Origin of the sequence: Paradesertivirga mongoliensis, assembly GCF_024436395.1 — a bacterium.
GTDB lineage: Bacteria > Bacteroidota > Bacteroidia > Sphingobacteriales > Sphingobacteriaceae > Paradesertivirga > Paradesertivirga mongoliensis.
On sequence record NZ_JAFMZO010000003.1, the window covers coordinates 173014 to 288356 of the forward strand.

Sequence of the window (115343 nt, forward strand, 5' to 3'; positions counted from 1 at the left end):
TGATATAATGATATTCGACATTCAAGATGTTGGGGCAAGATTTTACACCTATATATCAACTCTTCACCTCATCATGGAAGCCTGTGCTGAAAATAACGTCGAGTTGATGATTCTCGACAGGCCAAATCCAAACGCATATATTGATGGGCCAATTCGCGAAGAAAAATACAAATCGTTTATCGGAATGCATCCTATTCCTATTACTCACGGGATGACGATCGGCGAATATGCCCGGATGATAAACGGCGAAGGCTGGCTCAACAATAAAATTCAGTGCAAACTCAATATTATCAAACTCCAAAACTATACTCATACTAAGCCATATACGCTTCCAGTAAAGCCATCTCCGAATCTCAACACACAGCAATCAATTTTATTATATCCATCCCTATGCCTGTTTGAAGGAACGGTGATTAGTGTTGGGCGAGGAACGCAGATGCCCTTTCAGATTTTAGGCAATCCTAAGCTGGAGGATAAATACAAATTTAGCTTTACGCCGGTAGCTATACCCGGCATGAGTGAAACGCCATTGCACCAGAATGAAAAATGCTATGGATTGGACTTAAGAAATTACGACACCAGCAACTTTATAAAAACAGGAAGACTAAACCTGCAATGGCTCATTGAAATGTATAAGGCATATCCTGAGAAAGATAAATTTTTTGATCATACCTTAAACAAAAGGATGAATAACTTTGATCGCCTGGCTGGTACTGAAAATTTAAAAAAGCAGATTATATCCGGCAAAAGCGAAGACGAGATCCGTAGGTCATGGGAACCGGGATTGTCTCAGTTTAAGTTGATGCGAAAGAAATATTTACTCTACCAATAAATTATGCGAATCATATTCATGGGTACTCCCGAGTTTGCCGTAGCTTCATTAGAAGCTCTTCTTAATGCCGGCTGCAATATAGTTGGAGTTGTTACTGCGCCGGACAAACCAGCCGGTCGCGGTCAAAAGATTCACGAATCGGCTGTTAAGCAATTTGCCCTCTCAAAAGGATTGGAGGTACTACAGCCGTTAAAGCTCAAAGACCCTGATTTTCACGATAAGCTCAGGTCTTTAAAAGCAGATCTACAAGTTGTTGTGGCTTTTCGTATGCTTCCGGAAACGGTGTGGGATATGCCTCCAAAGGGAACTATAAACCTTCATGCCTCGCTGTTACCGAAATACCGCGGTGCGGCGCCAATTAATTGGGCTGTTATAAACGGAGAAAAGGAAACAGGTGTTACCACCTTCCTGTTGCAACATGAAATTGATACAGGGAATATCTTATTTTCTAAGTCTGTGCCTATCAGTGAACAGGAAACTGCGGGCGACATCCATGATAAACTAATGCAGACCGGCGCAACACTGCTCGTTGACACGGTTAAGGCGATCGAATCTGGGGATTATACTCCGGTGGTTCAGCCCGAAATTTTGCCTGGTGAAACAGAACTACCTCATGCACCAAAAATATTCAAAGAAGACTGTCTGATTAGGTGGAATCAACCCGTCGAGAAGGTGTATAATCATATCCGGGGCTTAAGCCCCTACCCTACAGCCTATACTGTATTTAAAGAGAAAACCCTAAAGATTTATTCGGCCGAAATTATGGATAAAGAACCTGGTATTCAGCCTGGAGGCTTTTTAAGCGACGATAAAAGCTACCTTCGCTTTGCGTGTTTAGATGGCTTTATTTGTGTGAGGGATATTCAGATGGAAGGAAAAAAGAGGATGCCGGTAGAAGAATTTCTAAGAGGTTTTCGTAATTAACCTAGGCGATTGAAGAATTCAGTTTTTCTTGTAAATCTTTAGCCACTTCATTAAAATAACGTTTATTATTAAATCCCATCACCCATTGGATACCGCGAGTAGCGTTCGTTAAAAAGACTTCTTCGGCTTCATTTAAAATATCCGGATTTATCTGCGCTTCAATCACTTCCATTTTATTGTCTTTGGCCAACTGCATGGTTACACTTCGCATTACACCGGCAATACAGCCCTCGCTTAATGCCGGCGTATAGATCTTCTTTTTAAAAACCACAAACACATTCGCACTCATAGCTTCGCATAAGAAACCATTGCTATTTAAGATAAAAACCTCGTCAAGAGACTTTTGCTTACGATAAATCCCGGCCATTACATACACCAGAGAATTGCAGGTTTTAAGATTCGCCAAAGTATTTACCGGCTTGGTAACCTCGTCATAAACATCTACTATTAAACCCTTGGCTGCATGGATATATGAGCTTTCGTCCGAACTGCTCAACTCCAGTGTATAGGCAAATTGATTGCCGGTAGGACTATATAAGCCATCGGAATCCCGAAAGACGGTTAATCTCACACGTGCATTTTGACCGCATGAATTTCGACGCACTAATTCATCGACTTTTTTACGCAGAAAATCAGCCGATATCTTTTTGAAACCTTCAAGTTTAAGCGTTGCCATTCCGCGCTGTAAACGCTGTGCATGGAGTTCTGCATATTGCAGCTTACCGTTCATATAACGCATCGATTCAAACAACCCGTCTCCATATCTGAAGCCTCTGTTGGCAATGGTAAGAACGGGCTGTGCGGCGGGAAGAATCTCTCCGTTATAATTAATGAAATTCATAACTCCTAAAATATTCCAATAAAAACCTGAGAAACGCTATTCTGATTTAGTATTTGAGACATAATTTCGCCATTTTTCTAGTACCGCCTGAAAATCAGCAGGTAAATCTGATTCGAAATATATTCGCTTCTTCGAGACCGGATGCTCGAAGCCTAAAGACTGAGCGTGTAAAGCCTGTCGCGGCATTATCTCAAAGCAATTATCCACAAATTGGCGGTACTTACTAAAAACGGTCCCTTTTAAAATTTTGTCACCCCCATAAGAAGCATCGCTAAACAAGGGGTGCCCGATATGCTGCATGTGTGCCCGTATCTGATGTGTTCTTCCTGTTTCCAGCTGACATTCGATCAAAGTTACATAATTAAGGCGCTCTAAAATTTTATAGTGAGTAACAGACCATTTTCCCTTGTCTTCATTATCATAAATGTCCATGATCTTCCGGTCGCGGAGGCTCCTGCCAATGTAGCCGGACACGGTGCCATCTTCAGCTAAATCACCCCAAACCAGTGCGAGATATTTCCGGGTTATGGAGTGATCGAAAAATTGCTTTGCCAGATAGGACATCGAAAACTCGTTCTTACTGATTAATAACAAGCCCGAGGTGTCTTTATCAATACGGTGAACCAAACCAGGCCGTCCATCATTTCCGGGAAGCTGAGGCAGTTGCTGAAAATGGAAAACCAGCCCGTTTACCAGCGTGCCATGGTAATTGTTATAGCCGGGGTGAACCACCATACCCGCTGGCTTGTTCACAACCAATACATCATCGTCCTCGTAGACTATACTTAAAGGTATGTCCTCGGGGTAAACCTCGGTATCCCTCGGAGGATGCGGCAAAACAACCGAAATAATATCTGCAGGTTTTACTTTGTAACTTGCTTTAACCTGTTTGTCATTCACCAACACACTTCCGGTTTCAATGGCACTCTGAATACGATTTCTCGACGCATTCTCAACTCGATTCATCAAAAATTTATCGATCCTTAACAACGATTGGCCTTTATCCACTACCACCCGCAGATGTTCAAACAGATCCTGTTCTTCCTGCTCAGGTAACTCAAGTTCTTCAGACATGGATGCAAAATTAAACTTTGCAATTCAATTCAAGTCATAGAAACAAATTCTTCTTTAAATTGTATAATTATCAGTCACCGTCCATCGTATGAGGAAGTTTGTTAAGAATTTGAAGGTGTTGTTAAATTTTTTCCCATTTTTGATTCGGGAAATATATTTCAAACACTAATTCAAATCACATTGAAAAAAAACAGATTTATTAAAATCACCTTGCTATTTAGCAGTGTGATTTTCTCGCCTGCCGCATTTGCTCAAGACGGCGTCGCAGAGCTAGCCCAGCTAGGTCCGGACGCAACAAAGCTCGCAAATGCATATTTAAGCCCCATTTTTAAAGGTCTTGGAATCGGATTGAACTCTGGATGGGCAAATACCGCACATTCAAAAAACCTGGGACGGTTTGATATTAGGATTGGAGTGACTGGTGCTTTGGTTCCAGGCAAGGATAAAACTTTTGATGTATCTGCATTGGGATTATCAAACCGACTCGAGCTTGCAGATCCGAACAAAACCCTATCTCCAACGGTGGCTGCTGGTAAAGGCGTTGTTCCAACGGAACTAATTGTAAATAATAACAGTGGCGACGAAGTAGACCGGGTAACTCTTCCCAAGGGAACAAACCTTCCCTTGATCCCGTCTCCGCAAATACAGGCTACAGTTGGATTAATTAAAGGCATTGACGTTTCTTTGAGGGCTGTTCCGAATATTAAGCTCGGAAATACAGGCACAATAAATATGATAGGCGGGGGTGTGAAGGTAGAGTTACTGCCTCTGATTGCAGGTAAGACCGCCGGAAAATTATTACCGTTTGATTTGGCTGTAGCCTTAGGTTACACTCAGTTCTCATACGAAAAACAAGTTGACGACAAAAGTGGTCTGGATGATAACCAACGAATCGAAGCGAAAATTTCGGGTGTTAACGTACAAACCATTTTATCCAAAAAACTTTTGGTTTTCACTCCTTTTATTGCTTTGGGATATAACACTTCAAAAACTACAGGTGGATTATTGGGAACTTACCGCGTCATTAATCCGACGCTTTCTACCGGGGTAGCCCCAGTTTATACAACAGCAAAAGATCCTGTTAGCCTCGACAAGAAAAACTTCAGCAGCTTTAGAAGCGACATCGGATTTCAATTAAATCTTGCAGTAATACGATTTTATGCATCGTACTCTGCGTCAGAATACAATTCTTTCAATGCAGGTCTCGGCCTTGGCTTTGGAAAGTAGCCAGCTAATTTCCAGGCTCCGCTTCTGCGGAGCTTGTACTCTACCTCATGATAAGCCTACCTTACAATAGTCCGGAAGAAGAAATACACCATCCTCTTTTTTCTGAAAAAAACATCCGGGTTTATTTGAAAAGAGATGACCTTATACATCCTTTCATCTCTGGTAATAAATGGCGAAAACTCAAATATCTGCTGCAAAAAGCGAACCTTGCAAATAAAAATCACCTCGTAACCTTTGGTGGCGTTTGGTCAAATCATCTGATCGCAACTGCCTGCGCCGCAGCAAAATCGGGTTTAAAAAGCACCGGAATAGTGCGCGGAGAGCCTATCAATACCGACTCCCTCGCGCTTTGTCGATTGTTCGGAATGAAACTCATCTTTGCAGACCGCGAACGTTATCGCGACAAACAAAGACTATTTAATCTCTACTTTCAGGATGATCCGGATGCACTTTTCATTAATGAAGGAGGATATAGCGAAGAAGCAGCAAAAGGTTGCGCCGAACTGGTGGAAGAACTGGATCAGGATTACGATCATATCTTTTGTGCATGCGGGACCGGAGCAACTGCGGCAGGCATTATCAACGGTCTGAGACAACAACATTCATCTTCTTGCTTACATGCTATCACTGTGCTGAAAGGAGATTTTCTGAAAGATGAAATCGACAGACTTCTTCTCGCTCCATCCGACTTTTCCTTTCATTCAGATTATCACTTTGGAGGATATGCCAAAACCACTCCAGCATTGATTAATTTCATCGCCGATTTCGCATCTCACACAGGTATCCTTATCGATCCGGTTTACACAGGGAAAATGATGTTTGCCCTTTTTGACATAGCAAGAAAAGACCTTTTTTTACCGGGAAGCAAAATATTAGCGATTCACACTGGTGGGCTGTTCGGCTTACTCGGGATGAAAGATAAATTTTAAGTGATTTGCACATCCCTTAACCCGGGTTGTGTTCTTTATTCAGTAAATTTGTGAAAAGCATCTGGTATGTATAAACTTACTGTTTCTCCGCAAAACGTACACGACGTATTAAGTAAACACATTCTGGCCGATGGCTACGACCTTACTTTTGATATGGAAAAAAGTAAAGGTGTGTATATGTACGACTCGAAATACAACCGGAACATGCTTGATTTTTTCACCTGCTTTGCCTCTGTCCCGCTAGGATATAATCATCCTAAAATGATTGAAGATGAAGAATTCAAGAGAAATCTTCTTCTGGCTGCAATCAGTAATCCCTCCAATTCAGACATTTACACTCAGCAGTATGCAGAATTTGTAGACACCTTCTCAAAAACCGCTATCCCTGAGTACCTTCCGCATGCATTTTTTATCGCAGGCGGAGCCCTGGCCATCGAAAATGCATTAAAAACGGCGATGGACTGGAAAGTTCAGAAAAGCTTTCAGAAAGGTTATCAGGAAGAGCGCGGCTTTAAGGTTATTCATTTCGAACACGCCTTCCATGGCCGCACTGGCTACACGATGAGTTTAACCAATACTAATCCCGATAAAACGAAGTGGTATGCAAAATTCGACTGGCCGCGCATTACAACCCCGGCCATCCAGTTTCCCCTTACAGCCGAAAATTTCGAAAATTTACTACTGCGTGAATCCGAATCCCTGCAACAGATAAAACAGGCTTTTGCCGATAATAAAGACGATATATGCGCAATTATCATAGAACCGGTACAGGCTGAAGGAGGAGAAAATCATGTGCGAAAAGAATTTTTAGAACAAGTAAGAACTCTGGCCGATGAGAATGAATGCTTCCTGATTTACGATGAAGTTCAGGTTGGTGTGGGCCTGTCGGGAAAATTCTGGTGCCATGAGCATTTTGGCGAAAACGCCCGTCCGGATATTATCGCCTTTGGAAAAAAAATGCAGGTTTGCGGAATTCTTGTTGGCAACAAAGTTGACGAGATCGAAAGCAATGTTTTTAGAGTGCCCTCCAGATTAAATTCAACATGGGGCGGTAACCTTACAGATATGGTTCGGGCTTCAAAGATTTTACAGATTATAAGCGAAGACAAACTGGTTGAAAACGCAGCGGAAACAGGTCGCTATTTACAAAAATGCTTGAGAGTACTTTCCGAAAAATACACTAAAATTTCTAATGTACGGGGGTATGGCATGCTGACTGCTTTTGATTTTCCGGACAAAACTATGCGCGATAAATTCATCACCAAGGGTTTTGAAAACAACGTAATGTTTATTGGTTGCGGAACTGCCTCCATACGGTTCAGGCCAGCACTTGTCATGAAACCTGCAGACGTTGACAAAGGCATGGAAGTAATGGAGCGGATCTTACCGCACCTTTAGTCTATTTCAGCTTAAACAGATCGTCAACGCCCAGCAGCTTTTTACAGGTAAACCCTTCCGCGAAAGTGGCGCCTATAAACTTACCGAACTCGCGGGCTCTCGCTTCTATAACCCGCACAAAATCAGGACTTGAAATATAGGTTTCGTGTTCTTCTTTAACCTCGGGATTATAGAACTGCGTTTTGAAGGCCTTTATAGAAGCCATTTTCGAGTCCCAGAAATCGCTGATATCTATGAGTATATCGGGTTTGATATACGCGTCTTGTATAAATTGCAATACCAGTTTAGGCCTCCAGGCAACTTGCTGTTCGCCGTTTATTTCGGTTTTTATTTTGGGCAAACCAGATAAAAAAGCTGCGTCGTTTAGCAAAGCCCCCGCGCGGCCATGATCAGGGTGGCGATCATGAATGGCGTTAATCAGTATAATATCAGGTTGGTATTGTCTTATTTTCGTTATTATCTGAAGCTGATGGAATTCATCATTTACAAAGAACCCATCCCTCATAGCCAGATTCTCACGTACGTCCAATCCCAGGATCGCGGCAGCATCTTTAGCTTCTGTGTCGCGGGTTTCGGCAGTACCTCTTGTGCCCAATTCGCCGCGTGTTAAATCTATGATACCAGTTGTATTTCCTAAAGCTTTGTGTTTGAGTAATGTTCCGGAACAGCTTAATTCGGCATCATCAGGATGAGCAGCAAAAGCCAGAATATCTATTTTCATCAATAAATACTGAGTAAAAAAAGTGAATCTAAGGGTTAATTATAGTACACAGGATTGTTATATCCTGCCGCCTGAATGATCGCTTCAATATCCCGCTCTTCTTGCGGGTTATACTGATGCTTAAGATTGTGGCCGGCAACTCTGGCTATTGACTGATAAGCAAAGGCCACCACACCTCCGCGGAGCTCTCTCACCAGATCATACGTACTCTTTCCGGTTTCCCGGTCAATTAATTTGATCAGGATTTCGCCCTGATAGATCGTCATGTTCTTGATCTCGCGATTAAACATGTCTTTAATTTCCTTATCACAAGCTCTCACTAGTTTTCGCTGATCTTTTTTACTGGTCGTGAGCGCCAGATCCTGGTTAAGCTTTGAATATCTCTTACGGGCAAACATAGCGTAAGGAAGAACTTTAAGAACATTATATTTTAATCGGTCGTACTGATACCTTGCTTCAGGCGTTCTAAACAAACGCTGGCCTTTGATATTCAGATCAGCTAATGGAATCCATGGAATCCAGGTCCCATCAACATCGCGCGTCGCATATACTTTTAACGTATCATTCTTACCTGTTACCATGCCCGGATTCACGTGCTGCGCAATTGCAGAGGCGAATAAAACGCAGAAAAATAAGGTAAGACTAAAAATTTTCATACTTTAGGGTATACACAAAATTACTTCTAATTTCGTTTATAATTAATACCTAATATACGAAATTGTAACCCAATAAGTATAAGCGAGATAAAAATTGACAGAATGTTTCAGATTTAAATATGAACGAACTAGTAATAGATCTGGAAGCGGAGAAAGCGGAAATACTTAAAAGGTACCGTGCCTTGCTTAAGGCCTGTAAATCGACCTTACAACGGGGCGACAAACGCTTAATAAGACAAGCTTTTGATATGGCCCTGGACAGCCATAAAGATATGCGCCGAAAATCAGGCGAGCCGTATATCTATCATCCCATTGCCGTGGCCCAAATAGCTGCTGAAGAAATTGGCTTAGGCACTACCTCAATTGTATGCGCCTTGTTGCATGATGTGGTGGAAGACACCGCCATTACCCTGGAGGATATCGAACGGGAATTCGGGAAAAAAGTGGCCAAAATAATAGATGGGTTAACAAAAATATCCGGCGTTTTCGACACGAACAGTTCCTTACAGGCCGAGAACTTCCGAAAGATGCTTCTTACTCTGGCCGATGATGTGAGGGTTATCCTGATAAAATTAGCCGACCGTTTGCATAATATGCGAACTATGGACTTTATGCCGAGAGATAAGCAGCTGAAAATCTCTTCAGAAACGATTTATCTCTACGCTCCCCTCGCACATCGTCTGGGCTTATATGCGATGAAATCTGAGCTGGAAGATCTTTCCATGAAATACATGGAATCGGAAACCTACAAATTCATCGCAAAAAAACTCAACGAAAAAAAGGCTGAACGTGAGCAATATGTAAAAGCTTTTGTCGAGCCAATAAAGGAGATTCTCGAAGAGCAAGGTTTACAGGCTGAAGTATATGGCCGACCTAAGTCCATCCACTCGATCTGGAGTAAAATGCGTAAAAAGGGTGTACCATTTGAAGAAGTCTATGACCTTTTTGCGATCAGAATCATCCTGGACAGCAAACCTGAAACTGAAAAAGCAGATTGTTGGAAGGCCTACTCGATAGTAACCGATTTATACCGCCCCAACCCGGACCGGCTTCGCGACTGGATTTCATCTCCCCGTGCCAACGGTTATGAATCTTTGCATACAACAGTAATGGGCCCTAAAGGTCAATGGGTTGAGGTACAGATCAGAACTTTGCGGATGAATGAAATTGCGGAGAAAGGTTTTGCCGCTCATTGGAAGTATAAAGAATCCTCGTCTGACAGCGGTTTGGACCAATGGATACAGAAAGTACGCGAACTCTTGAGCAATCCGGAGTCTAATGCGCTTGATTTTTTGGACGATTTTAAAATGAATCTTTTTTCGGATGAGATCTTTATTTTCACACCGAAAGGCGCCTTAAAACAACTTCCTACCGAAGCCACTGCCTTGGATTTCGCTTTTGAAATCCATACCGATATCGGCGCAAAATGTATCGGAGCCAAAGTGAATCACAAGCTGGTTCCTCTTTCATACAAGCTTCAAAACGGCGACCAAGTAGAGATAATTACTTCCAGTAAGCAGAGTCCGAAGGAAGATTGGCTGAATATTGTTGTTACCGCGAAAGCTAAATCCAAAATCAAATCTTCACTAAAAGAAGAAAAACGCAGGGTGGCCGAGGAAGGTAAAGAGATTCTTGAACGAAAGTTAAAATCTCTTAAGATTACCTACAATACAGACAATATCAACAAAATAACCTATTTCTTCAAGTTTGCATCTCCTTTAGACCTTTTCTATAATGTGGCTACCGGGGCGATAGACTTGAAGGATCTGAAGCAATTCCAGACGTCAGAAAAGGTAATTGAGCAACGGTCGCCAGAAAAGATTGAGGCACACCAGATCGAGGGTATTATTAACAAAGTAAAATCTAAGGATAGTAATACTTTATTGATCGGCGAGGACATGCAAAAAATAGATTATAAGCTGTCTACTTGCTGTAACCCAATACCCGGAGATGATGTATTTGGATTTATCACCATTAACGACGGCATCAAAATCCACCGGACAACCTGCCCTAATGCAGCCAAATTAATGGCCAATTACGGCTACAGGATTGTGAAAGCAAAATGGACCTCGCAGAAAGAACTAGCCTTCTTAACCGGATTGAGGATTACCGGAATTGATGATGTGGGTTTAATCAACAAACTCACCACAGTCATTTCATATGATTTCAAAGTAAACATGCGCTCGATAACTGTGGATAGCAATGAGGGTATCTTTGAAGGATCTATTATGGTATATGTTAACGATACGCAACACCTGGATAATCTTATCAAGAAGCTTAAACAAGTAAAGGGTGTAACTTCTGTTACCCGTTTTGATTCCGAACAGCAAAATGTAGACCTCGCTTCATAATTCTTTGAGGATTTCTTATTTTTTTGGATAAATTTGAGCGCTGTTAAGCAAACTATGCCCGTAGAAGAAACCATAGCACTTGTAAAAAAAATTTTTGAGGCCTACCTCGAAAATAAAAGCTTAAGAAAAACGCCCGAGCGTTTTGCTATACTGGAAGAAATATATTCGCGCAATGATCATTTTGATGTAGAATCGCTCTATATCCATATGAAAAACAAGAAGTATCGCGTTAGCCGTGCTACAGTCTATAATACTCTTGAACTATTGGTTTCGTGCGATTTGGTAACGAAGCACCAGTTTGGCAAGAATATGGCGCAGTTCGAAAAATCATACGGTTATAAACAGCACGATCATATTATCTGCATTGACTGCGGCAAAGTGGTAGAGTTCTGCGACCCAAGAATCGGCCAGATTCAAAGCATGATGGGTGACTTGTTAAAGTTTGACATTAAGCACCACTCTCTCAATCTTTACGGTAACTGCGCCAAATTAAAGGAAGGTTACTGTGAATCTCATTCAAAAAATTAATATCCAAAAAACAATAAATGGCTGTTGACGTACTCTTAGGCCTCCAATGGGGCGATGAAGGAAAAGGAAAAATTGTAGATGTTCTAAGTCCGAAATACGATTTAATTGCACGCTTCCAGGGTGGCCCCAATGCGGGACATACACTGGAGTTTGACAATCAGAAATACGTACTAAATACTATCCCGTCGGGGATTTTCAATGAAAAAACCATGAACCTTATAGGTAATGGTGTGGTAATCGACCCGATCATTCTTAAACGCGAACTTGATAATCTAAAAAAGAGTGGTTTCGATCCGGTTGCTGCGAAAAAATTGGTAATCGCCCGTAAAGCTCATCTTATTCTTCCAACTCATCAATTGCTTGATGCTGCGTCTGAAAGCAAAATGGGCGAAGGAAAAATTGGTTCGACACTTAAAGGGATCGGCCCAACATACATGGACAAAACCGGCCGCAATGGCTTAAGAGTTGGCGATACCATGCTCCCTGATTTTAAAGAGAAATATGATAAACTGGTGAATAAACACAAGTCTATCCTCTCTCATTATGGAGAGGTTCCTAATTTTTCAGAGAAAGAATCAGCCTTCTTCGAAGCTATTGAATATTTAAAGAGTATTCCTCAGGTAGACAGTGAACATTTCGTAAATCAGTACCTGCGTGAAGGCAAGTCGGTACTTGCAGAAGGCGCACAAGGCGCAATGCTCGACGTGGACTTTGGTTCATATCCTTTTGTTACCTCATCAAATACAACAGCAGCCGGCGCATGTACCGGACTAGGTGTGGCTCCGGCAAAAATCGGTTCGGTTATCGGGATTTTTAAAGCGTATTGCACCCGTGTAGGCGGAGGACCCTTCCCTACAGAACTTCACGACGAAACCGGCGAAGAACTTCGTAAAGTTGGGCATGAGTTTGGCGCAACAACCGGTCGGCCCCGTCGTTGCGGCTGGATTGATCTGCCTGCATTAAAATATGCGATCATGCTTAACGGTGTTACCGAGCTGGTGATGACTAAAGCAGACGTGTTAAGCGGTTTTGATAAGATCTATGCTTGTACCCACTACGAATATAATGGAGAAACAATCGATTATATGCCGTACGACATTTGCTCTATTGAACCTAAGCCTGTATTTAAGGAAATTGACGGCTGGAATGAAGATCTTACTGGTATTAAGACTATTCCGGAGATTCCGGCTAAGTTGATGGCATATGTAAAATATTTAGAAAGTGAAGTTGGAGTTCCGGTAAGATATCTCTCTGTAGGTCCTGACCGGGTTCAAACTCTGATCCTAAATTAATCAGCCATTATTCCGGCATGGAAACTCATATTCCGGATGATGTAGACCTCTTTCGACAAAAAGCATTACAATGGGCTGCCTCTTTTGAGACAGCCTGTTATTTTGATTCTAATAGTTATACTGATCCTTACTCTTCGTTCGATGTGTTGATCGCTGCAGGTGCAAGCGAAGGACTTGAGTCGAATGCAGGGTCGGCGTTTGAAGAACTTGCCGGTTTCATCGAAAACTCCCCGCAATGGATAATAGGCTTTCTGGCTTACGATCTGAAAAATGAGACAGAATCTTTAAGCTCGGCCAATCCGGATCACTTAAATTTCCCCGACCTTTATTTCTTTAAGCCCAAACATCTGATTACCATAAAGGCTGGACAAGTTAAAATTACCTCAGAATCACCAGCCTCAGTTATCACAGAAATCAACTGCACTTCCTTAACAACCGAGAGGTTTTCATTCCAGGGGACTGTAAAAACGCGATTTACGCCCGACGAATATCAAGCTGCAGTACGGGCCCTCAAAGATCACATCCACCGGGGCGATATTTATGAGGCAAACTTTTGTCAGGAGTTCTATGCTGACAATTGCGTTCTCAATCCGCTGGAAGCCTTTAAATCACTAAACACTATCTCTCCTACACCTTTTGCTACTTTTTTCAAGTATAATCACCGGTATATCATCAGCGCCACACCGGAGCGATTTCTAAGCAAGCGAAGAAATAAAATCATTTCCCAGCCAATAAAGGGCACTATTAAAAGGAGCGCTGACTTCAAAGAAGACCAATACTTAAAAGAAAGCTTAAGGAACAACGAGAAAGAACAATCTGAAAATGTGATGATTGTGGATCTGGTTCGCAACGACTTAACGAAATGCGCCATACCTGGAACGGTAGAAGTAGAAGAGCTTTTCGGGATCTATACATTTGAGCAGGTACACCAGATGATATCAACTGTAATCTGTCAGGCAAAGCCTGGGCTTTCCAACGCTGAGATCATAAGAGCGGTCTTCCCAATGGGTTCTATGACTGGAGCACCGAAGATTTCGGCAATGGAATTAATTGAAAAGTATGAACGCTCTAAACGAGGCGTTTTTTCTGGCGCAATAGGCTATTTTTCTCCAGATGGCGACTTCGATTTTAATGTAGTAATCAGAACGTTGCTCTATAATGCTGCTGAGGGATATTTGTCTTTCCATGTCGGGAGTGCTATTACCTTCGCCTCAGACCCACAAAAAGAATACGATGAATGCCTGCTGAAAGCTGAAGCTATCAGACGAGTATTATCAGAGTCCATAAAGTAACCGGGAGTGAAGCTCAACGATAGATTTTTTTAAATATTATCTGTCGCATAATAAAATTTATGACTAGCTTTAATAACTCTGATGGCTCTCGATGAAAACGCATTTCTTTTACTATCAATGCTTTCCCCCTGAGCTTTTAAGAATATTGGAGTTAATGCATGCAAACGCGCTATCTGTATTTTTTGAAATTTATCTTATTGATCAGTGATCTGGTACTGATTAACTTTTTATTTTTTTTCGGTTTTCAATTATCGAATAAAATAGGTGGGCATATGGATCTGGCCCTGTATCGGGAGAACATCTCCACCTGTAACCTCTTGTGGCTAATATCATCAGGTGTATTTGGCCTTTACCGCGACCATACAATCCCAAAATTGGAATTTATTTACAGAGCTACATGGCGCAGTATTGCCTTGCATACCTTCCTTTTCTTGGCTTACCTCTTTTTTACGTATCAAATTGATTTTCCCAGACACTTCATTGTTATTTTTTATGGGTTTATGGGCTTTGGATTTATCTTAAGCCGCTTTACCGGTACAGCCTTGCAAAATTTGCTCATTCGTCATCTGGATATAAGAAAAGCTGTCGCCGTGCTGGGAATGAATTCTGGAGGATTAAAGCTTGCGGCATTTCTCGAGCAGCAATCAAATATGAAATTCGTTGGTTTTTTAGGAAAAGAGGGCTTTTATGTAGATAAAGAGGGAAAACTCATTCCCGCGGCCAGACAGCAGCTTAAAAAAGCAGCAACTGCTGGTATAAAAGAAATATTTGTTTCCATCGCTCCCGACCGCCTCGAAGACATCCCCCAGCTCATGCAGGAAGGAGAAAAACAATGTTTGCGTTTAAAATTCGTGCCTGATTTTTCTACAAATCAGGCGTACTTCCGGATTGATCACATGGGAGGCTTCCCCGTATTATGCCTCAGAAACGAACCTCTGGAAGACATGGAGAATCGGGTAAAAAAGAGGTTTCTCGACATAGTTATCAGCTCCCTGGTTATCTTATTTATTTTCAGCTGGTTATATCTGATTCTCGCTCTAATCATAAAACTTCAAAGTCCCGGACCTATACTCTTCAAGCAACTTAGAAGTGGCAGAGATAATAAGCCTTTTTACTGTTACAAATTCAGGAGCATGCGGATTAACGACGACAGCGATATAAACCAGGCCACGCGTAACGACGACAGAATAACCCCTATTGGAAAATTTATGCGGAGGACGAGCCTGGACGAATTTCCTCAGTTTTTCAATGTTCTTTTCGGAGATATGAGCTTGATAGGTCCTAGACCCCACATGTTGAGTCATACCGGTCAATACAGAGCAATCATCGATAAATACATGGTTCGGCATTTAGTTAAACCAGGTATAAGCGGATGGGCTCAGGTTAACGGGTTTAGAGGCGAAACCAACGAACAATGGTTAATGGAACAGCGCGTTGAGCACGATATATGGTATATGGAGAATTGGTCGGCCATGCTGGATATTCGCATTATATTCCTGACCATTATTAATATCTTCCGGGGAGAAGATAAAGCATACTAATTACTCTTTGCAGTCGATATAAAGAAAAGAGTTTGTCTCATCCGTTTATTAAACGATATTGAGACAAGCTCTTTCCGCTTTAAGTTAAGGCTTATAGTATCTTCTCGCCTCTGGCAAATTCTTTTGTATTTGCGAGATCCGGGTTTGATCGCTGGGGTGTGTACTCAAAAACTCGGGAGGCGTACCATTTCCTTCTTTGGCAGAAGCCATCCGTTGCCAGAATGTTAATGCATTATCAGGGTTATACCCGGCCATAGCCATAAATACAAGGCCTAATCTGTCTGCTTCAGTCTCCTGAGAGCGACCGTATTTAAGTAATGCTAACTGACCACCCAAACCATATAATTGACCGATAGCTTGTGATCCGCCCGTAGCAGCACCTACAATACCCCCAATTGCCTGCGCACCCATCATTTGAGAATATCTTTCCTCGGCATGGCGGGCGATAGCGTGAGCAATCTCGTGGCCCATTACAGTGGCCAGGCCAGCGTCTGTTTGTGCAACAGGAATCAAGCCTGTATATACTGCAACTTTTCCGCCTGGCATTGCCCAGGCATTAATGTCTTTACTTTGAATGAGATTAAATTCCCATTGCAAATTATATTTACCGGCGTATCCGTTCTGATTAAGGTATGTCTCTACGGCCCGGGCTATTCGTCCACCCACGTTACGTACACGCTGCAAATCAGAACCGCTTCGAACTACCGTTACTTTCGGATCATTTAGAAATTGCCTGTAGGCCTGAGCTGCTTCCTGTTGTATAGCATCAGAGTTTGCGAGGCTTAATTGGCGTCTTCCGGTTAAAGGAACCGTTGAGCATGCAGCCATTATTGTTACCAACAAAATGGTGCTAAGTATTCTTAAACTTCTCATATTCATGTCTGTGTTTTAACAGATAACGCAAAGATCAGTCCAGCTGTTTTTTTCTAAAGAAATTAACTTTAGCTTCTTTGCCTTTTAGCAGGCGTTCGATGTTCTTTTGGTGGGTCACAAGTATCAAAACACAGATACACATACCATAAACAACAATCGGACGAATGGGGGAATGAAATAGGAATATTACGCTCAGCGGAAAGGAAAATCCCGCAGAGATAGAACTGAGGGAGACATATTTTGAAACAAGGAGTACTATTAAGAAAACAACTACGCAAACCATAGCAGCTTCTATATGAACTGCCAGGATCATCCCAAACAGAGTTGCAATACCCTTTCCTCCTCTAAATCCTGCAAAGACCGGAAACAAGTGTCCCATTACAGCAATTATACCCAAGGCCAGTTGATAGTTCGCAAACTGAACAGAATGTTGGGGTCCGGTTACTGAAAGCCCGATAAGATAGGCCAGATTGGTAGCGGTCCATCCCTTCAAAATATCAAGGACCATTACGGCTATTCCCGCTTTTTTTCCGAGTACCCGAAAAGTATTTGTTGCTCCAGCATTTCCACTGCCGTATTCGCGTACGTCAATACCATAGAAGGCCTGCCCTATCCAGACAGCTGTGGGAATTGAGCCAAACAAATAAGCTGCAACTAGTGCAGATAGAGAATAAATTGAAATCATTCAGGTTGCAATATTAAAAAAAAGCAGAGCCAAATTCGTGCAAAACTGATGCTTATTTAGTTTTTAAATGCTTTCAGACTCATGTCCAGGCTTTTAACAGAATGAGTCAAAGCGCCTAAAGAAACGTAATCAACGCCGCACTGGGCATATTGTAATACATTGTCCTGCGTTATACCACCCGAAGCCTCGGTAATAAATCTTCCATCCACCAATTTAACCGCAGCTGTTAATGTCTCAAAATCAAAATTGTCCAGCAAAATTCTGTCTACCTGGCCGCACTCCATCACTTCCTCAAGTTCGGTTAGGTTGCGTACTTCAATTTCGACCGGAATCTTTTTATTATTCTCTATTAAATATTGCTTCGCTGCATTTAGTGCCTGACTTATTCCTCCTGCATAATCCACATGATTATCCTTAATCAAGATCATATCATATAGGCCGAAGCGATGGTTAACCCCGCCTCCGATCTTGACGGCAAGCTTCTCCAGGAAACGCATATTTGGCGTGGTCTTACGTGTATCAAGCACTTTAGTGTTCGTATCTTTGAGCAGATTGGCGATACGCCTGGTGGTTGTTGCAATACCGCTCATCCGCTGCATGGTATTTAAAACGAGTCTTTCCGCTACTAAAATCGAATAAGCACTTCCGGTTACGTGTAAAATTATGTCGCCATATTTGACGTCGGCACCGTCTTTTATGAATACGTCTACTTTAAGCGCCTTATCCACCTTTTTGAAGATCTCCAGAGCAACGGCGACACCGGCAATTACCCCATCTTCCTTAATTAACAGTTTGGCACTCCCCTGCTTCCCTTCCGGGATAGTTGAAAGCGATGTATGATCTCCATCACCAACATCTTCTTGAAGTGCATTGTCAATAAATTTGTGCAGTACCTCTATATCGACTTCCATATAAGCGCAAAAATAAGAAATACACCGATATATGTGGATTTGTTTACAACGGTATTGCTAAGCCATTCTAAATGGCCAAAACAAATAAATGTTCAGGCATTCGTCATCACGTAGATCAAAATCAAATTTTATGTAAGTTTGCACCCGTGGAAAATAAAAAATTAGCCTTAATAATACTTGATGGCTGGGGATACGGTAATCCGGATCAATCAAACGCCATTGTTGCTGCAAACACTCCTTTTTTTGATAGTCTGATTGCAAAATATCCCAATTCGACTCTGGAAGCTTCGGGCATGGCTGTAGGTCTCCCGGAAGGCCAGATGGGAAACTCGGAAGTTGGCCATATGAATTTAGGCGCGGGCCGGGTGGTATATCAGGAGCTGGGCCGTATTCACAAAGCGGTAGAAGATGGGGAACTTGCGTCCAATCCGGCATTAAAGGAAGCCTTTGAATATGCCAAAAAAGAAAACAAACAAGTGCATTTTATAGGTCTGGTTTCGGATGGGGGTGTTCACTCTCATACCCGTCATCTGATCGGCTTATGCGAAGCTGCTAAAAGTTATGATCTCGATAAAGTTTTCATACATGGCTTTTTAGATGGCAGGGATACCGATCCTAATTCGGGTATAGAATACATTACTAAGCTCGAATCTTATCTGAATGATTCGCCGGCTAAATTAGCTTCACTGATCGGCAGATATTACGCCATGGACCGGGATAACAGATGGGAACGGGTAAAGCAGGCTTACGATGTAATGGTGAACGCCACCGGGACAAAAACCAGCGATGCTATTTCGAGCATTCGCGATTCGTATAACGAAGGTGTTACCGATGAGTTTATGAAACCGATTGTAAAAGTAGATTCATCTGGCCAGCCGGTTGCTGTAATCGAACCAGGCGACGTAGTTATCTGCTTTAATTTCAGAACAGATCGCGGGCGCGAAATAAGCCTCGCTCTAACTCAGAAGCCCTTCCCTGAGTATCAGATGACGCCTTTGAGTGTGAAGTATATCACCATGACCACCTACGATGATACGTTTAAAGATGTTAAAGTAGTGTTTACCAAAGATGACCTTACTGAAACTATCGGCGAAGTGCTTGAAAAACATGGAAAAACACAGGTTAGAATAGCTGAAACTGAGAAATACCCTCACGTAACGTTTTTCTTTTCGGGAGGACGGGAGAAAGAATTTAAGGGTGAAAGACGACTTCTCATTCCTTCGCCTAAAGTGGCGACTTACGATCTGCAGCCCGAAATGAGCGCGAAAGGAATCAGAGATGCCATTTGTGAAGATTTTCGAACTAACAAACCTGATTTTGTATGTCTTAATTTCGCCAATCCCGACATGGTTGGTCATACCGGAGTGTTCTCTGCTGTTGTAAAGGCAGTTGAAACGGTAGACAGCTGTCTTCAGACCGTTGTTGAATGCGGATCGGAGCAGGGCTATTCGTTCATTGTTATTGCCGATCATGGCAATGCAGATTTTATGGTGAACGAAGATGGCTCTCCGAATACAGCGCACACCACAAATCTGGTTCCCTGTATTTTAATTGATAACGATTACTCTAAAATTGGAAACGGAAAGCTTGGCGATATTGCTCCGACTGTTCTTAAAATCCTTGGAGTGCCGGTGCCTGAAAGCATGACAGGCGATATCCTGGTTTAGTATGAAATATTATCCGGCATTGATTCTCTTTGTTTTTCTTGCCTCCTGCGGCAACGAAAACAAAGAGACTTCAAAACAATACTTCGATATTAAAGGGTACTTCTCAAAAGAGGTAAAAAAACTACAAAAGCAAAATCCTGTAATAAGCAAAACAGTTCTTCAAAACGGGCAATCAGAAGCACGAAGCATAATGCTTGATAATTGGGAAGCAGAGCTTGAGCTTTTCTCTGCATCAGACATTAACAAACCCGCCTGGAAAAATAGTTACCAAGTTATCAACACAGGAAATATCAAAGAATATATTTCGAAGGACAAGCAACTGAAAACCAGAAAAATATCTATCGAATCTTACAGAGGGACGATTAAACACATCACTATTTTGAATGCTTCACAAAATATGCTTTACTCTTCAGAAGAACAGTTGGATTACTACCCTGACTCTCTCTACAGCATTAAAAAGCGCCAGACCGTTCGCATAATGGGCACTAACAGCTATTCCATTTTCGCAAGATTTAAAAACTAAAAACCCAATAAAAGATTTAATTATTCGTTCATCTGTGAAAGGGTATTATGAAAAAATTAGTTTGGGGCTCAGTTGCATTTTTAGTATTTGCCTCATGTGCTATTGAAAAACAAAACACTGTTAAAAAAACAGTGCCTGCCGCTAAACCGGCAGTAGCCAGTTCATTTATGGAAGTGGTAGATTTTCAAAAAGAATTTTTAAAACGCATTAATAAAGCCAGAGAGGAAGGCTGCAAATGCGGAGACGTATATATGCCGCCTGCTGAACCTTTAAGTTGGAACGACAGACTGCAATTAGCGGCACTGGGCCACGCGCAAGACATGTCAAGAAACAGGTACTTCAGCCATGTGAGTAAAAACGGCGACCGGATAAAAGATCGTATTACAGCCGCAGGATATACGCCTGCCGGATTTCAAACCTTCACCATCGGTGAAAATATAGCTTACAATCAGCGCACTATTAGAGAAGTGATGGAAGCATGGTTGAAAAGTCCAAGCCACTGTAAAAACATTATGAATCCTGCCTTTAGGGAAATCGGGATTGCAATGCAAAACTACTATTGGGTGCAGGCCTTTGGGGCAAGAATCCCATTTTCAAAGCGATATAATAGCAGCAGGTAACTGACTTTCGTGCATAAAAAAAGCGACCAAAAGTCGCTTTTTTTTGTTGAGTACTTCGCAATCTTATTCGAGGTTTGCCATATAAACTTTAGCTTTCTTCATCTCATCCATAATATCCTTTCTTCCCGGATTGGAATCAAGCACCCGCTGAAGGTCGTTGATACACGATTTGTACGAACTGACAGCAGCGGCTTTATCATAGGTTTTCGGATTCTTCTGGCCCTTAAGAATGGCATAATCACGGTAAGCGATTGCTCTGTTTTGATAAAGCTTCTTATCCTCGCTATTTAACTCGATAGCTTTTGTGTAATCTTTGATACTCGCAAGTAAGATCTTTTCCCGTTCTGCAGGAGTAAGTGAAGTGTTCATTTGTGCTCCCAGAAAGTTACGGGCTTTGCCACGATAATAATAAGAGGAAACATTATTGGGCTGCAGGGAAATAACTTTCCCAAAAGTACTTATCGCCTTTTGATAGTCGCCCGAGTGATAATATGAATACCCCAGCATATAAAGTACGTCCGCATTGCTGGCTTCGGCGGGAAGTGATTTTTCGAGATGAACAACCGCGTTTTTGAAATCGCCGTCTAAAAGCGCTTTATTACCTAAGCGCACATAGGCATTATTGGATTCTGACTGTTGCGCCCAAGAAAAGCCTGTGAATAATAGTAGGAAAGAGAAAAGTGATGTGATTACTTTCATTTGAACTTTGTGAGTTAACCTGTTGCTGAAACGCATAAATTATATTATTATTCTTTATCCGCAAACCTTGTACAATAATATAATGTATAACGATTTAAAGAATGTAATAATACACAAGGTTAATTATTTTGTTTCTTTGTTTAAAAAAGAATCGATTGAATTGCTGACTTTTTAACAGCATTATTGGCCTTCAAAAACTATCCTGAATGGCAATGAAGCCATTTTAGGCAAGATTATGAGATGTGGACAAAATAAATCTTGACTTGGCATAGGCATTGCAATCATATGCATTCATAAATAAACACACAGCAAAAAAAAATTCAACTGTCAATTTGACGTTGAGAAAGGAAATGCATGAGCGAATTTGATTTTCATCAAACACTACCCATAATTAACGAAGATACCGAGTTTTTTCCCCTGATGTCTCAGGAAGACGAAGAGGAAATGAACAATGAACAAACTCCGGAAGTACTTTCTATATTGCCATTGCGCAATACGGTGCTGTTTCCCGGGGTGGTCATCCCTATTACTGTTGGCAGAGACAAATCCATCAAACTTATAAAAGATGCTTATAAAGGCGACCGTACCATTGGGGTTGTTTCTCAGCGGGATGTTGGCATTGAAGATCCAACATTTGAGCAGCTAAACGATGTAGGAACGGTAGCACTTATTATCAAAATGCTGCAAATGCCTGATGGCAGCACAACAGTCATTATCCAGGGGAAGCAACGTTTCCGTTTAGGAGAGGCCGTACAAAGCGAACCGTACATAAAAGCAAGCATCAACAAGTTCGAAGAGATAAAACCAAAGGCCGATAAGGAATTTAAAGCCATTGTTGCTTCGGTTAAAGAGCTGGCTATGCAGATTATTCAGCTTTCGCCGAATATTCCGAGCGAGGCTGGTATCGCTATTAAAAACATTGAAAGCACCTCTTTCCTGATAAACTTTATTTCATCTAACATGAATGCCGACGTTGCGGCAAAACAGCAGATGTTAGAGGTAGCTAACCTGTACGAACGAGCAAAAATGGTCCTCGAGCATCTTACTATGGAGCTTCAAATGCTTGAGCTACGGAATCAAATTCAATCTAAAGTACGTACTGATTTAGACAAACAACAACGTGATTATTTTCTAAATCAGCAGTTAAAAACTATTCAGGAAGAGCTAGGCGGCAACTCTCCGGACCTTGAGCTGGATAATTTACGTCAAAGGGCATTGAAGAAAAAATGGTCTGCAGAGATTGCCAGTCATTTTTCAAAAGAACTCGACAAGCTTGCGCGGATGAATCCGGCTGCAGCCGATTATTCTGTTCAAGTGAATTACCTTGAACTTCTTTTAGACCTGCCATGGAACGAATTCACTAAAGATAACTTCGACCTGAAACGGGCCGAACGCATCCTTGATAAAGACCACTTTGGCCTTGATAAAGTAAAACGCCGTATTATTGAGTACCTGGCTGTTTTGAAGCTAAAAAACAATATGAAGGCACCTATTCTATGCCTTGCAGGCCCTCCGGGGGTTGGAAAAACGTCTCTGGGAAAATCGATTGCCAAAGCACTGGGACGTAAATACGTGAGAATGGCCCTTGGTGGTATCCGCGACGAGGCCGAAATTCGCGGCCACCGGAAAACTTATATCGGCGCAATGCCAGGAAGAATCATTCAGTCACTAAAAAAAGCGGGCGCGGCCAATGCGGTTTTTGTACTGGATGAAATAGATAAAGTTGGAAATGATTTTAGAGGCGATCCCTCTTCGGCCTTGTTAGAGGTGCTCGACCCCGAACAAAATAACGCGTTTTACGATCATTATGTAGAGCTTGACTTCGATTTATCAAACGTGATGTTTATAGCCACGGCGAATTCCTTAAGCAATATCCAGCCTGCCTTGCTAGACAGAATGGAAATAATTGAGGTCAACGGCTACACCATTGAGGAGAAGATAGAAATTGCCAAACAGCACCTCTTACCTAAGCAACTTGAACAGCACGGCTTAAAGAAAAAAGATGTGGCCTTAAAAGCTTCAGTTCTCGAAAAGATCATTGAGGATTATACCCGCGAATCAGGAGTACGTGGCCTGGAAAAAAGGATCGGATCGGTAGTACGTGGAGTTGCCACTAAGATTGCAATGGAAGAGGAATATACCTCTGCACTTAATAAAGTCGACATAGAAAGAATCCTTGGCGCACCGATGTTCGATAAAGATCTATATGAAGGCAACGAAGTAGCTGGTGTGGTTACCGGCCTGGCCTGGACACAGGTTGGCGGCGATATTTTATTTATTGAAGCGAGCTTAAGTCCCGGAAAAGGAAAACTATCCATTACCGGAAATCTCGGCGATGTAATGAAAGAGTCAGCAGAAATAGCGATGGCATACCTTCGGGCACATGCCGCCAAATTTAATATTGACCATCGTTTGTTCGAATCATGGGATGTACATGTCCATGTGCCTGCCGGCGCTACACCTAAAGATGGGCCCTCTGCCGGTATAACGATGCTGACAGCACTGACTTCGGCGTTCACTCAGCGCAGGGTAAAGCAGCACCTTGCAATGACTGGCGAGATCACGCTTCGTGGTAAAGTTTTGCCTGTCGGCGGAATCAAGGAAAAAATACTTGCTGCAAAAAGAGCTAATATTAAAGAGATCATCTTATCCAAATCGAACGAGAAGGATATCCTTGAAATAAAAGAAGATTATATCAAAGATCTTACCTTTTACTATGTTAAGGAAATGAAAGAAGTAATCGATCTCGCCCTTACCAACGAAAAGGTAAAAGATCCAATTGATTTAACGGTTAAAGGGCCAGCAAGCATTTTAAACTAAAATATAAGCCGCAAAAAAAGAGACAGGATTTGATTCGATTCTGTCTCTTTTTTTTAACTTCAAGGTTTATAATAAACGTATGAAAAAATTCATCTATTTACTTTGCCTCCTCGCATCCATAGGTACAGCAACGCGGGCGCAACAAATCACTAAAACGGATTCTTTAAATAAACGACCACAGGCCGTCTTTTTTGAAATTCTAGGATCAGGAGGACTTTATTCGGTCAATTACGACACACGATTTTCTACAAAGCCGGATGGCTTAGGAATGAAGGTGGGAATCAGCTATACTCAGGTCTCAGAAGCATCTTTATTTACCCTGCCGCTGCAATTAAATTATCTGTTGGGCAAAAGCGAAAAATATTTTGAAGTCGGCCTAGGGGCTACATATGCCAGCGCTGCTCTCGACGCATTTGGAGATGACGATGAAAGTGAGTCGGGCTCAACCGTTTTTGGCACAATGACATTTGGTTACAGAAAACAGCCGCTGGATGGTGGTTTTATGTTTAGAGGCGGCGTCTCCCCTGTCTTTGGAAAAGGATATTTTATACCGTACTATCCTTATATATCATTCGGATATTCTTTCTGACAATAAACGCCGGTACTCAAAAATGAAATGCAGGACCTCCGCATTGGCGTGCCTTCTTCTTTTTCCTTTTCTGGTACTTTCCCAGAACTTTAGAAACGAATTTGGATTTCGGGCAGATAATGATTCTTTTCTAGCCTACGGACAAGACCAATATTATACGAACGGCCTCTTCATCACTTTCAGGCATGCTGTCAATCAGGAGCGGATATCCACCCGTTTTGCGAAACTGATCTGGGAAGCAGAAGCCGGACAGTATATGTTTAATCCTTACACGGGCAAAATAGATGACATCAGCAAGGTAGACAGACCTTTTGCTGCTTACTTATATGCAGGAGGAAAATTAAATCTGTTCCTGCCGAACGAACATGTTTTTGAACTCTCACTAAATGCCGGAACGATCGGTCCCGACGCTTTAGGCGAAGAGGTTCAGAAAGGTCTGCACCAAGCTATTGGGTTTTATCCTATTAAAGGTTGGGAATATCAGGTAAACAATGATTTGGGCATAAATGCAGCTCTAAAACACTCCGCCCTGCTTGTGCGAAACGGAAATAACGATCTCAGCTTAAACTCCTACGTAAATATCGGCAGCACTTTTACAGGTGTGGGAGCGGGAATTCTCTACCGCACAGGACGCATTAATAAATTCTTTAACTCGGTAAGCGCCAATAGCCGGATTTCGAATTCGGCTGGTGATTCCATCCCTGAAAAGGAATTCTTCTTTTTTACGCGGCCGATGCTGAATTTTATCGGATATGACGCAACGGTTCAGGGAGGCCTATTCGCCGATGATAAGGGGCCCGTTACTTTCGATCCCAAAAGGTTTCAATACTCACATGAATTCGGGATAAATTACGCTGCCAATCGCTGGACGCTAAATTTTTCGGTAATTTTTAAATCAAGGGACGTGAAAATGCAGAAAACTTCGCACCAATATGGATCTGCAGCAATTTATTATCGTTTTTGATCTGCTAGAACTCAAAGCCTTTCTTACTTCGGTTAAGCTTCTTTAAAGCCTGCTGCTGCTTGTTTTTTAAACGCTGTGCTACCGCCGATTTCTTCGGCTTAGTTGCCTTCCGTGGCATTTGAACGTGCAGTGCATTTTTCAGCAGCAACAAAAGCTTTTGAAGAGTTCGTTCCTTATTCAGGTACTGACTCCTTTCTTCCTCAGAAATCACCTGAATTAATCCTTCCGATGTCATCTTACCAGCAAGCTTCTGTCTTAGAAGTGTTTTTTGCTCAGTAGTAAATAGTTCTGAAGCCTCAAAATCAAAATTAAGCTCTGCTTTGCTTGAAACTTTATTTACATTTTGTCCGCCTTTTCCACCGCTTCTCGATGTCTTAAAAGTAATATTTGGAAGCAGATTATGAATTGAGATCTCCATATCCCAAATAAACAAAATATACTTGCTTTGTTTAAAATTCGGCGCAAATAATATCTTTGTTCCAATGAATAACAATATAGTAGTGGCCATTGATGGCTATTCGTCGTGCGGAAAAAGCACATTGGCGAAGGCGCTGGCAAAAAAACTACACTTCATATATATTGACAGTGGGTCTATGTATCGCGCGGTTACCTTATATCTGCAGCGTAACAAGATCGACATCAGTAAGGAAGAGCTGGTGAGCGAGGCCCTCAAAGACATTCATTTAAACTTCCATTCTAAAGATTACAAAACGCATATCACCTTAAACGACGAAGAAGTTTCTGATGAAATAAGAAACATGGCTGTTTCAGAAATGGTGAGCGAAGTAAGTGCAATCAAAGCGGTACGAAAAGAAATGGTGAAGCAGCAGCAGCGTATGGGACGATCGAAAAATATAGTTATGGATGGAAGAGACATTGGAACAACGGTATTTCCCGACGCGCAGGTAAAGATTTTCATGACTGCAGACCCTAAAATAAGAGCCGAGCGTAGATTTAAAGAACTTGTTGATAAGGGCGAAAACATTACCCTTGAAGAAGTATTCGACAATTTGGCGCATCGCGATTATCAGGACACTACCCGAAAGGAAAGTCCGCTGACACGCGCTGAAGACGCTATCATCCTGGATAACACCGATCTCACCGAAGAACAACAGCTCGCTCTGGCGCTCGAAAACATTACTCCCCTTTTGAGGAACAGGTAACCATAATGTAAAGTTTATCTGCTCTTAACACGCTGCGGGTAGTTTGCACAAACTTTATCAGGAGTCGACAGTTATTGTACTTAATGCAGGAAAAGATATCCTTAACGGTATTCTTTTTGCTTCAAAGTTCAAGCACTGCATTCCAGTTATGAAAATTGCAATCTCTACCATAGGAACAAGAGGCGATGTACAGCCATACGCCATACTCGGAAAAGCCCTTGCTGCCCGCGGTCATGACGTTACTCTTTCCACTGCCCGAAACTTCAAAGCCCTGGTAGAAAGTTATGGGATCGATTTTCACCCTATTAACGTTGACTACGAAGAGATTTTAAATTCGGAAGAGGGTAAGAAGATCCTTAAAGCCAACCTGTTTGCTATACAGCGAAACCTTGATAAGTTGATCTACCCCCTTATTGAAAACTCATTAAATGAATGTTATCAGTTAGCTCAAAACAGCGACCTTTTTATATACAGGCCAAAAACCCTGGCTGATGTTTTTACCGGACAGCTGAATACCAAAGCCGTACGCGTTGCCGTTGTACCGGCGATGGAGGAAACGGCCGCCTTTTTAAATCCCATATTAAGCGGCTTCTGGCTTCCCGGATTTATGAACAGATGGAGCTATAAGTGGGTAAATTTGAGATACCGCGTTTTGAGAAAACCCATCAATCACTTTTGCCAGCAAAACGGCCTACAGGAACATAAGCCCAAAATCAAATACAACATACCTTCTATTTACGGAATTAGCGAGCACTTTCTTGAACGGCCAAAAGATTGGTCAAAGGCACATCAGCTTACCGGTTTCTGGTTTCCTGAAGGGGGCGCGGTTCTGCCAGCCGAAATTTCAGAATACCTTGACGCCGGCGAGCCTCCGATTTTGATCACTTTCGGCAGTATGCCACTTAAGAGAGAAATTGCCGGCATGATTATGCAAACAGCCTCTGAAATTAAGGAGCGATTCTTAATAGCGGCGTGCTGGAGCGACTGGGATGTCCCGCATATGGAGCCTTCACCTAATGTTAAGATAATTTCCTCTGTGCCGTTTGAGGCACTTTTTCCGAGGGTGAAAGCCGTTGTTCATCACGGCGGAATTGGCACTACTGCGGAGTGCTTGAAAGCCGGGAAACCCATGTTTGTCTGCCCGGTTCTTTATCCGGTAGGCGACCAATACTTTTGGGGCGACCTTGCTTACAAAAAAGGGCTCGGAGTAAAACCGGTGCCGGTGTCGAGACTGACTCCAAATATCTTTAAAGAAAAAATCTCCCAATTAATAAATAATCAGGGCTTAAAAGAAAATTGCCGTGTAATGGCAGAGAAACTGGCCTCTGAGAACGGAATAGAAAATGCTGTTAAGCTGATTGAAGAAGGTATCTAATCAGCTTCTTCGTCTGCCGGATTCCTGCTCAAACCACCTTCGTCAAATGCCTGTTCATCCATTGGTGCTTCCCAGGTTAGTCCGTGTGTTTTCTTTCCGGTTTTAAATCCGTCATCAGCAGGTTTTCTTCTTTCCTGAGCATCGGCATTTTTTTCTCTGAGCTCATCCTCTGCACTTTTAATTTTGCGGTTATTACTATCTGGTGTTTCCATGTTCAATAGGTTGATTTCTATCTCTCCATAACATTTAGAACGCTGTCGGGTTTCGAGAAAAACTATCAGACTGCAATACAGCGACATAGAAATGAATTAATCGAAAAAAAATTTTTAGGATAAAAATGTATTTACCTACCTTTGCTGTCCTGATTCAAAATCAGGAAAAGGAGACAAATTAATTAATGGCCAAAAAACAAGAAGCAGAAAAAGAGCTGATTGCTAAATCAGCAGAACTTGAAGAAACCACAAGGGTTACTGAGAAAGAAAACATTGAGTCAGAAGCTGATTCATTGTCAATTGAAGAAATTAAGTCTAAAACGTTAGTTACACCAACCGGAGATTTCGATTGGGATGCTGACGACAAAGGATTTGGCAATTACAGCCAGGAAGAGCGTGCAAAGCTTGAACAAATGTATGCAGGTACTTTCAACCAGATCAACAAAGGTGAAATTATCAGCGGTACTGTTGTTAACATTAACAGCAAAGATGTGGTATTAAACGTCGGATTTAAGTCTGATGGTATGGTATCATTATCTGAGTTCCGTGATACTCCGGATCTTAAAGTTGGTGATAAAGTGGACGTATTTGTTGAATCTCAGGAAGATCTTAACGGACAATTGGTTCTTTCACGTAAACGTGCAAAAACTCAGAAGTCTTGGGAGCTTATCAATGAGGCTCTTGAAAACGATATCATCATTAACGGTTATGTAAAAAGCCGTACAAAAGGTGGTCTTATCGTTGACATTATGGGTGTTGAGGCTTTCTTGCCCGGCTCTCAGATTGATATCAAGCCTATCCGCGACTACGATATCTACGTAGGCAAAACCATGGAATTTAAGGTGGTGAAAATCAATCACGAGTTTAAAAACGTGGTTGTATCTCACAAAGTTCTTATCGAGGATGATCTTGAGAACCAAAAAACAGAAATTGTTGCCAAACTTGAAAAAGGTCAGGTTCTTGAAGGTACCGTTAAAAACATCACGGATTTCGGTGTGTTTATCGACCTTGGCGGCGTAGACGGATTACTGCATATTACAGATATTTCATGGGGTCGTATCGAGCATCCAAAAGAAGTATTAACTCTTGATCAAAAGATCAATGTGGTTGTACTTGATTTTGATGATGAGAAAAAACGTATCGCCCTTGGTTTAAAACAACTTACTTCTCATCCTTGGGAGTCTTTAGATACCAACATTGCTGTGGGTTCTAAAGTTAAAGGTAAGATTGTAACGGTTGCTGATTACGGTGCATTCCTTGAAATCACCCCTGGTGTTGAAGGATTAATTCACGTATCAGAAATGTCATGGTCTCAAAACTTGCGTAATCCTCAGGAATTCCTGAAAGTTGGTGATGAAGTTGAAGCGCAGGTTTTAACTTTAGATCGCGACGAGCGCAAAATGAGCCTTGGTATTAAACAATTAACGCCAGATCCTTGGAAAGATATCGCTGCTAAATACACTGTTGGAAGCCAGCATAAAGCTGTTGTTAAAAACATGACCAATTTTGGTGTATTTGTAGAAATCGAAGAAGGAATTGACGGATTGATTCACATTTCTGACCTTTCATGGTCTAAAAAAGTAAATCACCCTAACGAGTTCACTAAAATTGGTGAAGAATTAGACGTGGTAGTTCTTGAATTAGACGAAGAGAACCGCAAATTGAGTTTAGGACATAAGCAACTTGAGGAAAACCCTTGGGAAACTTTTGAAACTATCTTCACTTTAGATTCAATTCACGAAGGAACAGTTTTAAAAGTTACCGAGAAAGGTGCTATTGTAGCTTTACCGTATGGTGTTGAAGGATTCGCTCCAAGCAAACATACTGTTAAAGAAGACGGCAAAGTTCTTAAAGCTGAAGAAACTGCGGATTTCAAAATCATCGAGTTTAACAAAGAATCAAAACGCATTGTAGTATCTCACTCTCGTATCTGGGAAGAAGCTAAAAACGAAGCCCGTAACGAAGAAAGAGCGCAGAAACAAAAAGATGTTAAAGCAACTACAAGCGCGGTGAAGAAAGTTAAAGATTCAGTTGAAAAATCTACTTTAGGCGATCTGGACGTATTAGCTCAACTAAAAGAGCAGATGGAAGGCGCTGAAAACAAAGCGGCTAAAAAATCTGCTGCGAAGAAAACTGAAGAAGGAGCTGAATAATAATTCATACCTCGTAATATGAGCCCTGCTAAAAATTTAGCAGGGCTTTTTTGTTGCTTGTTAGTTTAGAATGAATCAGCCAACCAAACTATATTCATCCCTAACTATACGAAAGTTCACATTATTAGTCGTAGGATGAAAAATGCCTGATGTATTATATTCATCCGATGACGCCCCTCACCTAAATCACATTTTTATCTGCTCGATATAATTTATTTTTTAACTTTGCCCAAATCATAACTGATGCAAAACTTAACCCTGCTTGACGGACAGAAGTTTCAGATAACCATTCAACGCCTCTGCCATCAGTTAATTGAAAATCACAACGACTTTTCTAACTCTGTAATTCTGGGTATTCAGCCCCGGGGTATTTTCCTTTCGAACAGAATTGCATCAGAACTCAGAAATATTCTTCCACAGGCTGATATACTGAACGGAGACCTGGATATCACTTTCTTCAGGGATGATTTCCGTCGCCGGGAAGGCCCGCTAGTACCTAACAGCACTAAGATCGACTTCATTATTGAAGGCAAAAAAGTCATTCTGATCGATGATGTTTTATGGACCGGCAGAACCATCCGTTCGGCAATGGACGCCATGCTTGCTTTTGGGCGCCCGGAAAAAGTTGAGCTTCTGGTGTTAGTAGACAGACGATTTTCAAGGCACTTACCTATAGAGCCTGATTATATAGGAATACAGGTAGACTCTATCAATTCGCAAAAGGTACTGGTTACATGGAAGGAAGCAGATCAGGAAGATAAAGTTATTTTATTATCAGAAGCAGCAGAATAAGACGATGGCAGAAAACAATCAGAAATTGAGTACCAGGCATCTTTTAGGAATAAAAGATTTAAGTGAGAATGATATTCAACTGATTTTTGAAACCGCTGATACTTTTAAAGACGTATTAAACAGACCCATAAAAAAGGTGCCTTCCTTACGGGATATCACCATAGCGAATATCTTCTTTGAGAACTCTACCAGAACCAGGCTTTCGTTTGAACTGGCTCAAAAGCGCCTATCGGCCGACACTGTGAACTTTGCTGCGTCGTCATCTTCTGTAAGCAAGGGTGAAACTCTGATTGACACAGTGAACAACATTCTGGCAATGAAAGTGGACATGGTAGTGATGAGACACCCCTATCCTGGAGCCGGAGTTTTCCTGAGCAAGAAAGTTAATGCTCAAATTGTTAATGCTGGCGATGGAGCTCATGAGCATCCAACTCAGGCTTTGTTAGATGCATTCTCGATCAGAGAGAAATATGGCGATGTAAGCGGCAAAAAAGTGGCCATAATTGGCGATATTCTCCACTCAAGGGTGGCCTTGTCTAACATTCTCTGCCTCCAAAAGTTAGGTGCAGAAGTTATGGTTTGCGGTCCTACAACCCTAATTCCGAAATATATAAAGTCGCTTGGCGTGAGAGTAGAATTTGACCTTCTTAAAGCGTTGAACTGGTGCGATGTGGCCAATATGCTTCGCATACAACTGGAACGTCAGGACATCAAATATTTCCCTTCATTAAGAGAATATTCTATGCTCTATGGCTTAAATAAGCAGATCCTTGACTCTCTTGACAAAGAAATCACTGTTATGCATCCAGGGCCTATAAACCGGGGGGTTGAAATTACGAGTGATGTGGCCGATAGTAAACAATCTATCATTCTCGACCAGGTAGAAAATGGGGTTGCAATTAGAATGGCTGTGCTATATCTTTTAGCTGGCCAGCGTGACTAATTAATTCCACAAAGGATTTTCAGGAAAGTTCACTATATGGGCATATTTAGGCCCCAGCCCTATCACGATATCTTTCCAGAGATTTTCCTCTTCGTCTGCAAATAATAAATCGGGGTTGTAGGTATTAGTCACCAGCCACGAATTTTGTTCCAGTTCTTTATCCAGCTGCCCTACGTCCCAGCCGGAATAACCCACAAAAAACATTATTTCATTTTCCTGGATCTGATTTCCGTTAACGAGGAGCTTTAACGTTTCAAAGTTTCCTCCCCAATAAATACCATTCGCTATTTCAGCTCCACTGTTCATCCTGTCGTAACAGCGATGGATAAAATGCAGCGTATCGTTACCCACCGGGCCCCCAATATATACCGGATTATACGAATCTTCAAAGTCAGGAATCAAGTCCTTCAATACAAAATCACTTTTTTGATTTAATACATACCCCACAGTTCCCTCATCATTATGCTCGGACAATAGCACAACCGATCTTTTGAAATTAGGGTCTAACATAAACGGTTCGGAGATCAACAGGCTCCCGGTTCTGGCTGGTATTTCATTTAGCATAATATATCAACATGGTTAAACTAATATATGTTTTTTCAAGAAATATTGTTTTAAAAAGATAGCTAATTGCCAATAATTCAAACATCTTGTTTTACTGATTGATATCCCGAATATTCTGTTACGAATTAGTAAGTTTGCAATTCATTATGGCAATTAAAAAAGAAACAATAGAAAACCTGAGACAGGAATATCGCTCGGCGTCTTTGTCGGAAAAAGATGTAGCCGCAGATCCTATCAGTCAATTTGCAAAATGGTTTTCAGAAGCTCTTGACGGAGGGATTTACGAACCAAACGCCATGACACTGGCAACATCAACACATGATGGCAAACCTTCGGCGAGAATAATGTTACTGAAAGGATTCGATAAAACAGGATTCACATTTTATACCAATTACTTAAGCAGAAAAGGAAAAGAGATCTCCAAGAACCCGGCCGCCTGTGTTGTTTTTTTCTGGGCCGAGTTAGAGAGGCAGGTTCGAATTGAAGGAACCCTTGAAAAAGTAAGCAAAGAGGAGTCGGAAAAATATTTCCACTCTAGACCTAAAGAAAGTCAGCTAGGCGCTATTGCATCACAACAAAGTCAGGAGATCGCAAGCAGAGATACTGTGGAAAAAGCCTGGCAGGATCTGACCGAGAAATTTCAAGACAAAGAAGTGCCCAAACCAGCCTATTGGGGGGGATATATTCTAAAGCCACAAATTGTTGAATTTTGGCAGGGTCGGCCCGGACGGCTTCATGATCGTATTGTTTATAAACGTTCTGATAAAAAGAACTGGAAAATTGTGCGCTTAGCTCCCTAACATGAGTTTCGACGAAATAAAACAATTGCTGATTGCAAAGTTTGGTCCGGATACTATAATAAACGAAGAGACGTCGGGCATGCAGGCGGCTTTAATTATTCAGCCAGACAAAATTTCTAAAGTTTGCCTTGAACTCAGAGACAACCCCGAAACGTATTTCGATTTGTTAGAATGTCTCTCGGGTGTTGATTACGGTATTGAGGAGAACATGTTCGGTGTAGTGTATCACCTTGCTTCCATTCCTTACAAAAAGCAGCTTACGTTAAAAGTTATTAAATATCACGATAGAACCAGAGAATCACTTCCCTCCGTCCCTACTGTTAGCCAGGTTTGGCGAACTGCGGAATGGCATGAACGCGAAGCATATGATCTGATTGGTATTCATTTCGAAGGCCATCCCGATTTACGACGGATTCTGCTACCCGACGACTGGGAAGGCTATCCGCTTAGAAAAGACTATAAAGCACAGGAGTATTACAGAGGAATCAAAGTGTAACCCCCCAAGCTATAAGGGGAATTATATGGAGCAAAAATACGCAACTCGTTATGAAAAGCTGATCGCTGAGGCTGAAGCCCATGAGATGATTATCAACATTGGTCCTCAGCATCCCTCCACACATGGGGTGTTGCGACTTGAGGTTATTACCGATGGGGAAATTGTGAGGGAAGTAATCCCTCATATGGGCTATTTGCATCGATGCTTCGAAAAGCACGCAGAGAATCTTACCTATCAGCAAACTATACCGTTTGCAGACCGGATGGATTATCTGGCTTCTATGAATAATTCGCATGCCTGGGTAATGGGGGTTGAGAAAATGCTCGGCATTGATCAGGATATCCCACAGCGCATTGAATATATACGGGTGCTGGTATGTGAATTGAACCGAATTGGCTCGCATCTGGTTGCCCTGGGAACATACGGCATTGATATTGGCGCCTTCACCCCCTTCTTATGGTGCTTCCGGGACAGGGAACACATCATGAATATGTTAGAGTGGGCGTCGGGTTCAAGGCTGTTATATAATTATATTTGGGTTGGCGGCTTGTTTTTTGACCTGCCTGTTGGCTTTGAAGAACGGTGCAAGGAATTTGTAGACTATTTTAAACCTAAGATGGTGGAATTGAATGGCCTGCTAACCGAAAACCAAATTTTTATCTCACGGACGGCGAACGTTGGAATTTTACCCTTAGACGTTGCCATAAATTACGGCTGTTCGGGGCCAATGCTACGAGGATCGGGCCTGAAATGGGATCTAAGGCGGGTGGACGGATATTCCGCTTATCCCGAGTTAGAATTCGAAGTTCCGGTGGGAAAAGGAGAGATGGGGACTACAGGAGATTGCTGGGACCGTTTTAAAGTACGGATCGATGAGATAGAGCAGTCTGTGCTTATCATCGAGCAATGCCTGGAAAGATTACAAAAGGATCTTAAAAGAACTACTGACTTCGATCCGAGAGCTAAACTTCCAAAGAAAATCATCCCTAAAGCGCAAGACTTTTACTTTCGGGCCGAGAGCCCGCGTGGCGAACTAGGATATTATTTTATTACTGATGGCAAGAGTGAGATACCAAAACGTGTTAAAGCCAGAGCACCAAGCTTCCATAATCTTTCAGTTATTTCAGAAATCTCGAAAGGGGTACTGATTGCGGATCTGATAGCCATCATTGGCTCTGTGGATATTGTTTTGGGTGAATTAGACCGATAGCTTTTACTCTGGCTCATAATCCTGAGGAAGTAACTCGACAATTCCCTGATTCCAGGCGCCCTCATATATCACACTCCTAGGATTGGCAACAACACCGTTTAAGTCAAACAATACCGGCCTCTTTTGAAATGCTATAATTGTAGTCGGATGTTCACGTATCCTGCTGTAAGGATTATACACTTTCTTGGGTTCATAAATTAAGTGTAAGTCTGTTTGATAATCAAGGGCATGCAAGTTTGGCAGGTTTGTTGGCTTTGCAATATCTCCCGATTCAAGTTTTTCGCGGCCTATCAGGCTAATAGCTTTTGGGCTCCGGTACAACTTTCTCCAATAGGCAAGAGAGTCGTTTGGGTTTGATGCGTTACGATGAAACGTTCTGATCTTCTCAAGGATATAAGCATCACTGGGTCTGTCCGCGACCTTAATTCTTTGAAGACTCCGAACCAGATAGCCATTTTCGTGCAAATTACCGGACCGTAGCAGGCGAAAGAAATGCAGGTTAGATCCAAAATACGCCTGTCTTCTATTTTCTTTCCATCGTTTCAGTTGTCTGGCCGTTCCGTTAAGATTCTCAAACAACACCTGTCCGGCATAATAAGTCAATCCGCTTTGCTGAAGCCATTCGAACTCTTTTAACAAATATTTCAGACGATAGCCCAGGTATTCATTCTCGATAATTAAAAACTCGTCGCTTGAGGCTTCAAGCCGCTTAAGCCGGGAGTCGAAAAACAGGGATAATATTTTAGGATTTGAAACTATACATTTGCCGGAGTTCTCACCAGAGCCTATAAAAATCCGTTTAAAATTAGCATAATTCCGGGCCCAGTTTGGATCGTGGCCTATGACCACTTCTCTTAGCTTTATGTTGTTCGGATGAAGTTTAATTTCAAAACGTTGTGTATCCTGGTTGATTGTAATCCGTTTTACCCAGGTATCATAACCAACATGACTCACCACCAGATCATACTGCCCTGGCTTAATCTTGCGAAGCAAAAAATGCCCCTGACTGTTGGTTTGTGTTCCATTTGTTGCGTTACTTAAAAACACGTTAGCTGAAGAAAGGCCCCTATTCTCCTCGCCATCTCGTACCATCCCGCTAAGGGCTCCGGTCTGGGCCGATATATCAGTGCACAAGAAATAAAAAAGAAAAATGGCTACACAACCTTTCATGTTAAGAACCGGTTATTTTAAGCAAAAAAAAACCTTCGAGCAAGAGCTAAAAGGTTTCTGAAATTATGAAATAAATATTAATCAATATACTTTAACCATAAAAACATAGTTCTTCAACTTCTTATACTGATCAGCTGAACTTAGGCCAGCTAATTGGTTCTTCTTATTGAGAACGATCTGTGCATCTGAAGTATTTTGAAGAGAATCAACGGCTGCCAGAATGTATTTTGATTTTACAGCAAATCCGGTACCGTCGGCAAGAGATTGCTTCCCTTTTATAACACCGATAACATTACCTCTGTTATCAAGTAAAGGACCGCCGCTATTTCCGTTATTTACCGTTATATCCACCTGATACTCGGTTGTATCACCTTTATAACCGCTTGCCGAACTCAAATAGCCTTTACCCAAAACATGGTCATCTTTGGGAAATCCAACGGTAAATACGTTCTCTGAAACATCTGACTGCGCCTTTCTGATTGAATAGGGTATTGAGCCGAAAGTTTCAAAATCGGCGTCATTTATTTTTAAGATCGCAAGATCAAAAGCAGGATCGTCATACACAACATTTACTTTATATGAGTCGCCTTTACCGTTCTGGATGTAAATGGAATCGGCCCCTTTGATCACGTGGCTATTAGTAACCACGTACCCGTTGGCAGTTAATGCAAAACCTGTCCCGCCAAATATTCCCGGATTAACTGGAGCTTCCATGTTACGCAGAATCTCTTTTTGGTCCTTCTTTACTTCCCCAAGCTCGCGGCTCACTTGACGGCGTAACAGGTTCATATCAGATTTGGTAGCGTTGTGCGAGAAATATCCTGTTAACAGTAATGAAGTGAACACTGCTAATATAGCTACAGACGCTGCAACAGCAGCATTGACACGGTATTTATTCCACAACATTCGTACGAGTGTGGAGGCAGGAATAACATCGGCTTTAATTGACTGAACATCCAAAGTTTCATGAATTGCGTTCATGTCAGACATCAGTTTTTTCTTTTTACCGTAGTTGGTTAAAGTAGTAATAAAGGCCTGATGAGCTACTATTTGTTGGTCTAAAGCTGGATTTGTAGCACGTAACGATTCAAAAGCCTCAAGCTCTGCTCCAGACATCTCTCCATTTAAATAAGCTTCAATGCGTTCGGTCAATTCCATTTCTTTTTTTTATTAAACCTGAAAAAACAACTTTTTGAGGCGCTGCAGGCATTTATACTTTTGATTCTTTGCATTGTCAGCATTGGTATACCCAAATGCTTCACAAATCTCCTGCATAGATTTGTTGTTTATGTAAAACTCTTCGATTATCGTCCGGCAGGGCTCCCCTAAATGACCCAGAGCCTCGTCCATTTGTTTAAATTGCCTGTCTTTTTCTTCGTGATATTCCAGATCCTGTTCAACAGCCTCAATACCTTCGAAATCAGCAATATTCCCCGAGCTTCGACTTTTTATATTTAAACGCTTCAACCATAGCCTCCTGCATACAGAATACAAAAATGTTTTCAGTTTGCTGTTGAGCTCAAAGTTGCCCGCTTTTACTTTATCATAAAGAACTATTACCGATTCCTGAAAGATGTCTTTAGCATCATCTTCAGAACCGTTATTTGTAACCACCAACTGCAACACCATCGGAAAATAAGCTTTATAGATCCCTTCAAGCGTTTTTTTCGAATCGTTAAGAATACCTAATATAACTTCGCTATCTTCTGGTACTGAACTTTTTATCTCTCTGCTCACTAGTTAATACCCCAATATTAATTTGGTAACCCAATGATAACTAAAAAAAAAATTAAAAATTCGCGAGATTGGCGGGTTACTTTTCTCCGTTGCCTGTATTAATGAATGAAATATTTGTTTAATCATAAACTTTAACCTCAAAAATGAAAAATTCATTCAAATTCGGTTTTTTAGCTCTAGCTATCTCTTTATCAGTAGCTGCTTGTAACTCAAACAAATCAGAAGAAAATGCTGGTGATTCAGCTCTTGCTGATACTGCTGCAGTTCTTGATACTGCTGTTACTACAACTGTTGATAGCTTAGCTACTGACACTGTTGCTACTGATAGCGTTGCTCAGTAATTTCGATTTTAGAAATAAAAAAATCCCGAAGCATGCTTCGGGATTTTTTTTTGCCAGCTTGTTAAAGCTTTATTCTCTTTTTCGTTCGGATATCTGAAGACGAGCTTCCGGCAAAAATCTGAAATTGTCCGGGTTCCTGCACCCATTTCATCTCTTTATCATCAAAGAAGCTAAAGGCTTCGGCGTTTAGGGTAAATTTCAGCGTCTTAGTTTCACCTGGATTTAAAACCACCTTTTCAAATGCCTTCAACTCTTTCTCGGGGCGAACCAAGGACGATTTGCTATCTTTTACATACAACTGAACAACTTCCGCCCCCGCTCTGGACCCAGAATTTGTAACGGTAAAACTAGCGGTTACCAGTCCGTTTGCCGAAGAAGCCGACAATTTCCCATATTTAAAGTCGGTATAGGATAAGCCGTGTCCAAAGCTGAATTGTGGCTTTACTTTATATTTATCGAAGTAACGGTAGCCAACAAAAATATCATCTTTGTATCTCACCGTAGTTCCATCGCCGGGATATTCGCCTATTTTATGTGCAGGCGCATCGGCAAGTGTTTTTGGCCACGAAAACGTCAACTTCCCGGAAGGGTTTATATCACCGAAGAGGATTTCAGCGATTGCATTACCACCTTCCATCCCGGGGTAACCGACCTGTAAAATCGCTTTCGCTTTTCCCTCCCATTTGGTGATATCCAGGGCACCACCGCCGAACAAGACCACTATTGTATTTGGATTTGCATCCAGAACTGCAGTTATCAACTCATCCTGACCGAACGGCATAGTCATATTGGGCTTATCAGCGCCCTCGGCATCATATGCATTATCGCTCCATTTATTGTAGTCGTATCCGTGAGTCCAGCCACCAAAAACAATTGCATATTCAGCTGTTTTGGCATTTTCTACAGCTTCTGCTATCATTTTTGGATCGGCCTTAGCGTCTCGTGCAATGGCATACCCCTGCGAAAAACGAATTGCAGTATTGTTTACAACGCAAGACTGAAGGCCCTCCAAGGGAGTGATCTCATATCGAGGTCGCACCTGAGAGCTTCCCCCGCCCATTGCATTATCACGGTTGGCGTTTGCACCTATTACTGCAATCGACCTTACTGTATTTTTTTGCATCGGCAGGATATTTCCTCTGTTTTTTAGCAATATGATTCCCTCCTGAGCAACTTTTTTAGCCACCAAAGCGTGTTCGGATGTAGCATGCGCCCCTGCAGTACGATTTGCATTGATCATGTTTGTTTTAAACATTACTCTAAGAATTCTGCGAACTTTATCGTCTATTACAGATTCTGCAACTTCTCCGCTTTTCACCATTTTTAAAGCAGGCTGGGCGAAGTAGAAATCGTTGAACTTAAGAGGAGGCGTCCCGATGTCAGAGCCCATTTCTAAATCGGCTCCACCAAGAAGAGCGGCTTTGGTAGTATGAATAGCCCCCCAGTCACTCATCATCAATCCCGTAAAACCCCACTCTCCCTTTAATATCTTGTTAACTAAATAGTCGTTATATGTACAATACTCACCTCTGAACTTATTATACGCACCCATCACCGTATTGGCACCGCCCTCTACAATAGCTGCTTTGAAACCCGGCAGATAAATTTCGCGCAAAGCACGCTCGCTCATTTCGACGTTTATACCATCTCTTTTGACTTCCTGGTTATTTGCAATAAAGTGCTTCACGCAAGCAGATATCCCCTGATCCTGAACACCTTTAATATATCCCACCACCATTTTTGAGACCAGGTAAGGATCTTCGCTCATATACTCAAAGTTTCGGCCGTTTAAAGGAGTGCGAAGGATATTAATGCCAGGCCCAAGGATGATATCTTTTCCCCTAAATTTAGCTTCGCTACCCAATACCGAACCGAATGCATAACCTAGTTGCGGATTCCATGTAGAAGCCAGCGTTATGCCTACCGGTAGATAGGTGGAGGAATCGTTCCCTTTATTGTCCAGCGACCAATCCCGGCCATGTTCCGGCCGAACTCCATGCGGACCATCAGACATTGTAAGTTCAGGGATACCAAGTCTGGAAACACCCGCTGACGTAAACGATGAATTTCCGTGGATCATTGCTATTTTTTCATCGAGGGTCATCTGCTTCAGAAGACCGGCAATTTTTGATTCCGTTGCAGGATCGGTCTGCTGCTGGGCTATTGCGGGCTTCCCAACTAAAAAAACTCCTGCTATTAAACCGGTAATAAGTGATTTTTTCATTTTATAATTGATATTGTTGGTTGAGTGTCTGAATGATGAAAACAAATTGCCACCTGTTTGTTCTTTTCAATATTATTTATAAGACTTGATCTGCCATTTCACTCTTCCTTGATACGGATCAGCCTGCAATGTATTGCCATCCACCGAAATTTTCTGAAGAACATTATCAGAGGGCAGACATATAAGCCCCAGAGCGGTTTCGCCGTTCGCTGCATAAGACACTAAATCGATATTCGACCAATCCATTTTCATAGTAGACTGAGCGAGTTTAATATGCGGAATCACCGCACCGCTTCTAACGAGAACAACTGCCTTCACCGGTCCAGCTTTGATTTTCTGCCAGCCGCCAGTATACGTCTCACCGCTTTGATAATTTATCCACTTACCCGGCGGCAAATAAACATCACGCTCCTGAACATTCTCTAACAATGGCGCTACCAGCATGTCCGACCCAAACAAATATTGATCGTCTATGAGCCAGGAACCCGGATCGTTCGGGTATTCAACAAAGAGCGCACGAACCATCGGCAGTCCTCTTTCAGAACAATCTTTTGCCTGAGCGTAAATGTAAGGCATTAATTTATATCGCATTTCGTCCGCCGTTCTAAATGTCTTTAAAAAAGCTGGGCTATACAACCAAGGTTCCTTTGGAGGGGCGCCATGGCTTCGGGTATGTGAGGAAAGAAAGCCAAATGCGGCCCATCGGCCATACAGGTCTTCCGGGGTGCTCTGAACAAACCCTCCGATATCATGGCTCCAGAAAGCGAATCCCGAAAGGCCGAAAGATAATCCGGCCCGCAATTCTGCAGCCATGGCTGTATTGGTGTTTGCTGCATCGCCTCCCCAATGTAAGGGGTAACGCTGGCTGCCCGCCCAAGTACTTCTGGCCCAAATAATATTTTCACCGTTAACCTGCTTTGTGATATCGGCAACCGCTTTATTATATCTTAAGGGATACAAATTATGCTCATAAAAACCCGTGCGGCCAGAGTGGTAGATACCGTTTGCAGGGGCAGCTTCGCCGAAATCCACCTTAATTGCCCCAACGCCCAGCTTCAAGAGGCCGGCAATTTTATCCTGATACCATTTGATGGTAGCCGGGTTCGAAAAATCCAGAACCGCGTCCTCATAGGGCAGATTACCTTTCGCATCTTTAACTACCAGATTATGTTGAACCAGTTCCGTAAAGAGAGTATTCTTGGGTGTAAAGTAAGGAAGCTGCCATAAAGAAACATGGAAACCTTCTTTCTTTAGATCGCTAAGCAGCTTTGCCGGATTCTTAAAGCGGTCTGGAGCAAACTGGTAATCTGTTCTCCAGTCGGTTGTAAACCAGCCAGTATCGTAGTGAATCACATCTGCAGGAATGTTGTTTTCACGAAGCTTGGCAGCTACATCACGCCCGTCCTTCTCGGAGAAGTACGTAATCCTGCTCATCCAGAAGCCAAACGACCAGAGAGGCGGCATGGGCGATTTACCGGTAAGATTAGTGTACTCATTTAATACCTCTTTAGGTTCGCCAAGGAAAACAAAGAGATCCAGTTCATCGTCGCCGATCATCATAGAATTGACGCCGCTGAAGTACTTTCCAAAATCGCAGGTGATCGGCGTAGATGTATGCATAAACATACCGTATCCCCTGCTGCTCATAAAAAAGGGAATGGGTTTATACATCGTTTCGTTCTGAACGCCGTTTGCATCATCAGCCCACAAAACAACTTTTTGGCCGCGTTTATCAAATCCCGTAAAAGATTCTCCGCAGCCAAATATCTTCTCGTTAGGCGACAAGGAAAAGGCGGCCGACATGCTCCGGGAATAATCAGAGGCCCGTCTGACATACGAAAAAGGAACTATCGGGGTAAAAGTTGAATCAGCATTGTCACGACTGTGAACGGTTTGTGTTAATAGCTTGCCGTTCGCATCACGTATTGCCACGCGCCAGGGATGTTCGGACACGGTTACGGAGCCAAATGCGCTCGTATAGCGGTGGCCGCCTTTAATCCGGGAATATTTCCAGGACTTATCAACAGGGGCTTTGCCGTTTACCAGCATCAACGATTCCTGATCGGGCTTAACTTGAAATCCTGAGGTCGCTTTGATCCGTACAGTACGAGGTGATACAAATTCGATGGAAAACGGCAGAGAAGGAGATGCAGCATATTCTGTTGTCGGAAATTCGTTGGCAGCTGCTGGCCGCAGAACTCCGAGCATATTATCGAACGCCTGACGGGTGATGTAGTTGTGGCGCTTATATAAAACCTCGCCACTCGCGGTTGCAGGATTAAATTTGGATAGGCTATCGGCGAGATAATAGGTATTGGTAAAGTCTCTAAAATCGCGGCTTATGTCTACCGGCGAATTTAATAGGTTCATATCCTGTAACTGCGCGGAACCGACCGAAGAGATTAAAGACAGCGCAAAAACTATCGGAATACATAGTTTATAGTTTGGTTTCATATAGTGGGGTTTATATTATCAGATCAGTCGAACGAAAAAATCTCTTTGGAGCGTTGCTAGTTTATTACAGGCCTGTGTTTTGCCGGTTGTGCATAAATCTTTACCTCACCTGATTTTAATCCAGCCGAACTACCTTTTAACGTAATTTCACCAGGCTCGCCGGTAGACTGCACTATCACCTGAGCTAAACCGCTGAATAATTTACGTTTCCATTGCCCGGCAGGTTTAAGTAATTGAATTAGTCCCGGATTCATATTAATGGATTCCCAACTTTGTTTCTTGAACAAGGGAACTGCGACAATAGCAAGCGTATTCTTCCCAACCTTAAGTATAGCCGGATCAAGTTTGAAAGTGTCGCCTTTTTTGTTTTCAGGTAGGTTGGCGGCGATTTCCTTTCCGTTTATAAATAAAGATTGTTGCTTACCCAGACTGTTGTAAAAGAAAGAAATAGCACTTTTCAGATCTTCTTCTGTTAAATTAAAGCTTCCGCGATAAACAAGTGCTTTGGCTGATTGAGCAAACTGTTCTGTTCGGTCATCCCTGAAAGCTTGTTGCCAGTTTGAGTCGTCAAAACTGTCAGATACTTCCGGACGATCATCCATATTTTCAACAATCTTTTCTTTAAGATCAGAAATCTCCAAAGTAGAAATGGTCTCCAGGTATTTGTCGGGTTCCAATGATGTTGGGTCCCCATTGCCCACCCCGATGATTTTCCCGGGACCAGTAATGCTAAACCTTATTTCGTTCGTAGACGTCGGGATATGCAAACCATTTTTATCTCTCAAATCAACAGTGATCATGGCAAGATCTTCCCTGTTTGCTTTTATGTTTTTTACGTCAGACGATAATTGAACTTGCGACGGATTACCGGTTGTCTTTACCTGGTCGCTGATTGCAGGTTTTCCATTTTTATATCCCTGAGCCCTCAATGTTCCAGCGCTATACTTCACTTTCCACTCCAGGTGCCCGTTCTTTTCCATCGGCTTTCTGCCCTGACTTTTGTCGTTCAGGAAAAGTTCAACTTCATCAGCATTGCTGTACACCCATACATCTATCAACTGCCCCTCTTTTCCTGGCCAATTCCAATGCGGCATGATATGAATAGTGGGTTTGTCTGTCCACCACGACCGCAAATAATAGACATAATCTTTAGCAAAACCGCACTGATCTATCATACCAAAGTAAGAGCCGGTTGACGGCCATCCAAAGGGCGTTGGTTCGCCCCTGTAATCGAATCCCGTCCAGATAAACATGCCCGCCAGATAATCGCGTGTTGCATAGTGTTTCCATCCGTTTTCCAGGCTATAGAAATACTGATTCTGCGGCTTATCGTATGAGGCTAATTGATTGTTCTTCCGATCATCCACATAAATCCCTCTGGAGGTGACTGTTGAGCCCTCTTCTGTCCCCCAGCTCATCTGCCAGGGAAAAGCTTTGTGGTGCTCGTCGGTATTTTTCGTGGCAATGTAATTATATCCCATCACGTCAATCACGGTTGAGATCCCCCTTCCAACCCCGCCGCTAACAGCTTTGGTGATAAAACGTGTGGTATCAATACTTTTTGTAAACGCCTGCATAGTTTCGGCTATTCGCGCTCCTGTAATATTCCCCTCAATACCCCATTCTTCATTTCCAATAGACCAACTGATAATACTTGGATGATTTCTGTCTCTCAGAATAAGACGTCTCATATCGTCAAGATGAGTTTGTGTGATACCCATCAATCGGTTCTCGTCTATTACAAGCATTCCCAGGCGATCGCAGGCATCGAGCAATTCCGGAGTGGGGGGATTATGAGCACAGCGGTACGCATTATTACCCATCTGTTTTAAAGTGTTGATCCGGAAGTCCTGAAGACCATCAGGCATTGCAGAACCCACACCAGCATGATCCTGGTGATTGTTGCTACCCTTAATTTTTACCCGTTTCCCGTTAAGAAAGAAGCCCTTATCGGGATCAAAACGAATACTGCGAATTCCAAAAGTGGTTTCGTACCGGTCAACAATTTTGTCGTCTTGCTTTACCGTGGTGAGAAGCTTATGAAGATAAGGATCTTCCAACGACCACAACCTTGCATTGGCAACCTGCATCGCACTGGAGATGTCTTTGGTTTCGTAGGCGTTTAGTTTAAGGTCGGCAAGGTGAGCTGAAGCAAGTTTTTTTCCAGCCGCGTTGAATACTTCCTGCAGGATCGAAAACGATTTCGGTGTCTTCGCTTCGTTGATCAAAGTTGCCTGCACATTAACAGTAGCATCATTGCCTTTGACTTGTGAATTCACAAAGGTACCATCGGACTTAACATGCAACTCATCAAGTTTATTAAGCCAAACATGACGGTAAATACCGGCACCTTCATAGAACCAGCCTTCTTCCATCGTAGCATCCGCCCTCACAGCTACTACATTATCACCTCCATAGTTCAGATAATCGGTAATATCGTATTCAAACCCAAGATAGCCGCTCGGATGAGTTCCCAGGTAATGGCCGTTAACCCATACTATTGAATTTCGAAATACACCGTCAAAAGCAATATGAATACGTCGGCCCAAATCCTGGGCCGGGATCTTAAATGTTTTACGGTACCAACCAATGCTCGCCTCTGGAAAGTTCCTCCCGATCGCTTTAAATCCGTGGCTGTAACTCCCTTTTTCACTAAAGCCTTGCTCAACTGCCCAATCGTGGGGCAAATCCAGTTTTCTCCAGCTGCGATCATCAAATCCGGCTGCAGCGGGCCCATCACCATACCCTGCTTTCGCCAGATACGAAAAGTAACCTGTTCCGTTATTGAAATCCTTTTTTGTATCAGAGGGATGTCCGAATGCAAACTTCCAGCCAAAATCCATTAAAAGTCGCTCCCTTGGGATTTGTGTAGTTTCCTGAGCAAACAGAAAATGCGAATAGATAATCTGACCAATTATGGTGACGAGAACTTTTATTGAGATATCTTTTAGTATGTATGTGTTCATTTATATTTCATATAACTACCCAACAAATAGCAGAGAGGCCTGGGAGGCCACTCTGCCAGCATATAACCAATTGAAGGTGGGATTTTATGTATTCATTTTTCTTTCGATTCAACTACAATATAACATCTACCCATCTTTCATGAGTTGTATGGATCTGATATTTCGGCTTTACCATTACCCGCACGGCTTACATCCTGATTTTTATTTCGTCCCCTTTGTACGTAGAAATCACATCTGGCTTCACTGTAAAATCAAGAGCTTTATCTGATTCCGGACTCACCCACACTATTTTAAACGTCCGCTCATTGAGCATTCCCGGAAAAGTTCCCATACGTTTTCCGATAGATAAGGTTTTGAGCTTTTCATTATAACCGAACGTGATTTTTGAATGTAGTCCTTTTTCATAATTATAGTTGGTGTCCTCGTCTTCGTATAAGTCGAACTTAGCATCCTTACCAGTATATACATACAGAATTATCGTGTCTGCTTTCTTTTGTGATGTGTATTGAAGTTCTGGTCCGTAAGGAATGATTGAGCCTTCTTTAACATATACCGGCATCCTTTCATATGGAGCATCAACGGTTATTTTCCTTCCCCCGTTAAGGTATTTTCCTGTGTACAGATCGTACCAGTTTGCGCCAGCGGGCAGATATAATTCTCTATTTTTTGCTCCATACGTATATACCGGATTGATAAGAAACGAAGGGCCGAACATATACTGATCCGCAATATTCTTTACCTTCTCATCTTTACCAAAATCCATGATCAATCCGCGCATCAAAGTATAATCGTCGTGATAGGTTTTTCCAACCAACGAATAGATATAAGGCATAAGGCGATATCTCAGCTTGTTGTAATACATCATACTCCGATAGGCCGGATGTTCTTCAGGAGCAATGTTATAAATTTCGCGATACGGAAACTGGCCATGCACTCTGAACAGAGGCGAAAACGCGCCAAATTGGTACCAGCGTGTTTGCAATTCGCGCCACTCGTCTAAATCGGCTCCTTTAGCATTTTCGTACCGTTTTTCTACAGCGAATCCGCCGATATCGGTTGTCCAGTATGGAATTCCAGAGAGTGAAAAGTTGATCCCGGCAGGGATTTGAGCTTTAAAGTCTTCCCAACGGGCGCCGATATCGCCGCTCCATGTTGCGGCTGCATATCTTTGCAATCCGGCATAGGCCGAACGCGTAAGAATAAATACCCTTTCGTTAGGATTGGTTGCCCGTTGCCCCTCGTATATCCCCTTTGCATTTTGTAAAGGGAAGGCGTTGAAATACTTGGTTGATGAGCCAAGATATGTAGGGTTCATTATTTCCTTTCGGCTGGCGATATCCAAATTAGAATGGATATCGGGTTCGGATGCATCCATCCACCATGCGTCCACTCCTTTACTGTAAAGGTGCTTATTGAGCAAATTCCAGAAACCGTCCCGCGCTTTTGGGTTATAGGCGTCGTAGAATGTATTTCTATATCCCTTGCCTATCCAATCACGCCGGCCGTCAATAATATTTCGCTTATAAAGCCAGCCGTTCTTGTCAAACTCTTTATAGGTGTCAATTCCTTCATAAAACTTCGCCCATACCGAAATCATGAAACGTGTATTGTACTTTTCGTGAAGGTCTTTGATCATCCCCTCTGCGTCGGGAAACCGCAATTCATCAAACTGCTGGCTTCCCCATTGATCTTCCTTCCAGTATGACCAATCAAGTACAATGTTATCCAGAGGAATTTTGCGATCTCTGAATTCTTTCACAGTGTTCAGTATTTCGTTCTGGGTTTTATAGCGTTCGCGACTTTGCCACAGGCCCATCGCCCATTTCGGCATCATAGAGGCTTTTCCTGTCAGGGTTCTATACCCGCTGATTACTTCGTCGGCATTTTTACCATAAACAAAATAATAGTTAATCGCATCTCCTGCTTCAGATTGGAAGGTCAACTGATTCTTGTCCTTTTCGGGTACCGGCCCCAACCAGTTCATGGAGATATAAGATTCTTTTCCGTCGGGGTTCCATTCAATTTTTAGAGAACAAGGCTTATCCTTGATTAAACTAATACTGGTCAACTCCGTTCCCGGATTCCAGGCCTGGCGCCATTTGTCGGCAACCAGCTTTCCGTCGAGCCAGATTTTAAGATAACCGCCATATTTCGTCAAAAAGCTGTGCAGGCCCGAATATGGTGATATAAATGAGCCTTCCCAGGTGATGATACCGCTCCCCAGTATGTAACCTTCCGGAAATTTGGTTTGATCTTTCAGGTATGAATAGTCGATAACGGATTCTGGTCTGACAACCGGATTAGATTCAGTATTTTTTGAATTGTATGTAGCTGTAAGCCAACCGCCGGCACCATCCTTAGAAATTAATTTTAAAGATGACAGAGGCAAATAATCTCTAACGTCCCCTACCTTTGTTATGGAATAATTATCCCATAAAATCCCATAGTTATTACTGGAAACTAAAAACGGAACCGCCACCTCTGTGTTATTTTGCAGCAGTTCTACTTGCGTCCCATTATAATTCATTATCCCATTCTGGTGCTGACCTAATCCGTAAAAAGCTTCGTCGGGTGCTATCTGAAAAACCTGCTTAATTGCATAAGATGATTCGCCGTCAAACAACACCGGCTTAAGTGATTTCTTACCATTTAAAAGAATGACTTTCCCCGAGGCATCCTTAAATACCAGCGCACCAGTCTTTAAAGAGACGTCCACAACTAAAGCTGCAGTGTGTAGAAACAGCCGGTCTCCCATTTGTTTCACATCCCATTTCACCGCAGGCATTTTTTCGTTACTAATCATTAAGCTCGCAGGAGACGCCGCATTATCTGTGGCAGCAGCTACTATATGTATTATATTATCTGATATTACCTCCAGCCTCATAGACTCACATTCTGCTTCTGCTGGCAGATCAATCGACACTCCAGTAGCCAGCCTTTTATAGGTCCCCATCTGAGCATAAGACGAACTATTACCAATAAGCACGTAAAAAGAGCAGGCAATAAAGATTATTTTTTTAAACATACGCTAATAATTTGCAGTGTTAACTGCATAAAAACTGGTTCTTTTTATGGCTTATAATTCCTAAAACTTTGATTCAGCCCTGGTCAGCATGTTGTGCAAGTCCGGGTTTGTTCATCGAATAAAATTAACCACAGACCCCAAATGTATTGTTCACAAAGAGGGGCACAAATGTTAACCACGCATAGCACTATGATTATCAAATACTTAAACTGAGCCAAGTTGAATATTTGAGAACATGTCATCTCCTTGTTAAGCGGGCTTATCAATAGAAACCCAGGGATGGTTAAGTCCGACCGATAACAGGTAGAAAACCGACTGATACAGCGCCGGCTGATAATAAGGAGCGAAAGACTTTAATGTAGGCTATGTATTCCGATCACAGGCGATTTTTTTTCTTCGTCCAATAGTCACACACCAAAAATCAACACGGGTTGTCTGAAGAGGTGATTGCTTTTGGCGACCTGCGAATGACGTCAGTCGTTAACGCTTTGCGCCCTGCTTTGTTCAATATAGGCAGATGGAAGCATATTATACTCCGCTTTAAATGAGCGCACAAAATATTTCTGACTTTTGAACCCAACTTTGTACCCGATTTGAGAAATGGTTAGATGGCCCTTTTCTAACAGTTGGGCGGCACGTTTTATTCGCACCGAGCGGATGAACTCAACAGGAGTCTGACCGGTTAGCGCCAGTACTTTCTTATAAAGAGTTACCCGGCTCATATACATTTCGCTGCTTAACTCCTCGACAGAGAAATCCGCGTTTGAAATGTTCTTCTCTACCACCAAGAGAGCCTTTTGGATAAAGGTTTCATCTGGCGATTCAACTACGATATCGGACGGTTTTACTTCTACTTGTTTTTGGTATGTTTTCCGCATGGACTCTTGTTGAAGTAGAATATTCCTGATTTTCGAAAGTAAGATCTCAAAATTAAATGGCTTGGTCATATAGTCGGTAGCTCCCGTTTCCAGGCCTTTTAAATGCTGTTCCTCGCCCGTTAATGCAGTTAAAAGCACTACTGGAATATGTAAAGTTCTTGCATCCGACTTGATTTTTCTGCATAATGCTATCCCGTCCATTTCCGGCATACTGATATCACTAACAATTAAATTAGGGTGCAGCGCAAGTGCTTTTTGCCAGCCTTCTTTCCCGTTGCAAGCTTCGATAATATGAAAGGCTTCCCGGAGATTATCTTTCAGATAAAATCTAAAATCATCATTATCCTCCACTAATAAAACCGTTTGCTTCTTACCGCTTCTATTCTCGACAACAGCCTGCTTCTCTCCAACCGGCATTTCTACAGGCGCATTATCCTGGCTTTTAGTTTTGATCGGCAGTGTTACAGTAAAGCAGCTTCCCTCGCCAATGACACTTTCTACAGTAATTTCCCCTCCGTGAAGTTTTACAAATTCTTTGGTTATAGAAAGCCCAATTCCACTCCCCTGGTTCACCATGGTTCCGGGAACATCGTTTTGAAAGAAACGTTCAAATATCTTATCCTTTTTTTCGGGGGGAATGCCGATTCCGGTGTCGATTACCTTGATTTCAAGGTGAGAGTGATTTCCTCTGGCGCTTTCGATCTGGTTCAGCAATACGCTGATATGGCCTCCTTCGGGAGTAAACTTAAAGGAGTTTGAAAGGAGATTAAATAAGATCCGCTCAATTTTATCATGATCAAAGCGGGTTTCAAGCGTTTCGCATTCAGAATCAAATACAAAACCGATGTTCTTTTTTTCGGCAACATCAGAGAAGGAATAAGAAATTTCTTTGATAAATTTTATCAAATCACCCGGCTTCGGATGAAGTTTCAACTCCTGAACCTCCATTTTACGAAAGTCAAGCAATTGATTAACAAGATTTAACAACCTACGCGCGTTACGATTTATCATCTGTAACTGACGCATTTGCTCGGGTTCTTCAGTTTGCTTGATAATCTTTTCAACCGGAGCCAAAATCAGCGAAAGCGGGGTTCTGAATTCATGGCTCACATTTGTGAAAAACTTAATTTTCATCATATCGAGTTCGTGCATCCGTTTGGCTTCCTGGCGTTCCTGCTCCAACTCAAATTTGGCCTTGATCTTCTGTATTCCACGCCGGCGCAAGCTATAGAGGGTGAAAGCAAACAGGAGAAAATAGGTAACGTATGCAAAAGAAGTTTTCCAAAACGGCGGCAGCACTTCTATTTTAAAATTCAAAACTCTGCCGCTATAAATACCCTCCTCATTAGTTGCCCTAACTTTAAACGTATACGAACCCGGGTCGAGATTGGTATAAGTAGCTTTACGCACTTTGCTGTTGGCATTGAGCCAGTCTTTGTCAAAACCTTCGAGCATATATTGCAGGCTCACTTTCTCCGCATTGAAAAAATAAAGCGCTGCAAACTCTATTGAAAACACGTTTTCGCTATGTTTTAGAGTAACAGACCCTGTTTCGGTGATAGACCGGGTAAGAATTTGGTGTCCGTCGACCTCATCCCCCGGTTTTAAACTAGTGTTAAAAATCTGAAAATCGGTAAGGGCTAAAATCGGTTGCCGGCGGCTTGAGCGGATGGTTTGGGGATCGAAAATATTAAAGCCGTTGGCTCCGCCAAATATCATTTCGCCGCGTCTGGTCTTTAATGAAGCGCTTTCGTTAAATTCAAGGCCCTGAAGTCCGTCAGCCTCGCCATAATTTTTAAATTTAAAAATCAGAGCGCCGTCCTCAGATTTTGAAAGGATAAGGTTGGAAAGACCATTGGCCGTGCTAAACCATAAATTTCGGTTGTTATCCTCCAGTATATCGATAATAATATCGTCAGGAAGACCATCACTTTTGTGGAAGTTAGTAAACTTATGCGTACCCGGGTTCAACATACTTAATCCCTCGCGGGTACATATCCATACCAGCCCCCTGCTATCGATCAGCATATTGCTTACATTATCGTGGATCAGGCTTTGCGGATCATCATCACTATGGTTGTAATGGATAAACCTGTTGGTCTGTTTCAAGAGCACATCTATTCCCTGCGATGTACCGAACCAAATATTACCAGCTCTATCCTCCAAAATGGAAGAAGTATAAACGGATGGTCCTGTTCTTATACGACGGAAAGTTTTTGTAGCGCGGTCAAATTTGTTTACTCCTCCTGTTAATGTTCCTACCCACAGGTTTCGTTGCGAATCCTCAAAAATCTCCCAAACCCGATCATCCGACAAGCTTTTGGGATTGTTATCATCATGTCGGTAATGAGTGAAATTCTCTCCGTCAAAACAATCAAGTCCGCCGAAATATGTACCAATCCAGAGCTTTTGTTCATGATCTATACATAAGCTGACAATCACATCATTGCTCAGGGTGTTTTTGTTGTTGGGATTATGCTTATACTGGGTAAAGCGATTGGTCTTCCGGTTAAAATAGATCAGTCCCCCGCCATTTGTTCCTATCCATAAGTTACCTTGAGCATCTTCAACAAAGCGGTTAACATCGTCGTATTTAAGGCTGGTAGGGTCCGATGCATGATGTCTGATCAAAGGAAACTTGATAATATTTTCATGATAGTAACTCAGCCCCCGCTTGTAAGTACCAATCCAGATTATTCCTGAATTATCCTTATACATTGACGTTGTGCTGTTTTGAGCAAGACTTTTTGGATCGTCTTCGCGATGAACGAGATATCGCACAGTAAAATCCCGCTTGTTTATTAAGTTCACGCCTCCATGATCGGTGGCGATCCAGATCAAACCTTTTTCATCCTGCAGGATTTGGTAAATAATATCCGAATTAAGCTTATTTTTTGAGTTACTTCCGAAATGCTTTAATGCCTTCTTAGCAGGACTGTAATAATATGCGCCTATTGAGCTTCCTGTTGCAAAAGTCCAGATATCGCCCTGTCTGTCAATGCTAATCCGGTAAGTTGCCGTTAAACGGCGGCCTTGTTTACTGATGATATCGGTTCTTACACTGACTTTTCTGCTGCGACCGTCGATTTTCTCCAGAATTCCATCCCGATAGATCACCCACATATTACCCTGGCTGTCCTCTGCCATGTCGGAAACTGCATTAGAATACAAGGGATTTTTACTATTGCCACCCCTGTAGAAATGTTGCACTGCTTTATTTTTAGAATCATAGCGACAAATGCCCAGACTGGCATTAATAAACCAGTAATTCCCCTTTCTATCTTTTTTTACCGAAGCTATTTCTGGCCATGGAATCGATAAAGAACGGAGATTTCGCTCCACGTTCTGATCGAATCTTTCGGTATGCGGGTTATAGACGGTAAAGCCAACTCTGGTCTGTATCCATAATAAGCCGCCGGGACCTTCCTGAATGTTTTGTATAAAATCATCCCGCAGCGCAGTAGTATCGCGTAATTTATGTTTGAAAACCTTAAAATTAAAACCGTCGTAACGGTTTAAACCGGTCATGGTACCAAACCACATAAAGCCCTTGCTGTCTTTAAAAATGGCAGTAACCTGGTTGTGCGACAGACCATTATTGATGTTAAGATGAGAAAACTGATATTGAACCTCCTGGGCACGCACTCTACCATAAAGGAAGCTTATGGCACACCACAACAGAACTAGACTTCGATACATGGGTTTACTATTGGCATCACAAAGAATGTGATTTAGAATTAAATATAGGTGAAAACTTCCAGATTTAATTCTCCATATGCAAATCCGGGCATTAAAGCGCCTTGCGTCTCTCCCTTTCTTTGATAATCAGGCTAAGCTCGCGGCTCATCTGTCCGCTGATTGCAGTATTCTCATCAGCCCGCCTGAAAAGGTAAGGCAGCACCGCCTTTACTGGCCCATAAGGAACGTACTTAGCCGTATTATAACCCGCCGCAGCCAGGTTGAAACTTAAATTATCGCTCATTCCCAACAACTGAGAAAAGTACACATGAGGATGGTTTATTGGAATAGATGCATCTTTCAAAAGTTCTGTCAAAATCCGGCAACTCTCTTCGTTATGCGTACCGGCCACCAACCCAATATACTTGATATGCTGTACACAAAATTTAAGGGCAATATTGTAATCCTGATCTGTAGCTTCTTTCGAACTATGAACCGGCGAAGTGTACTCCAGTGCCAGTGCGCGATTTTGTTCCTTTTCGAGATAGGCTCCACGCACCAGCTTAGCTCCAAGCAGGAAACCATACGTTTCTGCCTGAAGGTAGTGATCCTTTAATGTAACGAGGCCATTGGTTAGATACAATTGATAAGTATTGTACACAATCACTTGCTCGAGATTATACAATTGCATCATCTCTAATGCCAGAGTATCGATAGCATTCTGGACCCACGACTCTTCAGCATCTATCATCACCGGCACTTCCAGATCATATGCGGTTTTGCAGATGTTGTTTACGCGGCCTTTTACTTTAAAGTATTCGGCTTGCTCAGAAGCGTCAAGATTTTGACCGGCACTTACTTTTGCCAGCAATTCTACTCTTGCTATGCCGCTTATTTTAAAAACACTTAGCGAAACGCGGTCGTCCGAGCCAGCTTTTTGGATGGTTCTGATTATTTCAGCGGTGGTACTGCTGTAATTTGCTTCTTCCTGCACTCCCTCAACAGAGTAGTCGAGAATAGTGCCAACCCTTCCATCTGAAAGGCTGCTGATAACGGACTCACAGTCATCAATCGATTCGCCACCGCAAAACTGTTTAAATAAAGTATTTTTAATTAATCCCGTTACGGGTAAACCCAGCCTCAAAGCAAAAGCTGTTAAGGCGGGTCCTATAGTAGCTAGCAGCTTATTATTGATCAGTTTAAAAAGCTTGTAGGCATCATCAAGTTCCTTGTCGCTTTTTCTGCGGAAGGCGATTTCTGTGTTGTCGAAATTTAATGGGATAGATTCGGAGTTGGGGTCGCCCACTTTTTCAATCATTCACAAAATAACAGATTATCGATTTAATTGTTCCAGAAGGATTGTAAGTTTGCAGCATGATAGAGTTTAAACTGGAGGGAGAATATATTCCGCTGATTCAACTTTTAAAAGCGACCAATCTGGTTCAAACTGGCGGAGAGGCTCAAATCGTTGTAACTGAAGGCCTTGTAAAGTACAACGGCGAAGTAGACTACCGCAAACGCCTGAAAGTAAAACAGGGAGATATTGTAGAATTCGACAACAAAAAAATCATCATTAAATAATGCAACCAATACAAAGCAACGGTTATTCCGTCTTTTTTGATCATACACTTTCATCACTTAAAGATTTTTTGGATCAATCCTCGTACTCCAAGATCTTTTTTCTGACAGATTTAAACACTTCCGAGCATTGCATGCCACTTATTGGCAAATACCTTCCGCATCTCGACAATTATGACATTATCGAAGTAGACCCGGGTGAGGAGAATAAGAATATCGATTACTGCATTGGTGTATGGCATATGTTACTGGATTTTGGAGCTGACAGGAATAGCTTACTGATCAATTTGGGTGGTGGCGTTGTAACCGACATGGGTGGCTTTGCTGCATCAACGTATAAACGCGGAATTGATTTTGTTCAAATCCCAACCACATTACTCTCGCAGGTAGATGCTTCGGTGGGGGGTAAAACCGGGATAGATTTAGGCAGTGTTAAGAACATTATTGGTACGTTCACTCAACCAAAAGCAGTTTTTATCAGTACAGAGTTTTTAAACACTCTCGGCGAAAGACAACTGGTATCTGGCTTTGCCGAAGTGGTGAAACATGGATTGATTGCCGACCGGGCTTATTTCGACCGGATAAAAACTGCAAATGCTACCAAACTTGAACCTGAAATAATCTACCATTCGGTAGAGATTAAAAACCATGTGGTTGTTACCGATCCGTATGAAAAAGGGTTGCGCAAAACCCTCAACTTCGGTCATACTATCGGGCACGCAATCGAAACTTATTCGCTTAAAACAGATAAAAGCCCATTACTGCATGGTGAGGCTATTGCAGTGGGTATGATTTGCGAAGCATATCTTTCACATAAATACAATAAGTTAAGCGGCGGTGAATTAGACGAACTAATAGCCTTCATCCGGTCTGTTTTTCCTGATTATGCTTTTTCAAAGGAAATCTACCAAGAAGTGCTTGACTATATGAAAAACGATAAAAAGAACTTGCAGGGCAATATCGGCTTTGCCTTGCTAAGTGAGATTGGGAAGTGTGATTTCAACATTTACCTCGAAGAGGAAAAGATTATCGAGAGCCTCGATTTTTACAACGAACTTCTGATTAATTAAGGCCGGCGGAAAGACCTGAATAAGAGAAAAAGAACCAGTAGTAACAACGGAAGAAACAAGATACTAAAACTGGTTTTTCCGCCCCAGTTTCCTCCGATGACGATACAACCCTGAAGCTGAACAGCAAGCAGAAAAATTATCAGATAAAACACTTTCTTCATATCGCTTTATCTTAGCGACAAGTTGGCTAAAGACTTTGTTTTAAAATATCGGCTCCCTCCCCTTACTAGACGGATCTCCTGATAAATTTGGTAAGAATAACAATGGTATCGCCGTTTATTTTCCCTTCTACCTGCTCCGCATTATCACTAACCAATCTAATCTTACGAACCACAGTACCTTTTGGTGCGATATAATTAGTCCCTTTTACATTCAAATTCTCTGTAAGGATCACAGTATCTCCGGCTTGAAGAACCACACCGTAACTATCTTTATGAATTACTTTTTCAGCTTCAATAACGTCCTCAGCATTAGCCCATTCGATAAGAGCTTCGTCGAGATATGCCGATTCCATCGCATTCTGTGCCCAACCTTCGGCAGGCAATTTGCTTAATATTTTATACGAAAGTACCTGAACCGAAGGCACTTCACTCCAGATGCTTCCTTCCAGGCAGCGCCAGTGATGTGCATTGGAAAAATCCTTTGAACTTATTTGTCCGTAACAAACGTCACAAAGTACCACCTGGTTATCCGCAACATCATCTGTTTTTGGAGGAACTGTGTAAGCCTGTAAGTTATCGTCCGGTAAGCTGCAAAGCTCACAAACCTGATTGCTTCTGTTTTGAAGCTGGAGAGTAATTGTCATCGGCGCAAATTTAGCGTTAAATCTGATTAAACGACGATCTACCGAAAAAGCGGAGCGGTTAAATGCCAACTGAGCGATTGCCCCCTTTTCAGGAAAGAACCTCGGGAGCAGGTCCGCTTGCGGGCCTCGACTTATCTTCCGGAAGCGGAATGAACTCACTGTTATCTGTCGGTGGCAGCAAGATTCTTCCTTCCTTCCAATCGGCCTTTGCCTGCTCTATCCGCTCTTTGCGGGAAGACACAAAGTTCCACCAAATATGCCGTTCGCCCAGTGGTTCTCCACCAAGCAACATCAGTATCGACGATTCCCGTGCAAATATTACCGGATCCGCACCTTTAATAAACACCAACATCATACCAGCTGTATAGGTTACTCCTGAAAGCTCAATGCTCCCTTTTGCGATATAAATACCTCTCTCGGCGTGTTCCTGAGGAAGGGCAAAGCGAGTGCCCTTATCCAAGACTAAATGTAAATAAAACAGGGAGGAATGTGTCTTCACCGTATTTTTCAGACCATACGCCTCACCAGCTATTAAACGCATCCATACGCCCGTATCTGTAAACACTGGCAATTGCCCGGTCTTATAGTTCTCAAAAGAAGGCTGGGTTTCTTCATCCTTTTCGGGAAGGGCAACCCATGTCTGAAGCATTTCGAGTGTTCCCCCTGCCAGGGCAGCAGGGTCTTCGAATCGCTCTGAATGGGCAATTCCGCTTCCGGCGGTCATCCAGTTCACCTCTCCAGGCCGAATTATCTGCTCTACTCCGAGGCTATCTCTATGGGTAACCTGCCCTCCAAACAAATAACTAACTGTCGAAAGTCCAATATGAGGATGTGGTAAAACATCTATTGACGACGAAATCTGCGGCTGGAAATTGACCGGGCCGGCGTGATCCATAAAGATAAAAGGACCGACCATTCTCCTTAACCGGAAAGGTAAAATTCTTTTTACATCCATTCCGGGCGCCAATGAGGCTCTTCGGGCTTCTATTACAATGTCTAGCATAGAAATCTGATTTTTGATGAGGGCCTTACCCTCTTACATGCAAAATGATGAATTTATCTGATAAAATTATATCCTTAGACTTGAATCTCCTATAAAAAAGCAAACCCCAATCAATATGATCGGGCGCTTACCAAACTAACCTGGTTTAATTGTGATTGAGATCGCCTGATTTAATTAAGTTCTATAGAAGCCGGTAGCTCAGTTTAGCTCGCCCAGGCCCCTCTTCGCTATGTTGATTCAAAAAATTTACTCCGGCTAATGCAACGGATAATAAGAATTACTCATATTGTCAGTGTTACGGCGGGCTGCATCAATACCGAAAAACAGGTATTTAGCAGAAGTCACAACTATGCATAGGAAACTTGTACTTATTACTATACAAAAACCTACTTGTCAAAAATCCAGTCACGACTTTTTTAAAATAAACGCACTATTTTATCAATTAATGCGGGTGGTCTGGAGTATTTCGGGCAAGTATTTTTATCTAGACGAAAATCAGGCGCGATATTTGCCTCCTTAAGCTGAACAATATTTATCGTTCAGTTATTAATATGATCATGAAAAGAATTGCACTTATTTTTGCTGTGGTAGCCACCTTTGCCGCATGTAACAACTCTTCAAAAACAGATTCAGTGCTTAAAGAGCAGGCGTTGAAACAAGTAAGAGACAGTATAAGATTAGATAGCTTTAACAGGGCCGAAGCTCAGGAGCTTAAAATCGCAGAGGAGAAAAAACAAATGGAATTGCAAAATGCTTCTGCCAGCTCGCAAAAATCGAGCACCGAACGCAGCTATGTAAAAGGTGTTTCCGAGACTTACACCAACACACAGCCCGCAAAAAAAGGATGGAGCAAGGCTGCAAAAGGAGCTGCTATCGGAGCTGGCGTTGGAGCCGTTACCGGGGTAATAGTTGATAAGAAAGATGGGCGTGGTGCGGTGATTGGCGGACTTGCCGGCGCTGGCGCTGGCTATGTTATCGGTCGCTCTAAAGACAAAAAGGACGGAAGAGTACAGTAAAACATTTCATTTATCAGATATAAAGGTGCGGATAATATCCGCACCTTTTTTCGCTTTGGATCCAAAAGAACAGCACCCTGCACGATACTCCGCAACAGTTTGTACGTCAAGTGGAAAGACATGAACAGGACCCCGGAAGTTTAGTATCACCGACGACAAAATATTGCATGATTTTCAAGACCACTCGCATTTCGTTAAACTATTATTATTTTTTTTGAATTTTCTTTGCAAAGATCGCAAACATTCGTATATTTGTGTCAGGTTTATAATTGGTTAGTTTTAAAAGTCTTCATTCTCCCCGTTTGAAGACTTTTATTTTTTTAGCCAGTCTCAGCGTTCGAATAACACTTATCATCCATACTGGATTTATAACCCTATTGCGCTTCAGCTGCCGAGATTACGATGAACGTACGGAATTACCTCCTGCCCTATCAATTCAATCGATCGCAATAATTTTGACTGCGGTAAAGCGGCATTATCCATTTGAAAGGTAAGCCTCGAAATTCCACCTAAGGCCTCACTGTGCCGAAGTATCTTTTCAGCAACCTCCTCTGGCCCGCCAACCAACAGCGCACCAGTTTCTCCTGCCTGAGCTTCGAAATGCGCGCGTGTCACAGGAGGCCAGCCACGCTCCTTACCAATCCGGGTAAAGGTCTCTGCGTAGCCTGGATAGAAGTCATTCACCGCAGCCTCCCTGGTCTCGGCAATATATCCCAGCGAATGCAGGCCAACTTTCAAACGCTCTGGCGCATGCCCTGCCTTGTCACCAGCTTGCCTGTATAAATCGATTAAAGGTCTGAAACGATGCGTTTCATCACCAATAACAGCTACCATCAGCGGCAGGCCCAATGTTCCCGCACGAACAAAAGAAGCAGGCGTTCCGCCTACTCCTAACCAAATCGAAATATGCTCCTGAACTGGTCTGGGGTATATAGCCTGCTCCTTAAGAGGCGGACGAAACCTGCCTGACCACGATAAAGTTTCATTTTCCCTGATCTGAAGAAGCAGGTCCAGCTTCTCAGAAAAGAGGGCGTCATAATCATTAAGGTTCAGGCCAAAAAGGGGATATGCTTCAATAAATGATCCCCGACCCACAACCATTTCTGCACGCCCGCCGGATATCAGATCGAGTGTCGCAAAATTCTGAAACACGCGCACCGGATCGGCAGCACTTAACACAGTTACAGCACTGCTTAAACGAATTGTCTTGGTTCGGGAAGCAGCAGCCGCAAGTATGAGCGCGGGCGCCGAGTCAAGAAATTCTTTGCGGTGATGCTCACCTATACCAAAAACATTTAGTCCCGCCTGGTCAGCATGTTCAATTCTCTCCAGCAATTGCGACATAGCATTTACATTATCTGCGCTATTATTGTTTAAGCCAGCTGCGGCAAAACTGTCAATTCCGATTTCCATAGAAACGAAGGTATTATATAAACCTGTTGCTGATACAGAGGGGATCGAAACATTACAATTTCTTTACCATCTCTAAGATGCCTTGCGTAGTCATCAGATGACTTTAACACTACTCTTGAAACACTCTGGGTTTGCATGCCGGTATACACGAAGCCAAAACAATATATCTCTTTATTAAGGTAATGATTTGGAATGCAAACTCAATTCCTCATTACCAGATAATTGGGCAAAATTTTTAAATTGTGCCAATAATCTTTAACATTATACCTAAAATACATGGAACCTAAATTCGAAGGCGGCATCAACATCGCTATTAAAATCCCTAAAAGTAAGTACGACGAAACCGTCCGCTTTTATAAAGATATTTTGAAACTTGAAGTCACTGAAAAGCCAATTGAGAACCCCACGGTATCAAGAACCCACGAGGTTAAATTCGGATCAAATGTAGTGTGGTTGGATTGCGTAGATAATTACAGCCATTCTGAAACCTGGCTGGAACTTAAAACGTCAAATATCGACGACGCTACCCGACATCTTCGTTCCAATGGAATTGAACCATGTGACGAACTGGAAAAAATCCCTGAGAACATGCACTGGATTCAAGATCCTTCCGGAACGGTGTTTATACTTGGACAATAAGCTGAGAAAAAAGCCACGGCCTAACCCCAACAAAAAGAGATCCCGCAAGTGTCTCTTTGGGACCAGCTCATGACTATGCCGCACAACAGATCCTGATTTCGGGAACAGAGTATAAAGGCGGGTAGGGCCACAGCACCACGAAGGAGTTCCTGCGCACCTTCAATCCTCTCATTTCAAACACTTCTAAAGTATCGGGACCAAGTTTTTATAAATTGTTTTAATTTTTAACTTTTTAATTTTGACTTTACCGTGAAGTATCTTACATTTGCCACATCAAACAGAAAATGCAACAAATCAACACATATTATTTCGGTTACTTTTACTACTACCAGTAAGAGCCGGGACTGATATGTTTTGAAACCAAACGAAATTATATACAGAGTCCCGGCCAAACAGCCGGGACTTTTTTTTTAACAATGAGCAAGAAAAGAGTAGCAATTCAGGGCATCAAAGCATCGTTTCACGAAGAGGCTGCGCTTAAGTTTTTTGGTAAAGATATCGACACCATAGAGTGTAATAGCTTTAAACAAACCTGCGAGGAACTAAAAAACAAAAATGCCGACTTTGTGGTGATGGCCATCGAAAATTCCATTGCCGGAAGCCTGCTGCCGAATTACACACTGCTCCGCGATTATCATTTTTCGATCATCGGCGAAGTTTATTTGCACATTCAGTTAAATCTGCTGGCACTGCCAGGTGTAAAGTTCGAGGATATTAAACGTGTGGAATCGCATCCGATAGCTATTCGCCAGTGCGATGATTTCTTTAATGAGTACCCGCATTTAAAAGTAGCCGAGAGTGTTGACACTGCCGCCTGCGCAAAACGCATTCAGGATGAACAGCTGAGGGATACAGCCGCTATCGCCAACAAATTGGCAGCAGAGACTTATGGCCTCGATATTATGGAGCGCCGAATTGAAACTAATAAAAAGAACTATACCCGTTTTTTGATACTGACGGATAACAAAGACATAGTTGTTGAGGATGCAAACAAAGCATCTATATCTTTCCAGGTTGCCGATGAGCCGGGATCACTGGTAAAAGTGCTGAACGTTTTTGCTGACCATAATATCAATATGAGTAAGGTGCAAAGCATGCCCGTTTTAGGCAAGCGCAATCAGTATAACTTCTATATCGATCTGGAGTTTCCGTCGAAGGAGGATTATGATGAAGCGGTACGGAAAATATTAAGATATACGTTAAATTTTGCCATAATGGGCGAGTATAGGAAAAATGACTCGGTGTAATAAGAGGCAAGAAACAAGAAAAAAGAGACAAGATATAAACGTAAAAGAAACAAATAATTAACCGAAGAGAGACAAAGAGAAAGATAAGAGAGAAACGGAAGTATAACCCGCCAGATCTTGATTCTTGATTCCAACATCTTGATTCTAAATAAAAAAGTATGAAACTGAATCTCAACATAGAGCCATTAAGCAACTGGCTAACTCCAAAAAACCAGCCCCTTATAATCGGCGGCCCATGCAGTGCTGAAACTGAAGAACAACTTCTGGCAACTGCTCACCTTCTTGCTAAAACCGGAAAAATCTCCGTTCTAAGAGCAGGTATCTGGAAACCACGTACCCGTCCGGGAGAATTTGAAGGTATTGGAAGCATCGGCTTAGAATGGTTAAACCGTGCAAAAGCAGAAACCGGCTTGCCTATTACGGTAGAGGTTGCTAATGCAAAACATGTTGAGGAGGCTTTAAAGGCTAAAGTTGACATTCTTTGGGTTGGTGCCCGTAGCACCGTGAATCCTTTTACTGTACAGGAAATTGCTGATGCACTTAGAGGAGTTGACATCCCGGTAATGGTAAAAAACCCGGTTAACCCCGATCTACAGTTATGGATTGGTGCCCTGGAGCGTTTCAACCAGGCTGGCATCACTAAATTGGCTGCTATCTCACGTGGGTTTTCTTCTTTCGAAAAGTCTGCTTTCCGTAACGAACCAATGTGGGAACTAACTATCCAGTTAATGACTATGTGCCCTGAGTTACCGGTAATTTGCGATCCAAGTCATATTTGCGGTAACCGCGACTTAATTCCTTACATTTCTCAAAAAGCATTAGACTTAGAGATGGACGGATTAATGATCGAATCTCATATCGACCCCTCTGTTGCCTGGACTGATGCAAAACAACAGGTTACTCCGGCTGCTTTGTCTGATCTGATCGATAATTTAACTATCCGTACTCCGGAGCCGAAAAGCGCAGAAGTTTCTGACAAACTAACTGAACTTCGTAAACAAATCGATAAAATTGACGACCAGATCATCCAAAAAATGTCTGAGCGTATGGCAATAGTTGATAAGATTGGAGAGTATAAACGCGATAACAACATCACCATTTTACAGCTTAACCGTTGGGAAGAAGTGATTGAAAGACGTGCAAACTTTGCTAAAGCGTTAAAGCTTGACGAAGCTTTCACAACGAAAATGCTCGAGCTGATACATAACGAATCTATTCGCAAGCAAACTGAAATCATGAATGCTACTGAGACCTTAGAGCAAAAATAATGGATCATTTGATTCTTTCTAAACCCGGCAAAAACACTAATTGCACCATTCAGCTGACTGGTTCGAAAAGTGAAAGTAACCGGGCTCTGATATTAAATGCACTTAGCGGCGGCCGGGTGAAGGTGAAGAACCTTTCGAGCGCTGATGATACAGTAACCCTTGCGGGAATTGTGGAAGAGGTGAAAGGTGAAAGATTGAAGGTGAAAGATGGCGACCAGGCCATTCTTGAACTACCGGTAATAAATATAGGTCCTGCTGGAACTGCCATGCGTTTTTTAACGGCGTATTTTGCCGTTACCGGTACTGAGGTTATTCTTACAGGCACAGAGCGGATGAAGCAACGCCCTATCGGGATACTGGTAGATGCATTACGTAGCTTAGGTGCAGAGATTGATTATGTAGAAAAAGACGGATTTCCACCCCTGCAATTTAAAAGTTCATTTGAGCAAAAAAAGGATAAGATAAGCATCCGGGGAAACATAAGCTCACAGTTTATTACAGCATTGCTTTTGGTTGCTCCGTCTCTGCCTAAGGGCCTTGAACTTACCATTGAAGGCGAACTTACTTCCCGGCCATATGTGGAAATGACTTTGAGGATGCTGCAGGAAGCTGGGATTGAACACCACTGGAAGGATGATGTAATAAAGATCGCTTCGCAAGAATTCAAAGATTCTGAGATTACGGTTGAACCGGATTGGAGCGCGGCTTCGTACTGGTACTCCATCGCGGCTTTGAGTGAAAAAGGATCGGTTATACTCCCCTATTTGAAAAAGGATAGCCTTCAGGGCGATAGCAGGATTGTGTCCATTATGGAGAGCTTCGGGATCAGCACAGAGTTTACTGCAGTGGGTTTACAGCTGAGCCGTAACGGCAACAGTCCTAAAGGTACTTTCTTTGATTTAAAAGATTGTCCGGATTTAGCGCAAACCGTTATTGTTTGTAGTGCGGCTTTAGGTCATAACGCTACCTTTACAGGATTGGAGACTTTAAAGATCAAGGAAACTGACCGGATTGCCGCTTTACAGAATGAATTGGCAAAGATTGGTGTAAGCCTGAATGAAGATCATGAGAACTACCATCTGGACTGTTCCGGACTACATTTCCCAGATAAGATTGCGATCAGCACGTACGAAGATCACAGAATGGCAATGGCATTCGCGCCCCTGGCACTCAAAATAAACAAACTCGAAATTGAAGAACCGCAGGTAGTTGGAAAATCTTACCCAAGCTTTTGGGAAGATTTGAAAAAAGCCGGGTTTGAAATAGAATAGACATGAGATTGGAGATGTGAGATCTTACAGTATTTCCCGCATCAATCTCAAACAATTAAGAGATAATAGCTTGAGTTCTCAAATCTATTATCTCAAAACTCACATCTTATAAAAATGGCAGGTAACTCCTTCGGACAATTATTCCGCATCACAACTTTCGGTGAATCACACGGTGAAGCAATTGGTGTAATCATCGATGGCTGCCCTTCGAATATTAAAGTAGATATAGAGTTTATCCAAAGCGAGTTGGATAAACGGAAACCCGGGCAGTCAAAAATTACCACTCAACGGAAAGAAAGCGATACCGCTCAAATACTTTCGGGAGTTTTTGAAGGAAAAACAACCGGCACTCCTATCGCCTTGTTGATTCCTAACGAAGACCACCGTTCCAAAGATTACGATCACAATAAAGATATCTTCCGCCCCTCACATGCCGACTTCACGTATCAGTCTAAATACGGGATTAGAGATTATCGTGGCGGCGGCAGATCTTCGGCCCGCGAAACTGCAGCAAGAGTAGCCGCCGGAGCAATTGCAAAGTTATTCCTGGAACAGAAAGGTATCGAGATATTTGCTCATGTTTCTTCGGCAGGTACGATCGATGCGCCTAATATTAAGATTGACAGCGTCAAAGAACTTGTCGAAATCAGGGAAAGCAATATCGTTCGCTGCGCCGATCCGGCAACAGCCAATGAAATGATAGAATTTATTGATCAGGTGCGCAAGGATGGCGATACGGTGGGCGGAAAGGTTTCCTGTATCATTAAAAACTGTCCGGTTGGTTTAGGCGAGCCGGTTTTTGATAAACTTCATGCGGATTTAGGAAAAGCAATGCTCAGCATCAACGCCGTTCACGGTTTTGATTACGGTTCCGGTTTTGCCGGCTCTGAAATGAGAGGTTCTGAACATAACGATCTGTTTGTGCCTCCAAACGGAGATAAATCTGTAACTACATTAACGAATTACTCTGGAGGAATACAGGGTGGTATTTCGAATGGAATGGATATCACCTTCCGTGTGGCATTTAAACCTGTAGCAACCATCATGAGCAATCAGCAAACAGTGGATAAGGAAGGCAATGCTGCCGAAATAAAAGGTAAAGGCCGGCATGATCCATGTGTGGTGCCTAGGGCGGTTGCGATTGTAGAAGCCATGGCTGCACTTGTGATAGCGGATCACTGGCTGCGGAACGAAGCTTATAAGTAGATTGATCGAATAAGGGCTCCTAATCCGACGGGACGGGAGCTCTATAATTTCCTATCAAGAGGATATCGGGATTTAAACTACTTCTGCATCAACCTTGCCACATATTTGCCAATAATATCAAACTCAAGATTGACCAGGTGGCCGGGCCTTACTTGCTGAAGGTTAGTATTTTCAAACGTATAAGGAATTATTGCAACAGAAAATTGATTTTCCAACGAATTTACAACCGTTAAACTGATTCCATTTACGCAAACCGAGCCCTTTTCAACGGTAATATTTCCCATCGATCCGTCATATTTAAACGTATACTCCCAACTGCCGCCTCTCTCCTTCAGGTCAACACACTCTGCAGTCTGGTCAACGTGCCCCTGAACGATATGTCCGTCTAATCTGCCATTCATCTGCATACAACGCTCAAGATTCACCAGATCGCCCTCCTTTAATGCTCTGAGATTAGTTTTAGAGAGCGTTTCTTCGATAGCAGTTACAGTGTGGGTATTTTGTTCAAAGCTTACTACAGTAAGGCATACTCCGTTGTGAGCTACCGATTGATCGATTTTTAGCTCTGTTGAAATCGCCGATTCAATAGTGATGTGAAGATTTTGATCCTCCTTCCGCAACGTTTTAACCAGTCCGAGCGTTTCTATAATTCCTGTAAACATGTTTCGAAGATATAAAGAGCAGGCGCGATAATCAAATTAATACTCAGTACGACTTCGTTTCCAGTTTGACGAATTTCCGGTGGTGTTGACAATTTTTGCGTTTGAACTGCTTTGTTCCTGAAGCTTAACGGCAAGCACAGCTGCTATAAAAGCATCCTCTTCAAGATCTTCGCCGCTAAATTCCGGATCATAATATTTGCTTACAAAATGAGTATCGAACCTCCCGCTCGTGAAAGCCTGATGCTCCATCACAAACCTTCCGAAATTCAGCGTATTTCTGACGCCCGTTATCTGATATTCGTCTATTGCCCGTTTCATTCGCTCAATCGCCTCGCTCCTGCTTGCCCCCCATACAATTAGCTTTGCGATCATTGGGTCGTAGTAAATGGGAATATCCATTCCCTGGGCAAAACCATCATCCACCCTAACGCCGGGCCCCTGGGGTACTTTATACCGTTGGAGCGTCCCGATATCTGGCAAAAAGTCGTTTGTCGGGTCTTCTGCATATACCCTTAGCTCAATAGCATGTCCGTTGATCTTCAAATCATCTTGCTTAAACGAGAGCTTTTCTCCGTTCGCTATCCTGATCTGTTCTTTCACCAGGTCCAGACCCGTGATTGCCTCTGTAACCGGATGCTCCACCTGCAACCTCGTATTCATTTCCAGAAAGTAGAAATTCAGGTTTTCATCAAGTATAAATTCGACCGTTCCCGCGCTGGTATAGTTGCATGAACGGGCAGCATCAACGGCGCATTTGCCCATCCTCTGCCGTATTTCAGCATTTAGAACCGACGAAGGTGCTTCTTCTATTACTTTCTGATGTCGTCGCTGAACCGAACATTCGCGCTCGAAGAGATGAACAATATTCCCATGAGAGTCGCCCAAAACCTGAATTTCTATATGACGCGGGGATGTAACATACCGTTCAATAAATACGGCGCCATCCCCAAAGGCCGAAATTGCTTCAGAAACTGCACGTTGCATCTGTTCTTCGAAATCTTCTTCCCGCTCCACTATCCTCATTCCCTTTCCTCCCCCACCGGCGGCAGCTTTGATTAATATCGGAAATCCAACTTCTGCAGCACGTATTTTCGCTTCTCCGACGTCCGTTATAGCGGTATCTGTGCCTGGTACGAGCGGAATGTTGTAAGATAGCGCTGCTGCTTTCGCAGACAACTTATTTCCCATAATCTCCATAGCCTCCGCTGTCGGCCCAATAAATATTAATCCGGCTTCAACAACGGCTTTCGAGAAAACAGGATTTTCCGATAAGAAACCGTATCCGGGATGAATTGCATCTGCACCGGTTTCTTTACAAGCCGCCAGAATATTTTCAATCAACAGATACGACTGATTAGAAGGAGCCGGACCAATACAAACAGCCTCATCAGCATATTGAACATGTAAGGCACTTCTGTCCGCCTCAGAAAAAACAGCTACCGTGTAGATGCCCATTTCACGAGCCGAGCGCATTATTCGTAAAGCAATTTCGCCACGATTTGCGACGAGTATTTTTTTTATCGGCATATATCTATTTCTATTTCCAGGTGAGGGAGCGGAGAATAAGTCACAATATCTGCGATTGGCGCAAAAGATGCGGGATAAATCTGCTTATTACTCCTCATGTGTTTAAAATTTACGAAAGTTAAAATTGTTTTATATGCAGCACATACCTTTCCATCAAATCACATAAGTAACTGTAAATTAAACCAATAACTAAACCAGAAAGGCTTTAATAAAAATTTAAAATCTTTTATTGAATATTTGCGTTACCAAATTAGCCAAATTAAGCCGAAAGGCTATGGTTGCCGCCCTACTTAATAATCATTTTAGTAATTTTGGGGCTCTTGAAAATATGCTAAGACAAAACTTACAACAGAAATTACTTCAAAAGTTATCTCCGCAACAGATACAATTTATAAAATTGCTACAAATACCCACTGTAGGCCTCGATGCGAGAATAAAAGAAGAACTTGAAGAAAACCCTGCTCTTGAAGATCTTAGCCTTGTAAATTTAAATGACCCGGTAGAGGAATATCCCGACAAGGACCCTGACACCCAAGAATTTAATGCAGAAGAAACCGGAAACGACGAGTTTGATGAGTTTAATGTAGACGACTATCTACAGGAGGACAGCATTAACGACTACGGATCTAAATACGAGCAGAACGGAGACGACGAGGAAGAACGGAAAGAAATGCCTATCGCTATTCAGTCATCGTTTTATGAAACCCTTCAGCAACAACTTGATTTAGCTCCGATATCAGACAAAGATTTCGCCGTTGGCCGTCAAATTATCGGCAGCCTGGACGATGACGGGTACCTTCGGCGGTCGATCACGTCATTATTAGATGACCTGGCGTTCTCCCAGAATGTTATAGCTGAGGAAGAAGAAGTTGAGGATATGCTGAAGCTAATCCAGTCTTTTGAACCCGCAGGTGTAGGTGCCCGCGACTTGCAGGAATGCCTTTTAATTCAACTTAGAAAAAAAGAGCAGACGCCCGTTATACAAAAAGCAATTAAGGTGGTTGAAAACTACCTTGATGAATTCACAAGGAAGCATTACGACAAACTTGAACGGTCTCTTAATATGGATTCGGTTGAATTAAGAGAAGTGATAGCTGAAATTCTTAAACTCAATCCGAAGCCGGGAGATGCCGGAGAAACGAACACAAAGCAGCTGCAGGTAATTCCGGACTTTCACATCAGCAATAATGAAGGCACTTTGATATTAACGTTGAATTCTCAAAATGCTCCGGAGCTACGAGTTAGCCGCTCGTACAAAGAAATGTTTGAGCATTACGATAAAGCTTCGCAAAAAGATAAAAAATTGAAGGAAGCTGTTCAATTTGTAAAACAGAAGCTTGACTCGGCCAGGTGGTTTATAGACGCTATTAAACAGCGCCAACAAACCTTGCTCAAAACGATGAACGCCATCATGCAATATCAATACGAATACTTTTTGACGGGCGATGAGCGAAATCTGAGACCCATGATCTTAAAAGATATTGCCGACAAGATTGGGATGGATATTTCAACCGTGTCGAGGGTAGCTAACTCCAAATACGTTCAAACCGAATTTGGAACCTTTCTTTTAAAGTCTTTTTTCTCTGAAGCCATTCAGATGGAGAGCGGTGAAGAGGTATCAAACAAAGAGGTAAAGAAAATCCTGGAAGAATGCATCAGTAACGAGGACAAACAACACCCTCTTGCCGACGAGCGATTAACCGAAATCCTTAAAGAAAAAGGCTACAATATTGCCCGCCGTACCGTTGCCAAATACAGGGAAGCAATGAATATCCCGGTGGCGAGGCTTCGGCGCGAGCTCTGATTTTGCTTCCCGGTCGCCAATACGCCAATACAGTATCAGGTTTATCTTAAAAATTAATACCTAGCACTAATTCATGGCTACCAGAGGAAACATTTCTGATTGGAGACGTAGAATTGTCGAACGAATAACCCAGACTCACCGTCTTTGCAACATTGAAGCCGAACATGGCCGCCAGCGCATCATTCTTTCTATATGAGCCCCCAACCCACAGATTATTTCTGTAGCCGATTTTCAGATTCAGATCGTATGCTAGAGGAGCAGGAGACAAATATTTTAGCATCACGGAAGGGCTTATCGAATAATCCTCTTTAAACCAGATGCGAAAACCTGAAGTAAGGAAATAGTGAGGCACCTCTTTGCCTGATTTAAAATCGTATGCAAAAACCGTTTTACTGCTAAGTGCCTGTTGTACGGAACCTCCTAAAAAGAAATTTGCCGAATAAAAGTAGAACCCCGCGTTTAAATCTGGCAACCATTGAATAATATTACCACCGTCGGCTATAAGCGGCTCTTCAGGATTTTCAAAACGCAGCTTCGAAGTATTAAGAGCCAGCCGGTTAACACCGCCGCCAACACCGACCGCAAGATTCGCAACATCACTTATGTTGATATGATAAGCATATGTAAAATTGACCGTCGTTCTGTTTATAGGCCCCGTTTCGTCATTCAGAGCGACTAGTCCGATACTATGATGAGATGACGAGGATAAATATCCCAGTTTATCCGAATTTGTGGCTGGTTCTTCGACGCCGTAATCCACAAAGCCGCTCCTTGAAGTTCCGATATTTATCGGTTTACTCACCGTTAAGTAGCTCGTTTTGGGGGCGCTTTCGAGTCCAAGCCATTGGGTTCGATAAGCTGTTCTGACCGTGATATCATGATACATACCGGTTACCGCCGGGTTTATCACAGACATATTTTGAAAATACTGTGTATAATGTGGTTTTTGCTGTGCGATTGCTGGCGTCGCAATTGCCATCACGGTCAAAAAAGCAACAAGTTCTCTAAACTTTCTCATCGCAACAGAGTTATAGAGCCCACCATTCGCTTTCTACCGTTATTCGGTTCGATGATATAATAATAAACACCTATCGGGATTTCCTTTCCATTGTAGGTCCCATCCCAGGGATCGCTGCCGGACGTAAATACTTTCTGTCCGTACCGATTAAATATTTGAACGCTTGCATTTACATAAGTTTCCAAATACTTAATTGCCCATCGGTCATTAATTCCATCGCCATTAGGCGAAAAGGCATTTGGCACTTCAGGTTCGACTACTTTAACCCGCACCTTATCAACAACGGCGCAAGTTCCCTCGGCACTAACAGTGAGAGTATATTCTGTATCCTCCTGCGGCGAAGCCACAGGATCAGGAATCGAATCACTACTTAATCCGGCAGAAGGTGTCCACTTATATTTTAAGCCCTTCCCTACAATAACCGGACTTAACAGCTTTTCTCCGCCGCGTAGAATAGTAATATCTTCAAGAGACTCGATGACCGGCATGGCGTAAACTATTGACGAAACCGAATTCACGCAGCCTTTATCTGTTTCGACGGTTAGCTGCACGATAAACTGATCACTTTTGGAAAAGACATGCGTCGGGTTTTGCTGATCGGAGGTATTGTTCAGGCCCGACTCTTCGTCGCCAAAGTTCCAGGTCCATTTTATGATATTCCCTTCAACCGGAGCAGATTCGTCAGTAAATTTTGCTTCCTGGCATACTACCTGAGAAAATTTGGCTCCCGGCAATTCGATAATATGAATAATCTGGGGTAACGTCGGAACCGATTGACATCCGGAGATTCCCTCGACCGTCAGAGTAACCGTATAGTCACCTGCCTTAGTATAAACATGGGTAAAAGGTTCTCCGTTTCGTCGAATTTCAATTGGACTTCCATCGCCAAAGTCCCAGTACCATTTATCAATTTCAAGCCCATTGCCAACACTCACATCCGTAAACGCCACCGAGCTACCTTCGCAGGCCTCTGGTATAGTTGAAAATTTAGCCGTTGGGGGACTCGAAATAGTGAGGCTAAGTGTTACGGTTTCGTTAGCATCGCACCCAATCGGCGCCGGATTAACAGCCATTACATTTACAGTATAAATACCGGCCGATTTGAAAGTAACGACATCGTCGAAATATCTGTATTTATAAGATAAAACCCCATTTATGGTTTCTGTAGTATAATGGGCATCCGGATTTGGATCTGCTTTCAAACCGGTTCCGTCGCCAAGATCCCATTTCAGGCTATTGGTTTTATAGGGCAGCACAACGTAAAGCTTCAGGGGTTCTGCATCACAACCACTGGTTACGGGCGCATTTGTGAGCGCATTTTCGGGCTGTATAAATTGATTTAAGTTCCGGAGGTCTGAGCCGGCTAAATATCCGTACGATTCGACGCTCCCATATCCGTAAGCAATTGCAACAAAGCCTCCGTCTGCGCGAATGCGGTGACTCGGGTTGCCTGTTTGTGAAGACGCAGTTACATCCGCAATGAGATAACTGTATTGGTCGTTGATCTTTACAAACTTGTTCAGCGCGAAGGTTGTGTTAGGCGTGTTAGAGCTAAAACTCATCCCATCGATGGAAAACGAAGGGATATCTGCTGTTTTAATGATAACGTTAATATAATGGCTGCGAATGTTTGTAGGTGCCTCATTGGTCGAGATTGCAGAATAAACCGTAATATCCTTCAGCGTTTGTTCAATAGGATTTAATATGATCATCTCCGGGTCGCCGGGTACAGCCGGAGATTGCGGGGGACTCTGAGAATTCAGGCTGTTGCAGGACTGGGAAGTTTGGAATTGCGTTACATTGATTGGATTGTTGGCATTTATCATCTGGGGGCTCTGGCTGACAAATGTGATCACACTTCCTTTTGCATAAGGATTAGACAACGAAGTGCTGCCTGCCAGCGTTGTGGAACCATTTACACTTACCGTAGTATTGTCGTTAGCTACCTGGATACGATAAATGTCGACGTTACCGTTTAGGCTGTTGTAAAAAGGAGCAGTAACAAAATTTCTGCCCCAGGCAGATACGGGGAGAAGTTGCTGATATAAATTATCCTGACCGGATGGAGATGATGGAGTAACCACATTTCCCGCCTCGCAATAGCCTGTCTTTGAACTTCCTGAAAATACGGCAAATGGCTTGCAGCCGTTTACGGTACGCAAACTAGACCCGGTAATATCGGTTCGTGATTGAAACTGATAAATATCACCCTTGTCTAATGTAATTATAAATGCTTCTCCGGCCTTTCGCAATGGCAACCACCTGCTATCCTGGGAAGGGATGATTTCAATCTCCGTATCATCCTCAATACCGACAACGGTAAACTGAGAAGCCCTGATCTCATTAAAATCGGCAAGCTGATCGTAAGAGATAGCGAAATACTCATGCCCGAGGGCTTTGGTGGGGTAAACCAGGCAGGCAGCAGAGCGTGCCCCTCGCGAGATATGTGAATACACCACAATCGGTTTATCAGATGTTACATGGATGCCCTTTCCGGGATGCATCTCAAGTCCATCATATGTATCAACGTAGACGTTGAGGTAATCATTAGGATTGATGTAGATCGCCTTGGGCTGGTTCGCGGTAAGAGAAACCGACGACGAACCGTTAGATGTATATAACGTCCCGCCCACATTTATACTTACGGTGGCATTAACTTTCGATGTTAGGAACAAGGTTAACCTGGACCCATGGTCGTCTACGTGACCGGCGTAAGCCACCCAAAAATCTGTTCCCTCATTAGAAGTTCCCTGAGCGAAAGACGTGGTCTTAAGCAAGAAACATAATGCGATCGGTAAGAAAATATTCAGGTAAGACTTTTGCATCATACCACGTTAACGCTTGCGATAAATAATGCCGGTTCTGAATTCACATCTTTTGAAAAAAGGAATTAAATATACCAAATTTTAGGTTAAAGATGCAAAGGACGAAAGCGCGATATTCGAATAGATTAAACTGCAAGACATTAAGGCTCAAGGATTCAGGACCGGCAGCCTGAAGTAAAAAGTTGACCCTTCATTAAATTTGCTGTTCACGCCAATAGTACCGTTATGGGCCTTAATAATTTCAGAAGATATATATAAACCCATGCCTAAGCCGCTGGCAGAGAAATTTTTATCATCAACCCTATAGAAGCGTTCAAAAATCCGCTTCATCTGACTGTCTGTCAAGCCTATGCCATCATCAGAAACAGAGATTTGAACAAAGTCACTATGTCTTTCGGCTTTCACAACAATGTCCTTGTTAACAGGCGAGTATTTAACAGAATTACTAATAAAGTTCATTAAAACTTGTTCCAGACGCTCGAAGTTGCCTTTCACAAACAGTCCGTCCTCTACCTGGCCAGAAATGTTGTATGTAGGATAGATATGCGTAGCACTCTCCACGCAGGAATTAATAACATTAGTGATATTGAGTGTAGATTTACTGAATTGCAGCTTTCCCTTTTGAATTTTGCTGACATCTAACAAATCATTCACCAAATTCTGTAATTTACCAATGGCTTCGTCTGCTTTTCCGACAAACTGTTTAACTCTCGGGGGTACAGGCTCATTCTTGTACGATCCAATCAATTGCAGATATCCCTTAAGGCTGGTAAGAGGAGTTTTAAGTTCATGGCTCGCAATTCCAATAAACTCGTCCTTTTTTTCCATTGCACGTTTCTGATCTTCTATATCAGTTGCCGTGCCCACCCAAAATAGGATCTCTCCGGTTTCACTTCTTAAGGGGTTGGCGCGGTTTAAATGCCAGCGATAGTTACCATCATATCGTTTGTACCTGTTTTCTATTTCAAAGGTCCCACCAGTTTTGAGTGCAGTAGAAAACCTGGACAGGGTCCTTTCTAAATCGTCGGGATGAACCACCGCAGCCCAGTCGTTACTTTGCTCAAGCGTTAAGCCAGTGTATTCATACCATCGTTCGTTAAAAAAATTGACCTCCCCGTTCGGCAGGTTTGTCCAGGTCATTTGCGATATGTTGTTCGAAAGCATTTTAAAATGCTCTCTGCTCAAAAACAACTCGTTGGTTCTCTTTTTAACGGTGTCTTCCAACTGGTTATTCAAAGCGACACTGATTTGTTGTGCCTCTTCGAGCTCCTCATTTTTTATTTTTAGTAATTTTTGCGATTTCTTCTGAGAGGTAAGATCTGTTAAAATCACACTCATGGATGTGCCCTCATCAAGCTCGAGTGTATTGAGTGATAACAGAAATGGAATCGGTTCGCCTGATGAATTTAACAGGTAAAGCTCAGCTTTACAATCGTTCTCCCAGGAACATTCAAGTAAAGATTTGAAGCCTTCGCGCGATTCTGGCGCCATAAAGTCAATAAAGGACAAACCAATTACTTTTTCCAGAGGTATTTCAAGTGCATTTGCAAAACTCGAATTACTATAAACAATAATGCCCTCCCGGTTCAAAGTTACAGCGCCCTCGTTCATTTTTTCGATGAAGACTCTGTAGGTTTGATCAGCGTTTTTGAGTGTATAAAGCTGATGTCCATCTTCATTTTGCACGATAAGGGCATCTACCTGGCCAGTACGGATAGCTTCGATAGTCTCGTTGGCTTCATCAAGTTTTAGTCGAAGCTCGTATAACTCACGCTCCAATTGCTCAACCGATTTTGTCATTTCTCAGAATCTATTATTCCAAGCCCTTTCAATACTTTTTCCGTGTCGGATAAATCGCCTATCAACCTTCTCTCTGGCAGAGGGTGTTTTTTTACCAGTAAGGGCAGAGCAATAATCTGCTCACGCTCTGCCATAAGAGGTTGCTGATATACATCTATGATCTCCAACTCATAACTATCCCTAAGATTCGAGTCGCAAATATTTTTAATATTTGAAATAGCTCTTATTGAATTAGGCGATGCCCCTGTTACAAACAGCTTCAGAAAATATATTTCCCGCCCCTCAGCGGGTTTAGTATCTTCTTTCTTGGAGTGGTTATGCACGTCAAATTTTGTTTAAAGGCACTATATTTAAACCAACCAGTACCTTTTCCTCATTGGATAAATCGCCGATAATCTTTCGTATTGGCACGGGCACCTTTCTTACTAAAGTCGGGACCGCAAATATCTGATCTCCTTCGGCCAATTGCGGCTGTACCAGTAAATCAATCACTTCTATTTGATATTTTCCCTGCAAATGTTCTTCACAGTATTTCTTTAAATTATTCAAAGCGGTGACCGATTTTGGCGTTTTGCCCGCAATATACAAACGAAGTTCCCAGGTTTGATCTATACTTTCCATTATCATTACTGTTTTGAGTTATCAGAGGCCTCATTCGCTCCATCCGCACCTCTTCTGATTTTGGTCATTTCCTGTCTGTTACGCTCCAGAATTTCCTTCTTAAGCTCTTCCTCCATATATACTTTATTTAATTCCTCCTCCACCGATTCGAATTCGGTACGAAGATTGGCAATCTGTGCTTCAAGCACGGTTTTCTTCCGCAATATCTCGCGGTCTTTTCTGCTCAACGCGTGACCATGAAGCGCTTTTCCAGTTTCTTCGGACAATATTTGCGCTTCTCTTGCGGATCCGACAACCACGCCTTCCGGACCTAAATACACGTCAACCAGATTCAAGCCTTCATCACTTATAACAAATTCCCTTACCTGGTTGGAATGTTTCATACCTCGCGATTTCATGATATAGAGTCCACGGTTACGCTCCCCATTCAGTTCTATATCCCGTACCAGCAACCATGCATCTACTAATGACGATACTCCCTCATCCGTCTGCTCATTTACGATATTGTTAAGAGTAAGTGCTGTAAACATAACAGTAATTTGCTCTTCTTGAAGAAAATCAATCAGACGAATTAACATGGCCTTTACTTCACTTACGGAGCCAACCGTAATAAGGTTTGTAATGGGGTCAAGAATAACCACCTGCGGCTTAAATCTCTTTATTATTTTATGAATGGCTACAAGGTGCATCTCGAGCCCGTAGAGGGTAGGCCTGAACGCATGAAATTCCAGAATCCCCTCACTTACATGCTTATCCAAATCAAACCCAATAGATTTCATGTTTCGAACAATCTGCTTAGGCGATTCCTCGAAAGCCATATACACGCATCTTTTCTTATCTAAGCAGGCTTGATTAGCAAAGGAGGCTGCGATACTCGTTTTTCCGGTACCTGCTGTACCTGATACAAGAATACTGCTACCCCGGTAAAAGCCTTTTCCCTCCAGCATTTTATCCAGACTTGGAATACCTGACGATACCCGCTCCGATGAGACCTCACTTTCTAACAATAGGGATGTTACAGGCAACACCGAAATCCCATCTTTATCAATCAAAAATGGATATTCATTGGTTCCGTGAACCGAACCACGGTATTTTACCACACGTAACAGCCGTGTCGAAATTTGGTTAATTACCCGATGTTCAAGTAAAATTACACAGTCTGACACGTATTCCTCAAGCCCCTGCCTGGTGAGAGCATTGTCGCCACGCTCGCCGGTGATCACTGCTGTTACGCCTTTTTCTTTTAGCCAATGAAAAAGCCTTCGCAGTTCGGAGCGGAGTATGGCCTGGTTGTTCAAGCCAGAAAAAAGGTTCTCAATAGTATCTAACACCACGCGCTTGGCGCCGATGCTATCAATAGCGTAACCTAACCGAATAAAAAGTCCGTCCAGGTCATATTCCCCTGTTTCTTCTATTTCACTTCGCTCAATGTGAACATGATCTATTTTGATCATCTTGTTATCCCGAAGGGCTTTGAGATCAAATCCCAGCGAGGCCACATTCATTTCTAGCTCTTCAGCTTTTTCTTCAAAAGCCATGATCACGCCAGGCTCGTTATATTCAACAGCTCCCCGTACAATAAATTCTATGGACATAAGGGTTTTGCCACAACCAGGACCGCCGCAAATTAATGTAGGGCGGCCTTGAGGTATACCACCCTCGGTAATTTCGTCAAGTCCTTTAATTCCCGTTAAGGTTTTTGGAAAGTTATACTTTTCCATTGCCGACAAATAAGTTTTATCAGTTATCATAAAATAATTTTGTAAATATTCAGGTGACTTATCTAAATGCAGAGGCAGTATCCCGAACTAAATATCATCTTAACAATTTTTTTCAAAAAGAGTTTATCGGGCTTTCAGCAACTGACAAGAAATTGCTACTACCAAGCAGAATATTAACCATTGAGAAATATACTCTATTATTAATTTAAAGCTACTATAAATACGACATTCACAAAGAAAAGTTCAAAGTATATCTTTGCAGAAAAATGTTATGAGTATCAAATGGGGAATTATTGGCTGTGGTGATGTCACTGAAATTAAAAGCGGGCCTGCCTTCAACAAAGTTGAAGGGTCGAAATTGCAGGCGGTTATGCGGCGTGATACAGCTAAGGCAGAAGATTATGCCAAACGTCATAATGTCCCCAAATTCTATTCTGATGCTATTGAACTGATTGAAGATCCCGAAGTGGGCGCCATTTATGTTGCAACCCCTCCTGCATCTCACGAGCAATATACAATAGCCGCCTTAAAAGCGGGCAAACCGGTGTACGTAGAGAAACCGATGGCGATGTCGGAAGAAGGATGTCTCCGGATGATAGAGGCATCACAGAAGTATTCTACCAAGCTTACGGTAGCACATTACCGGAGAGCGCTGCCGATGTTCAATAAGGTGAAAGAGCTTATTAAAGAAATTGGCGACATCCGGTTCGTCTCCATTCAGTTCCTACAACCTTCAAAAACAGAGTTGGTTGCCAGCACAGAAGTTAACTGGCGTACAAACCCTGAGATTTCGGGTGGCGGTTTGTTTCACGACATGGCACCCCATCACATTGATTTGATGTTATATTTCTTTGGTGATCCGGTAAAAATTTCGGGGTATTCCGCTAATCAGGCGAAACTCAGCGGCGCCGACGACATTGTTTCCGGAGAGTTGGTATTTGCGAATGATGTCATTTGCAAGGCGCTCTGGTGCTTTAATGTATCAAACGAAGAATCAAAAGACCTCTGCGAGATTGTTGGTGCGAAGGGAAAAGTATGCTTTCCATTTCACGGAAACTTCTGTCAGATAATCACAAACGGAAAGACTGGAACCTTTAATTTCATCCATCCTCAACACATACAACAACCGATGATAGAACAAATAATACGATACTTCAACAATGATACAGATATCAACCCTTGCGATGCAGGCGAAGGTGCAAAAGTCGCCCGTATTATGGATATTTTTACCGCAAGACGTACTGCCAAATAGCGAAAAGCTCCAAAAGTGGAGCTTTTCATTTTATTAAGGTTAACTATTAAGGGTGCGCTAGATGTCTAATCTGTCTTTTTAGAAGTAGCAAACACTTTTTTGAAGCCGTTTTTTACTCTTTTCGAATTACTGTCAGCCAGCAGATACATACATGGAACCAAAACCAAAGTCAGGAATGTAGCGAAAGCCAATCCGAAGATCATTGTCCATGACAAAGGCCCCCAGAAAGCTACGTTATCCCCCCCAAAATAAAGATGAGGGTTACCTGTACTTAAAAACTTGGCGAAGTCGATATTTAATCCGACAGCGAGCGGTACTAATCCCAGCATCGTTGCTGTGGCAGTAAGCAACACGGGTGTCATCCGGGTGCGGCCCGCTTCAATAACCGACTCCCTTACACTCATACCCTGTTCAATCATCAAATCGGTGAACTCAACAAGCAAAATCCCATTTCGAACAACAATCCCCGCAAGGGCAACGATTCCTATTCCAGACATTACAATCGACATATCCATCTGGAATATTGTTATCCCCAAAAGTACCCCTATTATACTGAACAGAATCTCACTGAGAATAATTAAGGGCTTGCTTACAGAGTTAAACTGCATCACCAGGATAATCAAAATCAAACCTAAAGCTGAAAGCATGGCCCCACCTAAAAATGCGGCTGTCTCCATCTGTTCTTCCTGTTCACCAGCCATTTTAATTGTTACACCGTCTGGAGCATTAAACTGATTAATTTCCGCCTGAATATTAGATACAACTTCGTTAGGATTGTAATCGCCTAACACATTGGACGACAAGATGATAATTCGCTTTTCTTGTTTCCGCTTAATACCGCCGTAAGTATTTACGTAATCAATCTGAGCGAAGGACGATAATGGCACCTGGCGAATGATACCGCCCATAGCCATATCACGATAAGTTACTTTCATATTTCGAATCGCCTCGAGATTGTCGCGCTGGCTTTCCTGTGCTCTTACGTTAATCTCGTAATCCTCTTTTGCATCTCTGAACTTAGACGCTTCCATCCCGTAGATAGCAGTCCGCAGATCGCCACCAACCTGGTAGGTAGATATGCCTTCACGATTCGCCCTTTCCCGGTCAATATTAAAAACAAGTTCGGGTTTGTTGTTCTGAAAGTCAGACTTCAGTTCTTCGATTCCGGCTATTTGCTTCGACTCAATATGCTTCAACAGTCGCTCGGAGGTTTTAATTAATGAGTCGAGCTCATCTCCGGTAATTTCGATACTGATAGGCTTGGCAGTTGGTGGACCACCTTGTTCCTGTGCTACCGAAATAACCGCTCCTGGAATACCTTTAACGGCCTCTCTTATTTTGTCCAGATATGTTGACGTAGGCTCACCCACACGTTTGCCATACTGCACAAAGGCCACCGTTACTTTACCTTTATTGGTGTAGTTTCCCTGATCTTCATCCTGCGGATCTGTTACGCCAATTGTTACGTTAGAAATAATAGACGAGACGTCGGGATTATTTCTGCCAACTATCCTGGTAACCTTTTCTTCTACCTGTTTCACCACTTCATTGGTGCGTGCCTGGTCTGTACCAATAGGCATTGTTACATAGACGAAAGCAAAGTTAGGATCGGCTGTTGGGAAGAACACCACTTTAGGTGGAACAACAAACATTAAGGCGATAGTAAAGAAAAGCAAGCCTACTGTCCACAAAAGCATTGCTCGGGGGCGCTTTAACGCCCAAACCAACAGATTAACATACTTATCCTGGAAAGCAGGCCAGGTTTTTTTCTGGAACCGCTCTATTACACCCGTCAAATAAAAATGATTCAACAGATAAAGCAATGCGATCAGCACCACGAAGTTTCCAAGACCAAAGTTTATCAGATAAGAGACGACCGCCAATCCTGCAAAAATCCACATGGTCCTTTTTGTACTCTTGTCGAAACTTGGCTTAACGTGTGAATTTTCGTCATGCGGATGCATAAAGTCTACTGCGAAAACAGGGTTGATGATATATGCAACCAACAGCGACGCTAACAGCGTTATTATAAGAGTTATCGGCAAAAAGAACATGAACTCTCCGATAATACCGGGCCAAAAAAGCAGCGGAATGAAGGGCGCCAGCGTAGTAAGAGTACCGGAAAGTACAGGAAGAAAAACCTCTCCGGCTGCAGTTTTTGCAGCTTTTACAATGGGCACTTTTCCATTATCAAAAATACGGTGAGTGTTCTCTATAACCACAATTGCATCGTCCACCACAATTCCCAAACCGAGAAGAAAGGCGAAAAGCACGATCATGTTCATGGTAAAGTTGAAGTCGAATAACGCTCCCAATGCCGGCATGGTCAGGAAGGCCACGAACATGGATAAGGGAACCGACAGCGCCACAAACAAGGCATTGGTTACTCCCATAAAGAACATGAGGATCACCGTAACCAGAATAAATCCGATGATAATGGTATTGATCAGATCGTGCAAGGTAACCCGTGTCTGATCAGACTGGTCTCCGGTGATAGTGATGGTTAGATCCCTGGGAAGCTCCTTCCCTTTCATTTCGGCGATTAAAGCGTTGATCTTGTCTGAGGCTTCGATCAGGTTCTCACCACTCCTCTTTTTAACATTCAGAGTGATTACGTTTTTGCCGTAAAGACGGGCATAACTTTCCTGCTCCTTAAACGAATCTTTTACCTCGGCTATGTCTCTTAAATATACCGAGCCTCCGGTTGGAGTTTTGATAATAAGATTGGCGATTTCCTCCGCACTTTTAAATTCATTTTTGATGTTGATGGTACGTCTTACTCCGTCCATCTTTACGGTACCTCCTGAAATAGTGCGATTCTCATTGCCTACTGCCTGGTTAATATCCCAGAAAGACACCTGAGCGGCTGCCATTTTATTGAGATCAACGTTTATCTGAACTTCGGGGTCAAGTGCACCAACAATGTCAACTCCCGATATCTCCTTCAGACCCTCAATTCGATCTTCCAGATCATCCGCATATTCTTTTAAGCGCTTCAGGTCATAATCACCGGAGACGTTAACGTACATAATCGGTAAATCGGCAAGATTGATATCCTGAATCACTGGATCATCCGGAAGATCGGTAGGCAAATCAGCCTTATCTACCGCATCCTTCACCAGTTGCTTCGCCTCGCTGATCTCCACATCTGTATTAAATTCTGCGGTGATGATCGAAAAATCCTGGTAAGAATTCGAAGTTATTTTCTTCAATCCTTTGGTCGATTTCAACTGTTTCTCAATCTGTTTGGTTACCAGATTTTCGATATTTGCCGGCGAGGTACCCGGATAAACCGTGGTTACGAAAATTTTAGGGATAATTACCTCCGGAAAATTTTCTTTAGGAAGGTTCTGGTAGGCCGAATAACCCATCAAAGTTAAAATCGCCACCAGCACATATATGGCCGTTTTATTGTCGATCGCCCAACTCGAGGGACCGAACTCTTTATTAACGTCTTTCATTTTGCTTATTTATTACCGTAAAAAGAGCGGTTAGAACTTAACAGATTCGCCTTCATTCAAATCCTGCATTCCGCTGATCACCACTTTATCTCCAGCTTTCAATCCCACTAAAATCTCTGCTTTGCCCTCAGAAACTTTTCCGGCTCTAACGTTTACACGCTTAGCTTTTCCGTTTTCTGCCACGAATACATAATCGGCTGTTTCTGATTTTTGGATAGCATTGACCGGCACTGTGATCGCATTGTTTATTTTATAATCCACAATACGCAATACGGCCAGCATATTTGGGCGATATACATTTCGGGCCGGAAGTTTAATTTCAATATTAAAACTTCTCGAAACCGGATCGATTACCCTCGAAGCATAGGTTACCTTTGTTTTAAGGCTATCCGGAACATCCGGCAGAATAACTTCCACTTCATCCCCCTGATTTACCCTTCCGGCATACGATTCGGCAACATTAGCCTCCACTTTTAGATCACTGGTATTCACTACCGTGATGCCTGGCATACCTGGCGAAACGGCCTGACCTAATTTAAGGTCCATTTTATCGACTGTCCCGGAGATGGGAGATTTCATTTTGTACATCGACTGCTGAGAACGCAATACACCAATTTGCCTTTCCAAGCCTTCCTTCTGGCTTTTTGCGGTCAGAAACTGAACTTCTGTACCGATCTTCTGATCCCATAAGTTTTTTTGGCGACGATATAATGAATTAGCCAATTCTAATTGGCTCTGTAGCTGAGAAATGCTCTGGCGGAGCACCTTGTCGTCAAGTTGTGCCAGAACCTGTCCGCGACTAACCCGCTGGCCTGCTGTTACGTAAATTCCGGTAATAACACCGGGGGCTTCGGGGTTAACCTGCACATTCTGCTGAGCATCAACCCGGCCCTGAATTTCGAGAAAGCTTTTAAAAGTTGCCGGAACGACTTCCAAAACGGCAACATCAGCCACTTCCTGAACAGTCTGAACCCCGACCTCTTTTTCAAGAGCTGCAATCTTCTTATCAAGCTCAATCCGGTTCTTTTTCAGTTCTGCTAGTTCCGCTTTTTTATCTTTTGGCTTGCCACAGGCAGCTATTACTAAAATTACTGCCAGATAAATTATGTGTTTCATATTCATTTTGATAATAAGGTTATTGGATACGTCCGTAGGCATTGTCTAGATCTACTCGGTTAATTAATGCATTATATAAAGCCTGTATGTAATTATTCTCGGCTTCTTCAAGCGCCGTTTGGGCTTGCGTTACTTCAATACTTGAGCCTACCCCCTGTTGATATTTAATTCGGGACACCCGCAGCACTTCTTGAGCCAATGTCATATTACTACGTTGATTGTTCAAAGATTGAATACTGTTTTGGTAGTTGATACGCGCAGCATCTTGCTGTAGGAGAAGTCCATTCTTAACTACATTAAGTACGTTGGCAGATTTACGAACCTCAATTTCTGCCTGTTTCACCTGGTGATATCGCTGAAAACCGCTGAAAATTGGAACATTCAACTGGAGTCCTATAACAGTCGTCGGAAACTTTCTGTCGTATAATTCACTGAATTTGTCAGCTTGATAATTATAAGAAGAACTTCCAAATGCAGCCAGGGTGGGTAAATACTCTGATTTTATCCTTTTTAGGTTTAAAGCATTTAATTTTCCCTGGGTTTCGAGCAAACTATACTCAAAACGCTTCTTATATGCACTTGTATCAGCCACTAAAGAAAGGTCATTTTCAATTTTTATATCGGCTATTTTATCTTTTACCACAAGATTGTCCGTAGCCGGCATTCCGATTTGAAAACGCAGCATGTAATTAGCAAGTAACAGCGATCTTAAAACGTTCTCACGCGTAGTAACCAGATTGTTGTAAATTACATTCAATCGGTCTAAATCGATTTTTTCAACAAATCCCTGCTTATTTAATTCGGTGGTTTCTTTTAACTGCTGGGCCAATTGAGCAATATTAGCATTCAGAAGTTGGGCCTGTTCATTACTAACCAACACCTGATAATATGCCTTTGTAACCGCCACTGTAGTTGCTGCTTTTGTCCGGTTATAATTCTTTTCACTTAGCTCTCTAAAAGTCTTGGAGGCCTGTAACCCTACAAGGTAGCTTCCATTAAAAAGAAGTTGATTAAGTGTAATACCTGCACTGCTTTGGTATTTAACACCGAATTTTGCTGGCACAAAAGTACCGGGCTCCCCAAAAATTTCTCCAGGTATTAATGTAGTCGGAATTTTAAGAAAGTCCTGCAAACTTGCTGTCCCACTTATCTGCGGCAACCCAATTCCAATTGTTTCTTTCACCTTATACTTCGCGCTCTCAATATCCAGTTGCGCATTCTTCAAAGAATCGTTATTCTGATAAGCATACTCCAAACACTCCTGCAGGTTAAACGTAAACGTTTTACCTTGCTGGGCATCTTGCGCCTTCAGCGTTACTGAACTTAGAAGTATAAGTATGGATAGTATTGTAAATCTCATGGTCTTATTATTATTCTTCTGTGATGTGTTTATATTTATTAATTAACTTGTGTCCTTTTAATGTACAGAGCCCATATAAGTAATGCTCGGTTACTTCTGTCATAACCTCCAGCATGACAAACTTCCCCGCCGGAAATACAATTTGATTGAAGATCATATCCACTTGTTCCAATCGCAGCAAAGCAAGAATTTCGGCTTTTATTTCCGGTCTGAAATATCCTTCGTCAATACCCCATTTTATATTTTTAAGAATGCAGTCTTTCATATACGAAAACCTGAAATCTTTGAATAAGGACCAGGATTCGGGATGATACTTATGTAAATCGTAGAAGATCATAGGATTGGTCTTAGACAGCATCTCCTGCAAATGTGTTACAACTAAAAAAACTTCTTCTATTGCATTGGCAGCATTAGCAGTTCTTGTATCCATCATTTTCATATTCATTTCCAGCATTTCCTGGATTAAAATATAAACCAGTTCGTTCTTATCTTTAAAATGCTGATAGATCGTCTTTTTCGAAATTCCCAATTCACGGGCAATATCATCCATTGTAATCCGCTTAATACCGAACTTACGAAACAGCTCATCCGCCTCCCACAATATTCTTTCTCTTAACTCCATTAAAACATTTTCTCCATAACACCGGCAAAACTATGGAAACTTTTTTCAAATCCAAAGTTTCCGAAAGAAATTTTCGGGAGACTTAATCGCAATTGGAATTGTAGAGGTGTCTGGCGAAAAATGTAACTTGCGCAAAATTTCAATTTCATGAGCTTATCGCCTTTATATGCTATTTCTCCGGTTGACGGACGTTACCGCAAAACCACCCAGGAACTTGCTGCCTTTTTTTCAGAAGCGGCATTGATCGAGTTCAGGGTGTATGTAGAAATAGAATACTTTATCGCCTTATGCGAGTTACCTTTACCGCAGTTACGAGATTTTCCGAAGAAAAGCTACAACGATTTAAGAGGCATCTATAAAAATTTTAACCAGGAAGATGCCCAGCGGATTAAAGACATTGAAAGCATTACCAATCATGATGTAAAGGCAGTAGAATACTTTATTAAAGAAGAATTTGACAAATTGGGACTGGGCGAATCAAAAGAATTCATCCACTTCGGACTCACCTCTCAGGATATTAACAATACATCCATTCCTCACTCATTCAAACTCGCTATCGAAAAAACTTATCTGCCGGCATTAAACGAGCTGATCGGAAACCTAAAGGCGCGGGCGGAAGAATGGAAGAACATTTCTATGCTGGCTCATACGCATGGTCAGCCGGCATCACCAACTCGCCTGGGCAAGGAAATATTAGTTTTCGTAGAACGTCTGGAGGCGCAAGTGGCGCAGCTTAAAACTATCCCTTACTCAGCAAAATTTGGCGGAGCGACAGGTAATTTCAATGCTCACCATGTAGCTTATCCCGAGATAAACTGGAGAGATTTCGCCAACAACTTTGTGAACAATATTTTGGGATTGCATCGCTCTCAATATACTACACAGATAGAACACTATGATAATTTTGCAGCACAGTGTGATGCTCTGAAACGGATAAATAATATCATCATGGACTTAGACCGTGATATGTGGACCTATATTTCGATGAATTACTTCCGTCAGAAAATTAAAGCCGGCGAAGTGGGATCATCGGCCATGCCACATAAGGTAAATCCTATAGATTTCGAAAATTCCGAAGGTAATCTTGGTTTAGCTAACGCGATGTTTGAGCATCTGGCTGCTAAGCTCCCTGTGTCGAGACTGCAACGCGACTTGACAGACTCAACAGTTTTAAGAAACATTGGCGTGCCGGTGGCTCATAGTTTAATCGCCATAAAATCAACTCAAAGAGGTTTGAGCAAGTTATTGCTTAACGAGAACGCTATTGCAAACGACCTGGACGCTAACTGGGCTGTAGTAGCAGAGGCGATTCAGACCATTTTACGCCGCGAGGCTTATCCGAACCCTTATGAAGCCCTTAAAGAGCTTACCCGGACCAACGAAAAAGTAAATGCCGGAACCATCTCAGAGTTTGTAAAAACATTGAATGTCTCTGACAGCGTAAAAGAGGAGATTAAACGTATCAGTCCAACAACATATACCGGAATTAACTAAGGCAGTCATGCTGAAGTAAAAACCTGGTGAGACCCTATTAACTGGTTCGAAATTTGGTAGATTTGTGTTGTAAAGAACCATAATATGGCTACAATGGCAAGTAATATTAACGTATATACAGAGACTACGCCCAACCCGGCGACCATGAAGTTTCTGGTAAATAAGCTTTTATTAAACGGAAGTGTTGATTATCCAACAGCAGCGAGTGCCGAAACATCTCCGTTTGCAAAAGAATTATATAAATTCAACTTCGTAAATGGTGTCTTCTTCGCCAGCAATTTTGTAACTGTCACTAAAACTGACGATGCAGAATGGGTCGACATTGAGCCGATTTTGAAAGAGTTCGTAAAAGGCGCAGTCGAGTCGGAATTAAAGATTCAGGAAGTTGCCAACTCTGATGAAGCTCCGGCTTTTGAAGGAACAGAACAAGAGATAAAAATCCAACAGATCTTGCATGATTATGTTCGTCCGGCAGTTGAACAGGATGGAGGAGCAATCAGCTATAAATCGTTCGAAAACGGTGTGGTTACCGTTGAGTTAAGAGGTTCATGCAGCGGTTGTCCTTCTTCGACGTTTACCCTAAAAGCCGGAATTGAAAGTTTGTTAAAACGAATGGTTCCTGAAGTTCAGGAAGTGGTTTCTGAAGCGATGTAAGAGACCAGCAACCTATAAGGTTTCCAAAACCTTATAGGTTTTTTACTGTGCTAAAGAGGCGCCCTCCAATAGTCATCGGATGACTTTAGGGGAGACGTAAATAACGGAATAGCTTTCAGTCATTTAATGACTAAACGATCTGCCTGAGAAAATCGTAAAATAATTCTCAAGCGATCAATAAAAATGCCTTTGAATAACCTCTTTCATCGCCTCTCCTATCTTCCCGTTTGATGAAATCATTTCCCTGGATTTAAGAAACTCATCTTCACCAGAAAAGTTAAACGCTGTACCGCCCGCTTCACGGACAATCACCGCCCCAGCCGCGATATCATAAAGGTTAATATTATACTCAAAATAGGCATCGAACCTTCCGCAGGCCACATAAGCCATATCTACAGCAGCCGAACCCATTCGCCTGATCCCGTGGCATTGCTGCATTAATTCTTTAACAACTTTAAGATACTCATCCTCTTTGTCGAAATTGTAGTACGGAAAGCCCGTAGCAATAAGTGTTTTTGAGAATTCGCTATGCGGAGAAACCTGTATGGACTTTCCGTTAAGATAGGCGCCGCCCTCTTTCCATGCGTAGAAACATTCGTCGAGGTTAATCTCATACACCACACCTAAAACGAGTGCCTTATTTTGTTCCAGAGCAATGCTTACAGAAAACACCGGTAATCCGTGCAAAAAATTAGTGGTACCGTCCAGTGGATCGACTATCCAGTTGTACACATCACCGGTTTTATTAATTGTCTCCTCCTCTGTTATGAATCCCGCTTCCGGCAACAATTCAATTAATCGTTTAACAATTTTTTCTTCGGCTGTTTTATCAACGTACGACACCAAATTACTGTGTCCCTTATATTCAATGTCGCTTAACTTAAAATTCCGGGCTTCGTCTCTTATAAAAGCGCCAACCTCTTTTGATAACGCGACAACTTCCTTGGTTAAAATCTCTAAATTCATGCTTTTACTGGCTGCAACTTCCTATGGTTATTTATTGCCCAGATAATTCCGGCGATACCTGCAATAACCATAATTACAGAAATAAGTTCTGCCTGAGTGAACCCTAACCCGAAGGCGTGGTACTCAGAATTCACCCTGATCTTTTCGATAAAGAAGCGCTCAATTCCAGCCAAAATCAGATATATTGAAAACATCATCCCGGCCGGTTTAATCTTTCTGCGTAAAGACCACATTAAAGCAAAAAGAATAAATCCGGCGACAACCTCATAAAAGGCAGTGGGATAAACAGGAAATGGCAATTCCATACAGTATTTCCCTACGCAATCTTTAATCGGGACTCCCTCACTAATTACATTATGCGGATATTTGAATCCCCAAACCCAATCGGGAGCCCAGCTAAGCCAGGAAGGTTTGGGAGCAAGGTTATTAATCCCCCAATCACCATCGCCAGACATGTGGCAACCCAAACGGCCTACCGCATATCCAATCATGATGCCCGGGCCACCCACATCAAACATATGAGCAGGCTTAATTCCATGTTTGTTAGCGATATAAATTACCGCGGCGCCGCCGCAAATCAATCCCCCATAAAAAGTCAAGCCGCTGAAGGATAGCAATCCGTCTATCGGGTCCTTCATAAATTGATCAATGTACTCCAGGTTATGAAATATCTTAGCACCCAGAAAGCCCCAAACCGCTGCCCAGACCACGATACTACTCATTAACTGATAAGGATGAACCGTCTCTTCAGTAACCTTTGGTTTAGGAAGTTGTTGTTTCTTTTTCTCGGCATAAGCCATGTAGCCAAAAATGGCCCCCACTATAACCCCTCCAAGCAAACTGCCTCTGGTGGATAAAATAAATTCCTGTGGATTATTTACAAAATCCATGTAATGCAATACAGCATCAAGAAGCTTGTATCCTATTAAAAAGCCGAGAAAGCCGTTTAATGCAACTTCAGCTGCAGAAGGTGGTTCACCGACAGTAACCTTAGCTTTGAAGGGGTGGACCAATCCTTCTGTTTCTTTACGCTTCAATTCTGATGAAAATGCCAGGTATGCAGCTATAAAAGCCAAAGCCACAAAAAAGCCAAAGGTTTGTATGGGAAGAGGAATATTAACGCCGGTTAAATATTCAATAAGATGTGAAAGGGTTGGAAACATGCCCAAAGATAACGGGATGTTCGGAAAAACACAGTACTAATGAACCAGAACTTCTGTAGCTTCCGAAATTTCTACATCACCTGCTGGAGATATTGATTCCAGCTTTATCCATTTCAATTCATTTACCAAAACAGGATCATATTTTGCCTGCACTTTTACATAGTTGGGAGTAAACCCATGCATTAGGCCGTCCTTTTGGTCGGCTTCAAACAAGACCTGCGACTGCTTTCCTAATTGAGATTCGTAAAATGCGCGTCGCTTTTTCTCTGAAAGGATGTGGAGCATTTTACTTCGGTCGGCACGCTGAGAGCCGGGTACCGAACCAGGCATTTCTGCGGCTACTGTATTTTCACGCTCAGAATAGGTAAATACATGCAGGTAGGATATATCAAGCCCCTTAAGAAAGTCGTAAGTATCGATAAAGTCTTCGCGGGTCTCTCCGGGAAAACCAACAATTACGTCAACACCAATGCAGCAATCAGGCATTACCTCCTTAATTTTCGCGACTCGTTCAACGTATAATTCTCTTTTATAACGACGGCGCATTAGAGATAAGATCTTATTCGATCCGGACTGAAGCGGGATATGAAAATGCGGCACGAACCTTTTTGATTGGGCAACAAACTCAATAATTTCGTTACTAAGAAGATTGGGTTCGATAGAAGAAATCCGAATCCGTTCAATACCTTCAACGTTATCAAGCGCTTTCACCAAATCGAAAAACTTATCCTCCCGATTTCCATTTCTAATTCCAAAATCACCGATATTCACACCCGTCAACACTATTTCTTTTACACCGGAAGCAGCAATCTCTTCGGCCTGCTTCACCACGCTCTCTACAGTATCGCTCCGGCTAGCTCCCCTGGCTAAAGGAATGGTGCAAAACGTGCAGGAATAATCACAACCGTCCTGAACCTTTAAAAAAGTACGTGTACGATCACCATAAGAGTATGAAGCATTAAATTGTGTGGCTTCTGCAATCGGCTGGTTATATACAAGCGCCTTAGGATTCTTTGTCAGATCAGTGAGATAATCGATAATCTGAAATTTTTCGGCAGCTCCCAAAACCATATCCACTCCGGGAATTTCTGAAATTTCTTTAGGCTTAAGCTGCGCATAACATCCAACTATTAAAATGTATGCATTGGGTGAATACTTCAATGCCTCCTTTACTACTTTTCGGCACTTTTTATCCGCATTCTCGGTTACAGAGCAGGTGTTAATCAAATAAACGTCGGGGGTATCGGTAAAATCAACGGTATTGAAGCCAGCCTTGTTAAACTGCCGGCCGATGGTTGAAGTCTCAGAATAATTCAGCTTACAACCCAGTGTATAAAATGCAACCTTCCTGCTCATAATCAGCTGCAAAGATAGGAAATTGGTTTAAAATGAGTATCGGGGACAAAGATATGACGATGGCCTTAGAAATTACGGGCTTGAGGCCTCATCGCCCCAGCGATATGAACTCGTGTCTAAGCCTGCCAGATCTATCACGCGATCAACAACAGTTGCAGCTACCGCTTCGATACTATCCGGGCGGCTGTAAAACGAGGGAGTTGCGGGACAGATAATCCCGCCAGCCTCCGTAACTGTTCTCATGTTATTAATATGAATGAGATTATAGGGCGTCTCTCTAACCACCAGAATCAATTTTCTTCGCTCCTTCAGAATTACATCGGCAGATCTTGTTGTCAGATCATCCGAAACGCCCGAAGCGATCCGGCCCAAGGTACCCATAGAACAGGGACAGATAATCATTGTATCGTACTGCGCGGACCCGGATGCGAAAGGAGCTGTGAAATCAGTTTTAGAGTAAAATTTAAAAGGATAGTCGAGATACGAATCATTGTCTAACTCATATTTCCAAACTTCCTTGGCGTTATCCGACATAACAACCCCAACAGCCTCAATTTGCGATCGCTGTGAAACCAGTTTATCAAACAAAACCTTGGCGTAAATGGCGCCACTGGCTCCTGAAACAGCAATCACAATCTTCTTTTTTCCCATTTTTAGACTAACAAAGGTGCATTGAAAATGTTAGGTAATAAAAAAGGGTCGAAAAGTTAATTTCGACCCTACATCTACCTATGAAAAACATGCCCTTTGGGAGGGCATTACAAATATAGATATAAAGTTATACGCTGCAAATTTTTTTGAAAAAAAAATTTGTTTAAACATACATTATATAAAACACTGATTATTAGCTTAATAAATTAACATTCTCTGAAAACCTTTCAAGTAGATGACTGTTCACTCGCTATCAATTTAATACCGTTCACAGGTAATCTACTACAATAAAAAGATCTTTTCCCTTAAAAGTGTCAAAAGTCCGGATTAAAATCCTGTTGATTAACAAAGCTAAAAAACGTATTTCATCCCGCCAGCAGGCGCCGGAATGATATCTCGAAAACTTCGGCTTAAGAGGACGGCCATAAGAACTAACCCTAGTCGTGTCGACAGCATCCTTGAAGGAAGAGGAGCAGGTAAATGTCTACGTAAATCCCCATAACATGCAACTTTCAGCCCCCCCGGCTATCACACTATCCTCCCTCCTTTTTTCAAGAAGGGGATTAAGGGGTAGTTTATGCCTTAAAAATTACTAAATTTGCCCTCATGGAGCAGGTCTCTCAGCTTACAGAATTCGGCAAAATTTTCCTTTTCCTAATTATAGGCATACTATTAGTGTCTGCTACTCTATTTCTTTCCAGATCATTGTCAATACGCCGCCCTACCCCTTTAAAACTTTCATCATATGAGTGCGGAGAAGAGCCTAGCGGAAATTCATGGCTGCAGTTCAATTCCAGATTTTATGTAATCGCCCTGGTATTTTTATTATTTGATGTCGAGCTGATTTTTATTTTCCCCTGGACCACTGTTTTTGGCCAAAAAATATTAATTAACGCCGACCCGATGTGGGGATGGCTTACCCTGATCGAGATGTTCGTTTTTGTCGGCATTCTCCTCATCGGTTTGGTTTATGTTTGGCGAAAAGGCGATCTGGACTGGATACGCCCGGAGCAAAAACTTCCCGTAGCAGAAAGCAATATACCTTTATCAGTATATGATAAAATCAACGCCGAAGTTTATACTGTAAAGCCTTTCTTTGCAGAACGACCACAGGTTCAAGTTGAATCAATAGCACCTGCAAATTCTCCGGTTTCCAAACCAGCGTTTAAACCAACATTCAGAAAACCTCCGCAAGCATGAGTTTAGAAAAGATGTCGCAAGATGGTGGAGTTATCATCACAAAAGTAGACGACCTGTTAAATTGGGCCCGTTTATCATCAATTTGGCCGGTTAGTTTTGGTATTGCCTGCTGTGCAATCGAAATGATGGGTTCGTATGCCTCTACATATGATTTTGACCGGCTGGGAGTTTTTCCAAGGCCTTCGCCACGCCAGTCGGATGTAATCATCATTGCAGGCACCGTTACCTTTAAAATGGCCGAACGCATCAGACGACTGTATGAGCAGATGCCCGAACCGAAATATGTTATATCCATGGGCTCGTGCTCAAACTGTGGCGGTCCCTACTGGCAACACGGGTATCATGTTGTAAAAGGCGTAGATCGTATTATTCCTGTTGATGTATACGTTCAGGGTTGTCCGCCGAGGCCAGAATCACTGATCGGCGCAATTTTAGAATTACAGAAGAAAATAAAGGAAGAGAGCCTCTTATCATCAAAATAGAAACACATCGAATTCAAACCCGATCTGATTTTAATATTGATTTTTAATATTTGACTTATTATGCCAATGAAATCATTTTATGGAGATTTACGTGTAGGGATCCTCGGAGGAGGACAGCTCGGGCGTATGCTCATCCAGGAAGCGATAAGCTATAACACGAACATCAGGGTACTTGATCCTGACCCCGACGCTCCCAGTAAAAATCTTTGTGATAAGTTTGTTGCGGGCTCGCTTACCGACTTCGACACCGTATATAATTTCGGTAAGCAAACAGACCTGCTTACCATCGAAATAGAAAAAGTGAATGTTGATGCCCTTCAACAGTTAGAAGATGAAGGTGTATTGGTTTATCCCCAACCCCGCATTATCCGTCTGATTCAGGACAAAGGTTTACAAAAGGAATTTTTCAAACAAAACGACATCCCCACCTCTCCCTTTCAGCTTATTGCCTCTAAAGAAGCGCTAAAGTCGGCTGCCATCCCTTTCCCCTTTATCCAGAAGCTAAGAAAAGATGGCTACGATGGACGCGGGGTATACAAAGTAAAGTCAAAAGCAGATCTGGAAACAGCCTTTGATGCACCCAGTATTGTAGAGGAATGGGTAGACTTTGAAAAGGAAATTGCAGTAATCGTAGCCAGAAATGAAAAGGGAGATATCAAGACCTTTCCTTGCGTGGAAATGGAATTTAATGCCGAGGCTAACTTAGTTGAATTTTTAATCTCTCCTTCCACCTTACCGGTCGAAGTGCTAAAACAAGCCGATCAACTGGCGATACAAATAGCTGAAGCGCTAAAGATTATTGGAGTGCTTGCAGTTGAAATGTTCCTCACCAAAGACGGTCACCTGCTGGTGAACGAACTGGCTCCCCGCCCGCATAACAGCGGACATCATAGCATTGAGGGAAATCTTACTTCGCAATTTGAACAGCATTTGAGGGCTATATTTAATTTACCACTGGGCGACACCACCGCTATCGGACATGCGGTGATGATAAACCTTTTGGGAGAAAAAGGATATGAAGGACTTGCAGAATACGAAGGTATTGAAGAACTTTTAAAACAACCGAGAACATATGTTCATTTATACGGTAAAAAATTCACTAAGCCTTTCCGTAAAATGGGCCACGTTACCATTGTTGACGACAATAGAGAGGAAGCGATAGCCAAAGCACGCTGGGCACAAAAAACAATTAGAGTAAAAGTATAGATAAGCCGTAAATGGTTCTTACTTTCGAATTTAACCTTTTAATTATATGATAAAAGTAGGCATAATAATGGGCAGCAAGTCGGATTTACCTGTAATGCAGGACGCTGCCGACATTCTGAAAGAATTAGGCGTTGAATATGAACTAACTGTTGTATCGGCTCACCGCACGCCCGAAAGAATGTTTAATTATGCTAAAACGGCTGCAGACCGAGGATTAAAAATTATAATCGCCGGCGCAGGCGGCGCGGCGCATTTGCCTGGCATGGTAGCATCCATTACACATCTTCCCGTTATCGGCGTGCCGGTAAAATCTTCCAATTCTATTGATGGATGGGATTCTATCTTATCCATTTTGCAAATGCCCAATGGAATTCCGGTGGCAACCGTTGCGTTAAACGCCGCAAAAAATGCAGGCATACTTGCAGCGCAAATTCTTGGAACGAGCGACGAAGGTTTAAGCCAACGTTTAAAAGCTTACAAGCAGGATCTCAAAGAAAAGGTGGAAGCCAGCGCAAAAGAATTAGAAGGATAGCGTTCTGATATCCAGATCCTTGGATAGAATAAATATTTAAACCAATAAAGATTATATCACTTTAAAGGCTTTAAACGTTAATTTTGGTGGATTTTCCACATCTGTTAATTACTCATGTGGGCTAACCACTTGTATATCTGTTAATTTAGCACATACACTTTAAATTATGCTCAAAAAAACTGTCCAGACAACACTCATATGCCTCTTTATATCCGTTGTTACGCTGGCTCAACAAACAGAATGGTTTACGCTAAATCAGGCATATAAATCAGGGGTAGAGTTATTCGACAAAGGAAAATACGCAGCAGCCAGCGAGCAGTTCAGCAAGGTAGAGCAGGTCAACACCGCTCCTTCAAACCAGCCGGCAGATCACCGACAGGTGTCTCTGTTAAGGGAAAACGCACAGTTCTATCAGGCTGTATGCGCAGTAAAGCTTGAAAATCAAAATGCTGAAAGCCTGTTTTTAAAATTTATCCGCGAGTACCCTGCCAGTGCCAATACCAAATCGGCCTACTTTTATATGGGTACATCGTATTTCGAAAGAAAGAATTATGAAAAAGCAATAGAGTGGTTTAAACAGATCGATGCGAACAGCTTAACCTCCAAGGAAAGCGCAGAATACCGGTTCAAACTCGCCTATTCTTATTTTACTACAAAAAACTACAGTGAAGCTGAACCCCTGTTTGCAAAACTAAAAGATCAAAAATCCGAATATTCAGAGTCGTCAATTTACTATTACGCCTATCTCAATTATCTGGATGCGGATTACAAAACTGCTTTGGCCGAATTTGAACGCTTAAAAGATTCAAAAACCTATCAGGCCAGCTATCCTTATTATATTTCCGCCCTGTATTTTCTGGACAAGCGATATGATGATGTAATACGCTATACTATCCCTGCCATTGAAACCATTGATGCCAAATACAAGGCTGATATGTACAGAATTGTAGGTGCTACATACTTTGCCAAGGCAGATTACAAAACTTCGGCTTCTTATTATCAAAAATTCCAGGACCTGGATAAAGGCAAGACACAAAACAACCAGGATACTTATCAGATCGGATATCTGCATTTAAAGTTAGGCGATCCTAAAAGAGCGATTGCAGAACTCGAAAAACTGGAGTCGCCCGACGTATTTTACCAACACGGCATGATTGTGCTCGGCGATGCCTTAATTAAAACAGGCAACAAACAAAGTGCTCGGAATGCATTTTTCAGGGCATCTAAAATGGATTTTGATCCGGCACTAAAAGAAGAGGGCCTTCTAAATTACGCCAAGCTTTCTTATGAGCTCGAGTTTCACTCTGTTGCTTTGGATGCTGTTCAGGAATACCTTAAAACCTATCCCCGCTCAAGCAGGATTAACGAAGCAAAGACTTTATTGGGGAAAGTTCTGCTGTCGACCAAGAACTATAAGGATGCCGTAAACATTCTGGAAACCATTCCAAATAAAACAGATGACACGCGAGAAGTTTATCAGAGAGTGACATATTACCGTGGATTGGAGTTCTACAATGAAAGAGCATTTGAAAATAGTATTTCGATGTTTATGCGTTCTGTGAACAATCCACTCGACAGTGAAATTGAAGCTCTTGCTACGTATTGGCTCGCTGAAGCGATGTTCGAGGTAAGGAAATACGGTGAATCTGTGGATACTTTTGAAAAATTCCTGGGGCTTCCTGCTGCCCGCCGTACAGACGTGTTTAATTACGCTAATTATGCACTGGGATATTCTGCCTTTCAAAACGATAACTATTCTAAATCTGCAAATTATTTCCAGAAGTTTTTAAATGGAGACGAGAAAGACAGAAATACTATAAACGACGCCACATTGCGTCTTGCCGACTCTTATTTTGTTATTAAGAACTACCCCCAGGCGATGAATCAATATAATAAGATCATCGCATGGAATGCTCAGGGTGAGGATTACGCATTGTTTCAGCGGGGAATGATCCAGGGACTTCAGAGTCAGAACGATGCTAAAATAAGTACACACCAGTCTCTCTTAAGTCAGTTTCCAAAATCTAACTATGCAGATGATGCCACGTTTGAAATTGGCTATACCTATTTCGTAAAAAACGATTATGAAAACGCAACTTCGGGTTTAAATAATCTGATTTCAAAATATCCGAGAAGCAGTTATGTGCCAAGAGCTTTGGTCACCATCGGTTTGATTCATTATAACCAGGATAAAGATCCCGAAGCGCTCGAAGCATTCCAGCGTGTTGTGAAAGAATATCCTACAACAGACGAGGCCAAACTCGCCCTTGAATCGATCAAAAATATTTATCTCGATAAATCGGATGCAGATGGTTTTCTGGCTTACGCAAATACCACCAGCATTGGTAACTTAAGCACAGCCGAACAAGACAATATTACTTTCCAGGCAGTTAACAATCGCTTTCTGAAAGGCGATTACCAGGGTGCGTTTGAAGCGGTTAATGCTTATTTCGATAAATTCCCGAGACCTATTCATGAAAAACATGCGAGGTTTATCAGAGCCGAAAGTCTGGTTAAGATAAAACGTCCGGATGAAGCAATACCTGATTATAACTTTATTTTAAACGACTGGACCAGCGAATACACGGAGCGCTCTCTGATCAGCATTTCAAAATTATACCTGAACCAGAAAAAATATAACGAAGCCGTTGTATATCTGAAAAAACTGGAGCTTACCTCAGAATACAAGTCTAATTACGGCTTTGCTGTAAATAACCTGATGGAAGCTTACAGCCAGATGGGAATGCCTGATGATGTTCTTAAATATGTAACTATCGTAAGAGCCTTCGATAAGGCTTCGGCTGAAGATAAACTAAGAGCAGGCTTGTATGCGGGTAAGGCATATATGACGAAAGGTGATACCACTGCGGCTGTTAAAGAACTTACCGATATATCGACTAAGACGACAACAGCGGTTGGAGCAGAAGCACGTTATACTCTAGCTCTTGTGCAACACTTAAAAGGCAATTACAAAGCAGCCGAAACCGCCGCCTTTAAGCTTATCAACGAAATGCCTTCGCATGACTATTGGGTTGCCAAAAGCTATTTATTGCTGGCAGATAATTATATAGCTACAAAACAGGATTTTCAGGCAAAGAGCACCCTACAGAGTATTATAGACCACTACCAGGAGGATGATGACATTTTGCCAACGGCCAAAGCAAAGCTGGAAACCTTAAACAAAAAGAAATAATATGAAATCGACATACTTCCGGTATACATTCTTTTTTTTAATGTCAGGTTCGCTTGCCGGATTTGCACAAACACCGTCTGCCCAGGGCAGGCCGATTCAAAAAGACACTATAACTGAAGAGATAGAAGTGGTACGGCCTTATAGACCCGTGCTGGCTGACGCTTCCAAAATCAGGCGCAGTCCGAACTTAAATAACAATAAGCCCTTCAGACCCAATCTTAATTATAGTATTACAGATAAGAGACTTGAACTGAACAGTGATCTGCGCCAGTTGCAGGCCGAAGAACTTATTCAGCCGCCGCCCTCCCTCCTCGAAAACAACTACGCAAAACTTGGTGCGGGTAATCTGGGCACAGTTCTCGGTGAGGTATATATCAATACCGGGGCAGATCCGGCGCTTCAGGCAGGTGGGTATCTGAAACATATCAACCAAAGCGGTGACTTTAACAAACAACAATATTCACGTCAGGAACTCGGAATCTTTGGAAAAAGCATTCGCGATAAAATCACCTTAAATGGAGAACTTGGATATGACAGGTTTTCAACCTTCTTTTATGGCATTCAGCCAGACAACAGTTCAGCAAATCCCGATCCTGGAACTCAGCGCTTTGGAACCCTAAGCTTAAAAGGGGAACTGCTCAAAAACTTTGAAGAGTCTTCTGAATCTGATTACGGAGCAAAACTCGATGCTTATTTCCTTGGAAACAAGTATGATGCGAAAGAAAACTCTTTTACCCTTAGTGGCTTTTTCAATAAAGTTTGGCGAGATTTCAATGTTGGCGCCAATAGTTCCATCGATTTTACCGGAACTAAAGATGCGGGATATGACCTCAGCAATAACCTGATCCGTATTAATCCTTATCTTAAACTACAGGGCAAAAACTATAAACTTTCGCTTGGAATCAACCTCGTTAAAGAATTTGGCACCAGTTCAAGAACTAATTTATTCCCAACTGTAATAGGTGAACTGCCAATTGTGCCGGGATATGCAACAATTTTCGGGGGTTATACCGGCGATGTGCTAAAATCAACATTAAGAAGCTTTGCAGCGACAAATCCATACCTGGCTCCAAACGTACAAATCCTCAATGCCGTTGAAAAATCAAACGTATATGGCGGGATTAAAGGCAATGCAGGCGCTGGCTTCGGGTTTAAAGCTATGGTATTCTACAAATCGGTAGAGGATATGCCCCTATTCACACATAACGCCGAGGCTTTCCAGAAATTCGATGTTATTTACGATGAAGGTACCAGCAAGAACTTCGGATTTGAAGGCGAATTAAGTGTAAGAGCATCCGAAACGCTCTTTCTTACCGGCCGGCTTTTAATGAATGAGTATAAAATGGCCAGCCAGCAGGAAGCCTGGTATAAACCTAACTTCCGCTTGTTTTCGAACGCACGCTTATCGTTAAACAAGAAATTTATATTGGATGCCGAACTCGTTTTAAACGGCGACTCAAACGGACTAACCTACGTGCAAGGTACCGATCCGCTTGAACAGGAAGTAATTACAGTAAAAAGTTACGTTGACTTAAGCGCAGGAGCCGAGTATCAATTCAAACAAAAATTCGGTGCCTTTTTACGCGTTAACAACCTTTTCGGAAACGAATATCAGCGTTATTTGTATTACCCTAACCTCGGACTAAATATTTTGGGAGGCCTGAACTATTCGTTTTGATGCTTTGTGGCGTCAACAATTTAGATTAATTTTACCCTGAATGGATATCGCTCAATATATTTCAGATTTACTTAACGAGCATAATGAAGTAAGCCTTCCGGGAATCGGCACCTTTTTTAAACGAAATGTTAATGCGCAATATAACGCCGATGAAGGCTTGTATTATCCCCCTTCGCGTAAAATTGATTACAAGTCAGAGGAAGGTTCAGATTCAACACTAGTACAGCATATTGTTAACAGCAAGCATATCTCAGAATCTTCTGCGATGTATTTTGTTGAGCGTTTTTGCGATAACTTAAGGAAGAATCTGGATAAGGACTCTAAAGTGACTATCAGTCCGCTGGGAACTTTGTTTAAAAAACAATCCGGATATGCACTTGAGCAAAGCGAACTGCAGTCGTCATTAGAACATTTCGGTTTAAAACCTGTAAAAGAATTTCAATTTTCGGGCGAACACTCAATTGGTACTGCCGCTTCAACGGCCACTGATTTATCTGAACCCGAAGCAGAGAGCGCACCCTCCGGTTCTAAAGGTGTTTTTATAATATTGGGAATACTATTAGTCCTTGGTATCTTAACGGGTTTGGCCTATTACTTTTACCCGCAGTACTTTAAAAATTTAAGTCTTCCGGGAAGTAAAGCCCCGAGCAAAAAAACCGCTCCGCTGCCTTTGCCTCAAACAGATTCTTTGGAAGAATCTGAAGCTCTGGCCGATACTATATTGAAGAATCTGGAGAGAGAAGGCCTGCATGGAGCGGAAGTTGAGAAAGCTCCGGACACGCTGAACATTAGCACGACCGCAAGCGCAGCAGACACCTTGAAAACGCCTGCTCTGCCGTCTAAAACCTATGAGGTAATTGTAGCCTCCTTCGGTTTAAAGAAAGAAGCAGAAAACTCAATCAAAAATCTGCGCAAAGCGGGTATCGACGCTAAAGTGGTTGTTGACACAAAAAAACCAAAATATAAAGTAAGTATTGGCGGTTTTCCAACAATGCAGGCTGCTAATAAAGAAAAACTCCGTATTCAAAAAGGCGTAAATAAAGATGCCTGGATTTTAACTGTAACGAATAAATAAATTAAACGCACACATGTTTTTATTACAATCTGATTCAATAAATAATATTATCCCCGATACCGTTGCAACTGCCGTAACGCAAACAGCCAAGGCGGCAGAAGAGCTCCGTTTTATTGATCTCCTGGTAAAAGGTGGCTGGGTGATGATCCCGCTGGGAATTCTTTTTTTTCTTGGTCTGATCATTTTCATCGAGCGCTACATTACCATCAGAAAAGCCTCCAGGGATGAGTCGAACTTAATGGTTCAGGTTAAACAAAATATTTTGTCGGGCAAAGTGGATGCAGCCATTGCTTTATGCCGTAACAGTAATACACCATTAGGCCGTATGCTTCAAAAAGGAGTTACACGTATTGGCCGCCCGATAAAAGACATTGAAGGAGCCATCGAAAACATTGGCAAACTTGAAGTTTCCAAATTGGAAAAGAACATTAGTATCCTTGGAATTATCGCCGGTATTGCTCCCATGTTTGGTTTCGTTGGAACGATTTCCGGTGTAATCCGCATCTTCTATAATATTTCACTTTCCGACAATATCAGCATGGGTATTATTGCCGGCGGTTTATACGAAAAGATGATCACTTCTGCAGCTGGTTTGGCCATTGGTATAGTTGCCTATATTGGCTACCATATTCTAAATATAATGGTAGACCGGGTGATTTTGAGAATGGAGACGGATGCCGTTGAGTTTATTGATCTGCTAGAAGAACCGGGACGATGAATTTAAAAGGAAGAAAACGCCCTCATGCAGAAATACATACTTCTGCAATGAATGACATCATGTTCTTTTTGATGTTATTCTTTCTCATTGCGTCAACGGTAACGAATCCAAACGTCATTAAATTGATGCTTCCAAAATCGGATTCCGGGCAATCTGTATCCAAAAAAACCGTTACCTTATCAGTTACCCATGATTTGAAATATGAGCTGAATAAACAGCCGGTAACTCTCGAGGAAATTCCGAACCGCCTCACCGCATTTCAACAACAGGCCCAGGAATTGACAATCGTTTTATATGTGGATAAGACGGTAGCGATTCAAGACGTGGTTCAAATCATGGACATAGCAAACAAAATGGCTATAAAGCTGGTATTGGCAACAGAGCAAAAATAGTATGCGCTATCAGGAAGAAAATAATTACCCAAAAGCATTTGCCTGGTCTACAGGCTTAATGGCTTTATTCATTTTGATAAGCTATTTGATAGTCTTTGGGATGCAGGCTCCACCCGAAGAGCAAGGGATGGGTGGAATATTGGTTAATTACGGTACTGCACCAGAAGGAATGGGTGATGATTTTACCAGCATAGAAGAACCTTCGGTTGCACCGAATGCCAATAATGTTTCTCCGGATAAAGTGCTTGAAAACCCGCAGCAGACCAGTGACCCGACTTCAGAAACAAGTGACAAAACTGTGGTTACTCAAAATACCGAAGATGCCCCGGCAGTTACAACTTCCAAGAAAAACACCACTGCTAGTCCATCTACCTCGCCGGTAACAAAAGACAGCAAACCTGCCATCAATGAAAATGCATTATATAAAGGGAAAAAGAATAATGGCACCGGGCAAGGCGATGGCACCGGAAGTACCCCTGGCAACCAGGGTGATCCTGATGGTTCTACATTAGCGCCCAATTATGGTGAAGGCGGCTCCGGTTTCGGAAACGCACGTTTAGCCAACAGAACCTCTGTTATCAAACCCAAAGTTGAAGACAGCGGTCAGGCAACAGGCAGGATTGTAATTGACATTATCGTTGGCAAAGATGGCGAAGTAAAAAGCGCCAGGATAGGACGCGGAACAACCATCGCCGACTACAAGTTGCAACAAAAGTGCAGGGAGGCGGTATTAGGAGCCCGTTTCAACCGTTCAGAAACCGCACCGGAGAGCCAGCCAGGAAGTTTCGTCTTCAGTTTCAAGGTAGATTAAATAAGGTTCAGAGCTTACGCCGCTGATGAATTACCAGCAAACCCTCGACTATCTTTACTCCCGTTTGCCCATGTTTTCGAAATTGGGTGTAGCTGCTATAAAAAAGGATCTGACCAATACCATTGAGTTGTGCAAACGCCTTGATAATCCCCAGGACAAGATTAAGACCATTCACATTGCCGGTACCAATGGTAAAGGTTCGGTATCGCATATGCTCGCTGCTATCCTGCAAACGGCAGGCTATAAAACAGGGCTCTACACGTCGCCTCACCTGCGCGACTTTAGGGAGCGGATTCGTATCGATGGGAAAATGATTCCCGAAGCAAATGTGGTAGAATTTGTAAGATCTCAAAAAGCAATCATCGAAGAGATTGAGCCATCATTCTTTGAGGTAACGGTTGCAATGGCCTTTAGTTATTTTGAAGGGGAGAAGGTAGACATCGCCGTAATTGAAACAGGTTTAGGTGGCCGGCTCGATTCAACAAACATTATAACCCCACTCCTCTCTGTAATTACAAATATCGGGTACGATCATACTAATATACTTGGCAGTACACTTCCGGAGATAGCCTTTGAAAAAGCGGGAATCATCAAAGAAAATATTCCGGTGGTAATTGGCGAAAAGCAAGACGAAATAGCGGATGTATTTTTGCGAAAGGCTCAGGAAATGTCATCACATCTTGTATTTGCGGATGCTGATTGGGCCGTTACGGTAGAGACCGAAGTCTTAAATCACAAAAAAGGCGAGCCACTAGCTATCTGTGTAAAAAGATCCGACAGTCTTTCAAGCATTCGCCTGGAACTCGACCTTAAGGGGAGCTATCAGCGAAAAAATGTTAAAACCGTTTTAAGCGCTGTTGAAGAACTGAAAACCCTGGGATTCGTAATATCACCAGACCACATTCTCGTGGCGCTAAAGCAGGTTACCCGACTAACAGGCTTATTGGGAAGGTGGCATACGATGAGCACTGACCCCTTAATTATTTGCGATACAGGGCACAATGAACATGGGATGAGAGAAGTGATAAAAAATATCAATTCAGTTCCATATCAAAACCTCCATATGGTGATCGGTATGGTAAAAGATAAAGACATCAGCAAAGTTCTTTCACTTCTCCCTAAAAAGGCCAGATACTACTTTTGTGCACCTAAAATTGACCGGGCCAAGCCCGAGACAGAAATAGCGGAAGAGGCGGCGGCGTTAAATTTAGAGGGGCACCCATACCCTTCCGTTTACGAGGCACTGGAAGCTGCAAAAAAAAATGCCCACAAAGATGATCTGATCTTTGTGGGCGGAAGCACCTTTGTGGTGGCAGAAGTTATTTAACACATCAAACCGCAGGTTCCTGCTGACTTAAGCAGTGAAAGCTGCCCAGTCCCCAGATAATTTCCGTAGAATCTATCCCAACTACTTCCCTACCGGGATAACATTGAGCAATGATATCCAACGCTTTTTCATCGCTATTTGAACGATAAGTTGGCACAATTACATGTTTATTACTGATATAAAAGTTTGCATAAGATGCTGGTAAGCGCATTCCATCGTACACAACGGCATCGGGCATCGGTAATTCGACTATATTAAGCTGCTTGCCATTAAGAATACGCATTGTGCTCAAAGACTTTAAATTCTTCTGCAGGAGCTCGTAATTCTCATCATTAACGTCAGTTTCCACAACGCTTAAAACAGTATCCTCATTCACAAAGCGAATAGTATCGTCAATGTGTCCGTCTGTATCATCGCCAACAATCCCTTCATCAACCCATAATATCTGATCAATGCCGTAGTAATCTGATAAGTACTTCTCTATCTGGCCCTGGTTTAAATGCGGGTTTCTATTTTGATTTAACAGGCAGCACGTTGATGTAAGAACCGTACCAGCCCCGTTAAACTCCACCGATCCTCCTTCCATCACGATCCCTGGGTGAAAAACCGGGATATTCAAATGCTTTCCAATAAGTGAGGGAACCACATCATCCAAATCAAAAGGCGGATATTTATTCCCCCAGGCATTGTAACCCCAGTCTACAATTACTTTTTTTATGTCAGAAGCAGGGTTTATCAGAAAAGCCGGACCATGATCCCTGCACCAGGCATCGTTAGTCGGATTGAAAAAAAATTCGATTTGTGAGAGATTTGCGCCTGCATCTTGTAAATGACGTAAAGCCGAATCTTTCATTTGCTGATTAGCGACATTGATCCGTACTTTTTCACTTAGTGCCAGAATCTTTACAAACTGGCTGTATGCAGGAAAAACCTTATTTATTGTACCCGGCCAGCTTTCTTCCTTATGCGGCCAGCTGAGCCATGTAGCTTCATGCTTTTCAAATTCGGCAGGAAAATAGTAGCCTAATTCCTTGGGTGTTTTTGATGTATCCAATTAATTGGGGATTAAATTAGCCTTCGTCTAAATATCTTTTGGTAATAGGTTCGTACGAATCGATTCTACGATCGCGTAAAAACGGCCAGTGGGTACGATAGCTGTCTGATTTATTTAAATCCAGTTCCTCCACATGAATTTCTTCCTCTGTATGTGATCCTTGATACAATACCTTTCCGAAAGGATTGGATACAAAAGAACCACCCCAAAACTTCATCGGCCCTTCATCTCCGGTTCTATTTACACTGACCACGTACACACCATTTGCTACAGCATGACTGCGCTGAATTGTTTGCCACGCGTTGTACTGCTCCGTATTTACATCAACTTGCTGAGATGAGGACCAACCAATAGCTGTGGGATAAAACAAGATTTCTGCACCCATTAATGAGGTAATTCGCGCAGCTTCCGGATACCACTGATCCCAACAGATCAACACGCCGATAGTAGCATATTTAGTTTTGAATACTTTATAGCCCAAATCTCCGGGAGTGAAGTAAAACTTCTCATAATATCCAGGATCATCCGGAATATGCATCTTGCGATACTTCCCCAGATACGTACCATCAGCATCCAATACTGCGGTGGTATTATGATATAGCCCTTCGGCTCTCTTTTCGAATAACGATGCGATGATTACAACGTTTAACTCCTTTGCAAGTTCTGCTAAAGCATTACTTGAGGGGCCAGGAATAGCCTCGGCAAGCAAAAAATTATCATAATTTTCTTCATCGCAAAAATACAAGGAGGTAAAAAGTTCCTGCAAGCAAACAATCTGAGCACCTTTAGCAGCTGCCTCACGTGTTTTTTCGATTGCCTTGGCAAGGTTCTCATCCTTGCTGGCAGTGCAGCTCATTTGCACTAAACCAACCTTAACGTTTTTTTTCATTAAATTCTTTTCGCAAAATTAAAATTCCAAAACCTAATTATCACAATAAATCAAGATACTTTATCCTTCATTGAAATTGGTCAGTCTTTTAGTGCATTTAAACGCAGGGGAAACAGAAAAAAGGATATCTACCCTAAAATAAGACACCTACCAAACAAATCTATTTTTCGGCAGGCAACAATTGTCTCCAGATATAGTAAACCGGCAGTCCGATTAATACGATAATAAGCCCGGGCCAGGTGTATTCTGGTTTAAAAACGATTAGCAGCGTACAAAAGGTAAGTCCCATTAGAATGTACAGAGCGGGCAGAACCGGGTATCCAAAGGCCTTGTATGGTCTTTCTGCTTCGGGTCTGGTCTTTCTCAATATGAATATGCCGATGATGGTGAGCACATAAAACAATACCACTACAAATGATATCATATCCAACAAATCACCATACTTACCGCTTATGCATAAAATACAAGCCATAACGCACTGTATCCAGAGCGCAAATTCGGGCACCGAATTTTTATTTAAGACGGATGTCTTCCGGAAAAACAATCCGTCCTTCGCCATAGTGTAATACACTCTTGCGCCCGACAGAATCAAACCATTATCACATCCGAAAGTTGAAACCATAATCATGACCGCAATTAAAGTGGTTCCAACTGTTCCGAACACCTCGGTGGCAACTGATAAAGCAATACGGTTATCTTTTGCAAAAGCCAACTGCTCGATTGGAAGTACCGAGATATACATCACATTGGCCGCAATGTAAATAAGAGTAACAATTAAGGTTCCGAGAAATAAGCTTAAACCAATATTTCTTTGCGGATTTCTAACCTCGCCGGCAATAAAGGTAACGTTGTTCCAGGCATCACTGCTAAAGATACTCCCAACCATGGCTGCGGCAAAAGCCCCGAGTATCGAAACCCCGACTAGATTCACCCAGTTATCCGCCGAACTGCCCGCATCGATCCGGGTAATGTGCCGCTTCATCGTCCATGCGTCTTGCCAGTTAGCATTCCAGATATCCGAATTTGCTGCCAGAAATCCAAAGATGATCAGGCCAAAAAGCGCAATTAATTTTGTCGCTGTAAAAGTAGTTTGTATAATTTTTCCGGTCTTTATTCCCCTGGTATTAATATAAGTCAGCAGGATAATCAGCGCAATACCGACCAGCTGAGCGGCGGAGATCTTGAACGTATCGGTGAACTGAAAGACCGTGTTGCCATCGCCAAGATCTTCGTTCAAATAACCAAGAAACTTTCCGAATGCAACTGCAACGGCGGCGATAGTCCCAGTTTGAATAACTGTAAAAAAGCTCCAGCCATACAGAAAACCTATTAACGGATTATAAGCCTCTTTCAAATAGACATATTGCCCGCCTGCTTTTGGAAACATTCCGCTTAGCTCGCCGTAGCTAATAGCAGCTATTAGGGTCATTAAGCCCGTGATCAACCACACTAAAATCAACCAGCCTGACGATCCAACATCCTTAAGCATGTCTGAGCTTACGATAAAAATTCCTGACCCGATCATACTTCCGGCAACTAATAATGTTGCATCCAGCAAACCGAGTTCACGTTTCATTGTTAGATTCTCCTGTGGTTCATCCATGATTATTTGATTAACTTAAGCAGCTTCTAAGATATTTAAAATTAAAAGCTAAAAAAGCGTCATTTAATAAAATTGAATTAGGTGTATGTTTTACACTATTTAATTTGCAAAACTGATTTACAGTTTTAATTTTGACTTTTTCACTAAACAATTAAACTAATTCGAACGCGTATTTATGCAAATTTTACAAGACAATTTAATTTATACTATTCCATTACTGGGTATAATCGGCATTCTGGTGATGCTTTATAAATCCGCATGGGTGATTAAACAGGATGCGGGTGATGAAAACATGCGAACACTAGCCGGATACATTGCTGATGGTGCAATGGCCTTCCTCAGAGCCGAATGGAAAGTATTAGGGTACTTTGCAGTAATCGCGGCAATAATTCTTGCTTTTTCGGGGAGTATGGTGGCTACCTCCAGTCCGGTAATTGCTATTTCATTTCTTATTGGAGCATTCACTTCTGCTTTCGCCGGATATATCGGTATGAACATCGCCACAAAGGCAAATGTAAGAACCACACATGCAGCCCGAACCAGCCTGGCACAAGCATTGAAGGTGTCGTTTACAGGCGGAAGCGTGATGGGGATCGGCGTTGCCGGACTCGCAGTACTTGGCCTGGGTAGTCTTTTTATTGTATTCTATCAAATGTATGTGGTGCAAACCAACGGCGACGTAAACGGCCACGAAATGGCTAAGGCGCTGGAGGTTCTGGCAGGATTTTCATTAGGCGCAGAATCTATCGCACTCTTTGCACGTGTGGGAGGCGGTATCTATACAAAAGCCGCCGATGTTGGTGCGGATTTAGTAGGAAAAGTTGAAGCCGGAATCCCTGAAGATGACGTGCGAAACCCGGCTACCATTGCCGATAACGTAGGTGACAATGTGGGTGATGTTGCCGGTATGGGAGCCGATCTTTTTGGTTCGTACGTGGCCACAATTTTAGCAACCATGGTTTTAGGACGTGAAATTGTATCTGTCGACAATTTTGGCGGAATTGCCCCTATCCTTCTGCCCATGCTTATCGCCGGGCTGGGCTTAATATTCTCTATTGTAGCCACTTCGTTTGTGAAAATCAAAGAAGAGACAGACAGCGTACAAAATGCCCTTAATATGGGTAACTGGTCCTCTATAATATTAACCGCGCTTGCCTCCTTTGTGGCTGTTAAATGGTTGTTGCCAGACACCATGTCTATCAGAGGCTACGAATTTACTAATACGGACGTGTTTTTAGCTATTATGGTGGGTTTGATTGTGGGTGCCTTGATGAGCATCATTACCGAATACTACACCGCAATGGGCAAACGTCCGGTAAACTCCATTATACAGCAATCGTCAACCGGCCATGCTACTAACATTATAGCAGGTCTCGCTGTGGGGATGGAGTCAACTGTTCTCCCTATTTTAGTTCTTGCAGCGGGCATTTATGGTTCATACCATTTTGCAGGCTTATACGGTGTTGCAATCGCCGCCGCCGGTATGATGGCTACTACAGCAATGCAACTCGCTATAGACGCCTTTGGCCCTATCGCCGATAATGCTGGTGGTATTGCAGAAATGAGTCAATTACCTGAAGAAGTGCGCCAGCGTACAGACAATTTGGATGCCGTAGGAAATACTACCGCTGCTACCGGAAAAGGATTTGCTATTGCGTCAGCAGCTTTAACTTCACTGGCTTTGTTCGCTGCATTTGTTGGTATTGCCGGAATCGACCGGATCGACATTTATAAGGCCGACGTGCTTGCCGGACTATTTGTTGGAGGCATGATTCCATATATTTTCTCATCGCTTTGCATCTCTGCAGTTGGCCGGGCAGCAATGGATATGGTACAGGAAGTACGCAGGCAGTTCCGTGAAATTCCCGGAATTATGGAATATAAAGCTAAACCTGAATATGAAAAATGCGTGGCTATCTCAACAAAGGCGTCTTTGCGTGAGATGATGTTACCCGGCGCTATTGCCTTAATCGTGCCTATTATTGTCGGCTTTTCATTCGGACCTGAAGTTTTAGGAGGATTACTTGCTGGTGTTACTGTTTCCGGCGTTTTGATGGGAATGTTCCAGTCGAATGCCGGTGGCGCCTGGGATAATGCTAAGAAATCATTTGAAAAAGGTGTGGAAATTAACGGTGAAATGTATTATAAGAAGTCCGAGCCGCATAAAGCTTCTGTAACCGGAGATACCGTTGGAGATCCGTTCAAAGATACGTCAGGGCCTTCAATGAACATCCTGATAAAATTAATGTCGATCGTATCCCTGATTATTGCGCCCCATATCTATGCCGGTGACGATGCAACGGCAATTAAACAGGAAGTTAGAAAAGAGATCAAGGCTGCTGCACAAAAAGCATCAATAAATTTTGTCGATTCGGAGAAACATTAGAATTATCTGTATATTTTTAGAATACTCTAAACAAAAACCAATTGTGGCAATATTAAACCTGATATATGTTCTATAAAAAATCTCTGGATCAATTATTAAAGGAATCAAAGTTCGAGGGCGGGTTAAAACGGACTCTCACGGCTAACAATTTGGTATCTCTCGGTATCGGCGCAATAATTGGTGCAGGAATTTTTACGCTAACCGGCACGGCTGCAGCTTTACATACCGGACCAGCAGTAGTTTTGTCTTTCATACTCGCTGCAGTAGCTTGTGCGTTTGCAGGCCTTTGCTATTCGGAGTTTGCGTCCATGATTCCTATATCTGGTAGCGCGTATACCTATGCATATGCAACTATGGGTGAATTTATAGCCTGGATTATCGGTTGGGATTTAATTATCGAATATTTGTTTGCCTCATCCACCGTTGCGGTAAGCTGGTCGGGGTACATGGTGAGCTTTCTGAAAGACTTTGGAATAACCATTCCGGCAAGCATAGCCCAGGCGCCTTATAATTACGATTCTGCAACAGGAATCTTTACTCCGACCGGCGCGATGATAAATTTTCCAGCCATATTTATCATCGGAATCATTACCACTCTATTAGTTATCGGGATTAGTGAGTCTGCGAAATTCAATAATATCATCGTTGTAGTGAAGGTAGCCGTTATCCTTTTATTTATCGGTTTCGGCTTTTCCTATGTCAATATGGACAACCTAACACCCTTTATCCCTGAATCAGAAGGCCCGGGTAAATATGGATTTGACGGAATTGTAAGGGGCGCAGGTATTATATTTTTCGCCTACATAGGCTTCGATGCGGTATCTACTGCAGCACAAGAAGCAAAAAATCCGCAAAAAGACATGCCGAGAGGCATTTTAGGGTCGCTGGCTATTTGCACAATCATTTATATTCTGGTCGGAATTGTGATGACTGGAATGGTTCCGTTTGAGCAATTAAACGTACCTGATCCTATCGCGGTAGCTGTAAATGCTGGCGGTGAAGATCTATTTTGGCTACGTTTCCCGATTAAAATCGGTGCTATTGCCGGATTAAGTTCGGTTATCCTGGTAATGTTAATGGGACAACCCAGAATCTTCTACTCCATGTCTAACGACGGACTTTTGCCAAAAGTTTTCAGTACCATCCACCCGCGATTTAAGACACCTTACATAACTACTATAATAACTGGTCTTATAGCAATGGTAATCGCTGGATTTGGCCCTATCAATTTATTAGGAGAACTCGTATCAATCGGTACATTGCTGGCATTTGTGATAGTTTGCGCCGGTATACTCGTGCTGCGATATACCGATCCTCAACTGCCTCGTCCGTTTAAAACGCCATTTTTTCCATGGGTACCTATTTTCGGTATACTGGTGTGTTTATATCTTATGGCCGGATTACCTTGGCATACCTGGGAGCGATTATTAATTTGGCTGCTAATCGGTATAATTATCTATTTTACTTATAGCAGGCACCATAGTAAGGTACGGAAAGACCTTCGCGGGCCTCTCGCAGAACATTAACAATTCAGGTTCCGAAGATTTCGGAACCTTTTTATTTTCAATGTCGGTCAATGAACAACTTCTTCTATCTTGATCAAAAACAGATCCTTTCTGTAACCATGATATTGTTCGCAATCATCGATATCATTGGTTCTATTCCGGTGGTTATTGCGTTGCGGAAGAAGGCAGGTCATATTCAGTCTGAAAAGGCAACCCTGGTAGCTCTGGTGCTCATGATCCTTTTTCTTTACCTGGGAGATGAGCTTTTAAAATTAATCGGACTGGATGTCGCCTCTTTCGCGATCGCCGGTTCTATCGTTATATTCGTTATCGCAATGGAAATGATTTTGGGAATTAATTTTTTCAAAGAAGAGATGCCCCGAACCGTATCTATAGTTCCCCTCGCTTTCCCACTTATCGCCGGTGCCGGAACAATGACTACCTTGCTGTCGCTGAGATCGGAATACGATACTCAAAATATCCTGATAGGAGTAATTATAAATATGGGCTTTGTATACATCGTGCTCAAAAATGTAATCAGAATCGAGAAAATGATTGGCCCCGGAGGGTTGAATGTTTTAAGAAAAGCCTTTGGTATAATTTTGCTGGCAATAGCGGTGAAACTTTTCAGAAATAATACGGGACTTTAAACCTCGAAAGCGATCACCTAAGTATCACTCACATAATGAAGTTAAGTATCGCTACAAGCCAATTTCCGGTTAGCGCGGATATCCACGAGAATAAAGAGAATATTCTAGGTCAGATGAGTCTGGCTAAAGAGCGTGGCTGCAATATTATTCATTTTCCGGAAGGGAGCCTTTCTGGCTATGCAGGTATCGATTTCTCCTCGTTCGACGGGTACAATTGGGTGCTGTTAAAAGAAAGTATGCTTGGGGTGATAAATGCCGCCAGGCAGTTGAGCATCTGGGTAGTGCTGGGTTCGTCTCACCAGTTAACAGGCTCTAATAAACCGCATAATAGCTTGTATATTATTACGGCCGACGGCAATATCGAAGATCGCTACGATAAACTATTTTGTGCAGGTAATGACTCAGAAAGCCAGGATGATCTTGCTCATTACTCCTCCGGAAATCATTTTACGCTATTTGTGATCAATGGTGTAAAATGCGGAACCTTAATATGTCATGATTTTCGCTATCCAGAATTATACCGCGAGCTTAAGAAGCATGGAGTTCAGCTCGTCTTCCACTCTTATCATGCAGGAAACATAGATGAAGCTAGGAGAACATTTATGGAATCGCAAGTGGGTGATGTCTATTTTAACCTCAATCCCGGCAGAACGATCCCAGAGATCACCATGCCAGCCAGCATGATATCATACGCTGCAAATAACCATGTATGGATAAGTTGTAGCAACACATCGGCCGCAGACAGTTGCTTCGCAAGTTTTATGGTTAGGCCCGACGGAGTAATTACAGGACGACTAGAGAAACACCAGCCGGGCATCCTGGTTACCGAGATCGACTTTGAACAACCATTTTACGACTCGACAAAATATTGGCGCAATAGAGCTATTAGTGGTATTTACCATAGTGGTAGCGAAATTAGCGATCCCCGATCGCAAAAACGGCAGGAGTTGTAAGTTAAATAGCTGGTTTCAGCAGCCTTGCCACAAACATCGAATCCGACTTTCTATCATAGCCCTTTAAAATTGTCTGAACTTCAAGCTTCAATTTCAGCTCTTTCACCAGAAAATCCACCATATCTTCATTCTCTGCTTTAAAAACCGAGCAGGTGATGTAAATCAACGGCTTGCCTGGCTTTAAATATCTAACAATGTTTTTTACAATCGACTGCTGAAGATTTTGGAAGGCTTTGATTCGGTATTCCTGAAACTGGCTGATCATTTCGGGAGAGCGGTCCCAGGTACCAGAACCAGTGCAGGGAGCGTCATAAATTATCCCGTCAAACTCGTAACTATGGATAAACGGCTGGGGATCTTTCGTCAGATCTAATACCTTCTTATGATATTTATTCAACCCTGCATTCGAAAAACGCTCGTCAAGGTTTTCTAAAACACTTTCGCGGATATCAGAAACCAAAAGCTTGATATCGGGTTGCTGGTGAAACAGATTAATCGATTTACCCCCTGAAGCGGCACAGCAGTCCCACCAATAATCATATTTCTGAGGCCTGAAGAAACCACATGCGTCTTGCGAAGACAGGTCCTGAATTTCGAAATACTTATTATCGGGAAAGAGCTGATCAAGCTTGGTTCCGTTAGGCAGACGCAAGGATCGTTCCTCTTCTTCCTGATAGGAGATGCCGGCGTCTTCCAGCTTCGAACTTACCCAGGCAGTTTTCCCAGGATACACGCGGATAAAAAGATCGGGCTGAATAAAAAATGACTTTATAAATTCTGTCTTATCAACTTCTTTTGACAGATGATGGTGAAAAGGAAAAACATCGTCAAGTAAAAACCCTATTCCGATTTCCTCTAGAAAAGTGATTTTTTCGCCTATTGACAGATGGATCTTATCCGCAAATTCAGGTTTAAAATGTTCGAGAAAAGCATTTGATGAGTTCGATGTTAAAAATTCTGCA

General features: G+C 42.4%; 95 protein-coding genes (2 of these 95 only partly in view). 52 read left to right on the forward strand and 43 right to left on the reverse strand.

From position 1 onward, the window contains the following. Both J3P43_RS12030 and fmt read left to right on the forward strand, forming a co-directional pair. Positions 1–832: the 3' portion of an exo-beta-N-acetylmuramidase NamZ family protein gene (locus J3P43_RS12030; RefSeq protein WP_255902689.1), read on the forward strand. 428 nt of this gene lie to the left of the window's left edge; the window shows 832 of its 1260 coding nt (coding positions 429–1260); its start codon lies off the left edge, out of view; it ends in the stop codon at positions 830–832. 3 nt (positions 833–835) lie between these two features. Further along, a complete protein-coding gene (gene fmt, locus J3P43_RS12035; protein WP_255902691.1) occupies positions 836–1756 on the forward strand; it encodes a methionyl-tRNA formyltransferase in 921 nt (306 codons plus the stop codon). Between the two features lies 1 nt (position 1757). Here the strand turns inward: fmt and J3P43_RS12040 are convergent, their stop codons facing one another. Both J3P43_RS12040 and J3P43_RS12045 read right to left on the reverse strand, forming a co-directional pair. Then, positions 1758–2597 carry an aminotransferase class IV gene (locus tag J3P43_RS12040; protein ID WP_255902693.1) on the reverse strand — a complete coding sequence of 280 codons (840 nt, stop codon included), beginning with the start codon at positions 2595–2597 and terminating at the stop codon, positions 1758–1760. Between the two features lie 36 nt (positions 2598–2633). Then, positions 2634–3671: an RluA family pseudouridine synthase gene (locus tag J3P43_RS12045; RefSeq protein ID WP_255902695.1), complete on the reverse strand. Its 1038-nt coding sequence runs from the start codon at positions 3669–3671 to the stop codon at positions 2634–2636. A gap of 180 nt (positions 3672–3851) precedes the next feature. On the opposite strand from J3P43_RS12045, the gene J3P43_RS12050 reads away from it, so the two are divergent. The 3 genes from J3P43_RS12050 (at position 3852) to lat (ending at position 7225) form a co-directional block, all read left to right on the forward strand. Further along, the gene (locus J3P43_RS12050; RefSeq protein WP_255902697.1) at positions 3852–4898 is read left to right on the forward strand and encodes a DUF6588 family protein; all 1047 of its coding nucleotides are present in this window, start codon (positions 3852–3854) and stop codon (positions 4896–4898) included. Between the two features lie 47 nt (positions 4899–4945). Further along, positions 4946–5827, forward strand: a complete 882-nt coding sequence (locus J3P43_RS12055) for a 1-aminocyclopropane-1-carboxylate deaminase/D-cysteine desulfhydrase (protein ID WP_255902699.1) — start codon at positions 4946–4948, stop codon at positions 5825–5827. A 66-nt stretch (positions 5828–5893) separates the two neighbouring features. Beyond that, positions 5894–7225: an L-lysine 6-transaminase gene (gene lat / locus J3P43_RS12060; RefSeq protein ID WP_255902701.1), complete on the forward strand. Its 1332-nt coding sequence runs from the start codon at positions 5894–5896 to the stop codon at positions 7223–7225. Between the two features lies 1 nt (position 7226). Here the strand turns inward: lat and bshB1 are convergent, their stop codons facing one another. Together bshB1 and J3P43_RS12070 are read right to left on the reverse strand one after the other, a co-directional pair. Further along, the gene (gene bshB1, locus J3P43_RS12065; protein ID WP_255902703.1) at positions 7227–7946 is read right to left on the reverse strand and encodes a bacillithiol biosynthesis deacetylase BshB1; all 720 of its coding nucleotides are present in this window, start codon (positions 7944–7946) and stop codon (positions 7227–7229) included. 35 nt (positions 7947–7981) lie between these two features. Continuing rightward, on the reverse strand, positions 7982–8602 hold the full coding sequence (locus tag J3P43_RS12070; protein ID WP_255902705.1) for a DUF4294 domain-containing protein: 621 nt from the start codon (positions 8600–8602) through the stop codon (positions 7982–7984). 119 nt (positions 8603–8721) lie between these two features. Between J3P43_RS12070 and J3P43_RS12075 the strand changes: the two genes are divergently transcribed. From J3P43_RS12075 to J3P43_RS12095, 5 genes are all read left to right on the forward strand, one after another. Continuing rightward, positions 8722–10953 (forward strand): RelA/SpoT family protein, encoded by a 2232-nt coding sequence (locus J3P43_RS12075; RefSeq protein ID WP_255902707.1) that lies wholly within the window; start codon positions 8722–8724, stop codon positions 10951–10953. A gap of 54 nt (positions 10954–11007) precedes the next feature. Next, positions 11008–11481: a Fur family transcriptional regulator gene (locus tag J3P43_RS12080; protein ID WP_255902710.1), complete on the forward strand. Its 474-nt coding sequence runs from the start codon at positions 11008–11010 to the stop codon at positions 11479–11481. A gap of 17 nt (positions 11482–11498) precedes the next feature. Next, positions 11499–12773 (forward strand): adenylosuccinate synthase, encoded by a 1275-nt coding sequence (locus J3P43_RS12085; protein WP_255902713.1) that lies wholly within the window; start codon positions 11499–11501, stop codon positions 12771–12773. A gap of 17 nt (positions 12774–12790) precedes the next feature. Next, entirely contained in the window at positions 12791–14065 is a 1275-nt protein-coding gene (locus tag J3P43_RS12090; protein WP_255902715.1) for an anthranilate synthase component I family protein, read from the forward strand. 158 nt (positions 14066–14223) lie between these two features. Further along, positions 14224–15606: an undecaprenyl-phosphate glucose phosphotransferase gene (locus J3P43_RS12095; protein WP_255902717.1), complete on the forward strand. Its 1383-nt coding sequence runs from the start codon at positions 14224–14226 to the stop codon at positions 15604–15606. 84 nt (positions 15607–15690) lie between these two features. Here J3P43_RS12095 and J3P43_RS12100 read toward each other — a convergent pair whose 3' ends face one another. Genes J3P43_RS12100 through nadC form a run of 3 tightly spaced genes read right to left on the reverse strand, consistent with a single transcriptional unit; the run spans position 15691 to position 18075 of the window. Further along, positions 15691–16479 carry a M48 family metallopeptidase gene (locus J3P43_RS12100; protein WP_255902719.1) on the reverse strand — a complete coding sequence of 263 codons (789 nt, stop codon included), beginning with the start codon at positions 16477–16479 and terminating at the stop codon, positions 15691–15693. Positions 16480–16513: 34 nt separating this feature from the next. Then, on the reverse strand, positions 16514–17164 hold the full coding sequence (gene plsY, locus J3P43_RS12105; RefSeq protein ID WP_255902721.1) for a glycerol-3-phosphate 1-O-acyltransferase PlsY: 651 nt from the start codon (positions 17162–17164) through the stop codon (positions 16514–16516). Between the two features lie 56 nt (positions 17165–17220). Beyond that, positions 17221–18075, reverse strand: coding sequence for a carboxylating nicotinate-nucleotide diphosphorylase (gene nadC / locus J3P43_RS12110; protein WP_255902723.1), 855 nt, complete (start codon positions 18073–18075; stop codon positions 17221–17223). Positions 18076–18221: 146 nt separating this feature from the next. On the opposite strand from nadC, the gene gpmI reads away from it, so the two are divergent. Genes gpmI through J3P43_RS12125 form a run of 3 tightly spaced genes read left to right on the forward strand, consistent with a single transcriptional unit; the run spans position 18222 to position 20885 of the window. Continuing rightward, positions 18222–19742, forward strand: coding sequence for a 2,3-bisphosphoglycerate-independent phosphoglycerate mutase (gene gpmI / locus J3P43_RS12115; RefSeq protein WP_255902725.1), 1521 nt, complete (start codon positions 18222–18224; stop codon positions 19740–19742). Between the two features lies 1 nt (position 19743). Next, a complete protein-coding gene (locus J3P43_RS12120) occupies positions 19744–20265 on the forward strand; it encodes a hypothetical protein (protein ID WP_255902727.1) in 522 nt (173 codons plus the stop codon). Positions 20266–20312: 47 nt separating this feature from the next. Further along, positions 20313–20885 (forward strand): CAP domain-containing protein, encoded by a 573-nt coding sequence (locus J3P43_RS12125; protein WP_255902729.1) that lies wholly within the window; start codon positions 20313–20315, stop codon positions 20883–20885. Positions 20886–20948: 63 nt separating this feature from the next. On the opposite strand, the gene J3P43_RS12130 is transcribed toward J3P43_RS12125, so the two are convergent. Then, positions 20949–21584 carry a tetratricopeptide repeat protein gene (locus tag J3P43_RS12130; protein WP_255902731.1) on the reverse strand — a complete coding sequence of 212 codons (636 nt, stop codon included), beginning with the start codon at positions 21582–21584 and terminating at the stop codon, positions 20949–20951. A gap of 354 nt (positions 21585–21938) precedes the next feature. Here J3P43_RS12130 and lon point away from each other — a divergent pair, with 354 nt between their 5' ends. The 3 genes from lon (at position 21939) to J3P43_RS12145 (ending at position 25957) form a co-directional block, all read left to right on the forward strand. Next, positions 21939–24404 (forward strand): endopeptidase La, encoded by a 2466-nt coding sequence (gene lon, locus J3P43_RS12135; protein ID WP_255902733.1) that lies wholly within the window; start codon positions 21939–21941, stop codon positions 24402–24404. Between the two features lie 79 nt (positions 24405–24483). After that, a complete protein-coding gene (locus J3P43_RS12140; RefSeq protein ID WP_255902735.1) occupies positions 24484–24993 on the forward strand; it encodes a hypothetical protein in 510 nt (169 codons plus the stop codon). 22 nt (positions 24994–25015) lie between these two features. Then, positions 25016–25957, forward strand: a complete 942-nt coding sequence (locus J3P43_RS12145; protein ID WP_255902737.1) for a lipid A deacylase LpxR family protein — start codon at positions 25016–25018, stop codon at positions 25955–25957. Between the two features lie 4 nt (positions 25958–25961). Here the strand turns inward: J3P43_RS12145 and arfB are convergent, their stop codons facing one another. Continuing rightward, positions 25962–26375 carry an alternative ribosome rescue aminoacyl-tRNA hydrolase ArfB gene (gene arfB, locus J3P43_RS12150; protein WP_255902739.1) on the reverse strand — a complete coding sequence of 138 codons (414 nt, stop codon included), beginning with the start codon at positions 26373–26375 and terminating at the stop codon, positions 25962–25964. A 64-nt stretch (positions 26376–26439) separates the two neighbouring features. Between arfB and cmk the strand changes: the two genes are divergently transcribed. Both cmk and J3P43_RS12160 read left to right on the forward strand, forming a co-directional pair. Beyond that, positions 26440–27120 (forward strand): (d)CMP kinase, encoded by a 681-nt coding sequence (gene cmk, locus J3P43_RS12155; protein ID WP_255902741.1) that lies wholly within the window; start codon positions 26440–26442, stop codon positions 27118–27120. A gap of 148 nt (positions 27121–27268) precedes the next feature. Continuing rightward, positions 27269–28495 carry a glycosyltransferase gene (locus J3P43_RS12160; protein WP_255902743.1) on the forward strand — a complete coding sequence of 409 codons (1227 nt, stop codon included), beginning with the start codon at positions 27269–27271 and terminating at the stop codon, positions 28493–28495. Here the strand turns inward: J3P43_RS12160 and J3P43_RS12165 are convergent. After that, positions 28492–28707, reverse strand: coding sequence for a hypothetical protein (locus J3P43_RS12165; protein ID WP_255902745.1), 216 nt, complete (start codon positions 28705–28707; stop codon positions 28492–28494). The genes J3P43_RS12160 and J3P43_RS12165 overlap by 4 nt on opposite strands. A 185-nt stretch (positions 28708–28892) precedes the next feature. Between J3P43_RS12165 and rpsA the strand changes: the two genes are divergently transcribed. From rpsA to J3P43_RS12180, 3 genes are all read left to right on the forward strand, one after another. Next, positions 28893–30860, forward strand: a complete 1968-nt coding sequence (gene rpsA / locus J3P43_RS12170; protein WP_255902747.1) for a 30S ribosomal protein S1 — start codon at positions 28893–28895, stop codon at positions 30858–30860. Positions 30861–31103: 243 nt separating this feature from the next. Beyond that, positions 31104–31652, forward strand: coding sequence for a bifunctional pyr operon transcriptional regulator/uracil phosphoribosyltransferase PyrR (gene pyrR / locus J3P43_RS12175; RefSeq protein ID WP_255902749.1), 549 nt, complete (start codon positions 31104–31106; stop codon positions 31650–31652). Positions 31653–31656: 4 nt separating this feature from the next. Then, positions 31657–32595 (forward strand): aspartate carbamoyltransferase catalytic subunit, encoded by a 939-nt coding sequence (locus tag J3P43_RS12180; protein ID WP_255902751.1) that lies wholly within the window; start codon positions 31657–31659, stop codon positions 32593–32595. Here the strand turns inward: J3P43_RS12180 and J3P43_RS12185 are convergent, their stop codons facing one another. After that, positions 32596–33159, reverse strand: coding sequence for a YqgE/AlgH family protein (locus J3P43_RS12185; protein WP_255902753.1), 564 nt, complete (start codon positions 33157–33159; stop codon positions 32596–32598). A gap of 146 nt (positions 33160–33305) precedes the next feature. Here J3P43_RS12185 and pdxH point away from each other — a divergent pair, with 146 nt between their 5' ends. From pdxH to J3P43_RS12200, 3 genes are read left to right on the forward strand one after another with little or no spacing between them, the layout of a single operon-like run. Continuing rightward, on the forward strand, positions 33306–33959 hold the full coding sequence (pdxH, locus tag J3P43_RS12190) for a pyridoxamine 5'-phosphate oxidase (RefSeq protein ID WP_255902755.1): 654 nt from the start codon (positions 33306–33308) through the stop codon (positions 33957–33959). A 1-nt stretch (position 33960) separates the two neighbouring features. Next, positions 33961–34455: an NADH-quinone oxidoreductase subunit C gene (locus J3P43_RS12195; protein WP_255902757.1), complete on the forward strand. Its 495-nt coding sequence runs from the start codon at positions 33961–33963 to the stop codon at positions 34453–34455. Between the two features lie 25 nt (positions 34456–34480). Beyond that, positions 34481–35665: an NADH-quinone oxidoreductase subunit D gene (locus J3P43_RS12200; protein WP_255902759.1), complete on the forward strand. Its 1185-nt coding sequence runs from the start codon at positions 34481–34483 to the stop codon at positions 35663–35665. Between the two features lie 3 nt (positions 35666–35668). On the opposite strand, the gene J3P43_RS12205 is transcribed toward J3P43_RS12200, so the two are convergent. The 3 genes from J3P43_RS12205 to J3P43_RS12215 all read right to left on the reverse strand — a co-directional run bounded on the left by J3P43_RS12205 (position 35669) and on the right by J3P43_RS12215 (position 38572). Then, positions 35669–36799: a carboxypeptidase-like regulatory domain-containing protein gene (locus J3P43_RS12205; RefSeq protein WP_255902761.1), complete on the reverse strand. Its 1131-nt coding sequence runs from the start codon at positions 36797–36799 to the stop codon at positions 35669–35671. Between the two features lie 117 nt (positions 36800–36916). Beyond that, on the reverse strand, positions 36917–37993 hold the full coding sequence (locus J3P43_RS12210) for a S1C family serine protease (RefSeq protein ID WP_255902762.1): 1077 nt from the start codon (positions 37991–37993) through the stop codon (positions 36917–36919). Positions 37994–38005: 12 nt separating this feature from the next. Then, the gene (locus J3P43_RS12215; RefSeq protein ID WP_255902764.1) at positions 38006–38572 is read right to left on the reverse strand and encodes an RNA polymerase sigma factor; all 567 of its coding nucleotides are present in this window, start codon (positions 38570–38572) and stop codon (positions 38006–38008) included. Between the two features lie 143 nt (positions 38573–38715). On the opposite strand from J3P43_RS12215, the gene J3P43_RS12220 reads away from it, so the two are divergent. After that, a complete protein-coding gene (locus J3P43_RS12220) occupies positions 38716–38913 on the forward strand; it encodes a hypothetical protein (protein ID WP_255902766.1) in 198 nt (65 codons plus the stop codon). A 61-nt stretch (positions 38914–38974) separates the two neighbouring features. Here J3P43_RS12220 and J3P43_RS12225 read toward each other — a convergent pair whose 3' ends face one another. The 6 genes from J3P43_RS12225 to J3P43_RS12250 all read right to left on the reverse strand — a co-directional run bounded on the left by J3P43_RS12225 (position 38975) and on the right by J3P43_RS12250 (position 55456). Continuing rightward, entirely contained in the window at positions 38975–41137 is a 2163-nt protein-coding gene (locus J3P43_RS12225; protein ID WP_255902768.1) for a glycoside hydrolase family 3 C-terminal domain-containing protein, read from the reverse strand. A gap of 72 nt (positions 41138–41209) precedes the next feature. After that, positions 41210–43591: a glycoside hydrolase family 31 protein gene (locus tag J3P43_RS12230; protein WP_255902770.1), complete on the reverse strand. Its 2382-nt coding sequence runs from the start codon at positions 43589–43591 to the stop codon at positions 41210–41212. Positions 43592–43647: 56 nt separating this feature from the next. Next, positions 43648–46557, reverse strand: a complete 2910-nt coding sequence (gene galA / locus J3P43_RS12235; RefSeq protein WP_255902772.1) for a beta-galactosidase GalA — start codon at positions 46555–46557, stop codon at positions 43648–43650. A 187-nt stretch (positions 46558–46744) separates the two neighbouring features. Beyond that, positions 46745–49582, reverse strand: coding sequence for a TIM-barrel domain-containing protein (locus J3P43_RS12240; protein ID WP_255902774.1), 2838 nt, complete (start codon positions 49580–49582; stop codon positions 46745–46747). A 473-nt stretch (positions 49583–50055) separates the two neighbouring features. Next, positions 50056–54159: a hybrid sensor histidine kinase/response regulator transcription factor gene (locus J3P43_RS12245; protein WP_255902776.1), complete on the reverse strand. Its 4104-nt coding sequence runs from the start codon at positions 54157–54159 to the stop codon at positions 50056–50058. Positions 54160–54250: 91 nt separating this feature from the next. Further along, a complete protein-coding gene (locus tag J3P43_RS12250) occupies positions 54251–55456 on the reverse strand; it encodes a proline dehydrogenase family protein (RefSeq protein WP_255902778.1) in 1206 nt (401 codons plus the stop codon). A 56-nt stretch (positions 55457–55512) separates the two neighbouring features. Here J3P43_RS12250 and J3P43_RS12255 point away from each other — a divergent pair, with 56 nt between their 5' ends. Together J3P43_RS12255 and aroB are read left to right on the forward strand one after the other, a co-directional pair. Next, positions 55513–55719, forward strand: a complete 207-nt coding sequence (locus J3P43_RS12255) for an RNA-binding S4 domain-containing protein (protein WP_255902780.1) — start codon at positions 55513–55515, stop codon at positions 55717–55719. Further along, positions 55719–56786 (forward strand): 3-dehydroquinate synthase, encoded by a 1068-nt coding sequence (gene aroB, locus J3P43_RS12260; RefSeq protein WP_255902782.1) that lies wholly within the window; start codon positions 55719–55721, stop codon positions 56784–56786. The genes J3P43_RS12255 and aroB overlap by 1 nt, the downstream gene beginning before the upstream one ends. A 226-nt stretch (positions 56787–57012) precedes the next feature. On the opposite strand, the gene J3P43_RS12265 is transcribed toward aroB, so the two are convergent. Both J3P43_RS12265 and J3P43_RS12270 read right to left on the reverse strand, forming a co-directional pair. After that, complete coding sequence (locus tag J3P43_RS12265; RefSeq protein ID WP_255902784.1) at positions 57013–57591, reverse strand: PhnA domain-containing protein; 579 nt, start codon at positions 57589–57591, stop codon at positions 57013–57015. Between the two features lie 88 nt (positions 57592–57679). Continuing rightward, positions 57680–58594: a pirin family protein gene (locus J3P43_RS12270; RefSeq protein WP_255902786.1), complete on the reverse strand. Its 915-nt coding sequence runs from the start codon at positions 58592–58594 to the stop codon at positions 57680–57682. A 557-nt stretch (positions 58595–59151) separates the two neighbouring features. On the opposite strand from J3P43_RS12270, the gene J3P43_RS12275 reads away from it, so the two are divergent. Further along, positions 59152–59610: a YMGG-like glycine zipper-containing protein gene (locus J3P43_RS12275; RefSeq protein ID WP_255902788.1), complete on the forward strand. Its 459-nt coding sequence runs from the start codon at positions 59152–59154 to the stop codon at positions 59608–59610. A 384-nt stretch (positions 59611–59994) separates the two neighbouring features. Here J3P43_RS12275 and J3P43_RS12280 read toward each other — a convergent pair whose 3' ends face one another. Next, on the reverse strand, positions 59995–61023 hold the full coding sequence (locus J3P43_RS12280; RefSeq protein WP_255902790.1) for an Atu2307/SP_0267 family LLM class monooxygenase: 1029 nt from the start codon (positions 61021–61023) through the stop codon (positions 59995–59997). A 276-nt stretch (positions 61024–61299) separates the two neighbouring features. On the opposite strand from J3P43_RS12280, the gene J3P43_RS12285 reads away from it, so the two are divergent. From J3P43_RS12285 to aroC, 5 genes are all read left to right on the forward strand, one after another. Next, a complete protein-coding gene (locus J3P43_RS12285) occupies positions 61300–61662 on the forward strand; it encodes a VOC family protein (RefSeq protein WP_255902792.1) in 363 nt (120 codons plus the stop codon). A 416-nt stretch (positions 61663–62078) separates the two neighbouring features. Beyond that, positions 62079–62909 carry a prephenate dehydratase gene (locus tag J3P43_RS12290; protein WP_255902794.1) on the forward strand — a complete coding sequence of 277 codons (831 nt, stop codon included), beginning with the start codon at positions 62079–62081 and terminating at the stop codon, positions 62907–62909. A gap of 158 nt (positions 62910–63067) precedes the next feature. Further along, positions 63068–64177, forward strand: coding sequence for a chorismate mutase (locus tag J3P43_RS12295; protein ID WP_255902796.1), 1110 nt, complete (start codon positions 63068–63070; stop codon positions 64175–64177). Further along, positions 64177–65448: a 3-phosphoshikimate 1-carboxyvinyltransferase gene (gene aroA / locus J3P43_RS12300; protein WP_255902798.1), complete on the forward strand. Its 1272-nt coding sequence runs from the start codon at positions 64177–64179 to the stop codon at positions 65446–65448. The genes J3P43_RS12295 and aroA overlap by 1 nt, the downstream gene beginning before the upstream one ends. A gap of 114 nt (positions 65449–65562) precedes the next feature. Further along, positions 65563–66654: a chorismate synthase gene (gene aroC / locus J3P43_RS12305; RefSeq protein WP_255902800.1), complete on the forward strand. Its 1092-nt coding sequence runs from the start codon at positions 65563–65565 to the stop codon at positions 66652–66654. A 77-nt stretch (positions 66655–66731) separates the two neighbouring features. Here aroC and J3P43_RS12310 read toward each other — a convergent pair whose 3' ends face one another. Further along, a complete protein-coding gene (locus J3P43_RS12310) occupies positions 66732–67316 on the reverse strand; it encodes a riboflavin synthase (protein ID WP_255902802.1) in 585 nt (194 codons plus the stop codon). Between the two features lie 36 nt (positions 67317–67352). Beyond that, positions 67353–68843 carry an acetyl-CoA carboxylase biotin carboxylase subunit gene (gene accC, locus J3P43_RS12315; RefSeq protein ID WP_255902804.1) on the reverse strand — a complete coding sequence of 497 codons (1491 nt, stop codon included), beginning with the start codon at positions 68841–68843 and terminating at the stop codon, positions 67353–67355. Positions 68844–69171: 328 nt separating this feature from the next. Between accC and rpoN the strand changes: the two genes are divergently transcribed. Further along, entirely contained in the window at positions 69172–70647 is a 1476-nt protein-coding gene (gene rpoN, locus J3P43_RS12320) for an RNA polymerase factor sigma-54 (RefSeq protein ID WP_255902806.1), read from the forward strand. 46 nt (positions 70648–70693) lie between these two features. Here rpoN and J3P43_RS12325 read toward each other — a convergent pair whose 3' ends face one another. From J3P43_RS12325 to kaiC, 6 genes are all read right to left on the reverse strand, one after another. Continuing rightward, the gene (locus J3P43_RS12325; RefSeq protein WP_255902808.1) at positions 70694–71665 is read right to left on the reverse strand and encodes a PorP/SprF family type IX secretion system membrane protein; all 972 of its coding nucleotides are present in this window, start codon (positions 71663–71665) and stop codon (positions 70694–70696) included. Then, complete coding sequence (locus J3P43_RS12330; RefSeq protein WP_255902810.1) at positions 71662–74493, reverse strand: PKD domain-containing protein; 2832 nt, start codon at positions 74491–74493, stop codon at positions 71662–71664. Before J3P43_RS12330 ends, J3P43_RS12325 begins: the two co-directional genes overlap by 4 nt. A gap of 144 nt (positions 74494–74637) precedes the next feature. Further along, positions 74638–76290 carry an ATP-binding protein gene (locus J3P43_RS12335; protein WP_255902812.1) on the reverse strand — a complete coding sequence of 551 codons (1653 nt, stop codon included), beginning with the start codon at positions 76288–76290 and terminating at the stop codon, positions 74638–74640. Continuing rightward, the gene (locus J3P43_RS12340; protein WP_255902814.1) at positions 76287–76613 is read right to left on the reverse strand and encodes a circadian clock KaiB family protein; all 327 of its coding nucleotides are present in this window, start codon (positions 76611–76613) and stop codon (positions 76287–76289) included. Before J3P43_RS12340 ends, J3P43_RS12335 begins: the two co-directional genes overlap by 4 nt. A gap of 1 nt (position 76614) precedes the next feature. Next, entirely contained in the window at positions 76615–76911 is a 297-nt protein-coding gene (locus J3P43_RS12345) for a circadian clock KaiB family protein (protein ID WP_255902816.1), read from the reverse strand. A gap of 5 nt (positions 76912–76916) precedes the next feature. After that, positions 76917–78662: a circadian clock protein KaiC gene (gene kaiC, locus J3P43_RS12350; protein WP_255902818.1), complete on the reverse strand. Its 1746-nt coding sequence runs from the start codon at positions 78660–78662 to the stop codon at positions 76917–76919. A gap of 241 nt (positions 78663–78903) precedes the next feature. On the opposite strand from kaiC, the gene J3P43_RS12355 reads away from it, so the two are divergent. Then, positions 78904–79884 (forward strand): Gfo/Idh/MocA family protein, encoded by a 981-nt coding sequence (locus J3P43_RS12355; RefSeq protein ID WP_255902820.1) that lies wholly within the window; start codon positions 78904–78906, stop codon positions 79882–79884. A 65-nt stretch (positions 79885–79949) separates the two neighbouring features. Here J3P43_RS12355 and J3P43_RS12360 read toward each other — a convergent pair whose 3' ends face one another. Genes J3P43_RS12360 through J3P43_RS12375 form a run of 4 tightly spaced genes read right to left on the reverse strand, consistent with a single transcriptional unit; the run spans position 79950 to position 86443 of the window. Next, on the reverse strand, positions 79950–83345 hold the full coding sequence (locus J3P43_RS12360; protein ID WP_255902822.1) for an efflux RND transporter permease subunit: 3396 nt from the start codon (positions 83343–83345) through the stop codon (positions 79950–79952). 30 nt (positions 83346–83375) lie between these two features. Next, the gene (locus J3P43_RS12365) at positions 83376–84461 is read right to left on the reverse strand and encodes an efflux RND transporter periplasmic adaptor subunit (RefSeq protein ID WP_255902825.1); all 1086 of its coding nucleotides are present in this window, start codon (positions 84459–84461) and stop codon (positions 83376–83378) included. A 19-nt stretch (positions 84462–84480) separates the two neighbouring features. Continuing rightward, positions 84481–85821 carry a TolC family protein gene (locus tag J3P43_RS12370; RefSeq protein WP_255902827.1) on the reverse strand — a complete coding sequence of 447 codons (1341 nt, stop codon included), beginning with the start codon at positions 85819–85821 and terminating at the stop codon, positions 84481–84483. 10 nt (positions 85822–85831) lie between these two features. Further along, positions 85832–86443 (reverse strand): TetR/AcrR family transcriptional regulator, encoded by a 612-nt coding sequence (locus tag J3P43_RS12375; RefSeq protein ID WP_255902829.1) that lies wholly within the window; start codon positions 86441–86443, stop codon positions 85832–85834. A 147-nt stretch (positions 86444–86590) separates the two neighbouring features. Between J3P43_RS12375 and purB the strand changes: the two genes are divergently transcribed. Continuing rightward, positions 86591–87937 carry an adenylosuccinate lyase gene (purB, locus tag J3P43_RS12380; protein WP_255902831.1) on the forward strand — a complete coding sequence of 449 codons (1347 nt, stop codon included), beginning with the start codon at positions 86591–86593 and terminating at the stop codon, positions 87935–87937. Between the two features lie 93 nt (positions 87938–88030). Then, positions 88031–88591: a NifU family protein gene (locus tag J3P43_RS12385; protein ID WP_255902833.1), complete on the forward strand. Its 561-nt coding sequence runs from the start codon at positions 88031–88033 to the stop codon at positions 88589–88591. Positions 88592–88765: 174 nt separating this feature from the next. Here the strand turns inward: J3P43_RS12385 and J3P43_RS12390 are convergent, their stop codons facing one another. The 4 genes from J3P43_RS12390 to J3P43_RS12405 form a co-directional block, all read right to left on the reverse strand. Next, positions 88766–89557: an inositol monophosphatase family protein gene (locus tag J3P43_RS12390; protein ID WP_255902835.1), complete on the reverse strand. Its 792-nt coding sequence runs from the start codon at positions 89555–89557 to the stop codon at positions 88766–88768. After that, the gene (locus J3P43_RS12395) at positions 89554–90720 is read right to left on the reverse strand and encodes a prolipoprotein diacylglyceryl transferase (protein ID WP_255902837.1); all 1167 of its coding nucleotides are present in this window, start codon (positions 90718–90720) and stop codon (positions 89554–89556) included. Before J3P43_RS12395 ends, J3P43_RS12390 begins: the two co-directional genes overlap by 4 nt. 36 nt (positions 90721–90756) lie before the next feature. After that, positions 90757–92076, reverse strand: coding sequence for a tRNA (N(6)-L-threonylcarbamoyladenosine(37)-C(2))-methylthiotransferase MtaB (gene mtaB / locus J3P43_RS12400; protein ID WP_255902839.1), 1320 nt, complete (start codon positions 92074–92076; stop codon positions 90757–90759). A gap of 72 nt (positions 92077–92148) precedes the next feature. Continuing rightward, on the reverse strand, positions 92149–92727 hold the full coding sequence (locus J3P43_RS12405) for a UbiX family flavin prenyltransferase (RefSeq protein ID WP_255902842.1): 579 nt from the start codon (positions 92725–92727) through the stop codon (positions 92149–92151). 606 nt (positions 92728–93333) lie between these two features. On the opposite strand from J3P43_RS12405, the gene J3P43_RS12410 reads away from it, so the two are divergent. The 11 genes from J3P43_RS12410 to J3P43_RS12460 all read left to right on the forward strand — a co-directional run bounded on the left by J3P43_RS12410 (position 93334) and on the right by J3P43_RS12460 (position 105341). After that, positions 93334–93927 carry an NADH-quinone oxidoreductase subunit A gene (locus tag J3P43_RS12410; RefSeq protein ID WP_255902846.1) on the forward strand — a complete coding sequence of 198 codons (594 nt, stop codon included), beginning with the start codon at positions 93334–93336 and terminating at the stop codon, positions 93925–93927. After that, on the forward strand, positions 93924–94409 hold the full coding sequence (locus J3P43_RS12415) for an NADH-quinone oxidoreductase subunit B (protein WP_255902848.1): 486 nt from the start codon (positions 93924–93926) through the stop codon (positions 94407–94409). The genes J3P43_RS12410 and J3P43_RS12415 overlap by 4 nt, the downstream gene beginning before the upstream one ends. A 66-nt stretch (positions 94410–94475) precedes the next feature. After that, on the forward strand, positions 94476–95615 hold the full coding sequence (locus J3P43_RS12420; protein WP_255902850.1) for a 5-(carboxyamino)imidazole ribonucleotide synthase: 1140 nt from the start codon (positions 94476–94478) through the stop codon (positions 95613–95615). A gap of 46 nt (positions 95616–95661) precedes the next feature. Continuing rightward, positions 95662–96147, forward strand: a complete 486-nt coding sequence (purE, locus tag J3P43_RS12425; RefSeq protein ID WP_255902852.1) for a 5-(carboxyamino)imidazole ribonucleotide mutase — start codon at positions 95662–95664, stop codon at positions 96145–96147. Positions 96148–96313: 166 nt separating this feature from the next. Continuing rightward, a complete protein-coding gene (locus tag J3P43_RS12430) occupies positions 96314–99340 on the forward strand; it encodes a tetratricopeptide repeat protein (protein WP_255902854.1) in 3027 nt (1008 codons plus the stop codon). A 1-nt stretch (position 99341) separates the two neighbouring features. Beyond that, positions 99342–101018 carry a porin family protein gene (locus tag J3P43_RS12435; protein ID WP_255902856.1) on the forward strand — a complete coding sequence of 559 codons (1677 nt, stop codon included), beginning with the start codon at positions 99342–99344 and terminating at the stop codon, positions 101016–101018. 40 nt (positions 101019–101058) lie between these two features. Continuing rightward, positions 101059–102093, forward strand: coding sequence for an HU domain-containing protein (locus J3P43_RS12440; RefSeq protein WP_255902859.1), 1035 nt, complete (start codon positions 101059–101061; stop codon positions 102091–102093). A gap of 13 nt (positions 102094–102106) precedes the next feature. Beyond that, positions 102107–102811 (forward strand): MotA/TolQ/ExbB proton channel family protein, encoded by a 705-nt coding sequence (locus J3P43_RS12445; protein ID WP_255902861.1) that lies wholly within the window; start codon positions 102107–102109, stop codon positions 102809–102811. Continuing rightward, on the forward strand, positions 102808–103203 hold the full coding sequence (locus tag J3P43_RS12450) for an ExbD/TolR family protein (RefSeq protein WP_255902863.1): 396 nt from the start codon (positions 102808–102810) through the stop codon (positions 103201–103203). Before J3P43_RS12445 ends, J3P43_RS12450 begins: the two co-directional genes overlap by 4 nt. Position 103204: 1 nt before the next feature. Beyond that, entirely contained in the window at positions 103205–104014 is an 810-nt protein-coding gene (locus J3P43_RS12455) for an energy transducer TonB (RefSeq protein WP_255902865.1), read from the forward strand. Between the two features lie 25 nt (positions 104015–104039). Next, on the forward strand, positions 104040–105341 hold the full coding sequence (locus J3P43_RS12460) for a bifunctional folylpolyglutamate synthase/dihydrofolate synthase (protein ID WP_255902867.1): 1302 nt from the start codon (positions 104040–104042) through the stop codon (positions 105339–105341). A 4-nt stretch (positions 105342–105345) separates the two neighbouring features. Here the strand turns inward: J3P43_RS12460 and J3P43_RS12465 are convergent, their stop codons facing one another. The 3 genes from J3P43_RS12465 to J3P43_RS12475 form a co-directional block, all read right to left on the reverse strand. After that, positions 105346–106395: an agmatine deiminase family protein gene (locus J3P43_RS12465; RefSeq protein WP_255902869.1), complete on the reverse strand. Its 1050-nt coding sequence runs from the start codon at positions 106393–106395 to the stop codon at positions 105346–105348. A gap of 16 nt (positions 106396–106411) precedes the next feature. Then, entirely contained in the window at positions 106412–107284 is an 873-nt protein-coding gene (locus J3P43_RS12470) for a carbon-nitrogen hydrolase (RefSeq protein ID WP_255902871.1), read from the reverse strand. Between the two features lie 160 nt (positions 107285–107444). Further along, the gene (locus J3P43_RS12475; RefSeq protein ID WP_255902873.1) at positions 107445–108887 is read right to left on the reverse strand and encodes an APC family permease; all 1443 of its coding nucleotides are present in this window, start codon (positions 108885–108887) and stop codon (positions 107445–107447) included. Positions 108888–109062: 175 nt separating this feature from the next. On the opposite strand from J3P43_RS12475, the gene J3P43_RS12480 reads away from it, so the two are divergent. The 4 genes from J3P43_RS12480 (at position 109063) to J3P43_RS12495 (ending at position 114381) form a co-directional block, all read left to right on the forward strand. Further along, on the forward strand, positions 109063–111273 hold the full coding sequence (locus tag J3P43_RS12480; protein ID WP_255902875.1) for a sodium-translocating pyrophosphatase: 2211 nt from the start codon (positions 109063–109065) through the stop codon (positions 111271–111273). A 65-nt stretch (positions 111274–111338) separates the two neighbouring features. Continuing rightward, entirely contained in the window at positions 111339–112799 is a 1461-nt protein-coding gene (locus tag J3P43_RS12485; protein WP_255902877.1) for an amino acid permease, read from the forward strand. Between the two features lie 50 nt (positions 112800–112849). After that, positions 112850–113428: a MarC family protein gene (locus tag J3P43_RS12490; protein WP_255902879.1), complete on the forward strand. Its 579-nt coding sequence runs from the start codon at positions 112850–112852 to the stop codon at positions 113426–113428. A gap of 35 nt (positions 113429–113463) precedes the next feature. Further along, positions 113464–114381 carry a carbon-nitrogen hydrolase family protein gene (locus J3P43_RS12495; protein WP_255902881.1) on the forward strand — a complete coding sequence of 306 codons (918 nt, stop codon included), beginning with the start codon at positions 113464–113466 and terminating at the stop codon, positions 114379–114381. Between the two features lies 1 nt (position 114382). Here J3P43_RS12495 and J3P43_RS12500 read toward each other — a convergent pair whose 3' ends face one another. After that, positions 114383–115343, reverse strand: partial view of an RsmB/NOP family class I SAM-dependent RNA methyltransferase gene (locus J3P43_RS12500; protein WP_255902883.1) — the 3' portion only. It continues 230 nt past the right edge of the window; 961 of the gene's 1191 nt are visible here — the last part of the coding sequence; its start codon lies off the right edge, out of view; it ends in the stop codon at positions 114383–114385.

Coding starts and splice junctions, on each gene's coding strand:
- galA (WP_255902772.1), bottom strand. CDS start 46,557: ATGAACACATACATACTAAAAGATATCTCAATAAAAGTTCTCGTCACC.
- J3P43_RS12045 (WP_255902695.1), bottom strand. CDS start 3,671: ATGTCTGAAGAACTTGAGTTACCTGAGCAGGAAGAACAGGATCTGTTT.
- J3P43_RS12440 (WP_255902859.1), top strand. CDS start 101,059: ATGGATATCGCTCAATATATTTCAGATTTACTTAACGAGCATAATGAA.
- J3P43_RS12265 (WP_255902784.1), bottom strand. CDS start 57,591: ATGACAATTACTCTCCAGCTTCAAAACAGAAGCAATCAGGTTTGTGAG.
- J3P43_RS12180 (WP_255902751.1), top strand. CDS start 31,657: ATGGCAGAAAACAATCAGAAATTGAGTACCAGGCATCTTTTAGGAATA.
- J3P43_RS12210 (WP_255902762.1), bottom strand. CDS start 37,993: ATGGAATTGACCGAACGCATTGAAGCTTATTTAAATGGAGAGATGTCT.
- J3P43_RS12375 (WP_255902829.1), bottom strand. CDS start 86,443: ATGGAGTTAAGAGAAAGAATATTGTGGGAGGCGGATGAGCTGTTTCGT.
- J3P43_RS12120 (WP_255902727.1), top strand. CDS start 19,744: ATGAAATATTATCCGGCATTGATTCTCTTTGTTTTTCTTGCCTCCTGC.
- bshB1 (WP_255902703.1), bottom strand. CDS start 7,946: ATGAAAATAGATATTCTGGCTTTTGCTGCTCATCCTGATGATGCCGAA.
- J3P43_RS12405 (WP_255902842.1), bottom strand. CDS start 92,727: ATGGGAAAAAAGAAGATTGTGATTGCTGTTTCAGGAGCCAGTGGCGCC.
- J3P43_RS12285 (WP_255902792.1), top strand. CDS start 61,300: ATGGAACCTAAATTCGAAGGCGGCATCAACATCGCTATTAAAATCCCT.
- J3P43_RS12345 (WP_255902816.1), bottom strand. CDS start 76,911: ATGGAAAGTATAGATCAAACCTGGGAACTTCGTTTGTATATTGCGGGC.
- J3P43_RS12255 (WP_255902780.1), top strand. CDS start 55,513: ATGATAGAGTTTAAACTGGAGGGAGAATATATTCCGCTGATTCAACTT.
- lon (WP_255902733.1), top strand. CDS start 21,939: ATGAGCGAATTTGATTTTCATCAAACACTACCCATAATTAACGAAGAT.
- J3P43_RS12330 (WP_255902810.1), bottom strand. CDS start 74,493: ATGATGCAAAAGTCTTACCTGAATATTTTCTTACCGATCGCATTATGT.
- aroA (WP_255902798.1), top strand. CDS start 64,177: ATGGATCATTTGATTCTTTCTAAACCCGGCAAAAACACTAATTGCACC.
- J3P43_RS12195 (WP_255902757.1), top strand. CDS start 33,961: ATGAGTTTCGACGAAATAAAACAATTGCTGATTGCAAAGTTTGGTCCG.
- J3P43_RS12460 (WP_255902867.1), top strand. CDS start 104,040: ATGAATTACCAGCAAACCCTCGACTATCTTTACTCCCGTTTGCCCATG.
- J3P43_RS12275 (WP_255902788.1), top strand. CDS start 59,152: ATGAAAAGAATTGCACTTATTTTTGCTGTGGTAGCCACCTTTGCCGCA.
- J3P43_RS12415 (WP_255902848.1), top strand. CDS start 93,924: ATGAGTTTAGAAAAGATGTCGCAAGATGGTGGAGTTATCATCACAAAA.
- J3P43_RS12490 (WP_255902879.1), top strand. CDS start 112,850: ATGAACAACTTCTTCTATCTTGATCAAAAACAGATCCTTTCTGTAACC.
- J3P43_RS12075 (WP_255902707.1), top strand. CDS start 8,722: ATGAACGAACTAGTAATAGATCTGGAAGCGGAGAAAGCGGAAATACTT.
- J3P43_RS12240 (WP_255902774.1), bottom strand. CDS start 49,582: ATGTTTAAAAAAATAATCTTTATTGCCTGCTCTTTTTACGTGCTTATT.
- J3P43_RS12225 (WP_255902768.1), bottom strand. CDS start 41,137: ATGAAAAAATCACTTATTACCGGTTTAATAGCAGGAGTTTTTTTAGTT.
- nadC (WP_255902723.1), bottom strand. CDS start 18,075: ATGGAAGTCGATATAGAGGTACTGCACAAATTTATTGACAATGCACTT.
- rpsA (WP_255902747.1), top strand. CDS start 28,893: ATGGCCAAAAAACAAGAAGCAGAAAAAGAGCTGATTGCTAAATCAGCA.
- J3P43_RS12220 (WP_255902766.1), top strand. CDS start 38,716: ATGAAAAATTCATTCAAATTCGGTTTTTTAGCTCTAGCTATCTCTTTA.
- J3P43_RS12280 (WP_255902790.1), bottom strand. CDS start 61,023: ATGGAAATCGGAATTGACAGTTTTGCCGCAGCTGGCTTAAACAATAAT.
- fmt (WP_255902691.1), top strand. CDS start 836: ATGCGAATCATATTCATGGGTACTCCCGAGTTTGCCGTAGCTTCATTA.
- J3P43_RS12040 (WP_255902693.1), bottom strand. CDS start 2,597: ATGAATTTCATTAATTATAACGGAGAGATTCTTCCCGCCGCACAGCCC.
- J3P43_RS12360 (WP_255902822.1), bottom strand. CDS start 83,345: ATGAAAGACGTTAATAAAGAGTTCGGTCCCTCGAGTTGGGCGATCGAC.
- J3P43_RS12095 (WP_255902717.1), top strand. CDS start 14,224: ATGCAAACGCGCTATCTGTATTTTTTGAAATTTATCTTATTGATCAGT.
- J3P43_RS12365 (WP_255902825.1), bottom strand. CDS start 84,461: ATGAAACACATAATTTATCTGGCAGTAATTTTAGTAATAGCTGCCTGT.
- J3P43_RS12295 (WP_255902796.1), top strand. CDS start 63,068: ATGAAACTGAATCTCAACATAGAGCCATTAAGCAACTGGCTAACTCCA.
- purB (WP_255902831.1), top strand. CDS start 86,591: ATGAGCTTATCGCCTTTATATGCTATTTCTCCGGTTGACGGACGTTAC.
- J3P43_RS12395 (WP_255902837.1), bottom strand. CDS start 90,720: ATGTTTCCAACCCTTTCACATCTTATTGAATATTTAACCGGCGTTAAT.
- mtaB (WP_255902839.1), bottom strand. CDS start 92,076: ATGAGCAGGAAGGTTGCATTTTATACACTGGGTTGTAAGCTGAATTAT.
- kaiC (WP_255902818.1), bottom strand. CDS start 78,662: ATGATAACTGATAAAACTTATTTGTCGGCAATGGAAAAGTATAACTTT.
- J3P43_RS12130 (WP_255902731.1), bottom strand. CDS start 21,584: ATGAAAGTAATCACATCACTTTTCTCTTTCCTACTATTATTCACAGGC.
- J3P43_RS12270 (WP_255902786.1), bottom strand. CDS start 58,594: ATGCTAGACATTGTAATAGAAGCCCGAAGAGCCTCATTGGCGCCCGGA.
- J3P43_RS12435 (WP_255902856.1), top strand. CDS start 99,342: ATGAAATCGACATACTTCCGGTATACATTCTTTTTTTTAATGTCAGGT.
- J3P43_RS12390 (WP_255902835.1), bottom strand. CDS start 89,557: ATGAATTTAGAGATTTTAACCAAGGAAGTTGTCGCGTTATCAAAAGAG.
- J3P43_RS12090 (WP_255902715.1), top strand. CDS start 12,791: ATGGAAACTCATATTCCGGATGATGTAGACCTCTTTCGACAAAAAGCA.
- J3P43_RS12250 (WP_255902778.1), bottom strand. CDS start 55,456: ATGATTGAAAAAGTGGGCGACCCCAACTCCGAATCTATCCCATTAAAT.
- J3P43_RS12370 (WP_255902827.1), bottom strand. CDS start 85,821: ATGAGATTTACAATACTATCCATACTTATACTTCTAAGTTCAGTAACG.
- J3P43_RS12245 (WP_255902776.1), bottom strand. CDS start 54,159: ATGTATCGAAGTCTAGTTCTGTTGTGGTGTGCCATAAGCTTCCTTTAT.
- cmk (WP_255902741.1), top strand. CDS start 26,440: ATGAATAACAATATAGTAGTGGCCATTGATGGCTATTCGTCGTGCGGA.
- plsY (WP_255902721.1), bottom strand. CDS start 17,164: ATGATTTCAATTTATTCTCTATCTGCACTAGTTGCAGCTTATTTGTTT.
- J3P43_RS12355 (WP_255902820.1), top strand. CDS start 78,904: ATGAGTATCAAATGGGGAATTATTGGCTGTGGTGATGTCACTGAAATT.
- J3P43_RS12480 (WP_255902875.1), top strand. CDS start 109,063: ATGCAAATTTTACAAGACAATTTAATTTATACTATTCCATTACTGGGT.
- J3P43_RS12470 (WP_255902871.1), bottom strand. CDS start 107,284: ATGAAAAAAAACGTTAAGGTTGGTTTAGTGCAAATGAGCTGCACTGCC.
- J3P43_RS12485 (WP_255902877.1), top strand. CDS start 111,339: ATGTTCTATAAAAAATCTCTGGATCAATTATTAAAGGAATCAAAGTTC.
- J3P43_RS12420 (WP_255902850.1), top strand. CDS start 94,476: ATGAAATCATTTTATGGAGATTTACGTGTAGGGATCCTCGGAGGAGGA.
- rpoN (WP_255902806.1), top strand. CDS start 69,172: ATGCTAAGACAAAACTTACAACAGAAATTACTTCAAAAGTTATCTCCG.
- arfB (WP_255902739.1), bottom strand. CDS start 26,375: ATGGAGATCTCAATTCATAATCTGCTTCCAAATATTACTTTTAAGACA.
- J3P43_RS12055 (WP_255902699.1), top strand. CDS start 4,946: ATGATAAGCCTACCTTACAATAGTCCGGAAGAAGAAATACACCATCCT.
- J3P43_RS12070 (WP_255902705.1), bottom strand. CDS start 8,602: ATGAAAATTTTTAGTCTTACCTTATTTTTCTGCGTTTTATTCGCCTCT.
- J3P43_RS12495 (WP_255902881.1), top strand. CDS start 113,464: ATGAAGTTAAGTATCGCTACAAGCCAATTTCCGGTTAGCGCGGATATC.
- J3P43_RS12160 (WP_255902743.1), top strand. CDS start 27,269: ATGAAAATTGCAATCTCTACCATAGGAACAAGAGGCGATGTACAGCCA.
- accC (WP_255902804.1), bottom strand. CDS start 68,843: ATGCCGATAAAAAAAATACTCGTCGCAAATCGTGGCGAAATTGCTTTA.
- J3P43_RS12325 (WP_255902808.1), bottom strand. CDS start 71,665: ATGAGAAAGTTTAGAGAACTTGTTGCTTTTTTGACCGTGATGGCAATT.
- J3P43_RS12335 (WP_255902812.1), bottom strand. CDS start 76,290: ATGACAAAATCGGTTGAGCAATTGGAGCGTGAGTTATACGAGCTTCGA.
- purE (WP_255902852.1), top strand. CDS start 95,662: ATGATAAAAGTAGGCATAATAATGGGCAGCAAGTCGGATTTACCTGTA.
- pyrR (WP_255902749.1), top strand. CDS start 31,104: ATGCAAAACTTAACCCTGCTTGACGGACAGAAGTTTCAGATAACCATT.
- J3P43_RS12145 (WP_255902737.1), top strand. CDS start 25,016: ATGAAATGCAGGACCTCCGCATTGGCGTGCCTTCTTCTTTTTCCTTTT.
- J3P43_RS12430 (WP_255902854.1), top strand. CDS start 96,314: ATGCTCAAAAAAACTGTCCAGACAACACTCATATGCCTCTTTATATCC.
- lat (WP_255902701.1), top strand. CDS start 5,894: ATGTATAAACTTACTGTTTCTCCGCAAAACGTACACGACGTATTAAGT.
- J3P43_RS12310 (WP_255902802.1), bottom strand. CDS start 67,316: ATGTTTACAGGAATTATAGAAACGCTCGGACTGGTTAAAACGTTGCGG.
- J3P43_RS12385 (WP_255902833.1), top strand. CDS start 88,031: ATGGCAAGTAATATTAACGTATATACAGAGACTACGCCCAACCCGGCG.
- J3P43_RS12080 (WP_255902710.1), top strand. CDS start 11,008: ATGCCCGTAGAAGAAACCATAGCACTTGTAAAAAAAATTTTTGAGGCC.
- J3P43_RS12125 (WP_255902729.1), top strand. CDS start 20,313: ATGAAAAAATTAGTTTGGGGCTCAGTTGCATTTTTAGTATTTGCCTCA.
- aroC (WP_255902800.1), top strand. CDS start 65,563: ATGGCAGGTAACTCCTTCGGACAATTATTCCGCATCACAACTTTCGGT.
- J3P43_RS12140 (WP_255902735.1), top strand. CDS start 24,484: ATGAAAAAATTCATCTATTTACTTTGCCTCCTCGCATCCATAGGTACA.
- J3P43_RS12085 (WP_255902713.1), top strand. CDS start 11,499: ATGGCTGTTGACGTACTCTTAGGCCTCCAATGGGGCGATGAAGGAAAA.
- J3P43_RS12200 (WP_255902759.1), top strand. CDS start 34,481: ATGGAGCAAAAATACGCAACTCGTTATGAAAAGCTGATCGCTGAGGCT.
- pdxH (WP_255902755.1), top strand. CDS start 33,306: ATGGCAATTAAAAAAGAAACAATAGAAAACCTGAGACAGGAATATCGC.
- J3P43_RS12450 (WP_255902863.1), top strand. CDS start 102,808: ATGAATTTAAAAGGAAGAAAACGCCCTCATGCAGAAATACATACTTCT.
- J3P43_RS12455 (WP_255902865.1), top strand. CDS start 103,205: ATGCGCTATCAGGAAGAAAATAATTACCCAAAAGCATTTGCCTGGTCT.
- J3P43_RS12185 (WP_255902753.1), bottom strand. CDS start 33,159: ATGCTAAATGAAATACCAGCCAGAACCGGGAGCCTGTTGATCTCCGAA.
- J3P43_RS12290 (WP_255902794.1), top strand. CDS start 62,079: ATGAGCAAGAAAAGAGTAGCAATTCAGGGCATCAAAGCATCGTTTCAC.
- J3P43_RS12230 (WP_255902770.1), bottom strand. CDS start 43,591: ATGAAACCAAACTATAAACTATGTATTCCGATAGTTTTTGCGCTGTCT.
- J3P43_RS12445 (WP_255902861.1), top strand. CDS start 102,107: ATGTTTTTATTACAATCTGATTCAATAAATAATATTATCCCCGATACC.
- J3P43_RS12165 (WP_255902745.1), bottom strand. CDS start 28,707: ATGGAAACACCAGATAGTAATAACCGCAAAATTAAAAGTGCAGAGGAT.
- J3P43_RS12475 (WP_255902873.1), bottom strand. CDS start 108,887: ATGGATGAACCACAGGAGAATCTAACAATGAAACGTGAACTCGGTTTG.
- J3P43_RS12410 (WP_255902846.1), top strand. CDS start 93,334: ATGGAGCAGGTCTCTCAGCTTACAGAATTCGGCAAAATTTTCCTTTTC.
- aroB (WP_255902782.1), top strand. CDS start 55,719: ATGCAACCAATACAAAGCAACGGTTATTCCGTCTTTTTTGATCATACA.
- J3P43_RS12100 (WP_255902719.1), bottom strand. CDS start 16,479: ATGAGAAGTTTAAGAATACTTAGCACCATTTTGTTGGTAACAATAATG.